Source organism: Rhizobium sp. 01N48, from assembly GCF_056399145.1.
The window spans coordinates 164170-278382 of record NZ_JBFTQT010000003.1 but is presented as its reverse complement, the minus strand read 5'-3'; the positions used below and the strand labels follow the sequence as shown (position 1 = coordinate 278382).

The window sequence follows — 114213 nt, the reverse complement described above, 5'->3', positions numbered from 1 at the left end:
GTGGCATGAAGCCGAACCGTCATTGCCGGTACATAAGTCCGGTAATGTCCTCCATTGGTATCGAATTTCGGGGACGGATCCATGACAAGCATTAACACCAACAACTCCGCAATGGCAGCTCTTCAGACGCTGCGTAACGTCAACAACAACCTTTCGTCCACGCAGAGCGCTGTGTCGTCCGGTCTTCGCGTTGGCAAGGCTTCTGACAACGCTGCTTACTGGTCGATCGCAACGACCATGAAGTCTGACAACGGCGCTCTTTCGGCTGTTTCCGACGCACTCGGCATGGGTGCAGCAAAGATCGACACGGCTTACACCGCCGTTCAGAGCTCGATCGACGTCGTAACCGAAATCAAGGCCAAGCTTGTTGCCGCAACGGAAGACGGCGTCGACAAGGGCAAGATCAACGACGAAATCAAGCAGCTCCAGCAGCAGCTGACGAGCATTTCCGCTTCGGCTTCGTTCAACGGCGAAAACTGGGTTTCCAGCTCTGCCGCTGGCAAGACCATGTCGGTCGTTTCGTCCTTCATCCGCACCGCAGGCGGCGTCAGCGTATCGACGGCCGGCTACACCTCGACGGCAGACGACCTGCTGTTCGCAGGCGGCGCTGGTATCCTCGATCGTGACGGCAGCGGCACGGTTAGCGCCTCGATCTCTGAATTCTCGATCAGCACGTCCAACACCAAGGGCGACATCGACAGCCTGATCACCGACGCGGAAACTGCTCTGAAGGGCATGACCTCGCTCGGCTCCAAGCTCGGTTCGCTCCAGAAGGGTATCGACCTGCAGAGCGACTTCGTTTCGAAGCTCAGCGACTCGATCGACTCCGGCGTTGGCCGTCTGGTCGATGCAGACATGGAAGAAGAGTCCAGCAAGCTTTCCGCACTGCAGACCCAGCAGCAGCTGGCGATCCAGTCGCTGTCGATCGCGAACTCCTCTTCGCAGAACATCCTGTCGCTCTTCCGCTAATAGCGGAAAACGCATGACATCTGACATCAGTGCGGCCGGGCTTTCCCGGCCGCATTTTTTTATTGCCCCGTGGTTTCTGCTAAGTGTCGGGTATTTCTTAAATTTCTTCCCGGCGAGTTTAGTGTTTCTTAACCATGTTGCGGTCATATGGGCTCATCGAAACGGTGAGTTGATCAGCAAATGCACGGTCAACAGGCATGACGCTGACCGCCGTTTCCGGTAATAGTCCGGAATGTCCCTTCGTACGAAAAATTGCCGATAAGGGGCTTTTTAAATGACCAGCATTCTCACGAACAATTCCGCAATGGCAGCTCTTCAGACGCTGCGCAGCGTGAACAACAACCTCTCGGACACCCAGAGCGCTGTGTCGTCTGGTCTCCGCGTCGGCAAGGCAGCTGACAATGCTGCTTACTGGTCGATCGCAACGACCATGAAGTCCGACAACGGCGCCCTCTCGGCCGTTTCCGACGCATTGGGCATGGGCGCCGCCAAGGTCGATACGGCCTACACCGCCGTTCAGAGCTCGATCGACGTCGTATCCGAAATCAAGGCCAAGCTCGTCGCCGCGACTGAAGACGGTGTCGACAAGGCCAAGATCAACGACGAAGTCAAGCAGCTGCAGCAGCAGCTGAAGAGCATCTCCGCCTCGGCTTCGTTCAACGGCGAAAACTGGGTTTCGAACGCTGAAACCAAGACCATGTCGGTCGTTTCGTCCTTCATCCGCACCGCCGGTGGCGTCAGCGTCAGCACCTCGGGCTATTCCGCCCAGGCCGACGATCTTCTCTTCAGCGATACCCAGAGCGGCATTCTGGATCGCACGGGCTCGTCCGCTGCCGGTTCGATCTCCGAATTCTCGATCACCGCTGGCGACACCAAGGGAACCATCGACGAGCTGATCACCGACACGGAAGATGCTCTGAAGAGCATGACCTCGCTCGGCTCCAAGCTTGGTTCGCTGCAGAAGGGTATCGACCTGCAGAGCGACTTCGTCTCCAAGCTCTCCGACTCGATCGACTCTGGCGTTGGCCGCCTCGTCGATGCCGACATGGAAGAAGAGTCCAGCAAGCTTTCGGCACTCCAGACCCAGCAGCAGCTCGCTGTTCAGTCGCTGTCGATCGCCAACTCCTCTTCGCAGAACATCCTGTCGCTGTTCCGCTAAAATCGCCGGCGCCTCCGGGCGCCCGCGTAAGGACACACCTCCGCTTCGGCGGATGGTTTCGAAGGCCGCGCTCTCCGGAGCGCGGCTTTTTTGTTGTCGTTAACTTTTTGTTAACCAAACTCATGTCTTGTGGCCATCATTAAACGGTATGTTAACCAAGCTTAAGAAGCGGTTAGCAGGCATGAGGCTGATGAACCGTTCCCGGCGGTAGACCGGGATGTCCCTTTTAAAAGTTTGCCAACAAGGGGCGCTCTTTTCATGACAAGCATTTTGACCAACGTTGCGGCGATGTCCGCGCTTCAGACACTCCGCGGCATCAACACCAATCTCGAGACGACACAGGGCAACGTGTCTTCGGGATATCGTGTTGCCGAAGCCAAGGACAATGCGGCCTACTGGTCGATCGCGACGACGATGCGCTCGGACAACAAGGCTCTCTCGGCGGTCTCCGACGCACTCGGCCTCGGTGCCGCCAAAGTCGACACGGCCTATGCCGCGATGGACAACGCCATCAACATCGTCAGCGAAATCAAGGCCAAGGTCGTCGCCGCCACCGAAAACGGTGTCGACAAGACCAAGATCCAGGATGAGATCGGGCAGCTCCAGCAGCAGCTCCTCAGCGTTGCGCAGTCGGCATCGTTCTCGGGCGAGAACTGGGTCGCCGGCAATGGCACGAAGAGCGTCGTCTCCTCGTTCGTCCGCGGCGCCAACGGCGAGGTCTCTGTCCAGACGACCGACTACACCCTTGACGACAATCCTGATGGCAACGTGCTCTTCGGTATGCAGCCAACCGGCGAGATCGACACCTCGACCGGCGTCATCGGGTCGGAATACGGCACCTACGGCTCCATCTACAACATGGACATCTCGCAGCTCAGCGTGGCCGACCTCAACACCACGCTCGGCAATGTGGAAACCGGCCTCAGCGCGCTCACCAAGGCCGCGTCGCAGCTGGGCTCGATTTCGACCCGCATCGACCTCCAGGACAGCTTCGTTTCCAATCTCAGCGACTCGATCGATTCAGGCGTCGGCCGTCTCGTCGATGCCGACATGGAAGAGGAATCGAGCAAGCTGACCGCGCTCCAGACCCAGCAGCAGCTGGCAATCCAGTCGCTCTCCATCGCCAACTCGAGCGCTCAGAACGTCCTCACCCTGTTCCAGAACTAAGCTGGTTCATCGGCGTCGCCAACGCCACAAATACAATTGTCAAAGCATTGAAAGCCGTCTCGCAAGACGCGGCTTTCTCTTTGTTTTTGAAAAGAGAATCAAGGTTGCGCGAGGCTTGCGAGACCGTTTGTCGGCTACTTGCGCTGGCTGTAGGCCTTGGTTAACTTCTCTTCAGAATTGATTTGTTTAGCGACGAGCCGATCGGGAAATCCGGTTGGCGGCATGACGCCACACCTGTCGCTGCCGGCGGTCCGGTCTATCCTCTCCTCTACCATAGAGCTCCAAAAATGACCTATCGAATCACCAGCTCCGCACAGGTAAACGCTCTCGCCGCATTGCGGATCATCAACAAGGAAGCAGCGACGACCCAGCAGCAGGTATCATCGGGCATGCGCGTGGAAACGGCGGCGGATGACGCGACCTATTGGTCCTTTGCGAGCGTTCTGCGCTCCGATGGCAGCTCGATGAGCAACATCCATGATGCCCTCGGCGTCGGCGCCTCCAAGGTCGATACCGCCTACACCGCGATGGACAGCCTCATCGATCAGCTGAGCAGCATTCGCTCGACGCTTGTCAGCGCGAAGGAAGATGGTGTCGACAAGGACAAGCTCAACACCACGCTGGAGCAGCTCAAGCAGCAGATGCAGACGACGGTTCAGTCGACGAGCATTGCCGGCGAAAACTGGCTCTTCAACCAGGATCCTACGCTGACCACCTCGCGTTCGGTCATCGGTGGCTTCACCCGGGCACCCTCCGGCGAATATCAGCCGCAGAACATCACATTTCCTGCTGACCAGACCGTCATGATCGACACCAGCAACGCCAATCGCGGCCTGCTCACCAAGTCCGTTGACGCCAGCACCTTGAACAACACCGGCTCGACGGCGCCGCGCAACTACTATCTGCTCAATGCAGGATCGGTGACCGGCGCTGACGGCGATGAGATCAAGCTCGACCAAAACACCACAACCGAGCAGGTCGATGACATGATGTCCGTTGTCGACAGCCTTCTCTCGACGCTGACCACGACCGCAGCTGGCCTCGGCACCATGAGCGCCCGCATCAACGACCGCATCGACTACACCGCCAACATGGCCGATATCATCGACAAGAATGTCGGTGCGCTTGTCGATACTGATATGGATGAGGCGTCGGTGCGTCAGACGGCGCTGCAGACGCAGCAGAAGATGGGCGTGCAGGCGGTTTCCATCCTCAACACTGTTGCCAGCAAGGTTCTCGTTCTGCTGCAGTAATTGCGGATCACGGTTGCGCGCCGCGCGACGGCGCCCTTCATCTTCGCACAAGTTTGGCCTCCTAGGGTCAGGGACAACAGGCGTGGTGAAAACCGCGCGAAAGATTTGTTTGGTGCAATGTGAGGCGCGGCATGTCGCAGGTTTCTGCTGATACGAGGTGGGTTGAGTGAGCGCGCTACTGTCCCGTCTGAAAGACTTCGGTGAACCCGCCGTCGCCGCCCCATCAGTGGTCGATACGCCGTTTTCAGAAGATTTCGGCGGTTTCGACGACATTGTCTCCGAGCCAGTCATCGATATCGAGGCGGAACGCCGCGACGCCAACGCGATTGGCGAGGCCAAGGCGACCGCGGAGCTCACCGAGAAATTCGAGGCCGAGGCACAAACGGTTGCGCTTGTTCACCAGCGCGAGATCGAAGAGCTTCGCAACAAGTACGAGACAGAGATCGCCGAGCTCGTCGCTTCGAAGATCAAGGCGATCACTGCCGAGCTTGCTGATCTTGTGAGTGCCACGGTCGCCCGCACGCTGGCTCCCGTCTTGACCGAGGCTCTGGCTGAAAAGGCCGCTGTCGAACTGGCGGCGCAGCTTCGCGATGCCGTTCTGGAAGGCGAGACCGGCACGATCACGGTCAAAGGCCCGGAAAGGCTTTTCAATATCCTGAAGAACGAACTCGGCGAGAAGGCGGACCTGCTGCGCCACCACGAGAACGACGATATCGACCTGATCGCCGAGTTTGATGACTCGGTACTCGTAACCCGCATGTCTGCCTGGGCGGCGAGCGTCAAGAAAGTCCTGGAATGAGCGACAGCGAAAATCATCATCACGGCAAGAACGAGGTCATCATCATCAAGCGACATGGTGGTGGCGATCACGATGGCGCCCATGGTGGCGCCTGGAAAATCGCCTATGCCGACTTCATGACAGCGTTGATGGCTTTCTTCCTCGTCATGTGGCTGGTCAATGCCGCCAACGAGGAAACCAAGGCCTCCGTCGCCACCTATTTCAACCCGATCAAGCTCTCTGACGAAAAGCCGACCGAGAAGGGCTTGAAGAAGCCGGTCGATCAGGCCGACGGGCAGGAGAAGGCCGATAAGTCGAAGGAAAAAGAGGATCAGCCGAACCAGGGCGCGGCAGCGGCCAGCGGTGAAGACCAGACCTCGACCTCGGGCGACCAGAAGAACTATTCCGAAGCGGACTTCTTCGAGAACCCCTATTCGGTTCTCGCCGAAATCGCCCAGGAGGTCGGACAGCAGGCCAACGTCAGCGCCAAGGGCGAGGGCGGTGCGGCCGATTCCGGCCCCGCAACCGGCGCCGACGGCGGTGAAGCCTATCGCGACCCGTTCGATCCGGACTTCTGGACCAAGCAGATCGAGGTGACGCGCGCCGACAAGACGCAGCCCGACGATCCGGCCAAGCAGGCGATCGAGCTCGCCAAGGCCGAAGACGCGAAGGCTGAGCAGGCTGAGGCCAAGCCGGCTGACGCTGAGAAGCCGGAAACGGCGGACAAGACCAGCGACAAGACGAAGGACAAGACCGCCGACAAGGATGGCATAGCGCCTGAAACGCAGACCGCTGAGCAAAAGGCCGTCGAGCAGCAGCAGGAAGCCAAGGATCTTCAGCAGCAGATCGCCCAGCAGATCGGCGGTATCGCCGGCAAGCTGGCCGAGGGTCTGACTGTGACGCCGGCCGAAGGCGGCCTCCTGGTCAGCATTTCCGACCAGAGCGACGATTCCATGTTCAACGTCGGCTCCGCCGTTCCGCGCAAGGAGATGGTCCTTGCCATGCAGAAGATCGGCGAAGTGCTGAAGGAGAAGAATGGTGTCGTGGCCATTCGCGGCCATACCGACGGTCGCCAGTACAAGGGCGAGAACGAGAACTGGCGCCTTTCGATGGATCGCGCCCAGGCGGCCTATTACATGATGGTCCGTGGCGGGCTCGACGAGAAGCGCGTCTCGCAGGTCTCCGGCTTTGCCGACCGCAAGCTCAAGGACACTTCAGATCCGTATGACGCCTCCAACCGCCGTATCGAAATTCTTCTCCAGGCCGATCAGGGATAATCGATGAAGCGCCGGCAGCACAGGCATCTCCTGCCCCTCGCTTTCAGCCTTGCGCTGACGGCGACCGGCGTCGTGCGCGCGGAAGACGCCGCGCCGCCCGCCGCCCACGCGGAAGCGCCGGCCGCTGAACATGCAGAGACGCCAGCCGAGCCATCGGCAGGGCATGCGGAGACGCCGGCACCCACGGAAGCGCAGGCATCGTCTGCCGGACACGGCGACGCTGCGGCACCTGCCGAGGCATTACCCATCGTCCCGACGACGGACGATAGCGGCGACACCGTGCCATACAAGATGCTGCGCTCGCTGCAGTTCGTGCAGGACTCTGTCGTGCTTGGCGACCATTCCGCCAGTGAGATGCAGCGCTTCATGCTCGGTACCATCGACAAGCGCCTGCGCGCCGTCGACCCGACCGTTTTCGATGACGACCGCAACGTCGATGCCGCATTGATCTACGCCATGAGCGGCGGCAATCCGCAGACACTCGAATATTTGGTGGCGCGCGACGTCAACGGTTACTTCGATAACCGCGTGACCGACATCCTGCGCAAGTATCTGAGCGGCAAGGGCCTCCTTGTCGGCAAGACGCTGGTGGATATGGCGCAGGAGTACAAGGACAAGAAGATCGGCCCCTATCTGGCGCTCGTCGGCGGCAACGTCACCATCGCCAAGAGCCCGGAAGAGGCGCTCAAGCTCTACGATCTCGCGCGTCTCAATGCGCCGGGCACGATCATCGAGGAAGCGGCCTTGCGCCGCTCGGTTGCGATCTGCGTCGACAAGGGGATGGTCGATCAGGGGCTGCAATATTCGCAGCGCTATGTCCGTCGCTTCCTGCACTCGCCCTATGCCAGCCAGTTTGCCGATCTCTTCGTGAAACTGCTTGTCGATCACGATCATGACGTGAAGCCGGATGACGTCATCGGCATCCTCTCCTTCATGGACGATGCGCGCCAGCGGGAAATCTACCTGCGCATTGCGCGCGCAGCCGCAATCGCGGGCAAGGGCGAACTCGCCCGCATGGCGGCCGGCCACGCCCAGGCCCTGTCGGGCGATAACAACAACGCCTTTGGCGCATTGGCCGATTTCTACGGCGGCATGGCCGCGATCCCGACCGACAAGATCGATACCGCTGCGCGCGATATTTCGACGATCGCCGACAAGGCGCTTTCGCCGCGCGACCAAATCCTGCGGGCTGCTGCACGGTCGGTCGCCGAGCAGGTGCTTCGGCAACCAGACGCTGCAAGCCTGACGCAAGGCTCTGCTAATACACCGGATGGTCAAGAAGCCAGTTCTGAACAGGCGGCCGGAGGAGGATCGGCCGGAGAGGGGGCGGTTCCCGACGCCGCACCGGCGGCCGGATCGCAGTCAGCTGATCCACAGAACACCGACCCCGCATTCAGCTCATTTGTGACCTCAAGCCGCTCTCAGTTGGATGAGATCGACGGCCTTTTGAACAAAGAAAGCAATTGATATGATGGATATCAGCGTTCCGGCTGGAGCCGCAGATGCTGCCGCCGGCGCCAAGGCCAATCGGCCGGCCGGCAAGGGTTCGGATGCGGACGGCAGCGGCGGCTTCTCGGACGTCCTGAACAAGGCCAATGCCGGTTCCGATCGCAACCAGGGTGCCAAGGCCGATGGCCAGCAGCCGTCGGGCACTGCCGATGGCGGCAATGGCGCCGTGGGCTCTGCGCCGCATCGGCAGAACCCAAAGGCTGTGATCGATCTCGGCAATTCAGCCGCACTGGCGCAGGCGGAAGCCGATGCGACGGCGGTCAATGCCGGTAAGGACACTCAGAAGACGGGTCGTGTCGATATCAAATCGCTGCGCAAGCAGATCGATGACGCAGCGGTCGACGGTGCTGCCGAAGACGTGGCCGACAAGATCGCCACGCCGACATCCAAGGATGACAAGACAGGCAAGCCGGTCAAGACCGAGGCAAAGCCAGGATCGGCCGACGACAGTGCTGTCTCGGATGTCCTGAGCATGCTTGGAAACGCGCCGGTCGATAGCGCATCGGTCGCCGCTGCGGCATTGTTCGGACAAAAGGCGCAGGATACCGCGCCCACCGACGCCAAGGATAAATCCTCCGGCAAGCAGAAAACCAAGGGTGACGCCGTCGCCGATGTCGCCAGCGCCTTGACGTCGGCCACCGACGCCGCGTCCGACGTGGACATGCCTGGCGCGACCGCAGCCGGCGATGCGGTTGGCCAGACCTTCCGGCTGACGCGTGCAGACAGCCGTGGCACGTCCATGGACATGCATCTCGGCATCGAGAAGGACGCGGCCGACGTTGGCGGCAAGGCGAATGTCGAGACCGTCACGATCCTCGATTCCCGCCGCTATATCGGCCTCGCGCAGAACACCAATTCCGCGGCTGTCACGGCGGCGATCGCCGGCGACAAGGAATGGGCGCACGCCATGCAAGCGTCGTCGTCCCTGTCGAACGCCGCTGAACTCAGCAGCACCGGCAAGGTCGTCAACACGCTCAAGATCCAGATGAACCCGATCGACCTCGGTCTCGTCACCGCGACGCTGAGGCTGCAGGGCGATACGCTGAACGTCGATCTCAAGGTCGAGACCGCAGCCGCCTACAGGCAGCTCAGGGAAGACCACACCAAGATGCTGGAATCGCTGCGCAGCCAGGGCTACGCCATCGACGGCGTGAGCGTCAGCATGGCGCCGGTCGCCAACACCGATACCAGCAGCCAGGCGAACGCACAGAGCGGCTCGCAGCAGGGCTCTGCCCAGGGGCAGGGCGGCGAGGCGCGCGAGCGTCAGAATCAAACAGGGCAGCGCAGTACCGGAGGCTTCAATGTTACAGGTGAGAGCGACGCTACGAGCGCTTCTTCTGGCTCCTCTGGCAGCAGCGGCACTGGCGACGTATACCTCTGACGCGCGGGCATCCGATGGCGCCTGCGAGCAGGAGATCCAGTCGGCCGCGCTGAAGTACGGTATCCCCGAGGGCATCCTCTATTCCGTCGGATTGACCGAAACGGGCCGCAAGGGCTCGCTTTACCCCTATGCCTTGAACATAGAGGGCAAGCCCTTCTTTCCGCCCTCGGAGCGCGATGCGCTGAGGCAGGTGGATACGGCTCACAGGTCGGGCGCGAAGCTGATCGATGTCGGCTGCATGCAGATCAACCAGTTCTACCACGGGGAGAATTTTCGGTCATTGGAGGAGATGTTCGATCCCCGAACCAACGTGGAATACGCGGCACGGTTCCTCAAGAACCTGCACGATCGCCACGAGACATGGACCATGGCGGTCGCCCGCTACCACGCCGGCCCCAACAATGACCCCGCGCAGAAGCAATATGTCTGCCGCGTCATCGCCAATCTGGTCGCCACGGGCTATGGGAAATGGACTCCCAATGCGAGCAATTTCTGCCGCGGCTGACTCGCCTAAAGATAGCGAAAAAAGAACAAACCGGAAATGTGTCATAATATGGCAAGAATTCGGGCCAATGTGGCAAGGCAAGTCACAATTTAGGACATGTTAACTTTTCCACGAAACTTTTGTGTGCATAATTTTGCCTACCCACTAAATGTAGAGCAAATCGGGGGGCAATTCTTAATCAACTATTAATTTCCGCCCATGAGTTCCTACAGCTTGTCCCAGAATCGTGCGATTCGTACCCATAGGTCATCGATGTGCCACAAGTGATTCGGAGGCGGACGAATGATCGTAGTGGTTGATGAGCGTGAGCTCGTGAAGGATGGCTACACTTCCCTTTTTGGTCGAGAAGGTATTCCTTCGACCGGTTTTGATCCAAACGAGTTTGGTGAGTGGGTGCAGACGGCTGCTGATTCAGATATCGCGGCGGTCGAGGCGTTTCTGATTGGCCAGGGCCAGCAGACGTTCGAGCTGCCGCGCGCAATTCGCGATCGTTCGATGGCACCCGTCATCGCGGTCAGCGACCAGCCGTCGCTCGAAAACACGCTTGCACTTTTTGATTGCGGCGTTGACGACGTCGTTCGCAAGCCGGTTCACCCCCGCGAAATCCTCGCACGCGCAGCGGCCATCCGCCGCCGCCTCAAGGCGATTTCCACGCACACGGACATCGGCGCCATTCGCGTCTTCTCCGATGGCCGCGATCCCGAGATCCACGGCGAAGTCTTCGCACTGCCGCGCCGCGAGCGCCGCATTCTCGAATACTTGATTGCCAACCGCGGTCGCCGCGTCACCAAGACCCAGATCTTCAATGCCATCTACGGGATTTTCGACGAGGAAGTCGAAGAAAACGTCGTTGAAAGCCACATTTCCAAGCTTCGCAAAAAGCTGCGCAAGAAGCTCGGCGTCGACCCGGTCGATTCCAAGCGCTTCCTCGGCTACTGCATTGATTGGGAATAGTTTTTTGGCGTCCTTGGTGGGCGCGGCGGTCTAGGCTTCGATCTTTCTTTGATCACGCAAATGCCAGACAGCTTCACGCAAGGCCCACCGGATACTCTCAAGCCTACTAAGGGAATCGAGGTTTTCAGATGAGCATTTTCGGCAGCATGAAGACGGCTGTGTCCGGCATGAACGCACAGGCGAACCGCCTCAGCACCGTGGCCGACAACATCGCCAACGTAAACACGTCTGGCTACAAGGCGGTATCGACCGCCTTCTCGTCGCTTGTCCTGCCTTCGAGCTCGGGCAACTACAACTCCGGCGGCGTGCAGACGTCGGTTCGCCAGTCTGTCTCCGCACAGGGCGATATCTCCTACACGACCTCGGGCTACGACCTTGCCATCTCCGGCGACGGCTTCTTCATCGTCCAGAGCCCTGACGGCGTTCCGGTCCTGACCCGAGCCGGCGACTTCACCAAGGACGACGAAGGCAACCTCGTCAACTCCGCCGGCTTCAAGCTGATGGGTTACTCCTACGATTCAGGTGCTCCGGCTGTCGTCGTCAACGGCTTCTCGGGTCTGGTCCCGGTTAACGTCGCCCAGTCAGGGCTGACGGCGATCGCCTCGACCGCCGGTACCTTCGCCGGCAACCTGGATTCTGGCGCCGAAGTCGCAACGGGCAACCTGCCGTCCGACAACGCGGTGCCGATGACGGCCGATACCAAGCAGATTTCGATGGTCGGCTACGACAAGCTCGGCAACACCGTGCAGTACGACTTCTACTTCACGAAGACGGACGTGACGACGCCGCCGCCTGCTACAGGCGCCGCGAGCACCTGGGATGTTACGGTCTACCGCCATGCGGACGCCGCAACGGGCAGCACGACATCCTTCCCCTATTCGACGGCAGCCGTCGGTGGCGGCACGATGGAGTTCGACGCCGAAGGCAAGCTTGTTTCCGGCAACTCGCTTCTGATCGACGACCCGGTGACGACAGGCCAGATCCAGATGGATCTCTCCGGCTTCACGCAGCTCGCTTCCGACTTCTCCGGCAAGGGTACGCCGAACGGCCAGGCTGCCAGCCCGGTCGACAGCGTCTCGATCGGCAAGGATGGCACGGTCTCGGCGAAGTATGCCGACGGCACCTCCAAGCCGCTCTACCGCATTCCGCTCGCAACCGTTGCAAGCCCGGACAACATGACGCTCATGAGCGGCAATGTCTACAGCGCCAACGGCACCTCGGGCGTCACGGTTACCGGCTTCCCGCAGACCAATGGCTTCGGCTCTATCCAGTCGGGTGCGATCGAAAGCTCGAACGTCGACCTCGCCGGTGAACTGACCGAGATGATCGAATCGCAGCGCAGCTACACTGCCAACTCCAAGGTGTTCCAGACGGGGTCCGACATCATGGACGTCCTCGTCAACCTCAAGAGATAAGTAGGGTAACGGGTTAGCCATGTCGCTTACATCAGCACTGAATACCGCGCAGAGCATATTCAACAATACCGGCACGCAGAGCAGTGTCGTATCGAACAATATCTCGAACTCCAGCAACAGCGATTACGTCCGCCGTCAGGCGATGGTCACGACGTCGCTGAATGGTGCGCAGGTTGTGAAGATCAGCAGGGCGCAGGAAGACGCCTTGATGCGGCAGTGGCTGAAGGCAAGCGCCGGTGACAGCGCTCAGCAGACCTTGCTGGGCGGCCTCACCGACCTGAAGTCGGTGCTCGGCGGTAACGACTACGAAACGTCGCCGGCCACCTATCTCTCGACCTTCCAGCAGAAACTCCAGGCGTTCCGTACGTCGCCGAGCAGCGCGATCGCCGCGCAGAGTGCGGTCACGGCCGCGCAGGATGTCACCAACTCGTTGAACGACGCCACCAAGTCGGTCCAGCTTATCCGCCAGAACGCGGACAAGGAGATCGCGACACAGGTCGGTACGCTGAATACGCTCTTGGCGCAGTTCAAGACGGCGAACGACGCCGTCAAGGGCGCGACCGCCAGCGGCGGCAACCCGGCCGATGCGCTCGATGAGCGCGACAAGCTGCTGAAGCAGATTTCCTCGATCGTCGGCGTCAAGACCGCCGATCGCGCCAATGGCGACATGGCGCTCTATACGAATGATGGAACGGTCGTCTTCGACACCATTCCCCGCGCAGTCACCTTCGTTTCGCAGGACACCTATACGACGGGCACGAAAGGCAACGGCGTCTATATCGACGGCGTGGCGCTCACCAGCGGGCAGGGGTCCACGACGACAGCTCAGGGTAGCCTTCAGTCGCTGCTGCAGATCCGCGACGACGTTGCTCCGACCTTCCAGTCGCAGCTCGACGAGATCGCAAAGTCGCTGGTGACGATGTTCTCGGAAACCGACGGCGCGACGACCGAGCCGGGTCTCTTCGTCTGGAAGACCTCGACCGGCCTCGACGGCGACACGCCGACGACCCCTGATGTCATCAACGGCATCGCAGGTACAATTACGGTAAACACAGCGGTAATCACCAGCCAGGGTGGCGATCCGATGAAGCTGCGCGACGGCACCATCACCGGATTGACCAACCTGAACCCGGACAATGCCAGCGGCTTCTCGGACAATCTCGACACGCTGTACACCGCGCTGGGCTCGGCACAGAACTTCTCGTCGGATGCCGGCATCTCCTCGAATGTCAGCGTCATCAGCTACGCTCAGAACTCGGTCGGCTGGCTCGAACAGCTGCGAAGTGACGCCACGACGGCATCGGAAAATACAACCGCTGCCCTCTCTCGCTCAACCGAAGCGTACTCAAATGAGACAGGCGTCAACCTTGACGAGGAACTGACACTGCTGCTTGATATTGAGCAGTCTTACAAGGCGGCCACCAAGATATTGAACGCCGTCAACGAGATGTACCAGTCGCTGCTGGACATTGCGAGGTAAGCCCATGAAAAGTTCATTTATTTCGAGTTCGGCCATTCAAAACGCGATGCGACTGACCATTCGCCAGTCGCAGACCCAGCTCGTCAAGTCCTCGCTTGAGGCGACCACCGGCGTCTACGCCGATATCGGCGCCTCGCTTGGTTCCGGAGCTGCGAAGAGTGTCAATTTCAGCGCCGAGGTCACACGGATCAAGGCGCTGCAGGGCAGCAACTCGGTTGTATCAGGTCGCCTCGAAGCATCCCAGCTTGGTCTGACCAGCATGAAGACGGCGGGCGATGCGCTCGTCTCGAAGCTGACGGCGCTGCAGGGCAGCCAGGACAACACCAGCATCACCGTTGCCATGCAGTCGGCGGGAGACGCGCTGTCGTCGCTGATGGATACCGGCAACTCGATGCTCAACGGCGAATATCTCTTCTCCGGCATCAATACCGACATCCAGCCGCTGACCGATCAGACGGATGCCGCAACCGACGCGATCCAGAAGAATCTCGACGCCTGGGCAAGCAGCCTCGGCAAGACCAAGTCCGAGCTGACCGGCGACGAGATGGACACGTTCATCTCCAACTTCGTCGAGCCGATGTTCTCGCAGGATACGCTGAACGCGACCTCGACGCCGCTGCCGTTCCCGCCGGTTGGCGTCGGCACGCCCACGCCGCCGCTGGCTTACGTGACGCCGCCGGCATGGGCCGACTGGTCGAGCGCGTCCAACCAGAACATGACGAGCCGGATCAGCAACTCCGAGACCGTCACGTCCTCGACCAATTCGAACTCCGAAGGCATGCGCTACTTCGCGCTCGCGTCCATCACCGTCTCCGCGCTCGCCGGCACCGGCCTCAGTGGCGATGCGCTGGCGATGACCACGTCGAAGGCAATCGGCTACGCCGCGCAGGGCACGACCGGCATCGTCACCCAGGCGAGCCAGCTCGGTCTGTCGCAGGAGCGCGTCACGAAGGCCAACGATGCCCTCGATGCGCAGTCCAGCATCATTCAGAACAAGCTCGTCGACCTTCAGGGCGTCGATCAGTCGGAAGCGTCCACACTGGTCAACACCCTGCAGACGCAGCTCGAAACCGCATACACGATCGTTTCAAAAATTCAGCAGTTGAGCCTCGTGAACTACCTCTGATGATCAGCGGTAGAAGTACAAGTACAAAGAAGGATGCATGAATGTATCAGTTCTCTTACGCCGAGGTCATGCAAGACTCGGTAGCCGATGCAAAGGAGCGGGAACGTCAAGTTCTCGACCGGTCCATCGAGCTGCTCGCGATTGCACGCGACAAAGAGAAGTATGGCCGTGAGGCTATCGATGCATTGTTTTACACCCGACGCGTTTGGGTGAGCTTTATCGAAGACCTCAAGCATCCGGACAATCAGCTCGAAGTTCAGTTGCGCGCCAATCTGATCTCGATCGCTATTTGGATCTTGAAAGAAAGCGACCGGATCCGGAAACGGCAGTCGACCAACTTTCAAGGCATTATTGACGTTACCACCATCATCAGGGATGGACTTAAATGAAAAGCACGCTTCGTATCTCGCTAAAAGCCGGGGAAAAGATCTTCATCAACGGTGCGGTTTTGCGCGTCGATCGCAAGGTCGCGCTGGAATTCCTGAATGATGTAACGTTCCTTCTGGAAAACCACGTTCTCCAGCCGGAAGACGCGACAACGCCTCTGCGCCAGCTCTACTTCATCGCGCAGATGATCCTGATCAACCCTGAGGGCAAGGATCAGTCGACGGCAATGTTCCGCAAGTCGGTGACGATGCTTCTGACCTGCTTCAAGAACGAGGAAGTTCTGGCCGAGCTGAAGCGCATCGACGGTCTGGTTTCGACCGGTCGCGCCTTCGACGCCCTGAAGGCCATCCGCGGTCTCTACGTTATCGAAGACAACATTCTGAACAACCAGGAAATGCACCCTGCAATGGTTGAGCAGATTCGCAAGGAGATCGCACCATGGCGGTAGGCGCAACCGGTTCCGCGACATCGACGCAGAACACCTCATCGACGACGTCTACTGCCCAGCAGAAGGCGACGCTCAATTACGATAACTTCCTGCAGCTCCTCATCGCTCAGATGAAGAACCAGGATCCGACGGAACCGGTCGATGCCAGCCAGCAGATGGCGCAGCTCGCCAGCTTCTCGCAGGTCGAGCAGACGATCCAGACCAACACTAAGCTGGACACGCTTCTGGCGAGCTCGAGCCTCACGCAGGCCAGCAGCTACGTCGGCAAGTACATGACCAGCGCCGATGGCACCGTCGCCGGCACCGTCGATTCGGTAAAAGTGTATTCCGACGGAATTATCGCGACGACCACCGATGGGAAGAGTATTCTCGTCCAGGCGGGAATCACTGTCGCGGATCAGGCGCCCAAGTCGCCCACGACCGGCAGCTGATCGACAAGAAACTGAACGACGGTCCGGCCGGGTTTCGGACGGACCGAAAGGCGATATGAGGTTGCCTGGATGAATGAAGCTGACGCACTCGATCTGTTCCAGGCGGCGATCTGGACGGTTCTCGTTTCCGCCGGGCCGGCCGTGGCCGCGGCGATGATCGTCGGTCTCGTCATCGCGCTGTTCCAGGCGCTGACCCAGGTCCAGGAAGCAACGCTCACTTTCGTTCCGAAGATCGTCGCGGTTCTGGTGACCATCGGCATCTCTGCTCCCTTCGTCGGCTCGCAGATTTCGATCTTCACCAATCTCGTCTTCTCGCGCATCCAGTCCGGCTTCTGAGCCACCCTCGCGCAAGCTTCGCCATTTAATTATCGATGCGAATTCTGGGCATCATGCCCGTACATCTCATGACGAGACGGAATCGATATGGCGCAACCACCCGCACTCCCCCTTCCGAAAGCCGGCCCCAGCCTGCGTGACGTTGGCTTTGCCCTTGGCATCGTCGTCATCATCTGCGTACTCTTCCTGCCGATCCCGCCGTTCCTCATCGATATGGGCTTGGCGTTCTCGATCGCGCTGTCCGTGCTGATCCTGATGGTGGCGCTGTGGATCCAGAAGCCGCTCGAATTCTCGTCCTTCCCGACCATTCTGCTGATCGCCACGATGACGCGTCTATCGCTGAACATCGCGACGACCCGCGTCATTCTCTCGCACGGCAACGAAGGCCACGATGCGGCGGGCGGCGTCATCGCCGGCTTCGCCAGCCTCGTGATGTCGGGCGACTTCGTGATCGGTCTGATCGTCTTCCTGATCCTGATCACCATCAACTTCATCGTCATCACCAAGGGCGCCACCCGTATCGCGGAAGTCGGCGCCCGCTTCACCCTCGACGCCATCCCCGGCAAGCAGATGTCGATCGACGCCGACCTGTCGGCGGGTATCATCGACGAGCGCGAGGCGCAGCGCCGGCGTAAGGAACTGGAAGAGGAAAGCTCCTTCTTCGGTGCCATGGACGGTGCGTCCAAGTTCGTGCGCGGCGACGCCATCGCCGGCCTCCTGATCACCGCCATCAACGTCTTCGGCGGCATCATCATCGGCTACTTCCGCCACGGCATGCCGATCGGCGAAGCGGCCGACGTCTTCGTCAAGCTTTCCGTGGGCGACGGCCTGGTCTCGCAGATGCCGGCCCTCATCATCTCGCTGGCCGCCGGCCTTCTCGTTTCGCGCGGCGGCACGGTCGGCTCGACCGACAAGGCCGTCGTCGATCAGCTGAGCGGCTATCCGCGCGCGCTGTCGGTCTCCGCCGTGCTGATGATCGTTCTCGGCCTCATGCCTGGCCTGCCGCTCATTCCGTTCATGTTCCTCGGTGGCGTTCTTGCCTTCGGCGCCTGGTTCATCCCGCGCCAGATCGATGCGGAAAACAAGATCCTGCGCGAGCAGGAAGAAAAGAAGGTCGTCGAGAACAAGGAACTGGAGAAGGATTCGGTCAAGTCCGTGCTGCGCACCTCGGAAATCGAGCTCGCACTCGGCAAGATGGTCTCCTCTCGCCTTCTCGGTGCCCACCAGGAACTCGCCTTCCGCGTCGGCAAGATGCGCAAGAAGTTCGCGACCCAGTACGGCTTCGTCGTTCCGGAAATCAAGGTCACGGACGATATCGCCATCACCGAGAAGTCCTACCAGATCCGTATCCACGGCACGACGGTCGCCTCCAACGAGCTGCGCGTCGGCGAAGTGCTGGTCGTGACCGGCTCCGGCCGCAAACCGCGCGTGCCGGGCGACGAGATCCGCGAACCCGCTTTCGGCATGCCTGCCGTCTCGGTGCTTGAGGCCTTCACGGAGGATCTGAAGCGCGAAGGCTTCCAGCCGATCGACAACGTCTCGGTCGTCCTGACGCACATGAGCGAAGTCATCCGCAACAACCTGCCGGCACTTCTCTCGTATAAGGACCTCAAGGTTCTGATCGATCGTCTCGATCCCGAGTACAAGAAGCTCGCCGACGAGATCTGCTCCTCGCACATGTCCTATTCGGGTCTGCAGGCCGTGCTGAAGTTGCTGCTTGCCGAGCGCGTCTCGATCCGTAACCTGCATCTCATTCTCGAAGCCGTGGCCGAACTGGCCCCGCATGTCCGCAAGACCGAGCAGATCGTCGAACATGTCCGCGTGCGCATGGCGCAGCAGCTCTGCGGCGACCTTGCCGACAACGGCGTGCTTCGCGTGCTCCGCCTCGGCAGCAAGTGGGACCTCGCTTTCCACCAGGCGCTGAAGCGTGACAATAAGGGCGAAGTCGTCGAATTCGACATCGATCCGCGCATGCTAGAAGAGTTCAGCGAGCAGGCGAGCAAAGTTATCCGTGAATTCATGGATCGCGGCCTGCCTTTCGCCCTTGTCACCTCGCCGGAAACACGGTCCTATGTGCGCATGATCATCGAACGCCTGTTCGCCACGCTCCCGGTTCTCTCGCATGTGGAACTGGCAAAGGGCATCGAGATAAAGATTCTAGGCTCTATTTCATGATAACTGACCCGCAAGGGACCGTGTTGGCGCTCTTTCTGATCTTCTGCAGGATCGGTGGCTGTGTGCTGACAATGCCGGGTTTTTCCTCGGCGCGTATCCCTTCGATCTTGCGGGTCTTCATCGCCGGCGCGCTGTCGCTGGCGATCATGCCGGTGCTCTGGGACACGGTCTATCCGGCCGTGCGCACCTCGAACGCCACCTATATCGGCTTCATCTTCAGCGAATCGCTGATCGGCGTGATGTTCGGCATGCTGGCCCGTCTCTATACGCTGGGCCTCCAGTTCGCCGCCAACATCGCCGCCATGATGATCGGTTACACCCAGCCGAGCGCCGCCGATATCTTCGAAGAAGGCCAGGAAAGCGCCATTTCGGGCTTCATCATCTTCGCCGGCATGATGATTCTCTTCATGATGGACTTCCATCACATCGTCTTCAGGGCGCTTATCGATTCCTACACGTCGATGCCGTTCGGCGGCGCCATGCAGATGCGCGCCACGCTGATCTCGTTCACCGACACGCTGTCGACGACCACATTCATCATGTTGCGGCTCGCGAGCCCGTTCCTGATCTACGGCCTGCTGTTCAACGTCGCGATCGGCTTCATCAACAAGCTGGCGCCGCAGATCCCTGTTTACTTCATCTCCACGCCTTACCTGCTGTTCGGCGGCCTCTTCCTGTTCTATTTCGCCGTCGCGGCGATGATCAGCCAGTTCGGCCAGTCCTTCACCGCCGTCTTCATGGGGCAGTAGGCGGATGGCGGAAAGGACGCGCTCGGACAAGCTCAAACGCCTCGTCGCCGTCCAGCGGCATCTCGAACAGATGGCGGAATTCGATCTCGCCGAAACGACGCGCCAGCGCGCCGAGGTCAGCGAAGAGATGGACAGCGTGATCCATGCGCTTGGCTCTATGGATCCTGTGCATCACGCCTTCTCGCAAGGCTATGCCGATCGTTTCAACCGGCTTGGCATCAAGGATAAGCAGTTGAACGGCATGCAGGAGGTTCACCAGATGCGCGTTCAGCAAGAGCGCGCCAAGGGAGACCGGCTGGAAGACGGCATGCGTGAAGCGCTCGAAGACGAGCGCCGCGAGGCCGATGACAACGCGGTCTATGATATCATCGATCAAAAATACGGTACACCAGCCTCCAGCAAGCTTCAAAAATCATAATCGCCTCGATCTGAAATCAAGAGGATTATGACGTGGCTATTTCACCTCCGAGTGATCTGGTGCTGGATGTTGTCAAGGCGGCCGACCCCATGGAGGTTCAGGCTGCTCAGGAGAAACTGAAGGCAAACCAGGCAGCATTCGCGGCCAATAGCCTTGCCGAAGCGGGCAAGGGCTTCACCTCGGCGGTGGATATTCTCGACCGCGCCTCCAACAAGGCAGGCCTCAGCGACGTCCAGAATCGCACCGGCAAGACGGAAGAAGTTCCCGAGACCTATCGCAAGTTCGAAGCGATGGTGCTGCAGAACTTCATCAAGAACATGCTGCCCAACGAGAGCGAAGACGTCTACGGCAAGGGCGCCACGGGCGACATCTGGAAGGGCATGATGGCCGAACAGCTCGGCAACACCATCGCCAAGGGCGATGGCATCGGCGTTGCCAAGCAGCTCTATCACGATGCCTTGAAGAAACAGGAAGGTAGGGTCGTCAACGCCACTACCGACAAGGATGACCGCAATGCCGCGGTCAGCATGATCAATGAAATACAGCGCCAGACGTTTGGCGTGACATCGACGGACAACAAGTCCGCAAACGACGCCTAAGGGAATCGAGGAGAACAATGGAAATAATCTCGAACGAATACCGTATCAAATCGGTTCTTGGACGCCTGGAAATGATCATCGACAACGAGAACACGCGTATCGGCAGCGACCCGCAGTTCGATCTCAAGGTGTCGAATGCCCACAAGAGCCGCTGCCTCTATGAGCTGTCTATGCTTTTCAGCGATACGGATCCCAAGGAACTCGCCGCCTCCCACCTTGAGCAGCTGCATGGCCTGAAGGAAAAGCTGGCGCTCAACGCCCGCCGCGTCGAGGCTCACCTCGAAGCCGTGCGCACGGTTGCCGATCTCCTGAAGAACGCGGTTCAGGATGCGGATGCCGACGGCACCTATTCCCAGGAACAGTTCCTGGCGCGTGAACACTGATGATTAAACTCGTTCTTACAGGCGTCTGGGTCTGCGTGATCACGCTGGCGGCGGTCTATATGTCGGTGCATCTGGCAACCGCGCCGGCGCCGGCCCCCGATCAGTCGAAGCAGAGCCTTGTCGAGCTTGTTAAGGGCGAGTCCATCACCATCCCTGTGGTCCACGATGGCGCCGTCAGCGGTTATTTCCTCGGGAAGATATCCTTCATGGTCAAGAAGGAAATGCTCAAGGGCGCGACCCTGCCGCTGACCGAGATGACCACCGACGAACTCTTCTCGCTGCTTGTCGGCAACAAGATGGTCGATATTTCGAATATGAAGGCATTCGATCCGAATGCCTTCCGCGACATGATCAAGAAAGACCTCAACACGCATCTGGGCGGCGAGTACATCGACCAGGTGCTGCTGGAGCAGCTCGACTATCTCTCCAAGGAAGAGGTCGCCGCCAACGCCTCCGGGCAGCCGAAGAAAACCGGCAAGCCTGTCAACGTCGTGCCGCCAGAGCCCGTCAAGGACCCGGCCGCCGGCGGTTGACGCCTGCTTATCGTCGCGGTGGCCTTATCACCGCGACCAGCCATCCGCGATGGTTAACAAATCCCTGATATCGCTACGCAAAGTCGACGGGTTTTCCTAAAGGTTGTTTGAGGGAGCCCTGTTATACCGTCCCGTGATGGGCCGACATGCGCGCCGCATTCCAGATTTGGAAGCCGGCGCCTGATCCCAGGCAGACCTCAGTGTTACCGGGATCTCCGAGCCATGAAGCATTATCGTCAGGAAGCGGGTATGAATCTGATCGCGAATTTCGCGGTCCTCGCCTCTCGTCGCGCCATTTTCGATCTGCCCGTCTGCGATCTCGGCTGGGATGACGCGCTCGTCTTCATCAACGAGCTCCTGTCCATGCCCGTCGGCCAGACGTCGATCTCCTTCGTCAACGCGCACAACATGCTCTTGGCGCTGCGCGATGAAGAGTATCGCGACATTCTCTCGCAGAACCTCGTCCTGCCCGATGGCATCGGCCTCAACATCGCCTCGCAGATCGCCCACGGATCGCCTTTCCCGGCCAATCTGAACGGCACCGATTTCGTGCCCGCGCTGCTGACCTTCATGGAACAGCCCCGCCGCATCGGCTTGATCGGTGGCACACGTGCCGTGGTCGAGCGCGCCGCGTCCAATTTCCGCCGGCATGCGCCCTGGCATGAATTCGTCGTCATCTCCGACGGCTTCTTCGACAAGAATGACCCCTCGGCCGTGATCGCCGAGATCGCGGCACAGGATCTCGACATCATCATCGTCGGCATGGGCACGCCCCTGCAGGAAAAGTGGGCGCACAAGCACATTCGCGCCGATCACGCGCGCCTGGTGCTGACCGTTGGCGCCCTGTTCGATTTCGTCTCCGGCTCGGTGCCGCGCGCGCCCAAGCTGGTGCGCTCGATGCGCCTGGAATGGGCCTATCGGCTCGTTCAGGAACCCGGCCGTCTCTGGCGCCGCTACGCGTTGGGCATCCCGGTCTTTCTCTATCACGTCGCCAAGGACCGCTTCAGCCGCCGCAAGGTGATCATGAAGCGCTCGGAAATCGGCGATACACGTCGAGATTGAGCGAAAATTAACCTTTTGTTTGCCAAGCCTGTTTAGGCTCGATTAACCACACGCGACTGCGATTGGTTCGATCGTTCCATGCACGAGACTTGGTGATGCGCGAAAATCATTCGAGACGTCCCACCCACTCATGGTCATCCCAGCCGAAGGATGAAGCCGGCTCGAACGGCTTTTCCAGCGGCCACTATCAGGACGAAATGGCCGTGCCGGAAGCCGAGCTCCTGCGGGTCATCGAACGCGCTCTCCAGGCGCAGCGAATGCCGGAACTTGAGCAACCCGCGCCGCAAGACACCACCGCACCTCTCGTCAGCCGCATCGAAACCATTCTCGGCAAAAGGCTCGAGGCCGCCAACGACGCCGCCACGGCGCCAAAGCCATCTATCGATGATGCTGCTCCGAGTACCGCCTTCGTCGGCGCTGCCGTCGACGCAACGGCGATGGATGACGCAGCGATGGACGACCTGATCGACGATCTGGCCGCACAGGAATTCCACGTCGAATCCACATCGCATCCGCCCGTCGAGCATCCACCGCTGGCATCCCCGCGCAGCGGCCGCTCGCTGATCGCAGCCGGCGCACTGTGCGCATTGGGCGCGCTTGGCGGAACGCTGATCCCGAGCGAGCCATCCGGCTTTCGGGCGCAGAGCCTGCTCGGCGTCGAAGGCCCGGCCAAGGATCATCGGGCGCTGGTCAGCGCCGCGCATGATGCACTGATCTCGCAGAAAACCATCGCCATGGCCGTCGCCAAGTTGCAGCTCGACCGCGACGTTGAGTTCGCCGGCGCCAGCGGCAGCGCGTTCAATGTCGTGGTCGATCTCCTCTCCGCGAGCGGTGCCGCCGCCGATCCCGTCTCGCGCGCCGAAGCGTCTCTCGCCGCCGCCATTCGCGCATCCGCCGATCCGAAATCGGGAACGGTCGGCTTCAGCGTCACGACGGCAAGTGCGGCAAAATCCGCGCGCATCGCATCCTATCTCGTCTCGACCGTCGCCCATCCGGTGTCGGCCGCAAGCGTCAACGACGGCGCGGTGAAAAAGGCAAGCGCGGTCGCCGACGCCGAGCTTGAGGCATTCACCAAGCAGAACGGCGAAGGCAATGTCGAGGTCGCAACCAGACTGCAGCAGCAGCTGGTGCAAGCCAACGAGACCTTGAAGGACGCACAGCAGAAGGTCATGACCGCAAAGACGCGCGCCGACCTGTTGAAGACTGCGACCGCAGACGATGCGCTGACCGGCGCGCTCGCCGCAGACATCACCTCGCCAGCGCTGGACGATCGCCGCGGCCGCTATGCCGTCGCCAAATCGACGCTCGCGCAGCTTGCCGCCAGCCTAGGCCCCCGGCATCCGCGTCTGATCGCCCAGCAGGCCGAAGTCGATGGCCTGCGCGCCAGTATCGGCCAGGAACTCGGCAGGCTGTCGCGCGATGCCGCCGACGAAGTCAAATCAACGGTCGCCGCCGGCAGGCAGCTTGGCGACCAGCGCAACACGCTGATCGCGCAAAGCCGCGACACCGGCGTCGATCTTGCCAAGCTGACGGAACTGCGTGAAAAATCCGCGGTCGCGCGCCAGCGTCTCGAAGATCAGCTCAGCACCGGCGCGATCGACACGGATGGCGCGCATGTGCAGGTCATCAAGGCGCCCGTGGTCACGGCCATCGAGCCGGGCCGCAGCCCGTGGCTCGCCCCAGCGCTCGGCGCGCTCGCCGGTCTTGCCTTCGGCCTTGCCGGTTTCCGCAGACGCGTGGATTCGGGCAATGCCATCGCGCATGTCGAGCCCGTTGCCGTGATCGAACCATTGGTCGATATCCCGCGAGTACCCGCGCCGGAGCCCTTGGCAGAAGGCACTCCCGACGAGGTCGAAACGCTGCGCGCCGAGATCGCCGCCATGCGCGATCGCCTGCGCTCCTACGCGGCGACGGCCTGATCGTCGCCCACCTGCGGCATGATTGTTCTTGCATTTCTCGTTTCAGGCAGGATAGGGCGTGGACAGGCAAATTGTGTCTGATGCCGCCGACTAGAATGGCGGGTAATGGCAGGGAGACGGTCTTGGCGACAGTAATCGACGGCAAACAGGTTGCAGCTTCGGTCATCGACACGGTGAAGGCGGCGACTGCGGCGTTGGACAAGCAGAGCGGCGTTCAGGCCGGTCTCGCGGTCATCATCGTCGGCGACGATCCGGCAAGCCACGCTTACGTAGGCTCCAAGAGCAAGATGGCCAAGGAATGCGGCTTCAAATCCGTGCAGCACACGCTGCCGGTCGAGACGACGCAGGAAGAACTGACCGCGCTGGTAGCCTCGCTGAACGCTGACGACACGATCCACGGCATCCTCGTGCAGCTGCCGCTGCCCAGGCACCTGAATTCCGAGCCGATCATCCAGTCGATCTTGCCCGAAAAGGATGTCGACGGTCTTCACGTCGTCAACGCCGGCAAGCTGGCGGTCGGCGATCTCGAGACCGGCCTCGTTTCCTGCACGCCGGCGGGCGCCATGGTCTTCGTGCGCCGCACCCACGGCGAGGATCTCTCCGGCCTCAACGCCGTCGTCGTCGGCCGTTCCAATCTGTTCGGCAAGCCGATGGCGCAGCTTCTGCTCAACGCCAACGCCACGGTCACCATCGCCCATTCGAGAACCAAGGATCTCCCTGCCGTTTGCCGCAACGCCGACATCCTCGTTGCCGCCGTCGGCCGTCCAGAGATGGTCAAGGCCGATTGGGTCAAGCGCGGCGCGACCGTCATCGACGTCGGCATCAACCGCATCGCAGCGCCAGAAAAGGGTGAGGGCAAGACGCGCCTCGTCGGCGATGTCGCCTTCGCAGAGGCCGCCGCAGTCGCGGATGTCATCACCCCGGTCCCGGGTGGCGTCGGCCCGATGACCATCGCCATGCTGATGGCCAATACTGTGATTGCGGCGCATCGCGCCGCCGGCCAGACACCGCCGAAGTTCTGATCCGGATAGACCTAGCGCGGCGCGGCGCCCGTCGATGCCCGCACGATCAGCTCCGTCTTCCACAATTCCTGTTCGGGGAAGGGGCCGTCCTGCTTGACGGTCCCGATCAGCCGCTCGGCGATCCGGACACCCGCCGCGCGCAGCGACGAGCGCGTCGTCGTCAGCGGCACGGAGAAATTCTCCGGCTTCAGATGCGGCAGCACGTCGTCATGGGCGATCAGCGAAATATCCTCGCCAAGCTTCAGCCCCGCTTGCGTCACCGCGCGGATGGCGCCGAGCGCCAGCACCGTGCTGGAACAGAGAATGGGCGTCGGTGGCTCCGATAGCTGCAGAAAGCGCTCCATCGCGAATTGTCCGTGCTCGTCGGTCATCGACATGTGGCTGGTGCAGTTTTCGGGCAGCTCCAGTCCGCGCTCGGCGAGCGCAGAGACCACGCCCTTCTTGCGCCGGATCGCGAAATCCAGATGCTCCGGCCCGTTCAGCAGGCAGAAGCGGGTATGCCCGAGCTGCAGCAACAGCCGCGTCGCATCGTAGAAGGCGCCCTCATTGTCGATGTCGAGATAGGGGTAATCCGGCTCGATCCCAAACGAGCGGCCATGCACGAGAAACGGCATGGAAAGCGATTTCAGGAGCGGCAGCCGGGGGTCGTGCCCGCGCATATAGGCGACGAACAGCGCATCGACATTGCCGCTGATCGCGAGCCGCCTCAGCGCGCCCACCTCGTCGTCGGGATCGGCCGGCATGATCACGAAATGAAAGTCGTGCCTTACCGCTTCCTCGCCAAGCCCGGTCAGGAATTCGCCGAAATGCACGTCGGAATAATGCCCGGGCGCGGTGGGCATGACGAGGCCGATCGAGCCCGCCTTGCCGGTCGCCAGCCGTTGGGCCGCCTTGTTGGGACGATAGCCGGTTTCCTGCACGGCGCGCAGCACGCGCTCTCGTGTCGCCTCGTTGACCTCGGGATAGCCGTTCAGCGCACGGCTCACCGTCGTCTGGGACAGGCCCAGCATTTCCGATAGCTGTTTCAGATTCACGTGTTAAACTTCCTCCAACGCCTTGGAGGTCATGTCTCCCAAATGGCATCCAAAGCGCTTTTAGCAATGTAGCAGCTGCGCAGCTTGACTCAAGAAAAATCGCTCCATATTGCCCCATAGGCGTTGCTGCATTGCGATATCGCAGGGCCCAAAGCTGGGTTTTGCGAATTGCCTTGACTCTTTTATGCCGAAAGTGAAATGAGTTCGTTGTCAAAGCGCTTTGGAATTTCGGTTGCAGGGCGTGATTGGGATTGTGATGGGAGGTTGATCACATGAAAAAGTCATTTTTGATGGGCGTTGCCGTGGCAGCGCTTCTGGCCGGCGGCGCGTCGGCGGCCGATCTGAAATTCGCGCCGGGCGAGGACGCCAAGTTCAACTGGAAGAGCTACGATGACTTCAAGGCGGCCAGTGCCGACCTGAAGGGCCAGGAGCTGACGATCTTCGGGCCGTGGCGCGGCGAGGACGAGACGCTATTCCGCAGCATTCTCGCCTACTTCACCGAGGCGACCGGCATCGACGCCAAGTATTCGTCCTCGGAAAACTACGAGCAGCAGATCGTCATCGATACCCAGGCCGGTTCGCCGCCGAATATCGCGATCCTGCCGCAGCCGGGCCTTCTCGCCGATCTCGCCAGCAAGGGCTTCCTGGCGCCGCTCGGCGATGAGAATTCCAAGTGGATCAAGGACAATTACGGCGCCGGCGACAGCTGGGTCGGCTACGGCACCTACAAGGGCAAGGACGGCAAGGACGCCTTCTTCGCTTTCCCCTACAAGGCCGACGTGAAGTCGCTGGTCTGGTACGTGCCTGAAAACTTCAAGGAAGCGGGTTACAAGGTCCCGACCACGATGGAAGAGCTGCAGGCTCTGTCCGAGCAGATCGTCAAGGACGGCGGCGTTCCGTGGTGCATCGGTCTCGGTTCCGGCGGTGCCACCGGCTGGCCGGCAACCGACTGGATCGAAGACCTGATGCTGCGCATGCAGCCGCCGGAAGCCTACGACAAGTGGACCACCAACGAACTGAAGTTCGATGATCCCGCAGTCGTTTCGGTCATCGACGAGTTCGGCAAGTTCGCCAAGAACGAGGCTTATGTCGATGGTGGCGTGAAGGCCGTGGCCTCGACCGACTTCCGCGACAGCCCGAAGGGCCTCTTCGCCGTGCCGCCGAAGTGCTACATGCACCACCAGGCGTCCTTCATCCCGTCCTTCTTCCCTGAAGGCACGAAGATGGGCCAGGATGCGGACTTCTTCTACATGCCGACCTTTGCCTCGCATCCCGAACTCGGCAAGCCGGTTCTGGGCGCCGGCACGCTGGTCACCATCGCCAAGGACTCCAAGCCCGCTCGCGCCTTCGTGGAATTCCTGAAGACGCCGATCGCGCATGAAGTCTGGATGGCGCAGTCGAGCTTCCTGACTCCGTACAAGGGCGTCAACACGGCCGCCTATGCCAACGAGCAGATGAAGCGCGAAGGCGAAATCCTGACCACGGCAACGACGTTCCGCTTCGACGGTTCCGACCTGATGCCCGGCAAGATCGGCGCCGGCGCTTTCTGGACCGGCATGGTTGATTTCGTCGGCGGCAAGTCCGCTCAGGATACCGCCAAGGAAATCCAGAGCGCCTGGGACGGCATCAAGTAACATCGCCTGAGCTCCATGCCGCCTGATTAGGCGGCATGGATGAAAATGCCTGGCCGGACGCCGTCACAAGCGCCGGCCATCGCCGCCTCTTGCGTCCGATGCAAGCGGCCATTGGGCGGCGTGATTTCAAAAAGACGTAGGCATCAGGGGAGGGATGAATGCTATCGCAGCTGGTTTCCGCTTTGGGGGTCGTGGTCGTCGCCGTATTCGCATGCGCGGCCTATTTCTATTTCTCGAACAAGCTCCTGGACATGGCGCTTCCGGTGAGGGACGGCGACATTCGCGCCGCCTCGCAGAACCTCAACCGCCGCTCTGTCATAAGGCCGTGGCTGTTCCTGTTCCCGGCGCTCTTCCTGCTGGTCGTCTATCTCGTCTATCCCGTGGTCGCGACCGTGATCCTGTCCTTCTACGATCGCTCCGGGGCTGAGTTCGTCGGCTTCAGCAATTACCAGTGGGCCCTCGGTGACCGCGAGTTCCGCCAGTCGATCTTCAACAACATCCTCTGGCTCGCCGTCGTACCCGCCGCCTGCACCTTCTTCGGCCTCGTCATCGCCGTCATGACCGACCGCATCTGGTGGGGAAATATCGCGAAAAGCATCGTCTTCATGCCGATGGCGATCTCCTTCGTCGGCGCCTCCGTCATCTGGAAGTTCATCTACGAATATCGCGGCGGCAACGCCACGCAGATCGGCTTGCTCAACGCCATCGTCCAGCTCTTCGGCGGCACGCCGCAGGTGCGGATCTCGGTGCCTTTCTGGAACAGCTTTTTCCTGATGATCATCCTCATCTGGATCCAGACCGGCTTTGCCATGGTCATCCTATCGGCGGCGCTGCGCGGCATTCCGGAAGAGACCATCGAGGCGGCCGTCATCGATGGCGCCAATGGCTGGCAGATCTTCTGGCGCATCATGGTTCCGCAGGTCTGGGGCACGATCGCCGTCGTCTGGACCACCATCACCATCCTCGTGCTGAAGGTCTTCGATATCGTGCTCACCATGACCAACGGTCAGTGGGACACGATGGTCCTTGCCAATCTCATGTTCAACTGGATGTTCCGGGGCGGCGGCGACAGCGGCCGAAGTGCGGTCATCGCGCTGATCATCATGCTGGCCGTCACGCCGATCATGGTGTGGAACGTCCGCCGCGCCAATCGCGAAATGGGAGGCAAGTGAGATGACCCTGACCCGCGATTTCTTGAAGATCGGCCCGGCCCGCCTGTTCGTCCACGCAGCCGTTCTCCTGATCGTCATCATCTGGCTGATCCCGACGCTCGGCATCTTCGTCAGCGCGCTGCGCGACAAGGATCAGATCGTCGTCTCCGGCTGGTGGACGGCCTTCTCCGGCTCGTCGCGCACCGTCGCCGCCCGTCTCGGCCAAGTCGACCAGCAGAAGCAGGATGGCCCCGCTTACGTCATCTCAGGCAATGTGCTGGAGGGCCAGGAGGGGCGCTCGATCAATGCCTTCGGCACCCGCGTCGCCCAACCATCGGCCTACAAGGCCGGCGAGACCGCCGATCTCGGCGATGGCCTCTCGCTCACCGTCAACGAAGACGGCACCTACCGCTACGCCAAGAACGCCGCCTTCGGCCCGGATGACGGCGGCCGCCGTGTCTATGTCTCGGTCGCCACGCCGCCGGAGTTCACGCTGCAGAACTACCGCACGGTGCTGACGGGCGAGGGGATCGGCCAGTCCTTCATCAACTCGCTGACGGTCACGATCCCGGCCACGATCATCCCGATCCTGATCGCCGCCTTCGCAGCATACGCGCTGAGCTGGATGGAATTCCCTGGCCGCGCGCTCCTGATCGCGCTGGTCGTCGGCCTCATCGTCGTGCCGCTGCAGATGTCGCTGATCCCGCTTCTGAGGCTCTACAATCAGGTCGGCATGCTGCTCGATACGCCGTCCAAGACCTATCCCGGCATCTGGTTGGCGCACACCGCCTTCGGCATGCCGCTCGCCATCTATCTCCTGCGATCCTACATCGCGGGTCTGCCCAAGGAGATCATCGAATCCGCCCGCGTCGATGGCGCCAGCGATTTCGAGATCTTCACCCGCATCGTTTTGCCCTTGTCCTTCCCGGCACTCGCCTCCTTCTCGATCTTCCAGTTCCTCTGGGTCTGGAACGATCTGCTCGTCGCCATGGTCTTCCTCGGCACCGACAGGGATCACCTCGTGCTGACGGGTGCGCTCAACGCGCTGCTCGGCTCGCGCGGCGGCAACTGGGAAATCCTGACGGCCTCGGCCTTCATCACGATTATAGTACCGCTGCTCGTCTTCTTCGCATTGCAGCGCTATCTCGTGCGTGGTCTGCTCTCGGGTTCGGTCAAGGGCGGCTAGTCATTTCCTAACAAGGCAATATCCAACAGGACCACATATGAGCATGGCATCTCAATCCAACCTGACGGCGGACAAGGACTGGTGGCGCGGCGCGGTGATCTACCAGATCTATCCGCGCTCCTACCAGGACAGCAACGGCGACGGCATCGGCGATCTCAAGGGCATCACCGCGAGATTGCCGCATGTGGCCGCCCTTGGCGCCGACGCCATCTGGATTTCACCCTTCTTCACCTCGCCGATGCGCGATTTCGGCTATGACGTCTCCGACTACGAGAACGTCGACTCGATCTTCGGCACGCTGGTTGATTTCGATTCCCTGATCGCCGAAGCCCACCGCCTCGGCATCCGCGTGATGATCGATCTCGTCATCTCGCACTCGTCGGATCAGCATCCCTGGTTCGTCGAAAGCCGTTCCAGCCGCACCAACGCCAAGGCCGACTGGTACGTCTGGAGCGACTCGAAGCCCGATGGCACCCCGCCCAACAACTGGCTGTCGATCTTCGGCGGCTCCGCCTGGGCGTGGGATCCGACCCGCATGCAATATTACATGCACAACTTCCTGACCTCACAGCCGGATCTCAACCTGCATAACCCTGAGGTTCAGAACCGTCTGCTCGATGTCGTCCGCTTCTGGCTGAAGCGCGGCGTCGACGGCTTCCGCCTCGACACCATCAACTTCTATTTCCACGACAAGGAATTGCGCGACAACCCGGCCTTGGCGCCCGAGCGGCGTAACGCCTCGACGGCGCCGGCTGTGAACCCCTACAATTTCCAGGAACACATCTACGACAAGAACCGCCCGGAGAATATCGCCTTCCTGAAGCGCTTCCGCGCTGTGCTAGAGGAGTTTCAGGATATCGCCGCTGTCGGCGAAGTCGGCGATAGCCAGCGCGGTCTCGAGATCGTCGGCGAATACACGTCGGGCGATGACAAGATGCACATGTGCTACGCCTTCGAGTTCCTGTCGCCGGATCCGCTGTCGCCCGAGCGCATCGAAGACGTGATGAACGATTTCGCCGCCGCCGCCCCCGATGGCTGGGCCTGCTGGGCGCTCTCCAACCACGATGTCGTGCGCCATGTGACCCGCTGGGGCTCGCTCGTTGCCGATCGCGACGCCTTCGCCAAGCAATATGCGGCGATGCTGATGACCATGCGCGGTTCCGTCTGCCTCTATCAGGGCGAGGAGCTCGGCCTGACGGAAGCTGACCTTGCCTACGAGGACCTGCAGGACCCCTACGGCATCCAGTTCTGGCCGGAGTTCAAGGGCCGCGATGGCTGCCGCACGCCAATGGTCTGGGACAGCCAGGTCGCCCAGGGTGGCTTCTCGACCGTCAAGCCGTGGCTGCCGGTTCCCGTCGAACATATCCTGCGCGCCGTCAGCGTTCAGCAGGGCGACGAGACCTCGGTGCTGGAGCACTATCGCCGCTTCATCGCCTTCCGCAAGCAGTATCCGGCCTTCGCCAAGGGCGAGATCAAGTTCATGGAGCCGCAGGGCGACATGCTGGTCTTCCAGCGCGAATACGGCAACGAAAAGCTGCTCTGCGTTTTCAACATGAGCGCGACCGAAGCCTTGGTTGCTCTACCTGAAGGCAACTGGCAGGCGTTGACGGGCCATGGTTTCGTCAGCAATAACTATGGCGACAAGATCGATATACCCGCCTGGGGCGCGTATTTCGCTCGGCTCGCCTAGAGACTTCTGGAGGAGGAGAACTCGATGACTGGACTGACACTCAAGGACATTCGCAAATCCTACGGTGCCGTGGACGTGCTCCATGGCATCGATCTTGATATCAAGGAGGGCGAATTCGTTGTGTTCGTCGGTCCGTCGGGCTGCGGCAAGTCCACCCTGCTGCGCATGATCGCCGGCCTGGAGAACATCACCGGCGGCGACATGTATATCGACGGCCAGCTGGTCAACGACGTTCCGCCTTCCAAGCGCGGCATCGCCATGGTGTTCCAGTCCTATGCGCTCTACCCGCATATGACCGTCTACGACAACATGGCCTTCGGGATGAAGATCGCCGGCGAGAACAAGCAGGAAATCGATCGTCGCGTGCGCGCGGCGGCCGAAAGCCTTCAGTTGACCGCCTATCTCGATCGCCTGCCCAAGGCGCTCTCGGGCGGCCAGCGCCAGCGCGTCGCCATCGGTCGCGCCATCTGCCGCAACCCGAAGGTCTTCCTCTTCGACGAGCCGTTGTCGAACCTCGACGCGGCACTGCGCGTCGCCACCCGCATCGAGATCGCCCGCCTCAACGAGCAGATGGCCGACACGACCATGATCTATGTCACCCACGACCAGGTCGAGGCGATGACGCTGGCCGATCGCATCGTGGTGCTGTCCGCCGGCAATATCGAACAGGTCGGCGCGCCGCTGGAGCTCTATGAGCGTCCTGCCAATCTCTTCGTCGCCAAGTTCATCGGCTCGCCCGCAATGAACGTTATCCCCGCCACCGTCACGGAAGCCGGCAACACGACCACGGTGACGCTGACGGGCGGCAAGTCTGTCGCGCTCGATATCCCGACCGCTGCGTCCGAAAAGGGCAAGACCGCCAGCTTCGGCGTTCGCCCCGAAGACCTGCGCGTCGCCGGCCCAACCGACGACTACCTCTTCGAAGGTGAAGTCTCGATCGTCGAAGCGCTCGGCGAGGTGACGCTGCTCTATATCGAGGGCCTCGTTCAGAACGAGCCGATCATCGTCAAGCTGCCCGGCATCTATGATGTGAAGCGCGGCCAGAAGATGCATTTCTCGGCCGAACGCTCGAAACTGCACCTCTTCGATGCGGAAGGCCGCACCTATCGCAAGTAAGTTGTAAATCGCTCCCGGGCCGTGTGAATAATGCGGCCCGGCGCTATGCTGTTCGAACCTTCTGTTAAAGATCGCTTGGTAGTCTTTCCTCATTACATACTTAGAGGATTACGACAGTGGCGACACCGAGCCCCCAGTCATCAGGCCATTTTCTAAACAAGGAAGAATCCTTCATGTACGACCGCGAAGTGCGGTTCAAGATGGAGGACACGATGAACGCCGCGCGTCTCGAATATACCGAGAAGGGCGTCATGAACATGGCCTCGCGTCGTTGCGACATCATCCGCATTTCCAAGAGCAGCGCGGTCCTTGCGATCCTGACGCAGTTCAATCTCCCGCGTCAGTTCTATCTCGATCTTCCCGATGCCCGCATCACCAAGATCGGCTGCATGCTGACCCGTGTTAATCCCAACAACACCGTGGAAGTCCGCTTCCTGCGCATGCTGACCGACAAGGAACTGAACAAGATCTTCGTCTACAGCAGCCATCCGGCTCACCGCGACCGCGTTCTGGATATCCGCGGCTGATCGCTGATTTCTAAGTCTGAAACGACAAGGCCCGCGAGATCGTCTCGCGGGCCTTGTCGTTTATAGCGGTAAATCGCTGCGGCTTAGTGGAACAGCACGCTGGCGCCCTTGTCGGATGCGCCGACGGCGCGGCGGAAGGGGGCGAACAGCTCGCGGCCCATGCCGAACTCGTTATCGGAGAGATCGGCCACGACAGGCTTGCGATCGGCCATGGTGGCAGCGTCCACAAGCACCTCGAGCGTTCCCGCGATCGCATCGAGACGGATGATATCGCCGTCCATGATGCGCGCGATCGGTCCGCCGTCGACGGCCTCCGGCGTCACATGGATCGCTGCCGGAACCTTGCCCGACGCGCCGGACATGCGCCCGTCGGTGAGAAGCGCCACGCGGAAGCCGCGGTCCTGCAGCACGCCGAGCGGCGGCGTCAGCTTGTGCAGCTCTGGCATGCCGTTGGCCTTCGGTCCCTGGAAGCGGACGACGGCGATGAAGTCGCGGTTGAGCTTGCCGTCCTTGAAGGCGTCCTGAAGCTCCTGCTGGCTGTGGAAGACGATCGCCGGCGCCTCGATGACGTGGCGGTCGGCCTTCACCGCCGAAATCTTGATCACGCCCTTGCCGAGATTGCCGCGCAGCATCTTCAGGCCACCATTGGCCTGGAACGGCGTCTCGATGTTGGCGAGCACCTTCGGATCGACGCTCTTTTCCGGGGAAGGTTCGCGCACGATGTTTCCATCCTCACCAAGGCGCGGATCGATTGTGTAGGCCTGCAGGCCGTGGCCGAACACGGTGCGCACGTCGTCGTGCACCAGGCCGTGCTTCAACAGTTCCTTGATCAGGAAGCCCATGCCGCCGGCCGCGTGGAAATGGTTCACGTCGGCAAGTCCGTTCGGGTAGACGCGGGCAAGCAGCGGCACCACTTCGGAGAGCTCGGCAATATCCTGCCAGGTCAGCTCGATGCCAGCGGCGCGCGCCATGGCCACGAGGTGCAGCGTGTGGTTGGTCGAGCCGCCGGTGGCGTGCAGGCCGACGACGCCGTTGACGATCGAGCGCTCGTCGATCATCTCGCCCGCCGGCGTGAACTCGTTGCCCTGCGCCGTGATCGCCAGCGCCCGCTTGGTCGCCTCGCGGGTGAATGCTTCGCGAAGCGGCGTGCCCGGATTGATGAAGGAGGAGCCGGGCATATGGAAGCCCATGATTTCCATCAGCATCTGGTTCGAGTTGGCCGTGCCGTAGAAGGTGCAGGTGCCCGGTCCGTGATAGGACTTCGACTCGGCTTCGAGCAGCTCGGCGCGGCCGACCTTGCCCTCGGCGTAAAGCTGGCGCACGCGCGACTTCTCGTCGTTCGGCAGGCCCGAGGTCATCGGTCCCGCCGGTACGAAGATCGACGGCAGATGGCCGAAGGTCAGCGCGGCGATCGTCAGGCCCGGCACGATCTTGTCGCAGACGCCGAGATAGAGGGCCGCGTCGAACATGTTGTGCGACAGGCCGATACCGGCAGCCATGGCGATCAGGTCGCGCGAGAAGAGCGAGAGCTCCATGCCCGGCTGGCCCTGGGTCACGCCATCGCACATGGCCGGAACAGCGCCCGCCACCTGCGCGATGCCGCCGGCTTCCGCGGCCGCCTCGCGAATGATCGCGGGATAGGTCTCGAAGGGCTGATGCGCCGAGAGCATGTCGTTGTAGGAAGTGATGATGCCGAGATTGGAAACACGGTCGCCGGCCAGTGCATCCTTCTCGGCGGGGGAACAGACTGCGAAGCCGTGTGCCAGGTTCGCGCAGCCGAGCGTGGAGCGAACCACGCTCTTGCCCACCGCGTTTCGCAAGCGCTCAAGATAGAGTTCTCGCGACGGTTTCGACCGTTCGACGATACGGTTGGTGATGGCGGCAACGCGCGAATGAGCGGACATGGGAGATCCTTGTCGTTTGCTGGTATTCGATTGTCTGTTCGCGGCTTTACGCCGTGTTGGCCATTAAGGCCGTCGGCTTACGGAGCCCAGTAGATGTCGACGGGCGTCGCGGCGCGGCGAAGGATAGCCCGGATCGGCATCTCCGCCTCGTCGCCGGCACCCTCGGCCTTTGCCAGAACGTCCTTCTTGCCGTCGCCTTCGATGTGAAGAACGAGCAGCCCTGCATCCTGCAGGCTGGAGAAGGTGAAGGTCAGGCGTGGTTCGCCTGCGCCGTCAGCGTCCATGGTGATGATGCCGCGCGGCGTCTTCGGATCAAGAGCGACCGCAAGATTGCTGCCGCCAGGGAAGAACGATGCCGTGTGGCCGTCGCCGCCCATGCCGAGAATGACGACATCGAACGGATTGCCGATCGAAGCCGTGGCCGCAGTCGAAAGCTTTGCTGCTTCCTCGACCGTTGCCGCCGGCTGGTAGAGCGGCTGGAACTTTGCCGCCTTCGCCTTGTTCTGCAGGAGATTGCTGATCACGAGCAGATGGTTCGAGCGCGGATTGTCGGCGGGCACGAAACGCTCGTCGACGAGGGTGATGACCACCTTCGTCCAGTCGAGATCGCGCGTCGACAGTTCCTGGAAGAATGCCTTCGGCGTGGAGCCGCCGGAAACGGCGATTTCCGCCGTTCCCTTCTTGGCGATGGCCGTCGAAAGCGATGCAGCGACCTTGTCGGCAAGGTTGCGCGCCAGTTCGGCGGCGTTGGCAAAATTGTGCATGGTCGCTGCCATTCTCTCGATCCTTAGAGGTTGTCGTGCCAGGTGCGGCCGTCACGCTCGATGAGCGCGATCGACTGGCTCGGGCCCCAGGTGCCGGCCGTGTAGCCCTGAACCTTCTGGCCGGTAGATTCCCAACCCTTGAGGATCGGGTCGACCCACTGCCACGCCGCCTCGACTTCGTCGCGGCGCATGAACAGAGTCTGGTTCGAACGGATGACGTCCATCAGCAGGCGCTCGTAGGCGTCGGGGTTACGAACCTGGAAGGAATCGGCGAAGCTCATGTCGAGCGAAACGTTGCGCAGGCGCATGCCGCCTGGGCCCGGATCCTTGATCATCAGCGACTGCTTGACGCCTTCGTCGGGCTGCAGGCGGATGATCAGCTGGTTCTGGTTGATGCGGCCAGCCGACTGGTCGAAGACCGAGTGCGGGATCGACTTGAAGGTGATGACAATCTCCGACATGCGGCCGGCAAGACGCTTGCCGGTGCGGATGTAGAAGGGAACGCCAGCCCAGCGCCAATTGTTGATCTCGGCCTTGATGGCGACGAAGGTTTCGGTGTTGGACACGCCGCCTTCGAGCTCTTCTAGGTAACCCTTGACCGGGCCGCCGGCCGAAGCGCCGGCGCGATACTGGCCGCGCACGGTGGTCTGCTCGACATTGGACGCGTCGATCGGCTTCAGCGCGCGCAGCACTTTCAGCTTCTCGTCGCGAACCGCTTCGGAATCCATCGAGGACGGGACTTCCATGGCAACCAGGCAGACGAGCTGCATGATGTGGTTCTGCACCATGTCGCGCAGCGCGCCGGCGGTGTCGTAGTAGCCGGCACGACCTTCGAGGCCGACGGATTCGGCAACGGTGATCTGCACGTGGTCGATATGCTGTGCATTCCAGAGCGGCTCATAGAGCGCGTTGGCAAAGCGCAGCGCCATCAGGTTCTGCACGGTTTCCTTGCCGAGGTAGTGGTCGATACGGAAGATCTGCTCTTCCTTGAAGACCTTGCCGATCGTGTCGTTGAGCTGCAGGGCCGAGTCCAGGTCGCGACCGATCGGCTTTTCGACGACGATGCGGGTGGTCTTGGTGATCAGCTTGTGATCGTGGATCTTCTGCGAGATGTCGCCGAAGATGCCGGGTGCGACGGCGAGATAGAAGGCGCGCACGCGGTCCTTGCCCTCGTCGAGCAGCTTCTTCAGTTGGTCCCAACCGGCGTCGGAGCGGGCATCGACCGGCACATAGTAAAGGCGTTCGCAGAACTTGGCGACCTCCGCCTCGTCGTACTCGCCCTTCTTCAGGTGCTCCTTGAGAGCGTCCTGCGCGAATTTGCGGTATTCTTCGTGGGTCAGCGCGCTTCTGGAAGCGCCGATGATGCGGGTCGGCTCGGAGAACTGGCCTTCGATCTGACGATGGTAGAGGGCCGGCAGCAACTTGCGCTCGGCAAGGTCGCCACTGCCGCCAAAGACGACGTAATCGAAAGGTTCAACGGGAATGATTTGGCTGCTCATGAGGCTATCTCTCAATCAGACTGGTTCATGGCCTCTTTAATCTAATCGATTTAAAAAAGCCAGTGTGCGCTGCAACGAATTTGTCCGGCACTGGTTTTAGATCGAAAAGCCTCGTGAGGAAATCCGCAATCTGACTAAAACTTGTCGCGCAGCGCAAACCACGAAAGCGCCAGGAAGAGCAGGGGCGCGCGCATCGCCGGACCACCCGGGAAGGCCGGGATTTTGAGCGCCTTGAACAGCTCGAGGTCCCTGGATTTCCCGATCACAGTTTCGGCATAGAGCCGCCCGCAATAGTTCGCAAGCATCACGCCATGGCCGGAATAGCCGCCGATCGAGGTCACCCCTGGCATGACTTCGCGCACGAAGGGCTGCCGCGGCATGGTGATCGCGACCGATCCGCCCCAGGCATGGGTGATCTCGACGTTATCGAGTTCGGGATAAATCTCGGCGATCTGGCGGCGGATGTGCTGCGATATGTCGCGTGGATTGTCCGCAGTATAGGCCTCGCGACCACCAAACAGCAGCCGCCCGTCCTTGGATTTTCGGAAGTAGCGGACGACGAAACGCGAATCGGCAACCGCCTCGCTACCAGGAATGACCGTGGATTTCTCGCCGAGCGGCACGGTCGCGCCGATGAAGGAGCGGATCGGCATGACATGGCTGGCAGTGATCGGTTCGAGATTGTCGATATAGCCGTTGCAGGCAATCAGCGCCTTGTCGGCTGTGATCTGCCCGCGCGGCGTATCGATCGTAACCTTGCCGCCGCCCTGCCGGATCGCCGTCGCCTTCGTCATTTCGAAGACCTGAGCGCCGGAAGCCGCAGCCGCCCGCGCCAGCCCGATCAGGAGCTTCAACGGGTGAATGTGGCCGGTGCCGGTGTCGCGCACGCCGCAGAAAAAGCGTGTCGACCCCAGCCGCTCCTGCGTTTCCGCGCGGTCCATGAAGGTGGCGTGCGGGTAGCCGTAGCGGGTCGCTGCGATCTCCGCATTGGCGCGAAAGTCCTTCTCGTAACTCGCCTTGTGCGCCACGTTCATCTGACCGGGTATGAAGTCGATGTCGATCTGGTGCTCGGTCGCGAAGGCGAGCAAGTGCTTCTTGGCGTCCTCGGCCAGATCGAACAGCGCCTTCGAGCGCTCGAAGCCGATCTCTTCTTCCAGCTCTTCCGGCCACGAACGCTGCCCGGTGCCGAGCTGGCCGCCGTTGCGGCCCGATGCACCATCGCCGAACCGGCATGCCTCGATGAGCACCACCGAAACGCCCGCCTTGGCGAGATGATAGGCGGCCTGCAGCCCGGTATAGCCGCCGCCGATAATGGCGACGTCGCATGTCTTCGATCCGTCGAGCTCAGGATAGGTGGGCCGCTCGCCCGCCGTTGCCTGATACCACGAAATGCCGGGCGCGATCGGGCTCTGCCATTTCTGTTCGGATGTCATGGCGCCATCCTCACACGTTGAGCAGAAGGAATTCGCGTTCCCACGGGCTGATCACCTGCATGAAGGTCTCGAACTCGCCGCGCTTGACGCCGGCATAGAGCCCGATGAACTCGCGGCCGAACACCTCCTCAAACGCGGGCTCATCCTCCATCAGCGCGACGGCTTCAAGCAAGCCGCGCGGCAGGTCGATCGAGCCTTCGTTGGCCGAATCTTCGGTCGGCGCCGTCGGCTCGATTTCCTTCATGATGCCCAAGAGGCCGCAGGCAAGCGAAGCCGCCAGCGCCAGATAGGGGTTGGCGTCGGAGCTCGGCAGCCGGTTCTCGACACGCCGCGCCTGCGGATCAGACACCGGCACGCGGAACGCCGTCGTGCGGTTGTCATAGCCCCAGGCGTTGTTGACGGGGCACGACATGTCGGGCGTCAGGCGACGGTAGGAGTTGACATATGGCGCCAGCATGCAGAGCGCGCTCGGCACGTATTTCTGCATGCCGCCGATGAAGTGGAAGAACTCCTTCGAGGGCGAGCCGTCGGGGTTGGAAAACACGTTCTTGCCCGTGTCCTCGTGGATGACCGACTGGTGGATGTGCATCGCCGATCCGGCTTGGCCCTGCATCGGCTTGGCCATGAAGGTGGCGTAGATGCCATGCTTCATCGCCGCCTCGCGGATCGTCCGCTTGAACATGAAGACCTGGTCGGCAAGCTCGATCGGATTGCCGTGGCGAAGGTTGATCTCGAGCTGCGCCGGTCCTTCTTCGTGGATCAGCGTGTCGATCTCCAGCCCCTGCTTTTCAGAGAAATGGTAGATGTCGTCGATCAGCTCGTCGAACTCGTTGATCCCCGCGATCGAATAGCCCTGGCCGCCGAGAATGGCGCGGCCCGAGCGGCCCTTCGGCGGATGCAGCGGATAATCCGGGTCGTCGTTCTTGGCGACGAGATAGAACTCGATTTCAGGCGCCACGATCGGCTTCCAGCCGCGGTCATGATAGAGCTTCATGATCCGCTTCAAGACGTTGCGCGGCGTGTAGGGGACCTCTTCTCCGTCGGCGCTGACGATATCGCAGATCACCTGCGCGGTCGGGTCCGTCTCCCACGGCACGACGGAAAGCGTCGAAAGGTCGGGCACCAGTTTCAAATCGCTGTCGCGCGGCTCGTAGCGGAAGCTTTCGGTCTCTTCGGGATATTCGCCCGAAATCGTGTGGCGATAGATCGCCGAAGGCAGCGCCAGCGATGTGTTGGAGGTGAATTTCGAGCTAGGCATCATCTTGCCGCGCGGCACGCCGGCGAGGTCGGGCGTGATGCATTCGATGTCTTCGATCCCGCGTGCCCGCAAGAACTGCGCTGCTTCCTTCCAGGAGGCCACGCCGCGAAGATATCCTGGGTCCGGGGGAGATTTCTTCGAGGCGGGAACGTTCTTGGCAGGCTTCAGCGTCGTCTTTTTTGGGGACATGACACACCGGTTTGCGTTGATCTTGCAGCCATAATAACCGGAGTTTGGCAATTGGCGAGGGGGGATGCGGGTTGACTTTCGCCTATTGATGGAAAAAGAAGACGCCTTTCGACGAAGGAAACAGCCGTGCAGCGAAGAAGCGATGTGATCGTCATAGGCGCGGGCGCCGCAGGCATGATGTGCGCCATCCGCGCCGGCCAGCGCGGCCGTTCGGTGGTCGTGCTGGATCACGCCAAGGCGCCCGGCGACAAGATCCGCATCTCCGGCGGTGGTCGCTGCAACTTCACCAATATCCACGCCTCGCCGAAGAATTTCCTCTCGGCCAATCCGCATTTCGGTAAGTCGGCGCTCGCCCGCTTCACGCCATCGGACTTCGTCGCCATGGTCGATCGCCACAAGATCGCCTGGCATGAGAAGACGCTCGGCCAGCTGTTTTGCGACGACAGCGCCAAGGACATCATCCGCATGCTGCTGGACGAGATGCAGGCGGCGGGCGCCAGGCTCGAACTGCGCACCGAGATTGTCGCGGTCGATAAGACCGAAGACGGCTTTCGCGTCTCCACCTCCGAGGGCGAGTATCACGCCACCTCGCTGGTGATCGCCACCGGCGGGAAGTCGATCCCGAAAATGGGCGCGACCGGTTTCGCCTATCGCATCGCCGAACAGTTCTGCCTGCCGCTGATCGAAACCCGCCCCGGCCTCGTGCCGTTGACGCTCGACCCGGCGCTGCTCGAAAGCGTCGCGCCGCTGTCGGGGATCGCGGCCCCCGCCGAACTACGCCATGGCAGGACCGCCTTTCGCGAAGCGCTGCTCTTCACCCATCGCGGCCTGAGCGGCCCGGCCATCCTGCAGATCTCCTCCTACTGGCGCGAGGGTGACGAGATCACCGTCGATATCGAGCCCGACGTCGATCTCCTCGCGCATTTGAAGGCGGCAAAGCAGGCGAACGGCCGCCAGTCGGCGCAGACAGCACTCGGTGAGGTGCTCCCCAAGCGCCTGGCGCAATATCTGACCGAGCGCGCCGGCGTGACCGGCAACATGGCCGATATGTCCGACAAGGTGCTGGCGCGCCTCGTCGATTCCGCGCAGAACTGGACGATCAAGCCTTCGGGCTCAGAGGGCTACCGCACCGCTGAAGTCACGCTTGGTGGCATCGACACAGCAGCACTCGATTCCCGCAGCATGCAGGCCAAGGCGGTCCCCGGTCTCCACTTCATCGGCGAGTGCGTCGACGTGACCGGCTGGCTCGGCGGCTACAATTTCCAGTGGGCCTGGGCCTCGGGTGTCGCGGCTGGTGACAGTCTATAAAGCTTATTCTTCGTAGAGATGAAACCAGTTGAAGGATTCAAGAGTTCTTAAGCAGGGTGCGCCATCCTGTCTCGATGACGTGCTTGAATTGGCTTCCTAAATAAGGCTTTACGAGCACAGTCTTTTGTTGGATTGTTGTGACATAGAGAAGTGAGGTTCTGCAGATGAACAAGAACACACGACGCGCCCGCGCCATCGCAATTGCCAAGACCCAGCCGGATACACGGCTTGTCGCAATCCGCTACTTCGTCCTGGCCGCCAGTGCCGCCGCCGCCGTCATGGCGCTCTTCCTCCCGCGAATGCTCTAAGGCATTCCCCTTCAAGACAACGAGACCTTGCGGCGCACCGATGCGCCTGCACTATAAGCGCGCGAACGCCCGGTTTGCTGCGATATCCGGCTACCTAAGCTTATATAAAAATTAACGCATCTTCGGCAAAGCTTTAGTATGACTTATGGGCGCCTCGCATCTTGCGGAGCGTGACAGGCAATGATTGCCGTCCGAGCATGCGCTCGCGATCCCCCATTGTTCCAAAATGTTCGATGCACTCAGCCGACGCGCAATCGCGCCGCCGGTGGGAGGAGTGGTGTATGGAAGGCCGGAACCCCCATGTTTATTGACAGGATTCTTTCCCGTTTCAGGATCAAGACCAAGGTCCTTATCTTCGTCTTGCCGTTTGTTTTAAGCATTTCAGCAGTCGGCTTCACCGGCCTTTACGCGTCCGGCCTGCTTCAGGGTCGAATGGAGATCTCCAACAGCGTTCTTCAGTCGCTGAGCGGTTTCAAGGATCTCTTCGGCTCCATGGACGATTTCCTGCGCGTGACCAATGAGGAAGCGCGCGACAAGCTCTACGCCGATGTCTCCACCCAGCATGCGACGCTGAGCGCCACGCTGAAGCAGATCGGCGACAATGCCGGCCGCGCCAATCTGCAGGCCGCGACCGATGGAACCAATGGCATCTCCGACACCGTCGGCAAGCTCTGGACCCTGCACGAACAGGAAGTCGCCCTGCGCAAGTCGATCGACGAAGCCCAGAAGGTGATGATCTCCAGCCGCTTCAACGTCAATTACGACGCCCAGCAGCTGCAGGAAAACATTCGCAACGACGAAGGCAACGCCACCGCGACGCTCCGCGCCGCCRACCGCCTCCTGAAGGGCGGCGATGCGCTGGCAACCGTGATGGCCGATTTCGGCAAGGCGCAACTGCCGGCCGACAAGCTCAAGGTGGTTACCGACGCGCTCCCGGGCATCCTGAAAGCCCAGCGCCTGATCGAGATCTCCGTCCCGCAGAACCAGAAGAGCATGACGCAGTCGCTCGCTCAGACGATCAGCGACGTGAAAGCGCAGGCGACCGCCGCCGACGCCGGCACCGATGAGGCGATCGCCAATCTCGGCCGTCTCGTTTCGCGCTTCCGCCAGATGTCGACTTACACCCAGCTGACGGCAACGCAGATGATGCGGGCCGCCACGACCACCTTCGTCGAGCTCGACAGCCGCATCGCCCAGACCAATTCGGTGCTGGAAGACACGCGCCGCCTCGAAAGCGCGATCTATTCGCTGCAGCTCGTGCTCGGCGAATTCGCCGCCAAGCCGGACAAGGACAACCGCGTTCGCCTGCATCAGGAAATCGCCACCCTCGGCACCAACCTCAATACGCTGCTCGCCAGCGCCAAGGGCATGAACTTCGCCGAGGATATCGTCGCCGCCATGTCGCCGGCGCTTGCCTCGATGGACAAGGATGCCGAAAGCCTCGTCTCCACCATCGAGCAGCGCGTCGCCGACTACGCCTCCGCCCGCACGCAGCTGAACGCCGTCTGGGGCGAACTCACCGCCTTCGCCGAATTGCAGAAGCAGACGGCCGGCGTCGAGCGCACCCAGGCCAACGGCATTTCCGTTCTCACGACCGGTCTCGGCATCCTGCTCTCGGTTGTCGGCGGCATCGCGCTGGTTCTGACCCTGCAGCGGCCGATCGGCCAGATCACATCAGCCATGCGCCGCATCGCCGATGGCGCGCTCGACACCAGCATATCAGGTGAACAGCGCCACGACGAAATCGGCGACATGGCCCGCGCGCTCGGCATCTTCAAGGAAAACGCGATCTCCAAGATCCGCATCGAGGAGCAGAGCGACGAGGAGCGCGCCGCTTCCGAGCACGAGCGCCAGCGCAACGACGCCGAAAAGCGCGAGATGGACCGCCAGATCGAGTTCGCGGTCAACGCGCTTGCTTCTGGTCTCGAGCGCATGTCGCAGGGCGATATCTCGACCACGATCGACACGCCCTTCATCGGCCGTCTCGAACAACTTCGCCAGGATTTCAACGGCTCGATGATGCGCCTCCAGGCCACCATGAGCCAGATTCGCGACAACGTCGAAATGATCCAGGGCAATGGCAACCAGATGGCCCAGTCGGCCGAGGATCTTGCCAAGCGCACCGAAAACCAGGCCGCTTCTCTGGAAGAGACGGCAGCCGCCGTGGACCAGATCACCGTCACTGTGCGCTCGTCCGCCGAACGCGCCAAGGAGGCCGATCAGGTCGTGCGCCAGGCCAAGCGCAGCGCCGACGATTCCGCCACCGTCGTCAACAACGCGATCGACGCGATGACCCGCATCGAGGAAGCCTCGCAGCAGATCGAGCAGATCATCGGCGTCATCGACGAGATCGCCTTCCAGACCAACCTTCTGGCGCTGAACGCCGGGATCGAGGCTGCGCGCGCCGGGGAAGCCGGCAAGGGCTTCGCCGTAGTCGCCATGGAAGTCCGCGAACTGGCGCAGCGCTCGGCCGCTGCCGCCCAGGAGATCAAGGGGCTGATCAACAAGTCGACCAACGAGGTGAACTCCGGTTCGCAGTTCGTGCAGCAGACCGGCACGGTGCTGGCTAAGATCAGCACCCAGATCGTCGCCATCAGCGAGCATGTTGAAGTCATCGCCCGCGCCAGCCACGATCAGTCGGGCGCGCTGCAGGAGGTCAACACCACGGTCAACCAGATGGACCAGATGACTCAGCAGAACGCTGCGATGGTCGAGGAAACCACGGCCGCCAGCCGCGAACTCGCCAACGAAGCCGATGCTCTGCTTGGTCTCATCAGGCAGTTCAAGATCGACAGTACTAGCCAGGACAGGGTCTACCGCGCCGCCTGATCGAGGCCGATACTTTCGATAGGAACATGCGATGGCTCCGGAAACGGAGCCATTTGCGTTTCTCCGGTGCGGATATGCAGGAAATCATCCATGCATTTTAGTTTGTCCAGACATGACACCCGTCAGTTTTCATGGGATTTATCTTAAAACTTTAGCACTAATTTCGGCCCCGATTATTCCTCAGGGGTCTTTGTATGCTTCGCTTCTTCTCAGCGTCTATTGTTCGGCAAATCGTCGCGATTACGCTTGCTCTTCTGGTCTTCAGTACAGCGGCGATTGTTTCTGTAACTTACTACAATCTTAGCGCGTATGTCATGACCAGCGCGGTCACCGATGCCAAGGACGCAAGTCGCGCCATGGCGGTGCTCTACGCGGCAGGCGATCCGGCCGCGAAGGTCGATGTTCGCGACAATAAGCTGGTGGCCGTCAGCGAAGAGAAGCTGCCGACGTCGCTCAGCGACCACGCGCTTGTCGATCGCACCGCCGCCTCCATCGCGGGCTATGCCACGGTGTTCGAGCGTCAGGGCGATGACTACGTCCGCGTTTCGACGAACATAAAGAAGGAAAACGGCGAGCGCGCCGTTGGCACCAAGCTTGCCGCCGGACACCCGGCGCAGGCGGTTCTGGCCAAGGGTGAAGCCTATTACGGCCCGGCCGATCTCTTCGGTAAGAAGTTCATGACCGGATACTTCCCGGTCAAGAGTGCCGCAGGCACCACCGTTGGCGTCCTCTTCATCGGCATTCCGATGGAAGTCTACTACAGCAGCCTGCAGCAGCTCCTGACCCTGGTTGTCGGCGTCGGCCTCGCGGTCCTGCTGATCGTCGGCGTCATCGCCTACTTCGCCATCCGCGCCACGATCCGCCCGCTCGAGACGCTGACGGGTGCGATCAACACGATCTCCGCGGGCAATCTCGACACGAAGATCCCCTGCACCGAAAAGGAGAACGAGTTCGGCGCGATCGGCAAGGCGCTCGCCCTGTTCCAGGACGGCGCTCGCGCCCGGCTCACGCTGGAAACGCAGGCGGCCGAACAGCGCGCCTTCAGCGACGCGGAACGCAGCCGCAACGACGCCGAAAAGCGCACGCTCGACGACCAGATCCAGTTTGCTGTCAATCAGCTCGCCGCCGGCCTTGGCCGCCTGTCGAGCGGCGATGTCTCGGAAACGATCGAGACGCCCTTCGTCGGCCGGCTTGAACAGCTGCGCGTGGATTTCAACGCCTCGCTGGAGCGCCTGCAGGATACGCTTTCGCGCATCCGCGACAACGCGGCGACCATCCACCGCAATTCCGGCTCCATGCTGCACTCGGCCGATGAGCTCTCCAAGCGCACCGAAGCCCAGGCCGCAAGCCTGGAAGAAACCGCTGCTGCCGTGGAAGAAATCACCGTCACCGTGCGCTCGTCGGCCGAACGCGCCCGCGAGGCAAACAGCGCTGTTATCGTCACCAAGAAGACGGCGGACAGCTCGACTGTCGTGGTCGGCGACACCGTTGCCGCGATGGATCGCATCGAGGCCGCGTCCAAGCAGATCGAGCAGATCATCGAGGTGATCGACGACATCGCCTTCCAGACCAACCTCCTGGCATTGAACGCCGGTATTGAGGCCGCGCGCGCCGGTGAAGCCGGCAAGGGCTTCGCCGTCGTCGCCATGGAAGTGCGCGAACTCGCCCAGCGCTCGGCCGATGCCGCGCGCGAAATCAAGAGCCTGATCGAAACCTCGACCCGCGAAGTCGCGGCAGGCTCGGGACTGGTCCAGAAGACCGGCTCGGTTCTGGCCTCGATCAGCAGCGAGATCATCGCAATCAGCAAGCACGTCGAAACCATCGCCACCGCCAGCGCCGACCAGTCGGCAGCTCTTCAGGAAGTCAACAGCTCCGTCAACGCGATGGATCAGATGACGCAGAAGAACGCAGCCATGGTCGAAGAGACCACCGAGCAGAGCCGCCAGCTGGCGAGCGAAGCTGACGCCCTCATGTCGCTGATACAGCAGTTCCGCATCGATGCGTCTTCGGCGCCCCAGCAGGTCCGCATGCGAAACGCTGCCTGATCGGTTCTCCACCAGCTTTGATCATCGAAGGGCTGCCCGTTGGGCGGCCCTTTTTCATGGGCAGCACGGCGAAAAGACGAGCGGCGAAGCGCTCGATCTTCGATTGTCCGTAGCCCTGGTAGAAGGCCTCCTCGGCCCGCGCACGATACGGGTCGGAATTCCTCGCGGTGAGTTTGGCGAGCTCGATGAAGGCTAACAGCTCGATCATGACCGTGTCCTTTCTGAATTGAAGATGGACATAGGGTATTCGCCAAAATTCGCTTCATAAACGCAAGAAATCCCACTATGTTTTTCACTCATGAAAAGTACGCAATGGGATTCCTTTCAGCTCTTTCTTCATGTCGCGCGTCTCGGCGGGCTGACGGGGGCGGCTGCCGCGAGCGGGCTGAGCCCGGCCACGATCGGCCGGCGGATGCTCGATCTCGAACAGGAGATCGGCCGGACGCTCTTTTCCCGCAGCCACACCGGCTACAGGCTGACGCCGGATGGTCAGGCCCTGCTCGATCATCTGAAGGACATGGAGGCCGCCGCCCGCAAGGTCGATGCGTGGCGCCAGGCAAGCAGCGTCGGAGCAACCGTGCGGATCGCCGCCGGCACCTGGGTTGCCTGGCTGATGGCCGAGAATTTTGGCGCCATCCGCATGCCCGGCGACCATTTCGCGGTGTCGATGACGATAGGCGAGGCGCGCGCCAATCTGAACTACCGCGAGATTAATATCGGCATCCGCGCCTTCGAGCCGGAGGAAAACAATCTCGCCGCGCGGCTGCTGGGCGAGGTGGCCTACGCCGTCTATGCCAGGCGCAATGCCGGCGAACAGGAAGAGCGATGGCTGGCTGTCGGGGAGGAGGATGCGATCTCCAACTATCTGCGCTGGCCGCATCGCAATGCCGCGGGCGCCATCGTTGCCACCGTCAACCGCCCGCGCTCGCTGCTCGATCTCGTCCGCGCCGGCGCCGGCAAGGCGGTGCTCCCCTGCTTCGTCGGCGATCTCGATCCAGACCTGCAGCGCCTCGGCCCGGAACTACCGGACCTGCGCCACCAACAATGGATCGTCATGAACAACGAAGACCGGCATCGCCAGGAAATCCGAACCGTCACCGATCGCATGACCAAGCTCTTGAAAAGCTACAGCGATCTTTTCGCGGGAAAGCGCCCCAGCCGAAGCTGAGGCGCCGCGTTGCAGGGCGGATTGGGGGCTAGTCAGCTCCGGCCCGCAACAATGACCGGGATCAACAGGTCACCCCAGTTTCCATCGCCGCCATGATGGCGGGCCGAGCGGACGATCTCGACCGAAACGCCGGCATCGACCGCCTTCATGACCGACTGGTTCAGCCGATGCAGATCATTGGCGAGCATGCGGATCATGCCCTGCTGATCCGGCGTCATGCTGGTGGATTGTTCCTCTGCGCGTTCCTTGACGCGTGCAAGCGTAGGCATGGCTTTCTCCTCCTTCGGTTGGCTTTACTCGGCTGCTGGCTTGAACTGTGCGTGTTCCGTCGATTCCCCCATCGCGGTGGTCGAGGATCGCCCGCCTGTGATTGCCATCGATACGGCGTCGAAATAGCCGGTGCCGACTTCGCGCTGGTGCTTGGTCGCGGTGTAGCCGTTCGCTTCGGCGGCGAACTCCGCCTGCTGCAGCTCCGAATAGGCGGCCATCTGCCGATCCCTGTAGCCGCGGGCGAGCTCGTACATGCCGAAGTTCAGCTGATGGAAACCGGCCAGCGTGATGAACTGGAATTTGTAGCCCATGGCACCAAGCTCGCGCTGGAACTTGGCGATCGTCGCGTCGTCGAGGTTCTTTTTCCAGTTGAACGACGGCGAGCAGTTGTAGGCCAAGAGCTTGCCCGGATGCACCTTGTGCACGCCCTCGGCGAACCGCCGTGCCTGTTCCAGATCCGGCTTGGAGGTCTCGCACCAGATCAGATCGCAATGCGGCGCGTAGGCGACGGCGCGCGCGATGCACGGCTCCAGCCCGTTGCGCACCTGATAGAAGCCTTCGACTGTGCGGCCGGCATCGTAATCGACGAAAGGCTGGTCGCGCTCGTCGATATCGGAGGTCAACAGCTTGGCGGCTTCCGCGTCGGTGCGGGCGATGACGAGCGTCGGCACGCCCATGACGTCGGCGGCGAGGCGCGCGGCATCGAGGTTGCGGATATGGGCGGCGGTCGGGATCAGAACCTTGCCGCCGAGATGGCCGCACTTCTTTTCCGACGCCAGTTGGTCCTCGAAGTGAACCCCTGCGACACCGGCCTCGATATAGGCCTTCATGATCTCGAAGGCGTTGAGCGGCCCGCCGAAGCCGGCTTCGGCATCGGCAACGATCGGCGCGAACCATGTCTCGACCGAAAGCCCCTTGTCTTCCGAGGTCTCGATCTGGTCGGCGCGCTGCAGCGTCCGGTTGATCCGCTTGGCAAGCTCCGGCCCGGCATTGGCAGGGTAGAGCGACTGATCGGGATACATCGCCGATGCCGTGTTGGAATCAGCCGCGACCTGCCAGCCCGACAGATAGATCGCCTTCAGCCCGGCGCGAACCATCTGCATGGCCTGGTTGCCGGAAAGCGCGCCGAGGGCGTTGACGAAGTCGTCCTGATGCAGCAGCTGCCAGAGCCGGTTGGCGCCGATTTCGGCCAGCGAGTAACGAAGCTCCACCGATCCGCGCAGTCTTTTCACATCATCGGCCGAATAGGGGCGCTCGATGCCGGCGAAACGGTTGGCGGGGATATTGCGGTGAAGCTTGTCAAACTCTGTCATGTCTTCCTCCTTGCATAACATCATGGCCGGTGTGGCTGATTGACAGGATTTACAAATCATCCGGAAATGGCCAGAGTTAAACGGAGAAACGCGATGGAATAGGGGTCGCGATGCAAAGAACGTGACAAGTTTCGAGAGTAAATTTGTCAAGTTTTGTAAATTCTTTGATCCGGATCTTCTGTAAAGGATTGTCACATGGCTGAGCGAAAGATGTTTGCCGGTCCCAAGGTCCGCCGTATCCGAAACGGTCTCGGTGTGACGCAGGCGGCGATGGCCGAGGCGCTGGAAATCTCGCCGTCCTATCTCAACCTGATCGAGCGCAACCAGCGCCCGCTGACCGTCCAGCTGCTCCTGAAGCTCGCGGCGGTCTACAAGGTCGATCTGGAGGAGCTGCGCGCCGAAAGCGGCGGCAGTCTCACTCAGTTGAAGGAAGTCTTCGCCGATCCGCTGCTATCCGGCGAGCTGCCGGGCGATCAGGAACTGGTGGAAGTCGCGGAAGCAGCGCCCAATGCGGCAAGCGGCGTCATCAAGCTCTACCGTGCCTACAGGGAACAGGCGGCGCGCCTCTCCGATCTAACACTTCTGAGTGCAGGCGAGGGGCAGGTACCGCTGTCGGGCGCCCGGCTGCCGGCCGATGAGGTGCGCGACGTGCTGGAGCGCCGCTCGGCTTACTTCCCGCGCATCGAAACGGCGGCCGAGACGTTCCTGCATGCGCTCTCCGATCCGCGCGATATCATCTCGACATTCAAGGAGTGGCTGCGCGCCGAGCGCGGCATCGGCGTCCGCGTTCTACCCATCCATGTCATGCCGGATCTCCGCCGTCGTTTCGATCGTCACTCCATGCGGCTCTTCATTTCCGAGCGCCTGTCGCCGGCCGACCAGGCGCAGGAGATCGCAATCGAAGTCGCGACGCTGGCGCTGCGCGAGGCGATCCTTGCCGAGCTCGAAGGCCTGATGCTCTCCACCGAGGAGGCGAGGCGCATCGCCCGCTTCGAGCTCGCGCGCTATGCGGCGCTGGCGCTGACCATGCCCTACGCGCCCTTCCTCGCCGCGGCCCAGGCGGCGGCCTATGATATCGATCTCCTGCGCGTCCGCTTCAACGTCTCCTTCGCCCAGGCTGCAACCCGGCTGACCACGCTGCAGCGCCCCGGCGCGTCGGCGGTCTCCTTTTTCACCATGGAGATCGACGGCGCCGGTCATCGGCTGCGTCGGTCAGGATCGCAAGGCTTCCCGCATCTGCGCTTCGGCGGCGACTGTCCCAAGCTCAACGTCCATGTCGCGCTGCTCCAGCCCGGGCAGATCCTCGCCGAGATGGTCGAGATGCCGGACAGTAATCGCTACCTCACCATATCCCGCACGCTGGAAGGGCCGAACGCGCCGTTCGGCGAGCGCGTCCGCCGCACGGCGCTTCTCGTCGGTTGTGATATTTTAGCGGGCGAGGGGACGGTCTACGGCAAGGCGGTTTCCGCGCAAAAGGCGATCACGGCAGGCTCGGGCTGTCGGCTCTGCGAAAGGCGCGGTTGCCTCTCGCGCGCCGAGCCGCCTGTCACACGCCCATTGGGGCTCGATGAGATGGTCTCGGGCCTCAGCAGCTTCGACTTCTAATCAGGGCGAAATCATTGAGAGTGCAGGATTTTGCGCTTGTCGGCTCCATAAATCCTTTCTAGTCTGCAACCAAAACCAGAGGGAAGCATCCGCGCAAACGGTGCCCAAACAAAAAGCAGGAGATAGCATGAGGTCAATTCTCGCAAAGCTCGCGGCCACGGCTCTCGTGACTGGGCTTTCGATCACGCCATCCGTTGCCGCGGATCGCGTCGTCAACGTCTACAACTGGTCCGATTATATCGACAGTTCCATCCTCGAAGATTTCACCAAGGAAACCGGCATCAAGGTCGTCTACGACACCTTCGACAGCAACGAGACGGTGGAAACCAAGCTTCTGGCAGGCGGTACCGGCTATGACGTTGTCGTTCCGACGGCCGACTTCCTGCAGCGCCAGATTCAGGCCGGCGTGTTCCAGAAGCTCGACAAGTCGAAGCTGCCGAACATCACCAATATGTGGGACGTGATCCAGCAGCGCACCGCGAGCTACGATCCCGGCAACGAATATGCCGTGGACTACATGTGGGGCACCGATGGCATCGGCTACAACGTCAAGAAGGTCGCCGAAATCCTCGGCCCCGACGTCAAGCCAGGCCTGGAAGTGATCTTCGATCCGAAGGTCGCCGCCAAGTTCAAGGATTGCGGCATCTACGTGCTCGACACGCCGAAGGATGTGCTGTCCACCGCGCTGCACTATCTTGGCCTCGATCCGAACTCCAAGAATCCCGAGGATTTCAAGAAGGTCGAGGAGCTGATGACCTCGGTTCGCCCCTTCATCCGCAAGTTCCACTCGTCGGAATACATCAATGCATTGGCCAACGGCGACATCTGCATCGCCTTCGGCTATTCGGGTGATGTTCTGCAGGCGCGCGACCGTGCCGTTGAAGCCAAGAATGGTGTCGAGGTGAATTACTCGATCCCGTCGCAGGGCGCCCAGATGTGGTTCGACATGATGGCGATCCCGGCCGATGCTCCGCATGTCGCCGAGGCCCACGAATTCATCAACTACATGATGAAGCCCGAAGTCATCGCCAAGGCAAGCGACTATGTCTTCTACGCCAACGGCAACAAGGCCTCGCAGCAGTTCGTGAGCAAGGATGTCCTGGAAGATCCGGCGATCTACCCGACCGAGGATATCATGGGCAAGCTCTTCACCATCTCTCCGTGGGATCCCAAAACGCAGCGCACGGCGACGCGGCTCTGGACGAAGATCGTCACCGGCCAGTAAGACCACCAGGCCCGGGCGGCAACGACCGGGCCTTTTTATATGCCGATCGTGGGGACGGCGGCTTTTGAGAATGATTTTTCGGGGAACACGATGAAGTCACTTGGCAATACCCGCCGTTCATTTGCGCCGTGGACAGATCCGGCAGCTAAGCCTTTCATATCCTTCAAGAACGTCACCAAGCGTTTCGGCGATTTCACCGCCGTCGACGATCTGTCTCTCGATATCTATCACCGCGAGTTCTTCGCGCTGCTTGGCGCATCGGGCTGCGGCAAGTCCACGCTGCTGCGCATGCTTGCTGGTTTCGAGCAGCCGACCTCGGGCGAGATCATCCTGGATGGCACCGACTTGGCCGGCACCCCGCCCTATAAGCGCCCGGTCAACATGATGTTCCAGTCCTACGCGCTCTTCCCGCACATGACGGTCGAAAAGAACATCGCCTTCGGCCTGCGCCAGGACGGCATGGGCAAGGACGAGATCGGCGAACGCGTGCTGCAGATGCTGAAGATGGTGAAGCTTGAGAAATTCGCCTCCCGCAAGCCGAACCAGCTTTCCGGCGGCCAGCGCCAGCGCGTGGCGCTTGCCCGCTCGCTTGCCAAGCGCCCGAAAGTGCTGCTGCTCGACGAACCGCTTGGCGCGCTCGACAAGAAGCTGCGCGAGGAAACCCAGTTCGAGCTGATGGACCTGCAGCAGAACCTCGGTCTCACCTTCGTCGTCGTCACCCACGACCAGGAAGAGGCTATGACCATGGCAGACCGCATCGCGGTCATGAGCCACGGCAAGGTCATCCAGGTGGCGACGCCGGCCGAAATCTACGAAGCCCCGAACTCCCGCTTCGTGGCCGACTTTATCGGCGACGTGAACATCTTCGACGGCAAGATCACTGCCTCCAATGCCAACAGCGTCGAGATGTCAATCGACGAGAGCCTGACCATCAAGCTGTCCGGCGCCGAGCCGCTGCCGGTCGGAAGCGCCGCCGGCTTCGCCATCCGTCCCGAAAAGCTGAAGGTCACGCGCACTCCACCGGCCAACCCCGGCGTCAATGCCGCCTCCGGCGAACTCTGGGACATCGCCTATCTCGGCGACATGACCGTTTTCCATGTGAAGCTGAAGAGCGGCAAGGTGGTCAAGGCGTCGTCGCTGAATGCGCAGCGCTCGGTCGATGATCCCTTCGTCTACGATCAGGAAGTCTGGGTCACCTTCGCCGAGGACGCCGGCGTTCTGTTGAAGGATTGACGCCATGGGCAAGCTTGGATCATCGGTCTACAACCGCCTCGTCATCATCGTCCCCTACGTCTGGCTGCTGCTCTTCTTCCTGGCGCCGTTCTTCATCGTCTTCCGCATCTCGCTGTCGACGACGGCAATCGCAATGCCACCATACGAGCCGGTATTTTCGCTGGCCGATGGCTGGGCCGATTTCTGGGAGAAGGTGTCGAGCTTCTCCTTTGATAATTACAGCTATCTGATCGACGATCCGCTTTATTTCAACGCCTATCTATCCAGCGTCATCATCGCCGGCATCTCCACGCTGCTGACGCTGCTGATCGCCTATCCGATCGCCTACGGCATGGCCAACGCCCCGCGCAGCATCCGCCCGACGCTCTTGATGCTGGTCATCCTGCCGTTCTGGACGAGTTTCCTGATCCGCGTCTACGCCTGGATTGCGATCCTGAAGCCCGAAGGGCTGCTCAACCAGCTGCTGCAGTCGCTGCATATTATCGACAGCCCGCTGATCATCCTCAACACCAACGTCGCCGTCTATATCGGCATCGTCTATTCCTATCTGCCTTTCATGGTCCTGCCGCTCTATTCCGCGCTGGAGAAGATGGACGGCACGCTGATCGAGGCGGCACAGGATCTCGGCTGCCCGCCGATAACGGCTTTCTGGCGCGTGACCTTCCCGCTGTCGCTTCCCGGCGTCGTCGCCGGCTGCATGCTGGTCTTCATCCCCGCCGTCGGCGAGTTCGTCATCCCCGATCTGCTCGGTGGATCGCAGACGCTGATGATCGGCAAGACACTGTGGAACGAGTTCAACGCCAATCGCGACTGGCCGGTCTCCTCGGCCGTGGCCACCATCTTGCTTCTCATCCTGGTGATTCCGATCGTGTTCTTCCAGAATGCGCAGGCCAAAGCCGACGAGCAGGGGAGATAAGCCATGATGAAATGGACCCGCTTCAACGTCGCCTCCGTGACACTCGGCTTCGCCTTCCTCTATCTGCCGATCGTACTTCTTGTTGTCTTCTCGTTCAACGAATCGAAGCTCGTCACTGTCTGGGGCGGCTTCTCGACCAAGTGGTACGTGTCGCTCTTCCAGAACCAGGCGCTGCTCGACGCCGCCTGGGTGACGCTGCGCGTTGGCGTGCTCTCGGCCACCGCGGCGACCATTCTCGGTACGCTCGCCGCCATTACGCTGGTGCGCTACACGCGCTTCCGCGGCCGCATGCTCTTCTCCGGCATGGTCTACGCGCCGCTGGTCATGCCCGAGGTAATCACCGGCCTGTCGCTGCTGCTGCTTTTCGTGGCAATCGGCTTCGACCGCGGCTTCTGGACCATCACGCTGGCCCATACGACGCTCACCATGTGCTTCGTCGCCGTCGTCGTGCAGTCGCGCCTGCTGACCTTCGATCGCTCGATCGAGGAGGCAGCGCTCGATCTCGGCTCGCCGCCGGTGCGCACCTTCTTCGAGATCACGCTGCCGATCATCGCGCCCGCCGTGGCCTCTGGCTGGATCCTCGCCTTCACCCTGTCGCTGGACGATCTCGTCATCGCCAGCTTCACCTCAGGGCCCGGCGCCACCACGCTACCGATGAAGATCTACAGCCAGGTGCGCCTCGGCGTCACGCCCGAGATCAACGCGGTCTGCACGCTGCTGATTGCCATCGTCGCGGTCGGCGTCATCTGCGCATCGGTCATCACCAAGCGGCGCGAGCTTCAGCGTGAGAGGGATGAGCGGGCGGCGGCGAACGCGCCGTGATTATTTCGTAGCGCCTTCCTGCGGCTGCTGCTGGTTGCCCGGCAACGCCGAAAGGACCGGATCCGGCCAGGAGCCGCCGACGAAGAACGGCAGCACAGGAAACGCCGCGTCGTTAACGGGATCGGTGGCAATGATCTTGCCTGATAGCGCGAGCCCGCTCGACTTATAGGGAATGACGCCTGACAGCGTGATCGTTTCCTGCGGCCCTTCGATCCGGCCGCGCTTGATCTGCGCGGCACCGTCGTCGAGATCGGCCGCGATATCCAGGCGATCGAACGCGAAGGCGCGATGCGAGACAGCGCTCAACGCAAAGAACTCCGCCTTCGCCGCTTCGCTGCGCACCGCCTCGGAATCAAACCCGGGCAGCGAGCCTGATTGCGTGCGAAAATGAATATTGCCGGTCACATCAGCCGGCCCCGCCTTCCAGATCGGCAGCGCGGTGCGCACGGCAAGGTCGAGCGAGCCGGTTGCAAGCGGCAGCGGCCCCTTCAGGTTCAGGCGTTCGATCAGGCTGGCGAAATCCGCGCCGCGGATCGACATCTGCAGCTTGCCGCCGCCATCGAAGTCGCCGCGCGTCGTCTCGATATGGGCAGTCAGAGAGCCGCCCTCGAATTGGCTGTCGCCGACGTCGAACCGCGCCTCGTTGCTGGAAACGATAATGCTGGCGCCGACATTGGAGAGCTTGAAAGGGGCGAGATCGGCCTGCTTGGCCGACAGGCGCAAGTCGATATCAAGCTGCTGCAAGGCTCCGCCGTCTGGCGGTCCATGGTCTTCACCGGCCACGAGGCGCACCACGAAGGCATCGAACAGGGATTTGAAATTGATCTGATCGAAAGCCAGCGTGCCGCCGAGTTTCGCGCGCTTGCCGGGCACGAAGCTCACATCCATGGCGCCGTTGGCGTTCGAGCCGTTCATCCCGAGCGTTAGGTTGTCGAAGCGAAAGCCGTTCGCCGACGACGTCACATCGCTGTCGATGGAAAATGCCCTGAGGGTCGCCGCGTCGGGTAGCGCACGCCCCGCCCATGTCAGCAAGGCCGGCAGATCCGGAATGCCGACGGACATCGTGCCCTGCAGGCTGAAGAGATGGGCAATGTTGGCCACGCCATCGAACTTGGCCGTCACCATGTTCGATGTCAGTGCGGCCCTCAGCGGCGCGTTCTTGCCGCCGAAGGTCAGCAACGGGCTGCGCGACGAGAAGTCCAGCTTCAGGTCGAGGCCATTTGTGCGAGCGATCAGCACCGCGCTGATCGGGCTCGACAGGCGCGGCCAGCCGATATCGGCGGTCACGCCGTCGAAGCGATAGGTCCTGCCGCTGGCGACATCGGTCACGTTCAAGGTGCCGTCTTCGACCGTGATGGTGCCGATATCGGCATCGAGCGTCGTGTCGAGTGTTTCCTCGCCGTTCTTTTCCTGCGCGCCGGCGATCGCCTGCGCCAACTGGCCGTCATTCGTCCAGTCGATCGTGCCGTCGCGTTCGCGGGTCAGAAGCAGGTTGGGGCGCAGGATATGAAATTCGTGGAAGCTCGCCTTGCCCCTGAAGGCATCGATCAAGCTGAACTCGGCCGAAATGCTTTCGATGGTGCCGAGCAGCTTGTTGTTGGCGTCCTTCTGGCGCACCGCGATCTTGTTGACGGTGATGCGCGGCGTCGGCCAGAACTCGATGACAGGTGATCCGGAAATCTCGGCATTATAGCCCGTCCATCGCGAAAGCCTGTCCTCGATGCCGGAGCGCACAAGCCCGGTCGAGATCACATAGGGGCCAGCCACCCGAAGCGAAACGAAGACGGCAAGAAAGACCAGCAGCGAGATCGTCGCGACGCGGGCGACACCCGGCAGCCAACGAGAGACGGGCCTGATTTTTATCCGCCGCGGCGGTGGTCGGGACGTACCCATGCGTTTCGCCAGTCTTTCGACATCTGCCCGTTAATGTACTGAAATTCCGGATATATCAAATGCCGGGCGGTTGCAAATAGATAGCCGGGCGACCCGATCGGCCGCCACCTTTATCCGTCTTCATGGCGTGTTATATAGGGGCTAACAAGAGGAGTTCTGCATTGCGTGACGATAAGCCACTCTGGATCCCTTCGCGAGCCTCGGTCGAAGCGAGCCCGATCTTCGCCTTCATGCAGAAGTGCAACCGGGACTTCGGTCTCTCCCTATCCACTTATGGCGAGTTGCATGCCTGGTCGGTCGCCGACCGCGCCAAATTCTGGACGGCGGTCTGGGAGTTCTGTGGCGTCAAGGGCGAGCGCGGGGAACGGGTGCTTGTCGATGACGAGATCATGCTTGACGCCCGCTTCTTTCCCGACGCGACGCTGAACTTCGCCGAAAATCTGCTCTCGGGCGAGGGGGGTGGCGAAGCGATCATCTTTCGCGGAGAAGACAAGGTAGAGGATCGCTGGAGCTGGGACCGGCTGCATGAGCAGGTCTCGCGATTGCAGCAGGCCATGCGCGCCGAGGGCATCGGGCCTGGAGACCGTGTGGCGGCAATGATGCCGAACGTGCCCGAAACGGTCGCCTTCATGCTCGCAGCCGCCTCCATCGGCGCGATCTGGTCGTCCTGCTCTCCTGATTTTGGCGAGCAGGGCGTGCTCGATCGCTTCGGCCAGATCGAGCCGAAGCTCTTCGTCACCTGCGATGCCTATTGGTATGGCGGCAAGCTGCAGCCAATCAAGGAGAAGGTGGCCGCGGTCGCTGCCAGGCTCGGCGTTCCCACCATCGTCGTGCACTATGCGGGTGACGCCGACGATGTCGCGCGGGCCGTATCCGGTGCTCGAACGCTGGAGACCTTCATCGCCGCCCATCCCGTCCGCCCGGTCGAATTCCTGCGTCTGCCGTTCTCGCACCCTCTCTACATACTGTTCTCCTCGGGCACGACAGGCGTGCCCAAGTGCATCGTGCATTCGGCCGGCGGCACGCTGCTGCAGCACCTCAAGGAGCATCGGCTGCATTGCGGCCTCGGCGCCGGCGAGAAGCTTTTCTATTTCACCACTTGCGGCTGGATGATGTGGAACTGGCTGGTATCGGGGCTCGCCGTCGGCGCCACGCTCTGCCTCTTCGACGGCTCTCCCTTCGCGCCCGATGGCAATGTTCTCTTCGATTATGCGCAAGCCGAACAGTTCGCGGTCTTCGGCACCTCGGCGAAATATATCGACGCCGTGCGCAAGAGCGGCCTGACGCCGCGCAACTCGCACGACCTGAGCAGCCTGCGCCTCATGACCTCGACCGGATCGCCGCTATCGCCCGAGGGCTTCACCTTTGTCTATGAGGGCATCAAGGAGGACATTCAGCTCGCCTCCATCTCCGGCGGCACCGACATCGTCTCCTGCTTCGTGCTGGGCAATCCCATGCAGCCGGTCTGGCGTGGCGAAATCCAGGGCCCCGGGCTTGGCCTTGCCATGGATGTCTGGGACGACGACGGCCATCCGGTGCGTGGCGAAAAGGGCGAGCTCGTCTGCACCAAGGCCTTCCCGTCCATGCCGGTCATGTTCTGGAACGACAGCGATGGCGCCAAATACCGCGCCGCCTATTTCGAGCGCTTCGACAACATCTGGTGCCACGGCGATTTCGCTGAGTGGACCGAGCATGACGGCATCATCATTCACGGCCGCTCGGACGCAACGCTCAATCCGGGTGGCGTGCGCATCGGCACGGCGGAAATCTACAATCAGGTCGAGCAGATGCCCGAGGTCGCCGAGGCGCTCTGCATCGGCCAGGATTGGGAGGACGATGTCAGGGTCGTTCTCTTCGTGCGCCTGGCATCGGGCGTTGCGCTGACCGATGAGCTGGTCAAGTCAATCAAAGCGCGAGTTCGCAGCGGCGCCTCGCCACGCCATGTCCCCGCCAAAATCATCGCGGTTGCCGATATTCCGCGCACCAAATCCGGCAAGATCGTTGAACTCGCCGTTCGCGAAATCGTGCATGGACGGCCGGTGAAGAACAAGGAAGCGCTCGCCAATCCGCAAGCTCTTGATTTGTTTTCAGATCTCAAAGAGCTACGCGCCTGAATCATTAAAATGATAGCGAAACTACAATATATGACCGGGCAGAGCTTCGTGGCCCCGGCAACCTTTCGTTAAGAAAGCCTTGTCAAAGGTAAATGTAACTTGGGGCTGCATATGAACGAGGCAGCTTGGAGCCTTTGCTCCCGCAACATGATGTTAATCGCCTAGTCCTTGTTGAACAGCACCCAAACTCTCAGGCAGCCTCTTGGCTGCCTTTTTTCTTAGCTGGCCAGAACCCGCTGCGACGGAAACGCGATCTCGACGAGCGTCCCTTCGTTGGGCGTGGAGCTGATCGCGAAGATCGCTCGGTTGGCATCCACCATCGCCTTGGTGAGCGGCAGGCCGAGGCCAGTACCTTCGCCGCGGTGGCGCGATTGCGTCGAGACCTGTCGGAACGGCTTCATCGCCTGGTCGAGCTCGCTGCGGGTCATCCCGACGCCGGTATCGCGAATGCGAAGCACGACGCTGCCATTCGTCTCATAGGAGGTCGACACGACGATCTGCCCGCCAGACGGCGTGAAGCGGATGGCGTTGGAAAGGATGTTGAGCGCGATCTGCTTGATCGAGCGCAGATCGGCGACCACATCGGGAACCGCGTGCGAAAGCGCCGTGCGGATGATCACCCGCTGGCTGTTTGCCTGCGGCTGCAGCAGCGCCACGGCTTCCGAGATCGCTTCGTTGAGATTGATGGAGTCGAAATCTAGATCCATCTCGCCGGCTTCGATCTTCGAGATATCGAGCAGGTCGTTGACAATATCGAGCACATGCCGGCCCGAGCGGCCGATATCGTTGGCATATTCGACGTAGCGCGGATGGCCGATCGGCCCGAAGCGCTCGCCGGCCATCATGTCGGAGAAGCCTATGATGGCATTGAGCGGCGTGCGGATCTCGTGGCTGACGCGGGCCAGGAAATCAGTCTTGTGGGCGTTGGCCGTCTCGGCGGCACTCTTGGCGCCGCGCAACTCGTCCTCGGTGCGCTTCCACTGGGTGATGTCGCGGATCACGGCGCAATAGCCGCTGGAGGAGGTCAGCCGTCCGAGCGTCATGAACAACGGCACGAAACCGCCCGATGCCTCGCGGCCGATCACCTCGCGCCCATCATTGAGGACGCTGGCGACACCATGGCTGGAAATGCCGTTGATATAGTCGAGCACAGCCTTCTGGCTTTCATGCGCGAAGAGCATCACGAAGGGTTTGCCGCGCGTGTCGTCCTCGTCATAGTTAAAGAGCGCGCTGGCCGACCGGTTCATCGAGCGAATGTCGCCCTCGGCGCCGATCACCACGACGCCATCGGTCGCGGTTTCCAGGATCGAGCGCAGTTCCTCGACTTCCACCTGCAGCTTGGCGACCTTCTCGACCATGCGGTCGGCGGCGCGTCCGTCGATGGCTGGAGCAGCCTCCGGAGCAGGCGCCGGCCGCTCGCTGACGACAGGCATCAGCGCCAGCATCAATGCCGTGCTGTCTTCCCAGCGGATCGATTGCAGCCGCGCCGACACCGGCACGAGGTCGTCTTCCATGGTGACCAGCATCATGCCGTCATGGCGCGCGCTCGCGTCGGCAATATCGTCGCGCTGCAGAAGCGCATCGATGCCGCCGACATCGGCCAGATCCTGCAGTGAGCGGTAGCCCGTCAGGCGCATGAATTCGGGGTTGGCATGGATGAGCTGATCGCCCGCATGAATGAGTACGGCAACCGGCAGCTGATCGATCATGCCTGCCGAGAACCCATCGGTCATCTTCACCCGCGGCGGAATGAAGCTCGCCAGGATATCCATCTGACTTACCGTTTCCTCGAGACCTTCGGTCACATCGTCGCTGTCGTCGTTGGCTGCAACAGGCGTATCGTCGAGCGGCTCGTCCGTCGAATGCTCGGAAGAGGAGGGTGCCTCGGCGTCACTGAGCACAGCATCGCTGTCTACGGTGTTGCTGGATACCGGCTGCTGAGCTTGATCCGATCCCGAAACCTCGGCGTTGTCTTCATCGGCGCCATCATTTTCGGCAACGACCTCATCGCCCAGCGATGCCTTGTCGTCGGTAAGGTCCGTTCGAGACGCCTCGTCGGTCGCCTTCCGCGCCTCGTCAGCTTCTGCCTTCGCCGCGACCTTCGCCTCGCCATTCTCATCCGGCGTATTCACACCAAAAGCCTCAAGACGCTTGGCGATCTCGCGGAAGTTCGCCTGCTCGGCGTTCGTTAGGCCGGGGCCAAGGCCATGCAGCTGCACGATCTTGTCGGTCAGCCTGCGGTTCGGCGTTTCGACGATGCGCAAAACCGGCGGTTCGGCGCGCGGTGTTTCCACGCTTGGCGTTGGAGCCGGGGCAGGCGTATCGTCTTCGACGGCGTGCTCTTCCTCAGCCAGGAAATCGTCCGTGCCCGCATCGGCAGCGTCCGTCGGCTCCACGGGAACCGGTGCCTCGTCGATGCTGTCCTCAACAGGCGGCTCTTCCACGAGCTCATGCTCATCCGCCACGGTCTCGTCGTCCTGCTGATCTAGTGCAGCGTCGCCGTAAGCAATGCCATCAGGGCCGAATGTCAGGCCAAGCGCCAGCGGATCTTCCGCCGCGTCGGAGAGGCGCACGACGCCGAAGCCGCGGAAGCCGTCGAATTCGCGGCTGCGCGTATAGGTCGGCAGCGCCGCCAGATCGACCGGCACGGCGAGGCTCGTGCCCTCGATCGGCCAGTGAATGGTCTTGCCCGACCATGTGTCGCGGCGCGCCAGCGCCTCGGAAATCTTGCCCTCGGGATCGAGGTTGAACAGCGCCGACACATCGCTGAAGGCGATGCCGATAATGTCTGCCGCATGCGGACCAACCGCTTCCGCGAACTCGCCGGACACCTCGCTGAAATGACCTTCGGCGTCGATCTTCCAGACGAAACGCGTCGCCCGGCTGTTCGGCTTGAAGACAAAGCGACCGTTCTCGTTCGTTGCTTGCGCAGCTTCGGGCGCGACCTCGGCAGCGGCGGGAGCGACTTCGGCGTCATCATCCAAATCGACGACGTGGGTCTCCTCCGCCTGTGCCGGCGCCTCATGGACCACCGCATCGTCGCTCGCAAGCTCGCCATCGGTCGGTTCGGCTGCAGCCACCGGCTCAACACTCATATCATCCGGCTCAAAAGCCGCGATGTCGTCATCGGCAACCGTCTCGCCCGGATGGAATGCCTCGTCGGCCTCGCCATCGTCGGACGCTACCGTCTGCTCGGCGATCGGAGGCGCTTCGTCATCATCGATATCATCGGCAGAATCATCTGCCGCAAGCAATGCCTCGGGCTCCGGATCAGAATCCGCCAGCGTCTCGACGTCAGCGGGCGCGGCCGTCTCCTCATCGATGTCGCGGCCCATGTCGGGCTCGATCACGCCTGCCTCGAAGGCTTCGTCGCCGGCGGGCACGGTCTCCGCCTCGAAGGCCTCCGCGGCAACCGCCGCGGCCTCTGCGATGTCGCTATCGTCTGCGATGTTCTCGTCCGGCGCGTCCTCGATATCCTCGATCTCGGCGACGGCGTCGATCGCGTCGGCGAATGTCGAGGCAGGCGCGACAACGGTATGGTTAACGGGGCTTGTGGATAAGTCCGGCGCATCCATCGGGTCCAGACGGCCTAGCACGGTCTCGACCGCGAAAAGCAGGTAAAGCGCGGGCTCGCTGCTGATTCGCCCGACAGCGGCCGGCAGGTAACCCTTGCCCGTCGCGACCGGTCGCTTGATCAGCCCGTGCGGATGCGCACCGGCCATCGTCGCCAGCGCCTTGGCGGTCGGCTGCGTTACGCCGAGGGATGAAAAACCAGGGGAGGCGGCAACGATCTCGCCTTCGCCGCCGATGACGGCCATATGCGTATCGGGATCGTCGAGCCCCTTCAGCATCTGCGTTGCCGATTGCTCCGTCGACAGCGCCCGCGTCGCGACCGGCAATGAGACCAGCACCGCCGCTTCGCCGGAAACGTCAATCAGTTCAACCGAGGCCTGCACGGCCACGCGCTGGAAACCCTGCGCGATGCGGATCATGAAGTTCCTGGTATCGCCAGTCCTTGAAAGCTGGCGGGCGGTGACCTCGAGCTGGCGATAGGTGATATCGCCGCGATTGACGCCCTGATCCAGGAGATCATAGACGGCCGCATGCCCGAAAAGCTCGGCCCCCGCGCCGTTCGCCCAGAGCGCACGCGCAAGGTCCGCCGAGAAAAGCACGAGCGCTTCCCCGCGGGCAAAGTGCTCCCGCACACGCGGATGAACGGCGATGTCGATGAACGGATATTGGACTGCGGGCATCAGTGGACCTTTAGTCTTCGGGCCTGGCAAATTAACGGTCTATTAATAACGACAGGGCGCAAACCGGTCCAGCGCGACCAATGGCTTTCGGCCGAAAAGGTTAACGTCGGTTGCGCCGCACAATCATGTTGCAGTGCACAATAAGATGCGCTATATGATGCTTACCTAACAAACGAGGCTTTCACGATGCCGAGACAAAAGGAGCAAACACCAATGGCGAAAATGGAAGACGTATTTTCTATCTCCTCTTTTGACCCCGCGAAGTTCGCTGACTCGTTTCGCGATTTCGCCGAAAAGGGCTCGCAGCAGTCGCGCGACGCCTATGCCAAGATGAAGGCAGCCGGCGAAGAAGCCAGCAAGACACTCGAATCCACCGTTCAGACGGCCCAGGCCGGCGCTGCCGAAATCGGCCATCAGGCAATCGGCGCCCTGCGCACCAATGCCGAGAACTCGCTGAGCCACATGGATGCGCTCCTCTCGGTCAAGTCCGTTGCCGAATTCTTCGAACTGCAGACCTCCTTCCTGCGCAAGCAGGCGGAACTGACGATCGAACAGGCCAAGGCCATGCAGGAAACCTCCAAGCTGGTGGCCGAAAAGGTTGCCAAGCCGTCGAAGGAAGCCGCTGAAAAGGTCATGGCTTCTTTCAAGGCTGCCTGATTTTTATGACAGACGAACGAAAAGGCTGGACCCTTTGTCCGGCCTTTTTGTATATTAAGGACAGATAGGGCTTGAATTAAATTTCAAGTCCCCGTATGTCACCCCCGTCGCGCCAAGCGACGTTTGTGCGGTTGTAGCTCAGTTGGTTAGAGCGCAGGTTTGTGGCACCTGAGGTCGGAGGTTCGAGACCCCCCAACCGTACCATTCCCTCCACTATAATGAGATAAGTATCCGGCTTTGCTCGCGCTCGAGACACCGCCTCAATGCTTCATCATGACAGGCATGGTCGCGTGCGAGAGCACGTATCGGGTGATCCGGCCGAAGAGCAGTTCCAGAAGATAGCCGTGCTTGAACGCGCCGATCAGCAGGCAGGTTGCTTTCTCTGTCTTGGCGAATTCTACGATCGTCTCGCCGATCGAACGGCCATTCGACGATATCGCCAACACCTGGCCTTGAAGCGCGAGGCGGGCAAGCAGGGCCTCGGCGCTGGTCTTGGCCTTGCCGTCGGTGTCGTCGATGCAGACGAGCGTGATCCGTCTCGCAGCGGCAAGCCAGCGTTTGGCGGCGATCAGCGTGTCTTCGGCGTGTCCCTGTTGTCTCCAGCCGATCACCACATGGCCGAACAGATCGCCTTGGTAATAGTCTCGAGCGGGCGGCATCAGGACCAGTTTGTGCTGGCTGAAAACGACGCTGCGAAAGGCGTCTCGTGCGTCAGCGTTGCCGTATCTCGATGTGACCACGAGTTCGCTCGCCGCGCATTCGGTGGCGACGCATCGCGCGACATCGCCACGGCAATCGTCGAGAAAAACCGTGCGTCGCTGCGCGTGGCGCCGGCGCCAGGTGGCAAATGCCCGGCCAACCTGCTCGAAACGCTGCCGCGATGAGCCCTCGGCGTGATCGCGCAACTGTATCAAATCGATCTCCTCGGGCGAGAAAACCAGCGTCATCGGCTCCGATCCGATATGGGCGGCGGCCATGGAGCCATGGATGGCATGCGCCGCGTCCTCGGCAAGGTCGAGGCAGAGCCGGGCGGTCATCGGATCGGGCAGAAGCGCCAGGACCTCCGCGCCGCCACGCGATCGGCACAGCGGACTGTAGCTCTCGATATCCCGGTCAGCGTCTCTGCGATCCCGCGTGAACATGGCCATACGCGCTCCAAAGGGGCGCTTGCCGGATCAAACAATGGTCGCATCGAGGCGACCTCACCGCAGGCGCCGATGGCATGATTTTACGCCTGCAAATGACGCTCTGCAACATGCTCCGCGCATACAAAATCAAGCGTTTTGGCGAGTCGTCCGCCTCTCCAAGCTGTGCGTGATGTGGCTTACCAAAGGCCTGTCGCCGCGCCGGACAGGTATTTTTCGTCAGTCACCCTTGTATAAAAGGCGTTGCTAATCAATATCATCGCCATGCCCCGCGCCCCCTGCGTTATATTGCGTTGCAAAATGTGAACGAGAATGCCATTTTCCCGCCGGGGGTTAATTCAGAGTGATTTTAGAAGGAGACTTATATGTCCATTTCGCTCAGCAATCTGGATAAATCCAACGCCCAGCCAATCCCTCCGGTCAACGCAGCCGCAGTTCTTAGAACGGCACGCGAGACCATTGGCTATAGCGTTGACGATCTCGCCGTGACGTGTGGTTTGCTCGTCGCTGAAATCGAGGAAATCGAACGCGGCGAAGACACGGATTCCGCCAAGATCAAGCGCATCGCCGCTGCCTTGCAGCTGCCGCTTGCTTCGCTGGGCCTCGAATAATCCAGTTGTTATTGCGGGACCGGCGGCTTTTCGCCGGTCCTGCCGCTTGCCTCCTCGCTTAGCGGTTCATTAACCGTATTGCCCGAACCCCAGGGACGGGCCGATGCCGGAGGTAGTTTTACCTCTCCCCATATAGGATATATTGGCAACCTGAGGGCGAATGTTCCGCCGGGCGCTACACCGTGTTGAGCGGCAGCCGGACGGTATCATGGGGACAGCATCATGGAACGACGTGCATTTCGCATCGGCGATCGATTGGTCGATGGCGGTGAACTCGTGGAACGCGGCATGTTGCTCGTTTGCGCAGTTCTGGCTGTCGTGCTTCCAATCCTCGACACCGGTCTCCCGGATACGACCGACGATATCCTGCTGCACGACTTCAGCCTGCTTGGTGGAGCCACCTATCTTATGCTGGCAACCTATGCCGCCGCCTTCTTCGGGGTTTTCGCGCTGGCCGTGCGCGAGCACATGCGCTTTATCGATCTCGCGGGACTGATCATGGCCGCCATTGCAGTCTCCCGCGCCGTCTATTTGATTGGATGGGTTCACCTCCCGGTCACCGTGGACGAGGGCAGTCTCGCTTCGGTTCCGCTTACAGGATTTCACCTGTCTTACGGCAGTGTGCCGCTCTTCTTCCTGCTCTTCGGCAGCCTATGGCAAATGCGCCGCTCCTGGCGCGGATAATCGTCAGTCTCTCCCGATCCTTCGGGCCAATCATGGAACTCCGGGCATCAGCACACGTTTTCCTTCTCTCAAAGGAGCGTGTCTATGGAAACCCAAGCCGACAAGTCGGTTGTCGCAAGCCTTGCGCAGTTCCGCTGGGAGAGCCGCGTCGTCGTCATCTTTCCCGACAAGGATAATGCCCGAACCGCCCGGCAGGAAAACCAGCTGATGGCAGACAGGCCGGGCCTCGAAGAGCGCGATGTCGTCGTGATGAAGGTAGCAGGTGATACCGTGCGCCCGCTTTTCGGCGCCGTCGGGGATCTGGACGCAAAAGCGCTCGCCCATGATCTGGCCGCCCCACCGCCGGGAGAATTCATGGCCTTCCTTGTCGGCAAGGATGGAACAGTGAAGCTCACCATCGGCGAGCCAATATCGGCCGCCGAGCTTTTCACCATCATCGATGCCATGTCGATGCGCTCAGCCGAAGCCGCCCGGCGCTAAGCCGGCACATCTTCAGAAACACATATCCAAGAAAGGAGCGGATCATGTCCGTGCCAAACGAACCTTTGCCCGGCACGCCGCCGATGCCGGGACCCGATTGGGCGCCGCAGCCTCCGATCCACGAGCCGGAGCCCGACGGCTTGCCCGACGAACTGCCCAATCCGAACCCCGATGAGAACGACGAGCCACCCAAGCATGCGTGAGGCGTGCGGACGTAACTACAGGAACATCTGCCTGTCGACGGACACCAGTTCCTGAAGGAAATCGACAACGGTGCGCACGCGCAGCAGGTCGCGCGCGCTCTCATGATACGTCGTCCAGTAGGCGCGCTCGATCGACACGTCGGGCAGGATGCGGATCAGCTCGGGATATTGCCGGGCAATATAGTCGTGCAGGATACCGATGCCGGCGCCGGAGCGAACCGCTTCCGTCTGGCCTGTTGCGGTCGAAATCTCGAAGCCTGCATCCCAGCTGCGCATGACCGCCGATGAGAAATTCAGCGATGCGGTGAAGATCAGGTCCTCGACATAGCCGATCCGGGGATGATCCTTCAGCGCTTCGATATCTTGAGGGGCGCCGTTTGCTTCGAGGTAATCTTTCGAGGCGTAGAGCCCGAGCGTGTAGTCCGTCAGCTTCGAGGAGACGAGCCGCCCCTGTTCCGGCCGCTCAAGCGTGATCGCGATATCGGCCTCGCGCTGCGACAGCGAGAAGGAGCGGGGCACCGGCACGAGCTGTATCCTGAGCTCCGGATGCCGCTTGATCAGCCGGCCGAGCCTAGGTGCGAGAAATGCGACGCCGAATCCGTCAGGCGCGCCGATCCTGACCGTTCCCGCGATGCTGCTGTCGAGATGGCCGAGGCTCGCCTGCGCCCTCAGCATCTCGGTCTCCATGCGCTCGGCGGCGTGCAGAAACATCTCGCCCTCCGCCGTAAGGTCGCAGCCATTGGTGCGGCGCACGAGCAGCCGCGTCTTCAGCCGCTCCTCCAGTGTCGTCACCCGCCGGCTCAGCGTGGCGTGGTTGACACCCAGCCGCTTGGAGGCCGAAAGGATCTGTCCGGTTCGGGCCACGGCCAGGAACATACGCACATCATCCCAGTCCAAATCGGCCTCCGGCTTTAATTTTTGCACAACGGTTGCTTAAACCTGTTCATTGATTTGTGCAAATTGAAGTGCGATGCTGGCTCATTCAATAAAGACTGTGAAACCCAGAGGAGGCACACCCATGCATGAGATTGGTCATTTCATCGGCGGCAGGCACGTCGTTGGCTCCAGCGGCCGCGCGAGCAACGTCTATAATCCAGCAACGGGCGAAGTTCAGGCGACTGTGGCACTTGCCAGCGTCGAAGAGATGCGCGCCGCCGTCGAAAACGCCAAAGCCGCGCAGCCGAAGTGGGCCGCCACCAACCCGCAGCGTCGCGCCCGCGTCTTCTTCAAGTTCGTTGAGCTCTTGAACAAGCACATGGACGAGCTCGCCGTCATGCTCTCCAAGGAGCACGGCAAGACGGTCGAAGACTCCAAGGGTGATATCGTCCGTGGTCTCGAAGTCTGCGAATTCGTCTGCGGCATTCCGCACCTGCAGAAGGGCGAGTTCACCGAGGGCGCCGGTCCTGCGATCGACATGTACTCGATGCGCCAGGCCGTCGGCATTGGTGCCGGCATYACCCCGTTCAACTTCCCGGCCATGATTCCGGTGTGGATGTTTGCGCCCGCCATCGCCTGCGGCAACGCCTTCATCCTGAAGCCTTCCGAGCGCGATCCGTCCGTGCCGATGCGCCTCGCCGAATTGATGATCGAAGCCGGCCTTCCGGCAGGCATCCTGAACGTCGTCAACGGTGACAAGGAAGCCGTCGACGCCATCCTGACGGACCCGGATATCGGCGCCGTCTCCTTCGTCGGCTCGACCCCGATCGCCCGTTACGTCTATGGCACCGCTGCCATGAACGGCAAGCGCGCGCAGTGCTTCGGCGGCGCCAAGAACCACATGATCATCATGCCCGACGCCGACATGGATCAGGCCGTCAACGCGCTGATGGGCGCTGGCTACGGTTCCGCCGGCGAACGCTGCATGGCGATCTCGGTTGCCGTTCCTGTCGGCGAGGAAACCGCCAACCGCCTGGTCGAGAAGCTGACGCCGAAGATCGAGGCGCTGCGCATCGGTCCTTATACGGATGACAAGGCCGACCTCGGCCCGCTCGTCACCAAGGAAGCCCAGGCCCGCGTCTCCGGTCTTATCGACAAGGGTGTCGAAGAAGGCGCCAAGCTGGTCGTCGATGGCCGCGGCTTCAAGCTGCAGGGCTATGAGGATGGCTACTTCGTCGGCGGCACGCTGTTCGATCACGTCACGCCGGATATGGACATCTACAAGACCGAAATCTTCGGACCGGTTCTCTCCGTCGTTCGCGCCAAGAACTATGAGGAAGCCCTCGAACTGCCGATGAAGCATGAATACGGCAACGGTGTCGCGATCTACACCCGTGACGGCGATGCGGCCCGCGACTTCGCCTCCCGCATCAATATCGGCATGATCGGCGTCAACGTTCCGATCCCCGTTCCGCTCGCTTACCACTCTTTCGGCGGCTGGAAGGCATCGAGCTTCGGCGACCTCAACCAGCACGGCACGGACTCGATCAAATTCTGGACGAAGACCAAGACGATCACCGCCCGTTGGCCATCCGGCATCAAGGACGGCGCCGAGTTCGTCATGCCGACGATGAAGTAAGTATCTGTAAAAGCTGCGCTTTGGAACCGGGCCCCGCGAGGGGCCCGTTCTCGTTCAGGTCCACGCGCCGCTCGCATTTATAACGTGATTGATTTTTTCATCTTTTTCTATTTTGGAATTGTTCAAAACTATCTAAGGCATTATATACGGTGCCTAACGAGAACGAATCTGGAGATCGGCATGCGTTTGACCAAGCAGACCAACTATGCTGTTCGCATGTTGATGTACTGCGCTGCCAATGAAGGCAGTCTCAGCCGGATTCCCGAAATTGCCAAGGCATACGGCGTTTCCGAGCTCTTCCTGTTCAAGATCCTGCAGCCGCTGAACAAGGCTGGTCTCGTCGAGACCGTGCGCGGCCGCAACGGTGGCGTCCGCCTCGGCAAGCCTGCGGACAAGATCAGCCTCTTCGACGTCGTGCGCGTCACCGAAGACAGCTTCGCCATGGCCGAGTGCTTCGAGGATGATGGCGAAGTCGATTGCCCGCTGGTCGATAGCTGCGGCCTGAACTCGGCGCTGCGCAAGGCGCTGAACGCCTTCTTCGATGTGCTTACGCAGTACTCGATCGACGATCTGGTCAAGGCCCGTCCGCAGATCAACTTCCTGCTCGGCCTCGAAGGCAATCATCATCACCCGAAGTCGCGGGCTGTCGCACCCGCTGCTTGAGGTAGCGTTTCTTTATTTTTCGCAACCGCAGTCACTGATCGTGGCTGCGGTTGTTTCGTTTCCGGATTCAGACCTCAAGCGTCTGCCCAATGGGCCCGTATTTGCACTGTCGTTGATATGCGCAACATTAAATGTGACCAAAACAAGGGTTATCCAGCGTGAATATTGCTAAATGCGGCCCATTTTCGGCGTAAAATTACTAAAGTTGCCCGGTCGGAAAAATTTTCCGGCCCGGTCGTTGATTTAAACAATCAAATATCGTTCCATCGGCGCTCGATCGGGAGGAGCGCTCTGCGATCAGACAAACGTATAAAAGAACAAACCTGGGAAACGAAATCATGAAAAAGATCTCTGTCCTTCTGGCAGCGACCGTTTTGGCCTCGGCCATGGCGTCGACCGCTTGGTCCAAGACGCTTGTATATTGCTCGGAAGGATCGCCGGAAGGCTTCGATCCCGCAATCTACACGGCTGGCACCACCTTCGACGCTTCCTCGCGTACCGTCTACAGCCGCCTGGTTGAGTTCAAGCATGGCAAGACCGAAGTCGAGCCGGGCCTTGCTGACAGCTGGACCGTTTCCGATGACGGCCTGACCTATACGTTCAAGCTGCATCCGGGCGTCAAGTTCCAGACCACCGAGTTCTTCACGCCGACCCGCGACCTCAACGCTGACGACGTCGTCTTCTCGTTCGACCGCCAGCTGAAGGCCGACAGCCCCTGGGCCAAGTACGTCGCCGGCGTTTCCTACGAATACGCTGCCGGCATGGGCTTCCCGGATCTGATCAAGTCGGTCGAAAAGGTCGATGACCTGACCGTCAAGTTCACGCTGAACCATCCGGAAGCACCGTTCCTCGCCGACCTCGCGATGGACTTTGCATCGGTCGTTTCCAAGGAATATGCCGACAAGCTGCAGGCCGATGGCAAGATGGAGCAGATGAACCAGATGCCGCTCGGCACCGGTCCGTTCACCTTCGTCGCATACCAGCCGGATGCCGTCATCCGCTACAAGGCCAACGAAACCTACTTCAAGGGCAAGGAAAAGATCGACGATCTCGTTTTCGCGATCACCCCCGACGCTTCGGTTCGCGCTCAGAAGCTCAAGGCCGGCGAATGCCACATCATGCCTTACCCGAACGCTGCCGACGTCAAGGATCTGAAGGCTGATTCCAGCCTCAAGGTTCTGGAACAGCCGGGCCTGAACGTTTCCTACCTCGCCTACAACACGCAGCAGGCGCCGTTCGACAAGCCTGAGGTGCGCAAGGCGCTCAACATGGCGATCAACAAGCAGGCGATCGTCGATGCCGTCTTCCAGGGCGCTGGCCAGGTTGCCAAGAACCCGATCCCGCCGACGATGTGGTCCTACAACGACGCCGTCAAGGACGATGCCTACAGCCCCGACGAAGCCAAGAAGATGCTTGAAGCCGCTGGCGTCAAGGATCTCTCGATGAAGATCTGGGCAATGCCGGTCTCGCGTCCGTACATGCTGAACGCACGTCGCGCCGCCGAGCTGATGCAGGCTGACCTCGCAAAGGTTGGCGTCAAGGTCGAGATCGTCACCCACGAATGGGCCGAATACCTGAAGCTCTCCAAGGACGTGAAGCGCGATGGCGCCGCCATCCTCGGCTGGACGGGTGACAACGGTGATCCGGACAACTTCCTCGACACGCTGCTCGGCTGCGAAGCTGTCGGCGGCAACAACCGCGCGCAGTGGTGCAACAAGGAATTCGACGCCCTCGTGAAGAAGGCCAAGAAGACCTCTGACGTTGCTGAGCGCACGAAGCTCTACGAAGAAGCACAGGTCGTCTTCAAGAAGGAAGCACCCTGGGCAACCCTCGACCATTCGACGGAATTCGTTCCGATGAACGCCAAGGTTTCCGGCTACGTGCAGGATCCGGTCGGTGTTCACCGCTTCGACGGCGTTGATATCGCCGAATAACCAAAACTATGCAAAGATGCCCGACAAGATCGGGCTTGGCCGGCGGTCAGGTTTGATACCTGACCGCCGGACTAATATGGACATATGATATGTTTCGTTTTTTCATCGGGCGCCTAGCGGTCCTGATCCCCACCTTCCTCGGTGTTTCCATCATCGCCTTCGCGTTCATCCGCCTGCTGCCCGGAGATCCGGTCATGCTGATGTCGGGCGAGCGTGTCATGGCGCCGGAACGCCATGCTGAAATCATGCACGACCTCGGCCTCGATCGGCCCGTTTACGTCCAGTACATCGATTACCTCGGTAATCTCGTGCAGGGCGATCTCGGTTCGTCGATCGTCACCAAGCGACCGGTCCTGCAGGAGTTCATGTCGCTGTTTCCGGCAACGCTGGAGCTGTCGCTCTGTGCCATCCTGTTCGCCATCATCCTCGGCATTCCCGCCGGCATCTTCGCCGCGGTGAAGAGGGGGACGTGGTTCGACCAGGGGGTCATGGGCGTCGCCCTTGTCGGCTACTCGATGCCGATCTTCTGGTGGGGCCTGCTCCTCATCGTTCTCTTCTCGAATACGCTGCACTGGACACCCGTCTCCGGCCGTATCTCGCTGATGTACTTCTTCAAGCCGGTCACCGGCTTCATGCTGATCGACAGTCTGCTGTCCGGTCAGGCCGGCGCCTTCAAGTCGGCCTTCCAGTCGCTGATCTTGCCGACCATCGTTCTCGGCACCATCCCGCTGGCCGTTATCGCCCGCCAGACCCGCTCGGCCATGCTCGAGGTTCTCGGCGAGGATTACGTCCGCACCGCCCGCTCCAAGGGTCTGGCCCCGCTGCGCGTCGTCGGCGTACATGCGCTGCGCAACGCCATGATCCCTGTCGTCACCTCGATCGGCCTGCAGGTCGGCGTTCTCCTCGGTGGCGCGATCCTCACTGAAACCATCTTCTCCTGGCCGGGTATCGGCAAGTGGATGGTCGATGCGGTGTTCAAGCGTGATTACACCGTGGTTCAGGGCGGCCTGCTCCTGATCGCGGCCATCATCATGCTCGTCAATCTGATCGTCGATCTCATGTACGGTCTCATCAACCCACGCATCAGACACTAGGAGCGGCCCATGAGCACGACAAACACCACGTCTGCCCAGCCCTCCGGTCTCTCGGAGTTCTGGTACTACTTCTCCCGAAACAAGGGCGCGGTCATCGGCCTCGTCGTCTTCGTCTTCGTTCTCCTGCTGGCGATCTTCGCATCCGTCGTCGCCCCGCATGATCCGAACGTGCCGTCGGGCTTCCAGCGCCTGCCGCCGGCATGGTCGGAAGGCGGCAACAGCGCCTATCTGCTCGGCACCGATGCAGTCGGTCGCGACATGCTTTCGCGCCTGATCTTCGGTACCCGCTTCTCGCTGTTCATCGGCCTCGTCGTCGCCTCGCTGTCGGCCGTCGCCGGCGTCCTGCTCGGCCTCATCGCCGGTTACTTCCGTGGCCGCACCGATACGATCATCATGCGCGTCATGGATATCATCCTGGCCTTCCCGTCGCTGCTTCTGGCCCTCGTGCTGGTCGCCGTTCTCGGTCCCGGCCTGTTGAACGCCATGATCGCGATCTCGATCGTCAACCAGCCGCACTTCGTCCGCCTGACCCGCGCCGCCGTCATCAGCGAGCGCGAGAAGGAATATGTCGTGGCCTCCCGCGTCGCCGGCGCCGGCACGCTTCGCCTGATGTTCAAGACGATCCTGCCAAACTGCCTGGCACCGCTGATCGTCCAGGCAACGCTCGCCTTCTCGGCGGCGATCCTCGACGCGGCGGCCCTCGGCTTCCTCGGCATGGGCGCCCAGCCGCCGACATCCGAGTGGGGCACGATGCTCGCCGACGCCCGCGAGTTCTTCCAGAGCTCGCCGTCGCTCGTCACTTTCCCGGGCCTGTGCATCCTCATCACCGTTCTCGCCATCAACCTGATGGGCGACGGTCTGCGCGATGCGCTCGATCCCAAACTGAAGAGGTCCTGATATGGCACTTCTCGAAATCGAAAATCTCGTCGTCGAGTTCCAGACCTCGACCGGCACCTTCCGCGCCGTCGATGGCGTGTCGATGAAGGTCTCTGCCGGTGAGGTTCTCGCCATCGTCGGCGAATCCGGCTCCGGCAAGTCCGTCTCCATGCTGGCCGCCATGGGCCTCTTGCCCTGGACCGCGAAGGTCACCGCCGACAAGCTGGTCTTCGACGGTCGCAACCTGCTCGGCATGTCCGGAAGCGAGCGCCGCAAGATCATCGGCAAGGACATGTCGATGATCTTCCAGGAGCCGATCGCCAGCCTCAACCCGTGCTTCACGGTCGGCTTCCAGATCGAGGAAGTGCTGCGCATTCACCTCGGCCTCGGCAAGGCGGAGCGCCGCAAGCGCGCCATCGAGCTCTTCGAAGCCGTCGGCATTCCGAACCCGGCCGAGCGCCTCGGCCACTTCCCGCACCAGATGTCGGGTGGCCAGTGCCAGCGCGTGATGATCGCGATTGCGATTGCCTGCAATCCGAAGCTCCTGATCGCCGACGAGCCGACCACAGCACTCGACGTCACGATCCAGAAGCAGATCCTCGATCTCCTGATGCGCCTGCAGACGGAACACGGCATGGGTCTCATCATGATCACCCACAACATGGGCGTGGTCGCCGAGACCGCCGATCGCGTGATCGTGCAGTACAAGGGCCGCAAGATGGAGGAGGCCGACGTGCTGTCGCTGTTCGAAGCACCGAAGAGCGATTACACCCGCGCGCTGCTCGCGGCTCTGCCCGACAACGCCACCGGCGACCGCCTGCCGACCATCGGCGAAATCTTCAAACAGACGAGTGAGGGAGCGGCCCAATGACGCCAGTCCTCGAAGGCAAGAACATCGTCCGCAACTACTTTCTGCCGGGTGGCCTGTTCAAGAAAGAAAAGACCGTCCACGCCGTCAAGGGCGTGAACTTCAAGGTGGAACAGGGCAAGACGCTCGCCATCGTCGGTGAAAGCGGCTGCGGCAAGTCCACGCTCGCCCGCATCATCACTATGATCGATCCGGCAAGCGACGGCGAACTCTTCATCGACGGCAAGAAGGTGGATATCGCAGCCGGCGACCTGACGCCCGAGATGCGCCGCAAGGTGCAGATCGTGTTCCAGAACCCCTATGGTTCGCTGAACCCGCGCAAGAAGATCGGCGATATCCTGATGGAACCGCTGATCATCAACACCAACACGCCCGCTGCCGAACGCCGCGAACTGGCGATGTCGATGTTGAAGAAGGTCGGCCTGCAGGACGTCCACTTCAACCGCTATCCGCACATGTTCTCCGGCGGCCAGCGCCAGCGTATCGCCATTGCCCGCGCGCTGATGCTGAAGCCACGGCTTCTGGTGCTGGACGAGCCGGTCTCGGCGCTCGATCTGTCGGTCCAGGCACAGGTGCTGAACCTGCTTGCCGACCTGCAGGACGAGCTGAACCTGACCTACGTTTTCATCAGCCACGACCTCTCGGTCGTCCGCTACATGGCCGATGACGTCATGGTCATGTATTACGGCGAAGCTGTCGAATACGGATCGCGGGATCAGGTTTTCAACGACCCGCAGCACAGCTATACCAAGACATTGTTCGCGGCGACGCCGCGCGCCGATGTCGACACCATCAGGGCACGTCTCGCCCGCAAGAATGCGGCCATCGCGTCGTAAGCTTGGGTCTCCTGACACGGCGGATCATGCCGAGGTGAGGAGAGTTTCTGGAATGTCAGCACAAAACACGCGCCCCCATGCCATCATCGTCATGGGGGTCAGCGGCTGCGGCAAGTCGTCCGTGGGCGAGGCCATAGCGCAAGCGCTCGCCGTCGAATTCGCCGAAGGCGACGCTCTGCATCCGGCCTCGAATGTCGAGAAGATGTCGAAGGGCATTCCGCTCGCCGACGAGGATCGCATGCCCTGGCTCGATATCATCGGCCAGACCATTAAAGCCGCTCTCGACCGCAATGAGGGCATCGTCGTTTCCTGCTCGGCGCTGAAGAAAAGCTACCGCGACCGCCTGCGCGCCGCCGTCGATGGCAACCTGTTCTTCGTCTACCTGCACGGCTCCAAGGAGCTCTTGACCGCACGCATGGGCGCCCGCAAGGGCCACTTCATGCCGCTCTCTTTGCTTGAAAACCAGCTGGCAACGCTCGAAATCCCGACCGGCGAGCCGGGCGTCGTCACTGTCGATATCGATGGAACGATCGACGAGATCGCGAAGACGGCGCTCCGCGATCTCAAGGCTTTGGGTATATCCTAGCCGGATCGTTTACGGATTGAACCGTTGCGGCGAATAGGCAGAGATATCAACGAAGGGCTTTTCGCCCGTCATCTGCTCCGCCAACGCCCTTCCGGTCACCGGCCCAAGCGTCAGCCCGTGATGCGCGTGGCCGAAGGCGAACCACAGGCCTTCGTGGCGCGGCGCCTTGCCGATGATGGGCATCATGTCGGGCGTGCAGGGGCGGGCGCCCATCCAGGGTTCCGGATCCAGCCGCTCGCCAAGCGGAAACACACCGCGCGCCACCGTTTCAGCGCGGTCGAGCTGCACCGGCGTCTTCGGCGCGTCGATCGCCGCGAACTCCGCGCCCGTCGTCAGCCGGATGCCGTTTTCCATCGGCGCCATCAGATAGCCGAGCTCCGTGTCGGCCACGGTGTTGTTGAGCACCGCATTGCCCTTCGCGGAATAATGCATGTGATAGCCGCGTTTGACCCCGAGCGGGAAGGCGTAGCCGAGCCGCCGTGTCGCCACCGCCGCCCACGGCCCGAGCGCCATCACCGCCTCGTCGGCTTCGACGGGACCCACGTCGGTCGCGATCTTCCAGCCGGCGCCGAACTTGCCGAAGGAGTTCGCATCCCCGGTGATAAAGCGACCGCCGATGCTTTCGAAATAGCGCAGATAGCTTGCCGTCAGCGCCTGCGGATTGATGACCGACCACGGATCGCGCCACTTCAGCGCGCCAACGAAGCCGAGATTGAGATCCGGCTCCAGCCGCGCCAGATCGCCAGTATCCAGCTTGTCGAAGCCGACGCCGAATTCCCGCTGCAACCGCTCGGCCTCGGCGAATTCCGCGTCGCGCTTTTCACCGGTGCGAAAAACCTCGATCCAGCCGTTCTTGCGGATCAGATGCTCGGCGCCGGCCGCCTCGATCAGATCGTTGTGCTCGGAGATCGAATGCGCGATCAGCGGCGCATAGGCCTTCGAGATCATCTGGTGGCGCTTGGTGTTGGAGTGCCACCAGTACCGCGCCAGAAACGTCAGCTGGCCCGGCAGCGCGTTCAGGTGATAATGCGCGTCGATACGGTTGTTGAAGGCGTAGCGGACGAGAAGGCCGAGCTGCTGCGGAAAGCCATAGGGGACCACGCCCTCACGCTGGATCAATCCGGCATTGCCGAAGGATGTGCCGTTGCCCGGCGGCTTGCGATCGATCAATGTCACCTGGCGTCCGCGCCGCTGCAGATGAATGGCCGTCGATACGCCGACGATGCCGGCTCCAAGCACGATTACGTTCTTCGTCATTTTCCCACGAAACCCACGATAGTCTAGGCATGGAAAATGCCCCTCCGCCAAGCCGCGTGCAAATGAAAAATCGCATTCATTTCAAAAACATTGCCGTCTTCAGCGCGCGGTTCTCGACCGAGATGCGAAGCCACAGCATCAGCCCGTTCAAGATGGAGAAAATGGCGGCATAAAGCGGCATGCCGAGCGCCAGCGGCAGCACCGCGATCTCACCGGTGACGACCGCGTAATTCGGATGCGAGAGCAGCCGATACGGTCCCTCACGCACCAGCGACGCCCCCGGCAGCACGATGATCCGCGTCGTCCATCGCCCCTTGAGCGTCGCCAGAACCCAAAGCCGCCCAAGCTGCAGCACGACGAAGAGCACGAGCCATATCGGCTGCACCGGATGGCCCGGCGCAAGCAGCCAGAGCCCGGCAAGCCAGCTCGCATGTAGCGCTATCATGACGGGATAATGCTCGGCGCCGATCTCGCGGGCGCCGCGCGCCATCAGCGCGCGGGTGTTGCGGCGGGCGATGATAAGCTCCGCCAGCCGCTGCAGCGTCACGAAACCGAGGATGATGATCGATGGCCACATGGTCAGGCCCTCGTCAACGTCACGCAGCTGGCCGAAAATCCCGGCCCCATCGCGATCATCGCCGCCCGCTTCGGCAATCCCTGGCGCAGCACCCGCTCAAGCACGAACAGCACGGTCGGCGAGGACATGTTGCCGTATTCCTCAAGCACCGCCCGCTCATGATCGAGCGCCGAGGACGGGATCGACAAGGCCGTCTCCAGCGCCGCCAGAACGCGTGCCCCGCCGGGATGGCAGATGAAGCGGTCGATATCCGCGCGGCTCAGTCCGTTGCGACCAAGAATGCCGTCGATCGCCGGCCCCAACTCCTTTTCCGCGAAGGGCGGCAGGGATTGCGCCAGCACGATCCCGAAGCCGGTATCGTCGATCTTCCAGCCCATGATCCCGAGCGTATCGGGAAACAGATGCTCCCCGGTGGATTCGACCGCGGCAAGCCCCTCCGGCCCAGCCCTCAAGATACAGGCCGCCGCACCATCGCCGAACAGCGCGGTTGCGATGATATTCGCCCGCGTCAGCTCATCGAGCCGGAACGCGAGCGTGCAGAGCTCGATCGAAACGAAGAGCACGGTCGCGCCGGGCCGCGCCTTGGCGAGCCGCGCTGCGATCGCGAAACCGGAAACGCCGGCCGCACAGCCGAGGCCGAAGACAGGCAGGCGCTCGACATCCGTCCGAAACCCGATCTCCGATGCCAGCTGCGCATCGAGGCTCGGCGTCGCGATGCCGGTCGAGGAGACCGTGACGATGCAATCGACATCGGCTCCCCTAAGCCCAGCCTGATCGAGCGCCGCCGTGACGGTCCGCCGAAACAGGTTTCGCGCCTCCTCCTGATAGGCCTGCATCCTGTCTTCCCAGCCGTGCGGCTCGGTGAACCATGAGAGTGGCCGCGCGGCATGCCGGGTGCGGATGCCGGCATTGATGAAGACCGGCACCAGATGCGCGAAGTCCTTCAGGCGGCTGGAAAACAGCCGCGCCGACGTCTCCGCGGCTTCCTCCTGCGTGATGACATGCAGTGGCGCCGCGGTGGCGAGGCTGAGTAGTTTGACGGTCTCGTTCACGAAAATGCTCCTGTTCGTCCCCCGGCGCACGCGGAGCAAACACGCCAGCCCGCGCTTTATTCGCCGCTGGCTCTCACGAAACGGTGATCGGAAAAATCGCGGCACGCGCCGAATAAACCCGCCGGCTGCGGTGTTCATTCGCCGCAACCCTGTCCTCAAGACCAACCGCGTCTCAGACATTGTCCCGAAGGAGATACATCATGACCTCAGCAACCTCCCGAATTGCATCCGTCCTCATCAGCGGCGCGATCGCCGCCTTCGCGTTCACCGCCCCTGCTTTCGCCGCCGGCGGCGATGATAGCGGCGGCGCCACCACGCCGACCTGCAAGAAGGGTGAGGTCTATGACAAGAAGACGCAGAAATGCGTCAAGCAGTCGGGCGCCAACATCACCGACGACAACCGCACCGAATACGCCTATTCGCTCGCCAAGGCAGGCCGTTACGACGAGGCGCTGGCCATGCTCGACACGCTGAAGGACCAGAACACCGCCGAGGCGCTGAACTACCGCGGCTACGCAACGCGTAAGCTCGGACGCACGGATGAAGGCATTGGCTACTATCTGAAGTCGGTCCAGCTCGATCCGCAATATGCAAAGGTCCGCGAATATCTCGGCGAAGCTTATGTCATCAAGGGCCGCATCGATCTCGCCAAGGAGCAGCTCGGCACCATCAAGACGCTGTGCGGCACGTCTTGCGAGGAATATCGCGATCTCAACGAAGCGATCACCAATCCGTCGAAGATCTAAAGCATGTCGCGCAAAAGTGTGCAGCGGTTTTGCGGCACCGACATGCGACAAAACAAAGACTTAAAGCGTGGCGAGCGAATCCGAAGGATCGCGACACGCTTTAACGCGCGAGAACACCCGATAATGTGACGAGGAACATGCCGATGGTCGTCGCTTACACGACATTTCCTGCCTATAGTCACGCCAACAAGACCGCGCCGGCTCGCCCGGTGCGGTCTTCGGCAAACCCCGTGGCGGAGGCGGCCATCGCAAGCGAATCCGATATCAGGAGCGGTCTGACGGAAAACCTGTCGCGGCTCTGGCGCTATGGTCTCGTGCTCTCGCATCGCCGCGACGTGGCCGACGATCTGGTGCAGCAGACCTGCGTGCGCGCTCTGGAGAGGGCCACGCAGTTTCAAGTGGGCACAAGGCTCGACCGCTGGCTGTTTGCCATTCTGCATTCGATCTGGCTCAATGAAATCCGCTCGCGGCGGGTCCGCGAAGGGCAGGGCTTCGTCGACGCCGAGCAGGTGCTCGTCGTCGATGGTGCGCGCGAAACGGAGACGCATGTCATGGCCGCTCAGGTGCTTCGTCTCGTTGGCGCGCTGCCCGATGCGCAACGTGCCGCGGTCTTCCTGGCCTATGTCGAGGGCCTGTCCTACAAGGAGGTGGCCGCCGTGCTCGATATTCCGATCGGCACCGTCATGAGCCGGCTCGCCGCCGCCCGCGCGACCCTGGCCGGCAATCTGAAAGAGGAGGGCGGACGATGACCGACAAGACCACGATCCCCTCCGATGAGGAGCTGACCGCCTATCTCGACGGCGAACTGCCATCCGCGGAAGCCGCGCGTCTCGAAGCACTCCTGGAAATGGACGCCGAGCTGGCCGCCCGCCTCGAGTTCCTGTCCCGCGCCAGCCTGCCCTTCGCGCAGGCCTTCGATCCGCTGCTCGCTCAGGCGCCGAAGGCCGAGCTCGAAGCCATCCTCTCGCGCCTCTCCGCCGCACCATCGGCAACGCCGGCCCCCATCCGCCGTCGCTTCCTCGGCGCACTCGCCGCCTGCCTGGTGGCCGGCGTCATCGCCGACCGCGCCTTCATCGGGCTCAGCCGGCAGCTTGCCGCCACCGATGAAAGCAGCGAATGGCGCGCGACCGTCGCCGACTACATCGCGCTCTACACGCCCGAAACACTGGCCGGCCCGGTGCCCTCGCTTACGTCGCAGGTCGGTCAGCTGTCGGCCGTCGAAGCAAGGCTCGGCCTGCGCCTCTCTCCGGAAGCGATCGCGCTGCAGGGCGTCGATTTCAAGCGCGCGCTGCTCCTGCAATATGACGACCAGCCACTCGCCCAGCTCGCCTATCTCGACCCCGAGACGGGACCCCTAGCACTCTGCATCGTCCGCTCCGACAACGGTGTCCAGCCGCCCGACGTCGAAGCCCGCAAGGGCATGAACGTCGTCTACTGGTCGGATAAGGCCCACGCCTTCATGCTGATCGGCCATGCGCCGCTGGAGCGGATGAAGACGTTGGCGGGAGATGTAAGGATGCGGTTGGCTGCTTGAGTGGGACGGTGTTGGGTGTTGTGCCGCGTGACACCCCCCTCTGTCCTGCCGGACATCTCCCCCACAAGGGGGGAGATCGACTCGCAGAGAGGTTTACGCCAAACGTTGAGGTGGATGCGAGCGGTTAAGCCCAGCCAATCTCCCCACCTGTGGGGGAGATGCCCGGCAGGGCAGAGGGGGGTAACCCACGGCAATACGCCAAATCTAAGCGACATCAAATAATTAGCTGGCAGACTCAGTGCCCGGAGCCCCCTCATCCGACCCTTCGGGCCACCTTCTCCCCGTTGGGGCGAAGGGGAGGTCGGCGCAAGCGGCCCAACCCGAGTCTCTTCTCCCCAACGGGGAGAAGGTGCCGGCATGCGGATGAGGGGGCTTCAGGCATAACGCCGACTGACCACCCCAAACCTACCCTACCGCCACATCGTCCGCATCCGCGCCGCCACATCCACCCTTATCTGCTGCGTACTCCGCTCCGAAGGCGTCGCGACCACGACAGGCCATGCCGCCGTCTCGAAATATTGCAGCAGCGTCACCGGAATGAACCGCGTGCGCGATGCATAGACGTGCCGGTCGCCCTGGCCGTGCTGGCCGCTGGTGAAGAAGCGTTGCGGGGTGATCAGCGTCAGATTGTCCTTGGCGCGCGTCATGCCGACATAGAGCAGACGGCGTTCCTCCTCGATCTCCTGCGTCGTGCCGACGGCGAGGTCGGAGGGGATGCAGCCGTCGACGACGTTCAGCATGAACACCGCCCGCCATTCCTGCCCCTTGGCCGAATGGATGGTGGAGAGGATCAGATAATCCTCGTCGAGCAGCGGCACGCCGGCCTGGTCGCTGGTGGCGTCGGGTGGGTCGAGCGTCAGTTCGGTGAGGAAGCGTTCGCGGTTGGCATAGCCTGATGCGATCTGCTCGAGCTGCAACAGATCGGCCTTGCGGGTGTCGGCGTCTTCGTGGATGCGGTCGAGATGCGGCTCGTACCATTCGCGCGCCTGCGCGATCTCGGCGGGCCACGGCCCGTTCGCCTTGCGCAATCCTTCCAGCAGTTGCACCAGTGCCGGCCAGCTTTCGCCGGTCTTGGCCGGCGGCGGGATTTCGGCGAGCGCCATCAGCGGCTCGGGGTCGGCGGCGATCGTGTCGAGGATCTTGCCCGCCGTCTGCGGCCCGATCCCCGGCAGCATCTTCAACAGGCGGAAGCCGGAGACCCGGTCGCGCGGGTTCTGCGCAAAGCGCAGGATCGCCAGCATGTCTTTCACATGCGCCGAATCCAGGAATTTCAGCCCGCCGAACTTGACGAAGGGAATGTTGCGCCGCGTCAGCTCCACTTCGAGCGGACCGCTGTGCGAGGAGGTGCGAAACAGCACCGCCTGCTGCTTCAGCGTCATACCCACTTCGCGGTTGGCGAGCACCTGCTCGACGATGTAGTTTGCCTGCTCGTTCTCGTCCTTGACGGTCAAGAGCTTCGGCCGCTCTTCGGATTGCCGGTCGGTCCAGAGGTTCTTGGTGAAGCGCTCGCGCGCCAGCTCGATAACGCCGTTGGCGGCAGCAAGGATCGTCGTCGTCGAACGATAGTTGCGGTCGAGCGTGATGATGTCGGCCGGCGGCTCAAAGGTTTTCGGGAAGTCGAGAATGTTGCGGATCGTCGCCGCCCGGAAGGAGTAAATGGATTGCGCGTCGTCGCCGACGACGGTTAAGCCCCGCCCGCCAGGCTTCAGCGCCATAAGCACGGAGGATTGCAGCCGGTTGGTATCCTGGTACTCGTCCACCATCACATGGTCGAAACGCCCGCCGATATCGGCTGCCAGTTCCGGGTCGCTCACCATCTGCGCCCAGTAGAGCAGCAGGTCGTCGTAATCGAGCACGTTCTGTGCCTGCTTGGCCTCGACATAGCAGGCAAACAGTTCGCGCAACTGCTCTTCCCAGGTCGCCACCCACGGATACCAGGTCTTCAACACCTCGGAGAGCGGCGTCTCGGAATTGACCGTGCGCGAATAGATCGCGAGGCACGTGCCCTTGGTCGGAAACCGGCTTTCGGTCTTGGAGAAGCCGAGCTCGTGCCGGATGAGGTTCATCAGGTCGGCGCTGTCTTCCCGGTCGTGGATGGTGAAATCGACATTGAGGCCGATCTGCTCTGCATAGATGCGGAGCAGTCGCGCGCCGATCCCGTGGAAGGTGCCGGCCCAGGTCAGCGCGTCGGTCATCACGGCGGAATTGGCGCCGAGCACCTGCCGGCAGATGCGCTCCACCCGCCGCGCCATCTCGGACGCCGCCCTGCGCGAGAAGGTCATCAACAGGATGCGGCGCGGATCGGCGCCATTGACGATCAGATGCGCCACCCGGTGCGCCAGCGTGTTGGTCTTGCCCGATCCGGCGCCGGCGATGATCAGAAGCGGACCGCCCGTCGTATCCGGTCCCTGACCGACCCCATGCTCCACGGCAAGACGCTGCCGTTCGTTCAGTTTCTCGAGATAGGCCGCCGCCTGCATCTATTCTTCAGCCTCTAGCATACGCGTCGCGGCAAAAGCGCGACTCGGGAACAAATATGGAACGTATCAGTGCCGTCTGATGTTTGGAAGTCCCACGGCGATGTCACCACAGGGAAACGGTCCTAAGCGAACATTTGGTGCACTGCGGAAAACGGGCGACATCTCAGGTGTTGCGTGGCATAAGGGCGCCGAAAACCTGTTTTGGACCACGCTTCCCATGATCCGCATCGAAAATATCAGCAAGCAGAACAGCCACCGCATCCTCTTCATCGAGGCCTCGGCGGCGCTCAACAAGGGCGAGAAGATCGGCCTCGTCGGCCCGAACGGCGCCGGCAAGACGACGCTCTTCCGCATGATCACAGGCGAGGAGCAGCCCGATGAGGGCAATGTCGCCGGTGAAAAGGGTGTCACGATCGGCTACTTCAACCAGGATGTCGGCGAAATGTCCGGCCGCAGCGCCGTGGCCGAGGTCATGGAAGGCGCCGGCCCCGTCAGCGTTGTCGCCGCCGAGTTGCGCGAACTCGAAGCCGAGATGGTCGATCCCGACAAGCTCGACGAGATGGATCGCATCATCGAGCGCTATGGCGAGGTGCAGGCGCGCTACGAGGAGCTGGACGGCTACGCGCTCGAGGGCCGCGCTCGCGAAGTGCTCGATGGCCTGAGCTTCACCCAGGAAATGATGGATGGCGATGTCGGCGGCCTCTCTGGCGGCTGGAAGATGCGCGTCGCGCTCGCCCGCATCCTGTTGATGCGCCCTGATGTCATGCTGCTCGACGAGCCGAGCAACCACTTGGATCTCGAAAGCCTGATCTGGCTGGAAGAATTCCTGAAGAACTATGACGGCGCGCTTTTGATGACATCGCACGACCGCGAGTTCATGAACCGCATCGTCGGCAAGATCATCGAGATCGATGGCGGCCAGCTCACCTCCTATTCCGGCGACTATGCCTTCTACGAGCAGCAGCGCGCCCAGAACGAGAAGCAGCAGCAGGCGCAGTTCGAGCGCCAGCAGGCCATGCTTGCCAAGGAAATCAAGTTCATCGAACGCTTCAAGGCACGCGCCTCACATGCCTCGCAGGTCCAGAGCCGCGTCAAGAAGCTGGAAAAGATCGACCGCGTCGAGCCGCCCAAGCGCCGCCAGTCGGTCGCCTTTGAGTTCCTTCCCGCGCCGCGCTCCGGCGAAGACGTGATCAACCTGAAGAACGTCCACAAGAAGTACGGCAGCCGCGCGATCTATGAAGGCCTCGACTTCATGGTTCGCCGCAAGGAGCGCTGGTGCATCATGGGCATCAACGGCGCCGGCAAGTCGACGCTGCTGAAGCTGGTGACGGGCTCCACCGAGCCGGATCAGGGCACGGTTGCTCTCGGCGCCAGCGTCAAGCTCGGCTATTTCGCCCAGCACGCCATGGACCTGCTCGATGGCGAACGCACGGTTCTCGAATGGCTGGAAGATTCATTCCCGCTGGCCGGCCAGGCACCGCTTCGCGCGCTCGCCGGCTGCTTCGGCTTTTCCGGCGACGATGTCGAAAAGAAGTGCCGGGTTCTCTCCGGTGGCGAAAAGGCGCGTCTGGTCATGGCCAAGATGCTGTTCGACCCGCCCAACCTGCTCGTCCTCGACGAGCCGACCAACCACTTGGATCTCGACACCAAGGAAATGCTGATCAAGGCGCTGTCGCAATACGAAGGCACCATGCTCTTCGTCAGCCACGACCGCCACTTCCTGGCGGCGCTGTCCAACCGCGTGCTGGAGCTGACGCCCGATGGCATCCACCAGTACGGCGGCGGCTATACAGAGTACGTCGAGCGCACCGGCCAGGAAGCGCCGGGTCTGCGGGGATAATAAAATGCCGGGCGGTGACGTCCGGCATTTTTCATTGCGGTGAGATTGATGCGCGGGCGCTTACGCCCGCTCCTCCCAAACCTTGGCGATCTCGACGATCGTCTTGGCCGCCCGCTCCATATCCTGGCGGCTCACCCATTCCAGCGGGGAATGAAACGCGTGACCGCCGGCGAAGATGTTGGGGCAGGGCAGGCCCATGAAGGAGAGACGCGAGCCGTCGGTGCCGCCGCGAATGCTGCCGCGCTTCGGGTCCATCCCGGCGCGTCGGATGCCCTCGACGGCATTTTCGACGATATCAGGGTGGCGATCGACCACTTCCTTCATGTTGCGATACTGCTGCTTGACCTCGAACGTGTAGGTCGAACCCGGATAGCCCGACATCACGTCCTTTACGATCGCTTCCAGCATCTCTTCCTTGGCCGTCAGTCCCGCATTGTCGAAATCGCGGATGATCAGCCCGATCTCGGCCTTTTCCATCGAGCCGGTAAAGCCGGTCGGATGAATGAAGCCCTGCCGGCCCGAGGTCGTCTCGGGGCCGATATCCTTCGGCAACCGGTCGATGATCGCGCCGGCTATCTTGATGGCATTTTCCATCTTCCCCTTGGCGAAACCGGGATGGATGGCGACACCCTGGATGGCGATCTCGACACCATCGGCCGAAAACGTCTCGTCCTCGATATGCCCGGCCGTTGAACCATCCATCGTGTAGGCGAAATCGGCACCGAGCTTCCTCAGGTCCACCTTGTCCACGCCGCGGCCGATCTCCTCGTCCGGCGTGAACAGGATCTTGATCGTGCCATGCTTGATATCGGGATTGGAAACGAGGAACTGAGCTGCCGTCATGATTTCGGCGATCCCCGCCTTGTCGTCGGCGCCGAGCAGCGTCGTTCCATCCGTCGTGATGATGTCGTTGCCGATCTGGTTCTTAAGCTCCGGATGCTCGCTCACCCGGATCACCTGCTGCGTATCAGCAGCCAGACGGATATCGCCGCCCTCGTAGTTGCGCAGGATCTGCGGCTTGACGTTGGTGCCGCTGAAATCGGGCGCCGTGTCCATATGCGAGCAGAAGCAGATGACGGGCACCTGCTTGTCGGTATTCCCAGGAATGGTCGCGTAGATATAGCCGTGCTCGTCCAGATGCGCGTCCGAAAGGCCGATCGCCAACAGTTCCCCGACCAGCACACGCCCGAGGTTCTTCTGCTTCTCGGTGGAGGGCTGGCTCGGCGATTGCGGGTCGGATTGCGTGTCGATGACGACATAGCGCAGGAAGCGGTCGGTAACGGTATCGGTCATGATGCGGTCCATTCTTCTGTATCAACCGATCACTGCTCTATCCCTCATCGGCCGTCTGGTGAAGCACTTTCGGTTGCAGGCAGGTCGGCCTCGCGCAGCCGGTAGCCGACGCCGGTTTCGGTGGTGATGTATTGCGGCTGGTCGGGCGTGGCCTCGATCTTTTGCCTCAGCTGGCGCACATAGACGCGCAGATACTGCACATCCGCTGCCGGTCCCCAGATCTGCTTCAGCATGAATTGATGCGTCAGCACCTTGCCGGAATATTGCGCCAATACCCGCAGGATATCGTACTCCTTCGGCGACAGCTTGATCTCGCGTTCGTCGACCTTGACGATCCGCTTGACGAGGTCGATCGATAGTCCGCCGGTGCGAAACACCGCCTTCTCGCCCTGCTGCTGCAACCGGTGGCGCAGCGCCACGCGGATGCGGGCGCCGAGCTCGTTCATGCCGAAGGGCTTGGTTACGTAATCGTCCGCGCCCGTCTCCAGCGCCTTGACGATCCCGCCTTCATCGGTGCGGCTGGAAAGGATCACGACCGGTGTCGTCAGCCCCTGTTCGCGCCATTCGCCGAGCAGCGCGTGGCCCGGCGTGTCGGGAAGGCCGAGGTCGAGCACGATGAGATCGGGGCCGACCTCGCTTGCAAGCGCGCGCGCGGTCGCCGCATCCGGCGCTTCATGCACCTCGTATCCCTGCGCCGTCAGGCCGACGCGCAAAAGCTTGCGGATAGGGGGCTCGTCGTCGACGACGAGGATCTTCACGGGCGAACCGGTCATTTCATATCTTCCAGCTTCGTGATGTCATTCGTGATCTCTTGCGGGCGAGGCAGCCTGATGGTGAAGACGGCACCCGATCGGTCGGGCCGGTTTGCAGCAGAGATGGTGCCGCCCATCGCCTCGACGAAGCCGCGGCAGATGGACAGGCCAAGCCCAGTGCCGGCCCGCACCTGGTCGCCCTTGCGCACCCGGTAGAAAGTGTCGAACACGCGGTCGAGATCATTATCAGGAATGCCCGGGCCGCTGTCAGCGACCTGAACCATCACATCGCCGGTCACGATGCCATTGTTGGCCCATCCCTTGATCTCAACGGTCGAACCCTCGGGCGCGTATTTCGCGGCGTTGTCGATGAGATTGAACAGCACCTGCTCGAAGAGAACGGGATCGACCCGCACGGTCGGCAGGTCCGCCGGAATGGTCACGTGCACGCCGTGATGCGCCAGGATTTTGGCAGCGCGGCGAAGCGCGCTGCCGACGATGTCGCCGACATCGTGCAGCGCCGAATTCGGCTCCATCGCCCCGGATTCGATCCGGGTCATGTCGAGCAGATTGGCGATGAAGCGGTTCAGCCGCTCGGATTCGTCGACCACGGTAGAAAGCAGATCCTTGCGATCCTCCTCGCTCATCGAGGCGAAATAGTCGCGCAGCGTGGTTGAGGCGCCGAGCACAGCGGCAAGCGGAGTCTTCAGGTCGTGCGAAATCGAGGTCAGCAGCGCCGAGCGCAGCCGGTCGGCCTCGGCGGCGAGCTTCGCCTGGTCGACGTCGGCCACCAGCTGGATACGCTCGATCGCAAGGGCGGCCTGGTCCGCCAGCGCGTCCAGCAATCTCTGCTGCTCCGGCGTCAGAAGCGGCCCGTCGCGGCGGTCGCTGTCGAGCCCGATCACGCCGACGGCGGCGCGTCCGGTGCGCAGCGGCACATAAAGCCGCTTGGCGCCGGGCAGCGTGTCTGCGCCGCGCCCGGCGGCGTGGTTGTGCTCCCAGGCCCAGCGCGCGGCCGCGATGTCTGCATCGTCAAGCGTATCATCAGGCGGATAGCCGGCCCTGACCGCGATCGTCCCGTTCTCGGGCAAAAGCAGCACGACCCGCACCCGCAGCATCGAGGCCAGCTGGAAGGCGGTCGCCCAGAGCACGTCGTCAAGCGTGCCGGTGCCGGCCAGTTTCTTAGAGAAAAGATAGAGATCCTCGGTCGTGCGCGCCCGCTGCCGCGCCGCGGATGCCTGCCGCTGCACCGTCGCCGTCAGGTTGCTGGCGACGATCGCCACGCCGAGGAAGAAAAACAGCGCCAGCACGCTCTCAGGATCGCTGATCGTCAGCGTGTAGCGCGGTGGCAGGAAGAAGAAGTTGAAGGCGAAGGCGCCGAGCAGGCAGGAAAACAGTGCCGGCCTCAGCCCGTGCAGCACCGCCGAGGTCAGCACCGCCATCAAGAACACCAGGGCCAGATTGCGCACGTCGAGCACCTGGTCGAGAACGATGCCGGCGACAAGCGCGATCGCGACATAGACGACCGCCAGCAGATAGGCGCGCAGATCGAAGGCTGGACGCGCCGTCGCCGCCTTGACGCCGCGTTGCGCACCACCCTTCTGCTCGTCGCCCGAAATGACGTGAACGCTGATATCGCCCGCCTTGCGGATCAGGAGGTCGGCGGCAGACGGTGAGAACCACTCCCGCCATGTCGGCTGTTTTGGCGCGCCGATCACGATGTGGGTGACGTTGTTGGAGGCGGCGTAGCGGATCAGCTCTTCCGAGGTCTCGCGCCCCGGAACGGTGATCGCCTCGCCGCCGAGCTGTTCGGCCAGCCGCAGATTGGCGGCCAGTGTGTCGCGCTCGCCCTCGCTGAGGTTGATCGAGCGGTTGGTCTCGACATAGACCGCGGCCCAGGGCGCCCTCAGCCGCGAGGCCATGCGTGCGGCATAGCGCACCAGAGACGCCGAGGCCGGATGGTGATCGACCGAGACCAGCACGCGCTCGCTCGCGGCCCACGGGCCGGAGATCGCATGCGCCTGCATGTGGTTCAGAAGCTGGTCGTCCACCCGCTGCGCCGTGCGCCGAAGCGCCAGCTCTCGCAGCGCCGTCAGGTTGCCCGGCGTGAAATAGTTGGTCAGCGCCCGTTCGGCGGTATTGGCCATGTAGACCTTGCCGTCATGAAGACGCTTGATCAGGTCGTCGGGCGTAAGATCGATGATCTCGACATCGTCGGCCATGTCGATCACCTTGTCCGGCACCGTCTCGCGCACCCTGATGCGGGTGATCTGCGAGACGACGTCGTTCAGGCTCTCGACGTGCTGGATGTTGAGCGTCGAATAGACGTCGATGCCGCGATCCAGCAGTTCTTTGACGTCGAGATAGCGCTTCGGATGCCGGCTGCCCTCCGCATTGGAGTGGGCGAGTTCATCGACCAGCACGAGGTCGGGCTTGCGGGCGATGATGGCGTCGATATCCATCTCCTCCAGCCGCCGGCCCCGGTAGTCGACCGCCACGCGCGGCACGATCTCGAAGCCCGCAAGCATCGCCTGCGTCTCCTTGCGGCCATGCGTCTCGACGACACCAACCACCACATCGACGCCATCGGCGATCTTCGCGCGCCCGGAGGCCAGCATCTCATAAGTCTTCCCGACGCCGGGCGCTGCCCCCAGAAAGATCTTCAACCGCCCACGCGTTTCCGCCCGCGCTTTTTCAAGAAGCGCCTCGGGCGAGGGCCGTCCGGCCTGTTCGCGGTTGTCGTCTGGCATGCGGTGTTGTTCTTTCCTGGCGGTCGGCGCAAGCGGCCCCCTCATCCCTTGTGCAACTTGTTGCACCTGAACCCTTCGGGCCACCTTCTCCTCGTGGGGGAGAAGGGAGGAGCCGCGACGCCTGCGGTTCTCCTCTCCCCTCGGGGAGAGGGTGGCCGAGCGCAGCGGAGGCCGGGTGAGGGGGGCTCTGGCTGTTTCACTCACTCATAGAAGCATCAAGCCTCTGGTTCAACTTGAGAACATTGACCGCCGGCTCTCCGAGAAAACCAAGCTCCCGACCCTCGACAGCGCCATCCACCAGCGTCTTCACCTTGGCCTCGTCCAGACCGCGCGCCTTGGCAACGCGCGGTACCTGGAAGTAGGCGGCATCCGGCGAGATGTGCGGGTCAAGACCGCTGCCCGACGCGGTGACGAGGTCGGCCGGCACGGGCGCGTTCGGGTTGCTGGCCTTGGCGGCCTCGTAGTCGGCCTTCACCCGGTCGATCAGCTTGCTGCTGGTCGGGCCGAGGTTGGAGCCGCTGGAGCTTGCCGCATTGTAGCCGTCGCCGGCCGCCGACGGGCGACCGTGGAAATACTGCTCGCCGGTGAAGGCCTGGCCGATCAGCGACGAGCCGATGACCTTGCCGTCCTTCTCGATCAGGCTGCCGTTCGCCTGGGCGGGAAACAGCGCCTGCGCGGCGCCCGTCATGGCGAGCGGATAGACGAGGCCGGTGATGGCTGTGGTGGCGACGATCATCACGATCGCGGGACGAAGTTGCTTGAGCATGGACATAACTCCTTAGACGAGGCCGATGGCTGATATCGCCATGTCGATCGCCTTGATGGCGACGAACGGAACGACGATGCCGCCCAGGCCGTAGATCAACAGGTTGCGGGACAGCAGCGCGCCGGCGCCAATCGGCCGATAGCGCACGCCGCGCAGCGATAGCGGGATCAGCGCGATGATGATCAACGCGTTGAAGATGATCGCCGAGAGAATGGCGCTCTGCGGCGTCGACAGGCCCATGACGTTGAGCGCCGTCAGCTGCGGATAGAAGGTCAGGAACATCGCCGGGATGATCGCGAAATACTTGGCGACGTCATTGGCGATCGAAAACGTCGTCAGCGCGCCGCGCGTCATCAGGAGCTGCTTGCCGATCTCGACGATCTCGATGAGCTTCGTCGGGTCGCTGTCGAGATCGACCATGTTGCCGGCCTCGCGGGCGGCCACGGTGCCGGTGTTCATGGCAACGCCGACATCCGATTGCGCCAGCGCCGGCGCGTCGTTGGTGCCGTCGCCGCACATGGCGACCAGCTTGCCCTTGGCCTGCTCCTCGCGGATCAGCGCCAGCTTGTTCTCAGGCGTCGCCTGCGCCAGGAAATCGTCGACGCCGGCTTCGGCCGCAATTGCCGCCGCTGTCATCGGGTTGTCGCCGGTCACCATGACGGTGCGAATGCCCATGCGGCGCAGTTCCGCGAAACGCTCGCGGATGCCGCCCTTGACGATATCCTTCAGCTGGATGACGCCGAGCAGGCGACCGTCGCGGGCAACGGCAAGCGGCGTGCCGCCTGCCTTGGCGATCTCGTCGGCAATGGCCTGCAGTTCGCGCACCGTGTCGGAGTTCGAGCGCAGCGCGATCGCCGTGTTGCCCGAGGCGATGGCGGAACCACCGTCGACATAGGAGAGCACCGCATCGACGGCACCCTTGCGGATCGACGATCCCTCGACATCGACGCCGCTCATGCGGGTCTGCGCGGTGAAGGGGATGAAGGTGGCCTTCAGGCTGGTCATGTCGCGGCCGCGGATCGCGTATTTCTCCTTGGCGAGCACGACGATCGAGCGCCCCTCGGGCGTCTCGTCGGCAAGCGAGGCGAGCTGTGCCGCATCGGCCAGTTCCTGCTCACTGACCCCGCGTACAGGACGGAAGGCGGTCGCCTGGCGGTTGCCGAGCGTGATCGTGCCCGTCTTGTCGAGAAGCAGAATGTCGACGTCGCCGGCTGCTTCAACCGCGCGGCCCGACATGGCAAGCACGTTGAAGCGCACAAGGCGGTCCATGCCGGCAATGCCGATCGCCGAGAGAAGCGCGCCGATCGTCGTCGGGATAAGCGTCACGAACAGCGCGACCAGCACGATGATCGGGATCGAGCCGCCGGCATAGGCCGCAAAGCCCGGGATCGTCGCCGTGGCAAGCACGAAGATCAGCGTCATGCCGGCAAGCAGGATGTTGAGCGCGATCTCGTTCGGCGTCTTCTGCCGCTCGGCACCTTCGACGAGCGCGATCATCCGGTCGATGAAGGTCGAGCCGGCAGCCGCCGTGATGCGCACGCGTATCCAGTCGGACAGCACCTGCGTGCCGCCAGTGACAGCCGAGCGGTCGCCGCCCGATTCACGGATGACGGGCGCGGACTCACCGGTGATCGCCGCCTCGTTGACCGAGGCAACGCCTTCGATCACTTCGCCGTCGGAGGGGATGATATCTCCAGCCTCGACCAGCACAAGATCGCCCACCTTCAGGCTGGTTCCCGGCACCATGCGGTAGCCGCTGCCATTGTTGGCGGTCAGCAACTTGGCCTGGGTTTCAGTGCGCGCCTTGCGCAGGGAATCGGCCTGCGCCTTGCCGCGGCCTTCCGCGACCGCTTCGGCGAAATTGGCAAACAGCACCGTGAACCAGAGCCACAGGTTGATCTGGAACGAGAAGCCGAGATTGCTGCCGCCGGTCACGAGATCGCGGATGAAGAGGACGGTGGTCAGAACCGAAACCGTGGCGACGACGAACATCACGGGGTTCTTGGCAAGCGCCTTCGGGTTCAGCTTCTTGAAAGCCGCGCCGAAGGCCGGAATGAGAATGCGGGCATCGAGGATGCTCACGGATTTTGCCTGGCTCATAAGAGAACTCCAGCGTTTGAGACAATTATTGAATGGGGGCGGGCGCCGCGCTCTTAACCCTCCCCCCTTGTGGGGAGGGTGGCCGGCAGGCGGGAGGGGTTTTCCGCGAACGAAATTCCCCTCCCCAACCGCACCCTCTGTGAATCGAAATCGGTTCCGATCAGAAGCTCTGGCCGAAAATCAGTTTGTAGAGAGCGGCCGCAACCAGCAGGGCGGCCAGCATCAGAAGCGCCACGTCGGAGCCCTTTATCGATCTGGCTCCAGTCTTGCCCGCCCGCCCCGGAAGACCGGAACGGGCAGGGAGCTTGTGGCGCCTGAAGTGGCGGATCAGCATGGTCATGTCCTCAGAACGTCTGGCCCGAGATCATCATCAGGTGCTCGATGACGGGTCCGAGCGCCAGCGCCGGGAAGAAGGTCAGGCCGCCGACGATGACGATGGTGCCCGTCAAGAGGCCGACGAACAGTGGACCGCCCGTGGGGAAGGTGCCGTTCGAGGCCGGAACCGTCTTCTTGGCTGCCAGCGAACCGGCAATCGCCAGAGCCGGGATGATGACCAGGAAACGGCCGGCCAGCATCGCGATCCCGAGCGTCACGTTGTACCAGGGCGTATTCCCCGTCAGCCCGCCGAAGGCCGAGCCGTTATTGGCGGCTGCGGACGAGTAGGCGTAGAGGATCTCCGAGAAACCGTGCGGTCCAGCCGTGCCGACCGAGGCGACGGCCGAAGGCAGCACGCTTGCGATCGCGGTGAACACCAGCATCGTCAGCGGCAGGCAGAGGATGGCAAGCACCGCCATCTTCATCTCTTTCGCCTCGATCTTCTTGCCGAGATATTCAGGTGTGCGCCCGACCATCAGACCGGCCACGAAGATGGCGATGATGACGAAGAGCAGGATGCCGTAGAAGCCCGCGCCGACACCGCCGACGATCACTTCGCCGAGCTGCATGTTGATGAGCGGGATCAGGCCACCGAGCGCCGTGAACGAGCCGTGCATGGCGTTGACCGCGCCGCACGACGCTGCCGTGGTGATGACGGCGAAGAGCGAGGAGAGCGTGATGCCGAAGCGCACTTCCTTGCCTTCCATGTTGCCGCCTTCAAGGCCGAAGGCATGCATCAGCGGATTGCCGGCCGCTTCAGCCCAGTAGGTGACGCCGACGCCGATGAGGAAGAGCACGAACATGCTGGCAAGGATCGCCCAACCCTGTTTCTGGTTGCCGACCATGCGACCGAAGACGTTGGTCATCGCGGCACCGATCGCGAAGATCGCCACCATCTGGATCAGGTTGGAAATCGCATCGGGGTTTTCGAACGGATGCGCGGAATTGGCGTTGAAGAAGCCGCCGCCATTGGTGCCCAGCATTTTGATCGCCAGCTGCGAGGCAACGGGGCCGACCGCGATCGTCTGCTTGGCGCCTTCGAGCGTGGTCGCCTCGACATAGGCGCCAAGCGTCTGCGGCACGCCGAGTGCGACGAAGACAAGCGTCATAACGATGCAGAGCGGCAGGAGGATGTAGAAGGTCGCTCGCACCATATCGACCCAGAAATTGCCGACTGCCTTGCCGGATGCGCGCGAAAACGCCCGGATGAAGGCAAGCGCGATGGCAATGCCGGTGGCCGCCGAGACGAAGTTCTGCACGGTCAGTCCCGCCATCTGCGTCAGATAGGACATCGTGCTTTCGCCGCCGTAGTTCTGCCAGTTGGTGTTGCTGACGAAGCTGACGGCGGTGTTGAAGGAGAGCTCGGGCCCGACGGCGGCCATGCCGGCCGGGTTATAAGGCAGCACCGCCTGCAGGCGCAGCAGCGCGTAAAGCACCAGCGCGCCCAGGAGATTGAAGGCGAGCATCGAGATCGCATAGGTCGTCCAGTGCTGCTCTTCGCGCTCGCTGGTGCCCGACAATGCGTAAAGTCCCCGTTCGATCGGAACGAGGACGGGTGAGAGAAGCGTGCGCTCGCCCGAAAAGACACGCGTCATGTAGCCGCCGAGCGGTTTGACGAGCGCGAGAACGATCCCGCAGTAGAGCAGGATCTGAAGCCATCCGTTGAGGGTCATCTTGATTAACTTTCAATACCCGGCGCTATGAGAGATCAGAATCGCTCAGGGCGGATGAGGGCATAGGTGAGGTAGACGGTGAGGAACACGGTCACGGCACCGCTGAGGACATAGTCGAATATCACTGTGTTTCTCCCGCTAGAGGCTGTCGCAGACGTGTGCGTAGGCGGCGCAGAGCACGAAAAATAAGATCGTGATGCCGAGCAGAACGATGTCGATCATCGACCATCACTCCTTGAATTGTTTTCGAAATGGAGACGCGGCGCGGGTCGGTGGGCCATGCGCTTGTCCCTGGTGTCTCGGGCAAGATCTCGCGATCGCCCGGCCATCAATATGCGGCCGAAGCGCATTAAGGTTCGAGACGCGGGGAGGGGCGTCGATATAAAAATCTTATAAATGCGCTGGTGGGTTCGGCGGTCGCGGCAGGCGGCAAAAGCCGGCATTCAGGCCAGTTTGGCGAAAGCTTCCCGGCCTAGGGTTTGCGGATAAAGAAGCAGACCTGCGTTCGGCTGAATGCCGTTTTGCAATGTACGAAGGCGATTTGAATGCCCAAGACCGAGCCAAGCAATTCTTCGGCCGAGACCCTTGCCGAATTGGCATCGTTGAAGGCGCAAGTCGAAGAGTTGACGCAGCGCATCGATACGCAGGGCTCGGTCCAGTTCGAAATCGCCAAGCTGTTGCAGACATTCCATTCCCAGCTCACGGCCCTGCCGCAGCAGATGAACGAGATCGTCAAGACGGCGATCGAGCTGAACAATCACGACAAGGTGCCGCTCACCAAGGAAGTGCTGACCAAGTTCGACGCGCGCCTCGGCAGCCTCGGCGTCGGCATGCACGTCTTGAAGCAGGTCAGCCACCTGACGCTGCGCCGCCTTGGCCCCGCGACACCGAAGATCCGTTGCGTCTTCATCGTCCAGTCGATCCCGATGTGGGATGCGCTGGCCGATGTCTACTGGGCGATGACCGAGGACGATCGCTATCACCCCATGGTCGTCTCGATCGACAACAGCCAGCTCGGCGTGGCGGAATTTGCGGGTGAGGAGGAGGTCCACGCAGGGCTGACCGCGCTCGGCATTCCCCATATCCGCCTCGATATGCATTCCTTCGATGCGCTCGACATCCTGCGCAACCTGATGCCCGACGTGGTGTTCCGCCAGCAGCAGTGGGATTCTCCGGTTCCGCATGGCCTCAGAACGATGGAGATCACCTTCGCGCGCATCTGCGTCGTGCCTTATGGCATGGGCGTGCTTGCCAACCCGGATGCCAAAAGCGAAGACGACGAAGCCTATAGCGACAACTACGACCAGCAATATCATCGTCTCGCCTGGAAGGTTTTCTGCGAGACGGAGCTGACTCAGTCCTACTACCGCTCTTTCACGCATTCCGATCCCGACAAGTTCGTACTGACGGGCTATCCGAAGCTCAACAAGCTGATGGAGGCCAAGGGCAAAGGCGAATGGCCGATCGCCGAGCCGAACGGACGAACCTTCCGCGTCATTTGGGCGCCGCACCACTCGCTGGCCGTCAATGGCTTCGGCTTTGGCGTTTTCCATAAGATCTACAAGCAGATGCTGGATTGGGCGCGCTCCGCCAAGGATATCCAATTCGTGCTGAAGCCGCATCCCGCACTTGCCTTCGGCGCCGAGCAGAGTGGCCTCTTCCGCGACAATTCCTATCAGCGCTATCTCGATGCGTGGTCGGCGCTGCCCAACTGCGCCATTCGCGAAGGCACCTATGGCGAGCTGTTCGAGGCGTCGGATCTGATGATCACCGACGGCGTCTCCTTCCTCACCGAATACCACCTCTTCGAAAAGCCGCTCATCTTCATCGATTCCGGCGCCCACGCCGCCTTCAATGCGCTGGGTCGGCTTGCCGAACGCGCCGCCCACCGCGTCGAAACCTTCAATCAGCTGCGCCAGGTGGCGCTTGATTACAAGGACGGCAAGGCCTGGAAGCTGGTGAAGGAGCGCGAGGAGCTTCTGAAGGTGCTGCTCCCGCGCACCGAGCCGGCCTCCAGCATCATTCTTGATTCCATCGCAGCCGATATACAGACGTCGAGGTCCTGATCATGTACCGCGCGCAACAGCATGCATTGACACTGCCCGTCGCCAACGACACGGGTGCCGTTCCCGCCCACAAGCGTGGCACCGGCTTCGCCTTCGATCTCGATGGCACGATCACCCGCGCCGAACTGCTGCCGATGATCGCCTCCGAGCTTGGCCTCGAAGCCGAAATGCGGCTCCTGACCGAGCTCACCATGTCGGGCATGATCCCCTTCGAGGATTCCTTCCGGCTGCGCTTCGCCATCCTGCGTAGCGCCGGCCTCGATCGCATCCAGTCTATCGTCTCCGAGGTCGAGTTCGATCCCGATATCGAGCAGTTCATCCGCCAAAACCGCGATCGCTGCTTCGTCGTCACGGGCAATCTCGATCTCTGGATCGCGCCGCTGGTAGAGCGCCTCGGCTGCCGCTTCTACACCTCGACAGCCACGACCGACAAGGACGGCTGGATCACCGGCCTCGACACGGTCATGCGCAAGAACGTCGCCGGCCTTGAGCTGAAAGACGAGTTCGACCGTCTCGTTGCGATCGGCGACGGCTTCAACGACGTGCCGCTCTTCGACGTCGCCGACATCGGCATTGCCTTCACCGGCCTGCATGGCGCGCCCGATGCGCTGGTCTCCGTGTCCAACTATGTCGCTCTCGATGGGAAGTCGCTATGCCGTCTGTTAAACACGCTGTAATCGCGGCGGCCGGCCTCGGCTCGCGGCTGGGCCATGGCAAGCCGAAGTGCCTGGTCGAGATCGAAGGCGTCAAGATCATCAAGCATCTGCTGTCGCTGCTGAAGGATGTCGAGGACGTCCGCGTCATCGTCGGCTTCGAGGAAAAGGCTGTCATCGCGGCGATCCGCGCCATCCGCCCGGATGTGCTCATCGTCCGCAACCCCGGCTTCCGCAGCACGACGACGCTGCACAGCTACGAGCTCGGCGGCCGCTATATCAAGGGCGATTGCCTGTTCATGGATGGCGACATGCTGGTCGAGCCGGAAAGCTTCGCAGCCTTCCTCGCATCTTGCGAGCCGGGCGTGGCGCAGCTCGGCATCACCAAGACCAAGACCCGCGACGCCGTTTTCTTGACCCGCGAGGACGGCCTTGCCGTAAGCTTCCGCCGCGACGACCCGACCGAATACGAATGGGCCAACATCGCCTGGCTGCCGGTCGATTACTTCGCCGATATCGGCAACACGGCCGTCTACGAACACCTCAGGCAGTTCCTGCCGATCCGCACCCACGAAGTGATCGCCTACGAGATCGACAGCGAGCAGGACCTGGCGCTGGCGCGGGACAATCTCCACTACTTCAATCTGCAGGCGCTGGCCGGCTGAAGCATGTCGCGCAAGAGCACGCAGTGGTTTTGCTACAGCGACACGCTTCAAGCAAACAGTCACGAAACGGAACCGAGCATGAGCCGCATATACAAGGACCAGGAAAGCATCGACGCCGTCAAGGTTCGCGATTTCTTCAATGGTCGCGCCAAAAAGGAAGGCAATGCCGTCAACGCCGTGATGCTGCAATCCGAGGGCTCGACGATCGCCGTCGACCGCGACATCCACGAGAAGACGCACCTGCTGCCGCGCCTCGAACGCCCCTCGAAGATCCTCGAACTCGGCTGCGGCGCCGGCCGCCTCGCCACCTTCTACAACAACAACGGCAACCAGTATCTCGGCTTCGATTTCTCCGAAGAACTGATCGCCCGCGCCAAGGCCGAGATCGGCGACGATGAAAATGTCCAGTTCCAGGTCGTCGAAGTCCCCCGGATCGCGGTCGAAGACTTCAAGCTGCAACCGCCCTTCGACTTCTTCCTGATCACCGGCCTCTTCATCTATCTCAACGACGAAGCCGTCCACGACACCTTCAAAATGATCGCCAAGCTCGCGGCCCCGAACGCCACGATCTATGTCCGCGAATCCCTCTCCGAACTCGACGTCCGCCTGACGCTGAAGGAGCATTTCTCCGAAGAACTCGACGAAGTCTACAACGCCATCTACCGCACGACGGCGGAACTGACCGAGGTGATGACCGACACGCTTGTGAAGGCGGGCTTCGCGTTCGAGGTCTGCGGCGAGTATGCGTTCCCACCGGCGCTGCGCAACAGGGCGGAGACGGCGCAGCGGTATTTTATGCTGCGGCGGGGGTGAGGGTGCCGACTAGTATTCCAGCCCGATTGCACGCTCATAGCGACGGAATGCGGCTTGATAGGTCTCCACGAAATCTTCCGGCAATTCGAACTTCACGATCCATTGTACTATCCGAGGCTCCTCTTTGGTTCCTCCGTGGTCGGTTCCAATCATCGAGACTGCTTCATCAAGCACTGCAGTACCGCAACTGGAGGCGGCGGCTTAGTGCCGCCTCCTATCGCTTGGCTGATCACTCGTCGTTGATCACCTCGTATTCGCGACCCTCAAGCCCGAGGTCTCGGGATGTCAGCACGATGCTGAAGCGCTTGAAAAGGTCGAAAAACTCGGTGATGGACAGGTCAAGTTCTACTTCTTTGAAACGCAGAGTATATGTCGAGGTGATTTGCGCATTGACGTCATCGAAGCCGGTTCCGTCAGCAACCACCACCCTGATAGACGGTTTGTCGAAGTTCTCACCAGTGTAGAAGTGGATCGCCACGGCATGGGCATTCTCGTCAAGAATGCCTTTGTCCCTAAGGAAACTGTGAATATAGACGTCATGGCCGTCGTCTGCGGCCGCTGTGCCTTTCCAGTCGTCGTATTGGGTGGATGCTTTGAAATCTTCCAAGTGAAATCCTCTCTGTTTTAACAAAATTACGCGGACACATCGTCCGCGCTCTTACTTTGCCAAGGCCATAATCCATTGAGCGATATCCGGAATGTGATCCAGCCCGTTCTTTGCGGCTTCCATTAGCGCTTCTTTGCTTATGTCGGCAGGAAGGCCGCGTATCATGTCTATCAGGCGCGTTTTGACGTCTTTTGGTTCTGCGCTCGCCTTAACTCGATCAATGAGGATGCTCTTGAGCTGTCGCTCGTCAATGCGAACAGTTAGCACGCCCAATATCGCTGTCAGGCCGCCATCGTCGGCGAGGAAATCAAGCCCCCGTGCGGTAATCCTCGCACCGGTGGGATAATCGTCTCGACGGTTTACCCATATGGTTGTCAGCGGGCCGTGCTCTTCAAGGTATGAAAGGTTCACCATGATGGCATTTGAAGGTCGGCCAAAAAGACTACCAACGTCCGCCGGCTTCGGATAGTTCTCGGCGAGCTTATTCAGTATATCGCGCTGCAGCTCTCGATTTAAGAGTTCACCCATCCGCCAAGCCTTGCTCCTCGCTTCATCGTCTCTAGCCCTACACCTTCTTCATGGCCTTCCAACTCTCCTGGCCAGTGGAGAATTCTGTCTTTCCTTCTAAGCAGCTTGAGATGATGACCTCAAGAATGCGGGCGTTGATCGCATCAATCTTCAATGCAAAGTCTCTCATTTTCCCGAAATCAATCACTCGCGACTGTTTGCCTTTTCCGCCGCTAACTTGATTGACTTCGGTCTTCCCGTTCTCGGAACCCCACACGCCATGCACGGCTTGATCGCGCTGCGTTTTGATTGACAGAGCGTCGTCGCAAATCGAGCCTATTCGCTTCGCCCATGTTGGAAGAAGTTGGGCCTGCGCCTGCTCTTTCAAGAAGCGCGCTCTCTCGATGAAAGACGCTCTATTTCCTCGTCCGCTGTCGTATGGTTGGCCGTTATTTGCCGCAGTCACATAGGCCCCGAGAAGAAACTCCAGATGCGACCAGTTGTGCGCGATCAACCCTATCCCGGCGAGTTCGTTATCGGAAATTGTAGGCATCACCTTGAAGCCAGTCTTACTGATCGTAAGCATTGTATGGCCTTTGCGATCTGGGTGCTGATAACTAGCGGGTATGTAATCTCGACTGAGCCGACACGCCGACCGATCGCCGAGGCCGGCAGCTAAAAGGGAATATGACCTACACCGATCATGTTTTTTCCTTCCTGTGCGTGGTGTGAGATACCTCGGAAATTGCTGTCTTGGAATATCCCCGGAAACACCTGGACTTGATAGCCATGTTCACGGAGAAAACTGGAAAGCTCCTCGGCAAAAGCCGAGCCTTTCGCGCTACCCATCATAACGGTGATCTGAATAGGCATGTCTTTGGAACACCTCCGCAGAACTTCATTTTTCAGCCTCCGCACGCCGATGAAGCGACGCAGCCGAATGAGCAAGATGTAAGAGAAACTTGCCAAGGAAATTATTATTGCCGACCAACCGACATAGAAGTCGCCGCCAGGAACAACGCCCGGGTAAGCCTGAATAATTCCTCCGGCGATCGCTCCCGCCAAGCCTATTACCGCGATGAAAACTTCCATCGATCACCTGCTCTGATCACCAAGTCCGCAATACTCAGCGAGCGACAGGTTGTCGCTCGCTGAAATGGTCACCGCCTTAGACCTTTTTTCGGGTCGGCAGATTTGCCGACCCGACTTGTTTTCAGATTGCCAACTTGGCGACTTGATCGTGCGGATTCCTCGGAGTAGTCGAGGCGCGCTTGACGGCGTGCAAGGGCCTGCGCAAATGCGATGAGGGCGGATTTTGCATCCTCCGCGTCGTGATCGCACGTCACCGCAGTACCTCCGATCCTGCCTGCCGATAAGCTCCGTTGTCGGCACTCAGGACTTTCTCGATTCGCGCGGCTCGGAGAAACGAGCCGCTATCGCTTCGGCGTCTTTTTGCATCTCCTGGGCGAAAGCAACAAGCTCGGCTGGTATTTCATCAGCGCGCAGCTTCATCATTTCAGCGAGTGCTTTGTAGAGGGAGGCAAACTGTGAAACGCCTGCCCTATACAACGTTGTTACCTGCCGGTAGTCGCTGAGAACAGTTTCCTTGTCTTCGATGAGCTTGCTTAAGAACTTCATGTCCTTCTCGGCCTCGACGAGGTCCCGCTCCTTTACCTCGATCTCCTTTTCCTTCTCACTGATCTTGAGGAGCAGCTCTGCACGATCGCCGATGTCGTCGTGTTGAGCGAAGGTGAGGTTCTCGATTACCTCAGCGTTCACAGAACCGCTGTAACGCGCCTGGCCATTGCGGGGTGCACCGAGGCAGAGATCGCCACGATCACCGGTCACACGCTGCGAGATGTGCGCTCGATCCTCGATTCGAATTACCTAAACCGCGATGTGGCAATGGCGGTCAGTGCGATCAGGAAGCTCGAAAGGAGAACAGAAACTCCCAACTGAGTTTCCAACTGTCACGAAACATTCTGCTTAAACGAGAGAAAAACGTGAGCAAAATCAATTGGCTGGGGAACCTGGACTCGAACCAAGATTAACGGAGTCAGAGTCCGTTATATGGTATTGAAATGGTTATAGAAATTTGCATCTTGTCGCGTTCTTGTCGCAGTCACCCGAGAAGTGCCGCTGCGGCAGCATCCATCGTGTCGCCAGTACCAGCCTTTTCAAATAGGTGCGAATAGGTGTCTAGCGTGACCTGAATAGAGCTGTGTCCCATGCGCTCCTGGACGACTTTCGCTGAAAGACCGAGCCCTCCGTCGGCAGGGGAGTTGATGCACCAAGAAGCATAGAAGTGGCGGAGCGCGTGCAGGCCCGTGTACTTGGCCTCCTCGATTGGCTTGCCATCCCTATCGAGCTTCCCGCTCGGCTTGGTAAGTCCGGCGCTGATCTGGAACGGCTGGTACCAGCGGGTGACGACGTTATTGTGTTCTTCGACGGTGCCTATACCGGTCGGGAAGACGAGATCGAGATCAGGATTACCCTTAGGGTATTCCTTTTTCCACTCCTTCAAAGTCGCCACCAGATGGCCGACGAGCGGTATCTTCCGGCGGCCAGCTTTCGTCTTGGGCGGGCCCATGGCCTTCCATATGTTTGCACGCTGATTGACGGTCAAGAATCCCTTAGGCAGATCGATGTCCGACCACCGAAGGCCGCGGAGCTCGCTAGCCCGCATGCCCGTAAAGATCGCCGTCATCCAGAATGCCCGCACCTTGCCGGTGAGGGTGGGCATGATCCGCTTGATCTCTTCTGGGGTGAAAAGATCGACCCCGACAACAACTGGCTCCTCGTGGCGAGCCGCCGACCGTGCGCGAGCCTTGCCGCGACCCATATCCTTGACCGGATTGCGCACCACTAGTCCGCGCTCCTGGGCATCGGATAGAAGGGCACCCAAGCTCACTCGGACAGCGCGCTGCATGGCCGGCGAGCGGCCATTGTCTCGCAGGTCGTCGAGGAACTGTCGAACCTTGGGGACGGTCATCTCGTTGAGACGTGTGGATCCGATCAGCGGCTTAATGTGAAGCCTCAGGTGCTGCTCATACTGGTTGGTGGTCGATCGCTCGAGTCCAGCCCCCACGCACGCCTGATGCCAAAGGTCTCCAGCCTCCGCAACGGTGACCGTATCGCGGTCGGCGACGTGGACCTTGCCCTTCACCTCGATCCGAGTGCCAGCGTCGAAGTCCTTTGCGTCCTTCTTCTTGGCGAAGGTCTTGATGTGGCGCTTCCCGTTTTGGTCGAAGTAATCGACCACCCAGGCGGTTTTATCGACGCCGCCCGACGTCCATTTTCGTTCTCGTATAGACATCTGTTTTCTCCTACAAAAATGCATATATGTGAACAACGGAGTTTATGCAACAAGAAGCGTAATGAGTGGCAATATCTTGACAAATTTGTTACTCGCGTCTATAGGTATGAACGTCGAGATTGTGGTGGTTTCGACATCAGCGGGGTGGTGCCCGCATTGAGGTACGGCTGGTTCACACCTTAAGCCCGCACCCATAGCAGCGGTTTTTCCGCGGACTTCAATCAGCCCGGCACTCGCCGGTACCGAACCTTCTCAAAATTCCATTCGATCAATCTAGCGCCCGGATTCCGTCCGCGCGAGCAAGAGGAGACACCATGAATTCCGCTAATGACAATATTGCCGACGACCTCTTGAAGGGTGCAGAAGCTATCGCCGCATTCCTCGGTGAGGATCAGCGCGCCGTGTTCTACCAGATCTCAAAGGGCAAAATTCCGCACTACCGCGTCGGATCAAATATCCGCGCTCGGAAGTCTGTGCTTCTCGAATGGATTGCTGGGCAGGAAGGCGCTGGGAGGGCTGCGGCATGAGCAGTATTATCCAATACTCTAGTGACATCGTCAGGACGTTTCGCGGAGCAGCGCACACGATTTTAGACCATGACTTGGATGCTCTCGACATGACAAAAGAGCAGCTGAAGGATGTGGCTGTCGCCTTCGAAAAGGTCGCCGCCATGGCGAACGCTAACAAGCGACACTTCGAAGCAATGTCACGATCGAGCTTTTATTAAATAAACTCAGAGCCACGCGATAGCAGCCTGCCGAGACCATCGGCGGGCTGCGCTTTTGTGCGCAGAAAGGAAGACAGCATGGAAGTGAAAAACCTGCGCCCGCCTTACAGGCCGCAGGATCTCGCGGAGTTCGATCTGCAGATCGGCCCGCACCTTCGGATTTTTAGTCTGGCCATTAGACGACTGCCCGACGGGCGTTATCGAATTCTGGCACCGAATGCTGCTGGGAAGCACTCGGCTTCGTTCCACCCGACGCTATGCGTCGAAATTGTTGAGGCCGTACTCGCGGCAATGGGAGGCTTTACAGCCAATGACAACACCCGCAGCGCAGCCTAGTTTTGAAGACGTCGCTGTCGACTTTCAGGACGCTCTAATTGAGGTGACCTTGGCTACGCCAGCCACGTCGGCTGAGCGGATTGCAAAGTTCGAGGAGGCCGCAAAGAAATTCAACGCTGCGATGCTTCGCAAGGCACCGAAGGCGGCGAACCTTACCGCAGCAAACGACAACCTACCGATCGCTGCGACAGCGTGGCGTCTTCCGGATCCAAAATCAATCCCGCCGCGCGAATGGCTCTACGGCCATCACTATATTCGAAAGTTCGTGTCCGTCACCGTGAGCCCTGGCGGCGTCGGTAAGACCTCTCTCGGAATGGGGGAGGCCCTCTGCATGGCGACTAGCCGTGAATTGTTCGGCATCAAGGTGCATGAGCGCGCGCGCGTCTGGCTATGGAACGGAGAAGACCCGCAGGAAGAACTGGATCGACGACTTGCCGCCGCTTGTCGTCACTACGGCATCGGCGCGGAAGAAGTGGACGGAATGCTGTTTGTCGATAGCGGTCGCCGCATGCCCCTAATCACAGCCACACAGACAAAAGACGGCGCTCGGATCGCCGTGCCTGTCGTCGACCGTTTGTGTGAGGAAATCATCAGAAACGGCATCGACGTGATGATTGTCGACCCGTTTGTCTCCTCTCATGCCATCAGCGAAAACGACAACATGGCTATGGACGCCGTCGTCAAGCAGGCGTGGGCCACGATTGCCGATCGGACAAACTGCTCGATTGATCTCGTGCACCACGCCAAAAAGATGGGCGGGCAGGAAGTCACGGCAGAGAGCGCACGCGGCGGCGTTGCCCTCATTGGCGCTGCCCGCGCCGCGCGCGTTCTTAACCCGATGACCTCAGAAGAGGCCAACACCACCAACGTCGAAAACAAACGCCTGCATTTCAGGGAGACAGACGCAAAGTCAAACCTGGCACCTCCGTCCGACAAATCGACCTGGTACAAGATGGCGAGCCACGACCTGGGTAACGCAACGAATGATCGTCCGGCTGACAATGTTGGCGTTGCAACACTCTGGAAATGGCCGAGCGCTACCGAGGGGCTGAAGGTGTCCGACTTGCTGGCCGTGCAGAAAATCGTCAACGCCGGAAGCTACAAGGACTCGGTTCAGGCTGGCAACTGGGTCGGAAATGCAGTGGCTGAAGCGCTCGAGATCGATGTCGTGGCGGATCAAGCGCGGATCAAAGAGCTACTTAAGGTCTGGAAGAGATCAGGCGCACTCAAAGTAGAGCAGAAGGACGACGAAAACCGCAAGAAGCGGCCGTTTGTTGTCGTCGGAGAGTGGGCAATCAACGACTGATTTCGCGCCACTTGCTCCACCTTTGCGCCACCTTGCTCCACCTTGAAATCACAAGGTGGCAAGTCATTGAAAACGTTGCGTTTGCTCCACTGCGCCACTTGCTCCACCCCCTTATATAAGGGTGGAGCAGGTGGAGGTGGTGCAACGGGCGCGAAGTGGAGCAGACTTTCGTTACCCCAATCAACCCGAGGAGACTACCAATGGAACCATCAGTGATCCCACTTTCAGAACAGATCAAGGCTCGTCACCCCGATACCGGCCGGCCAGTCACGGTCGTCGGCGTCGACATGTCTTCTGTCTTCGGACCGAAGCTCGTCATCATCCACCGCGGCCCGAACGGCATCTTTGCCGAACTGGTCGACCATGCCGACGAGCAAGTACCAGGGAATCGTGAAGCATGACCAACGTCGAATTATTCCCCGATCGCGCTCTGCGCGGTCGCCGGCTCACCTGGTGGGAATTCTACCGGCTGCGGCCAGATCGGCGGCCGATGGCTGCGAATGATAACGCGCCTAAGGCCGCAACTCCCGAAACTGTATTCGATGGCGCCTGAGGAAGTCGGCAAGATTTTCAAACGTGCTTTCTGCATGAACCGCTGTTTGGACACGCAGTCTCAGATCCGGATTATCGTTCACGGTTTTCAGGACATCTACCAACAATAGCTCGACGATTTTTCCGGTCCTTGCGGTCGCTGCGCCGTCTAGGACGATTGCTGAAGCGAGTTCCAGCTCATTCAACAGATCGAGAAATCTGTGCTCATACGCCTCCACATCGCCGGAGCGGGCCGCGAGCCCAATTTGCTCCAATGTGCTTCTAATACTCGCGCATATCACCATCACAGTTGAGGCCGACGTATAAGATCCGTCGCGCCTCATCTGTATGACCACAAAGCCAATCCCGCATATTGAAGCGAGATTGGCGAATAAACTGATTGTTTCGCTTAAAGTCACTTCTTGGCTGGTGCAGTCGGGGTGCTACTTGGCTGAGGGGCTAACGTCGAAATCGGTTGCGACACGGGCACTGAGAGCTGAGCAGTCAAGTGCTGTGTAGTGAGCCCCTTCTCAACCAAGGTGCCGAGGTTTTTAGTCAAATGCGCCGTGGAAAGGGAGTCGCCCACGAACACAAAGTTCTTTTCGTCGCTCATACGTTTTTCCTTGATGACAGAGAAAAAACGGCGGGAGGTTTCCCGCCCGCCGCTGTTTACTTACTTCTTGGTGTCACCGTAGCCAGGCTTTGGCACGCGTTCAACCGTAGTGGTCTTAGGGTGCTTAATGGCTTCCTTAACCGGGATGAACTGGCCGGTGCCGGAATCACGTCCGCGAGGCGTAGTCTTGCTAGTCATAGTGCGTAGTCCCTCTGGCCTTGCCAAATCAGCTAGTGGGCGCTATCTACGGAGTTGTCCAGACTACCGCTTCGGCGCACGGCTTGCTTCGCGGCAAGCCAGGCAACCGCGGCAAACACACAAAAGCACGTCGATCCAATCGACGTGCTTTTTTAATGCCCGAATGACCGAGTCATTGCAAGTAATTAATGAAACTTTAACGGGGGAATTTTGATTTATTCCCGCTTATACCCCAATAGTTAACAGTGTCAACGCAAAACGTTAACGAATGGTTAATTTCTGGGGATGATTGCATTACACCCCTTGAACTTTCAACCTTGAATTACCACCGGCTCAATGCCCCGCAAACAGCGCCACCGCTGCAACGGCATAGGATACGGCAATCATCATGTAGGCGATCTGCAGAAGGGTCATCGGTCGTCCTCTGTTGTTCGAAAGGCGACCTCCCACATACTCGGATCACATAGCCGTTTCACGGAAACATTTTGCAAAAAAGTTTCCTTGACCCGCTTCCTGAAAGTGTCGCGGTCATTCAATTAGCTGACCTTTTCCTGTCCCTCCACGGGAAAACTATCTGCATTTTCCCGTTGCGGGACACGCTATTTTGTGAACGCGCCCTTGACGCTTTCTTCTCTTTTTCACTTAAGGCCATGGCGCCGACTTGGGATTTCCGGCGCGAAACCTTAAATATCAAAGCCAGCCTCATCGGCGCGGCAAATAGCCCGCCGCTGACATTCGAGCGGCAAGACTTCCTCTTTCGAAAAGGCTGCTCCCTTTGTCGAAGACAATCACGCTTGCAAAAACTCCGCTCAAACACATCCCAGCCAACGATAATGCGATCGACATCAAAGATGTGCCGATTGCCGACCGCGCACACTGGCTCGGCGAGATAGAGCGTGGATCCGGATATCGAACCGTTGAATCGCATCCTTATCGCAGCCGTGTGAAATACGGCCGCGACGCATCGGGAAAATGGGACTTCGAGACCCCACTACCTGTCCAAGCAAGGCAGATGCCGCGGTCGTCGGGCATTGCCTGGCTCGACGCTGAGCTGTTCGCTACCGGCGAAATAGACGGACCCGAAAGCGCGCGCATCACACTTGCCCGGAAAGCCGCACATGCTCACCGCGAGGAGATGCCGCAACGCTACCGCCTTGCTGTCCGTGCAAACATTGGGGCGAAGGATGCCAGCCGAGAACTGCTCGAGCAGGCCAAACCGCTGCTTGCATCAAAAGAGGAGCGAAAATGGGCCGGAGAAGGGATGCCGATAGAAGCTGAGTTTCGCACTGGGCGTATCGGCGAAAAACTCCGCGGTACGGCTTCCGACTTCGCTGATGTGTATGAGACCGCCAATACGGAAAGCTCTGCCATAAGCGATCGTCGGATCGACGCACGGTCGGCCGCATCATTCTTGCGCTACCGGCTCATGCACCTGTGGCGGCCAATTGTTGACGCATTGGTCTTCGGAAAGACGATGGCGGCGATCGGTCGGGAGTATGGTGGCAACAAAGAGGACTCGGCGAAGCTTGGTAGGCAGAAGGTCGTCGACGGACTGTTGATCGCGCATGAATGCTTTGCCGATCTGCGCGACATGAAAGCGCGAGAGCGGAAAGCTGAGAGCGAAGATGCGCATATGGACAGTCCGCATGTCACGACGCTTGGTAGGAAATCAGGAGGTCTTCCTATCTCTTTCCACAAGGCGGCAAATGACAACCGCAAGGCAATCCGCAGCGTAGCGTAGCAGGGGTGGGGGTCGCTCAGCCCGAATGTGATATAATGGTTTCATGAATTCGATTGGCGGCCTCCGGGCCGCCTTTTGTTTTTGACGGCAGGGCCATCGGTCGATGCCATCGGATCCGACGACAACGGGCAGGTTGTCGTCGGCTTCAATTTGCCGGAGTCGCGGATGTACCGACACGGCAAACACCATCCCGCGTCCCCATGGCGCGGTTGATCGGCAGAGCGCGCAGCACGGGCACCCAAGCTGCGCGCCGCTGATTTTTTCACCCGACCATCGCAACTTTAGAAATCAGGAGGCGTCGTGCGTCGTTACGAAATCGTCCACATATTCGCCCGCCGCCTCAACGCAAAAGTTGGGCGCGTGCAGGCGGTCCTCAGCAAACTACAGGAGGCCGGCACGGTCTCAAGCCCAGGCGATGCCAAGGGGCACCCAATCGACATGGCCGAGCCGGAGATCACCAGCTTCCTGATCGCCCTACTAGGCGAGCGAGGCATTTCTTCGGCAGCGGAGACTAATCGTACATTCGGCCCGCTCGAAGACGCAGATGGCCACCGCTTTGATGAGTTCATGTCGGCGGTTCTTTTTGGACCGCCCGTAGCAATCCGCCACCTCATGGTTCGCCAAGCGCCTGCAGGTGTCTCTGTCACCGTCGACGGCAGGCACCTTCTGTTCGGCGAGCCCCCATCACTAGCAAACGCATCGCCCGCCCGGATCATTTCCGGAGAAGCCCTTGCTGCCATTGCAGCCGAGCTACGCGGGATGACACCCGAGCAAGCAGATGCTGCCGCTGCACTAAACCAACTCATGAGATCAGCATGACTGACATCGATACGCTCATCGAGCGCGCCGCCAAGGCGGCATCCGCAATCGACGACGACCCCGCGGCGCTCTCTACCCACGGCGCAGGCGCTAGGCAGCACGTTTGGGACTGCCATTACGCCGCTCCGGCGGAGCGCGCTCACTTAGCCGAGAAGCTAGCCGAGAGCTCATCGGAGTTCCGCGCAGCCGTGGCTGCGACAGAACATGTCCTCGCCGACGAACTGGCAGAAGACAACGCACGGCGCGCACGTGTCCGGGCGGAAAACCCCTCTTATTTCAAGGATTGAACATGACCAATCTTGCAGAATCCATCCGTGAAGTCGGTGACAAATTCACCGAAACCGCAGCCGACCTCAGCACACGCATCGGCGATCTCGAAAAGCGCATCGCTCGCATGCCAGAGGGTGACAACGACAACGTGGCTGCCGGCGAAAGCCTCGCAGCTTCGCTTGTCAACTCGCCTGCGTTCAAGAACCTGAACGGCGGCGCAAATCGTGGTCGAGCGTTCGTCGAAGCGGCTGCAATCACCACCGCAAACACGACGGTCGGCACGGGTCGCTCTCCGAGCACCTCGCTTGTACCGTCCATGCGTCTGCCAGGCATCGTCACCAAGCCCGACCGCGCGCTCACCGTGCGCGACCTGATTGCCCCCGGCCAGACCACGGCGGGCAGCATCGAGTACGTGCAGGAAACCGGTTACACCAACAATGCGGCGCCCGTGGCGGAAACGACCGCCAAGCCGTATTCGGATCTTACGTTCGACTTGAAGTCGGCACCAGTCCGGACGATCGCGCATCTCTTCAAGATCTCCAAGCAGATGCTCGATGACGCGCCTGGCCTCATCAGCTACCTTGATCTTCGTGGCACCATCGGCCTGCAGATCAAGGAGGAGAACCAGCTCCTCTTCGGCTCCGGTACGGGCCAGAATATCGCGGGACTTGTTCCTCAGGCTACTGCTTTCGACAACGCGCTGCGCAAGGCAGGTGACACACGGATCGATACCATCCGGCACGCCATCCTGCAGGTTCGTCGAGCCGAATACCGGGCGACCGGCATCGTGCTTCATCCCGACGACCTGGAGGCGCTCGACCTGACGAAGGACGAAGAGGGCCGCTACATCATCAGCGATCCAGTCAACGGTGGCCCTGAACGTGTATGGCGCCTCGACATCGTTGACACTACAGCGATGCCTGCCGGCCAGTTCCTTGTCGGTGCACTCGCTACCGCTGCCCAGGTCTTCGACCGACAGCAGGTCACCTTCGAGATCTCGACCGAGAACACCGACGACTTCGAGAAGAACATGGCAACGGCTCGTATCGAAAGCCGCTTGGCGCTTGCGGTCTACCGTCCGGAGAGCCTCGTCACCGGTACGTTCGTAGCAGCCTAATCCAATCCGGCGGGTAGTTGAGACGGCCAGCTTCGGCCGCAGGCGCATGACAGCCCGCCACGCTCCTTACTGTCATGCGCCATGAGCATAGCCGCCCGTTGAGCCCCATCGGGCGGCTTCCCTATCTTTGGAGGATCCACGATGCCAGTAGGCAGAATTATTAAATGGAATGACGATCGCGGGTTTGGTTTTATTCGGGGCGATGATGCTTCGTCGCGCGGCGACGACTTCATTCATATCCGGTCCATGCCAGATCATGAGCCGCCCTATGTCGGCGATCGGTTTGAGTTCGAGCGGATCCAAGGCAACGACGGTCGCAGCAAGGCGGTCAACGTCCGTCGGGCTACCTCGTGGGAAGACGCTGCCCACCTCTGACGGGGACCGGGGGCCATCAAAAGTCCAAAGGCCACTCGAGCCCGGACCGGCGGGGTCCCACTCTGCACACGGCGCATGCCCCGAATGAAATAAAAATCTGGAGGACGCCTTGGCTGCCAAGGGATCTGCGGCGCTCAAGGCGCCAAAACACCTAGAAATCAGCACCCAGAAATGGGTGAAATCGGTTCTTTCCGACTTCGAACTCGACGAACACCACCATAAATTGCTGGTCTTGGCGGCCGAGTCTTGGGATCGCGCAGTAGCAGCCCGAACCGTCATCGACGCCGAGGGGATGACCTACAACGACAGATTCGGCCAGCCAAAAGCCCGACCAGAGATCGCAATTGAGCGCGACAGCCGCATTAGCTTTGCCAGGCTTCTGCGTGAGCTTGCGCTTGATGGCGTGGACAGTCCAGAAGCGCCACGCGCGCCTCGCACGGCCGACTATGGGAACCGGCGCTGATGCCAGTCCGGAGACGCGCCAGCAAACGGCGGTCAACTGAAGGGCTCGACAACTGGTACTTCGTCTTTTGCAGCGGATTCGATTTCTTCGACGAACTAGCCGCCATCGGTGTCCAGGTTGACAGCTACGGACGGACGTCAATAGACGACGCTCGCGCCGCCTGGTTACGGCTGGGTGAAGCCTTCCTAGAGCAACCAGGCGCTGGCGAGGCCGATCCTTGGGCCCTAGCGGAATTCGGCGAACCATGGAGGCGTCGCTATGCCCGTTAGACGCCGTGAAAATCGCCGCATCGAGCGAGCCGAGTTTAAGGTTACGCCCGCCATTGCTTCCGCGTTCCGAGCCTACATTGCCGGTGCGCCGGTAAGCGGCGGCGGGTGGGCAGAACACTGGCGGCTACATGACCTGCTTGACCAAGCGGGCGCGCTATCTCTGCCTCTTATACCCCCTTGCTGCTGGCATCCAAGGCTAACCGTCAACTGGGCGGTGCTGCCTGATGCTGTGGCTATCTACAATCAGCTGGCCCGAAAACACTAGCTTAGCCATTGTGTCCGCCGCTCCTGGCTTAGGCGCTCAAACCCGCCCAGTCCCATGAGGTGAAATGCAAGATCGATTTTCCCCTGG

General features: G+C 61.2%; 106 protein-coding genes, 1 tRNA gene and 1 pseudogene (1 of these 108 only partly in view). 76 read left to right on the top strand and 32 right to left on the bottom strand.

What is annotated here, in order from left to right:
• Nucleotides 1-81: 81 nt before the first annotated feature.
• The 26 genes from AC1DOG_RS07725 (at nucleotide 82) to folD (ending at nucleotide 25435) form a co-directional block, all read left to right on the top strand.
• The gene (locus AC1DOG_RS07725) at nucleotides 82-969 is read left to right on the top strand and encodes a flagellin N-terminal helical domain-containing protein (protein WP_477927285.1); all 888 of its coding nucleotides are present in this window, start codon (nucleotides 82-84) and stop codon (nucleotides 967-969) included.
• 274 nt (nucleotides 970-1243) lie between these two features.
• Nucleotides 1244-2128, top strand: a complete 885-nt coding sequence (locus AC1DOG_RS07720) for a flagellin N-terminal helical domain-containing protein (protein WP_477927284.1) — start codon at nucleotides 1244-1246, stop codon at nucleotides 2126-2128.
• A 258-nt stretch (nucleotides 2129-2386) separates the two neighbouring features.
• The gene (locus tag AC1DOG_RS07715; protein WP_112942767.1) at nucleotides 2387-3295 is read left to right on the top strand and encodes a flagellin N-terminal helical domain-containing protein; all 909 of its coding nucleotides are present in this window, start codon (nucleotides 2387-2389) and stop codon (nucleotides 3293-3295) included.
• A gap of 287 nt (nucleotides 3296-3582) precedes the next feature.
• Nucleotides 3583-4548, top strand: coding sequence for a flagellin N-terminal helical domain-containing protein (locus tag AC1DOG_RS07710; protein ID WP_477927283.1), 966 nt, complete (start codon nucleotides 3583-3585; stop codon nucleotides 4546-4548).
• Between the two features lie 166 nt (nucleotides 4549-4714).
• Nucleotides 4715-5347 (top strand): hypothetical protein, encoded by a 633-nt coding sequence (locus AC1DOG_RS07705; protein ID WP_477927282.1) that lies wholly within the window; start codon nucleotides 4715-4717, stop codon nucleotides 5345-5347.
• Nucleotides 5344-6603, top strand: coding sequence for a MotB family protein (locus tag AC1DOG_RS07700; protein WP_477927281.1), 1260 nt, complete (start codon nucleotides 5344-5346; stop codon nucleotides 6601-6603). Before AC1DOG_RS07705 ends, AC1DOG_RS07700 begins: the two co-directional genes overlap by 4 nt.
• Before the next feature lie 3 nt (nucleotides 6604-6606).
• Nucleotides 6607-8070 (top strand): chemotaxis protein MotC, encoded by a 1464-nt coding sequence (gene motC / locus AC1DOG_RS07695; protein ID WP_477927280.1) that lies wholly within the window; start codon nucleotides 6607-6609, stop codon nucleotides 8068-8070.
• Between the two features lies 1 nt (nucleotide 8071).
• Nucleotides 8072-9493: a flagellar hook-length control protein FliK gene (fliK, locus tag AC1DOG_RS07690; RefSeq protein WP_477927279.1), complete on the top strand. Its 1422-nt coding sequence runs from the start codon at nucleotides 8072-8074 to the stop codon at nucleotides 9491-9493.
• Nucleotides 9414-9998: a lytic transglycosylase domain-containing protein gene (locus tag AC1DOG_RS07685; RefSeq protein ID WP_047507442.1), complete on the top strand. Its 585-nt coding sequence runs from the start codon at nucleotides 9414-9416 to the stop codon at nucleotides 9996-9998. Before fliK ends, AC1DOG_RS07685 begins: the two co-directional genes overlap by 80 nt.
• A 282-nt stretch (nucleotides 9999-10280) precedes the next feature.
• Nucleotides 10281-10952 carry a transcriptional activator Rem gene (gene rem, locus AC1DOG_RS07680; protein ID WP_018898445.1) on the top strand — a complete coding sequence of 224 codons (672 nt, stop codon included), beginning with the start codon at nucleotides 10281-10283 and terminating at the stop codon, nucleotides 10950-10952.
• A 128-nt stretch (nucleotides 10953-11080) separates the two neighbouring features.
• Entirely contained in the window at nucleotides 11081-12367 is a 1287-nt protein-coding gene (locus AC1DOG_RS07675; protein WP_477927278.1) for a flagellar hook protein FlgE, read from the top strand.
• A 19-nt stretch (nucleotides 12368-12386) separates the two neighbouring features.
• Nucleotides 12387-13847 carry a flagellar hook-associated protein FlgK gene (gene flgK / locus AC1DOG_RS07670; protein WP_477927277.1) on the top strand — a complete coding sequence of 487 codons (1461 nt, stop codon included), beginning with the start codon at nucleotides 12387-12389 and terminating at the stop codon, nucleotides 13845-13847.
• Between the two features lie 4 nt (nucleotides 13848-13851).
• Nucleotides 13852-14973, top strand: coding sequence for a flagellar hook-associated family protein (locus AC1DOG_RS07665; protein WP_113009934.1), 1122 nt, complete (start codon nucleotides 13852-13854; stop codon nucleotides 14971-14973).
• A gap of 41 nt (nucleotides 14974-15014) precedes the next feature.
• Entirely contained in the window at nucleotides 15015-15362 is a 348-nt protein-coding gene (gene flaF, locus AC1DOG_RS07660; RefSeq protein WP_112429030.1) for a flagellar biosynthesis regulator FlaF, read from the top strand.
• On the top strand, nucleotides 15359-15808 hold the full coding sequence (gene flbT, locus AC1DOG_RS07655; RefSeq protein ID WP_018898450.1) for a flagellar biosynthesis repressor FlbT: 450 nt from the start codon (nucleotides 15359-15361) through the stop codon (nucleotides 15806-15808). The genes flaF and flbT overlap by 4 nt, the downstream gene beginning before the upstream one ends.
• Nucleotides 15799-16239 (top strand): flagellar hook assembly protein FlgD, encoded by a 441-nt coding sequence (flgD, locus tag AC1DOG_RS07650; RefSeq protein WP_113196460.1) that lies wholly within the window; start codon nucleotides 15799-15801, stop codon nucleotides 16237-16239. Before flbT ends, flgD begins: the two co-directional genes overlap by 10 nt.
• A 69-nt stretch (nucleotides 16240-16308) precedes the next feature.
• Nucleotides 16309-16575: a flagellar biosynthesis protein FliQ gene (gene fliQ / locus AC1DOG_RS07645; protein ID WP_018898452.1), complete on the top strand. Its 267-nt coding sequence runs from the start codon at nucleotides 16309-16311 to the stop codon at nucleotides 16573-16575.
• Between the two features lie 87 nt (nucleotides 16576-16662).
• Nucleotides 16663-18750, top strand: a complete 2088-nt coding sequence (gene flhA, locus AC1DOG_RS07640) for a flagellar biosynthesis protein FlhA (protein WP_477927276.1) — start codon at nucleotides 16663-16665, stop codon at nucleotides 18748-18750.
• The gene (gene fliR / locus AC1DOG_RS07635; protein WP_113009936.1) at nucleotides 18747-19499 is read left to right on the top strand and encodes a flagellar biosynthetic protein FliR; all 753 of its coding nucleotides are present in this window, start codon (nucleotides 18747-18749) and stop codon (nucleotides 19497-19499) included. The genes flhA and fliR overlap by 4 nt, the downstream gene beginning before the upstream one ends.
• Nucleotides 19500-19503: 4 nt before the next feature.
• Complete coding sequence (locus tag AC1DOG_RS07630) at nucleotides 19504-19917, top strand: hypothetical protein (RefSeq protein ID WP_289728680.1); 414 nt, start codon at nucleotides 19504-19506, stop codon at nucleotides 19915-19917.
• Nucleotides 19918-19949: 32 nt separating this feature from the next.
• Entirely contained in the window at nucleotides 19950-20516 is a 567-nt protein-coding gene (locus AC1DOG_RS07625; protein WP_113196458.1) for a rod-binding protein, read from the top strand.
• 17 nt (nucleotides 20517-20533) lie between these two features.
• Nucleotides 20534-20899, top strand: a complete 366-nt coding sequence (locus tag AC1DOG_RS07620; RefSeq protein WP_018898457.1) for a hypothetical protein — start codon at nucleotides 20534-20536, stop codon at nucleotides 20897-20899.
• The gene (locus AC1DOG_RS07615; RefSeq protein WP_477927275.1) at nucleotides 20899-21432 is read left to right on the top strand and encodes a hypothetical protein; all 534 of its coding nucleotides are present in this window, start codon (nucleotides 20899-20901) and stop codon (nucleotides 21430-21432) included. Before AC1DOG_RS07620 ends, AC1DOG_RS07615 begins: the two co-directional genes overlap by 1 nt.
• A gap of 249 nt (nucleotides 21433-21681) precedes the next feature.
• A complete protein-coding gene (locus AC1DOG_RS07610) occupies nucleotides 21682-22494 on the top strand; it encodes a WecB/TagA/CpsF family glycosyltransferase (protein ID WP_477927274.1) in 813 nt (270 codons plus the stop codon).
• Between the two features lie 95 nt (nucleotides 22495-22589).
• Complete coding sequence (locus AC1DOG_RS07605; RefSeq protein WP_477927273.1) at nucleotides 22590-24413, top strand: GumC domain-containing protein; 1824 nt, start codon at nucleotides 22590-22592, stop codon at nucleotides 24411-24413.
• Nucleotides 24414-24535: 122 nt separating this feature from the next.
• Nucleotides 24536-25435, top strand: a complete 900-nt coding sequence (folD, locus tag AC1DOG_RS07600; protein WP_477927272.1) for a bifunctional methylenetetrahydrofolate dehydrogenase/methenyltetrahydrofolate cyclohydrolase FolD — start codon at nucleotides 24536-24538, stop codon at nucleotides 25433-25435.
• Between the two features lie 11 nt (nucleotides 25436-25446).
• Here folD and AC1DOG_RS07595 read toward each other — a convergent pair whose 3' ends face one another.
• Nucleotides 25447-26469: a LacI family DNA-binding transcriptional regulator gene (locus tag AC1DOG_RS07595; protein ID WP_477927271.1), complete on the bottom strand. Its 1023-nt coding sequence runs from the start codon at nucleotides 26467-26469 to the stop codon at nucleotides 25447-25449.
• Between the two features lie 272 nt (nucleotides 26470-26741).
• Here AC1DOG_RS07595 and AC1DOG_RS07590 point away from each other — a divergent pair, with 272 nt between their 5' ends.
• From AC1DOG_RS07590 to AC1DOG_RS07565, 6 genes are all read left to right on the top strand, one after another.
• The gene (locus AC1DOG_RS07590; RefSeq protein ID WP_477927270.1) at nucleotides 26742-28103 is read left to right on the top strand and encodes an ABC transporter substrate-binding protein; all 1362 of its coding nucleotides are present in this window, start codon (nucleotides 26742-26744) and stop codon (nucleotides 28101-28103) included.
• Between the two features lie 158 nt (nucleotides 28104-28261).
• Nucleotides 28262-29275 (top strand): carbohydrate ABC transporter permease, encoded by a 1014-nt coding sequence (locus tag AC1DOG_RS07585; protein WP_477927269.1) that lies wholly within the window; start codon nucleotides 28262-28264, stop codon nucleotides 29273-29275.
• 1 nt (nucleotide 29276) lies between these two features.
• On the top strand, nucleotides 29277-30440 hold the full coding sequence (locus AC1DOG_RS07580) for an ABC transporter permease subunit (RefSeq protein ID WP_477927268.1): 1164 nt from the start codon (nucleotides 29277-29279) through the stop codon (nucleotides 30438-30440).
• A 37-nt stretch (nucleotides 30441-30477) separates the two neighbouring features.
• Entirely contained in the window at nucleotides 30478-32130 is a 1653-nt protein-coding gene (bglA, locus tag AC1DOG_RS07575) for a beta-galactosidase BglA (protein WP_477927267.1), read from the top strand.
• A 24-nt stretch (nucleotides 32131-32154) separates the two neighbouring features.
• On the top strand, nucleotides 32155-33246 hold the full coding sequence (locus AC1DOG_RS07570; protein WP_477927266.1) for an ABC transporter ATP-binding protein: 1092 nt from the start codon (nucleotides 32155-32157) through the stop codon (nucleotides 33244-33246).
• Between the two features lie 173 nt (nucleotides 33247-33419).
• The gene (locus tag AC1DOG_RS07565; protein WP_112429000.1) at nucleotides 33420-33773 is read left to right on the top strand and encodes a hypothetical protein; all 354 of its coding nucleotides are present in this window, start codon (nucleotides 33420-33422) and stop codon (nucleotides 33771-33773) included.
• A gap of 83 nt (nucleotides 33774-33856) precedes the next feature.
• Here the strand turns inward: AC1DOG_RS07565 and edd are convergent, their stop codons facing one another.
• The 5 genes from edd to AC1DOG_RS07540 form a co-directional block, all read right to left on the bottom strand.
• Nucleotides 33857-35677: a phosphogluconate dehydratase gene (gene edd, locus AC1DOG_RS07560; protein ID WP_477927265.1), complete on the bottom strand. Its 1821-nt coding sequence runs from the start codon at nucleotides 35675-35677 to the stop codon at nucleotides 33857-33859.
• A gap of 77 nt (nucleotides 35678-35754) precedes the next feature.
• Nucleotides 35755-36453, bottom strand: coding sequence for a 6-phosphogluconolactonase (gene pgl, locus AC1DOG_RS07555; RefSeq protein WP_477927264.1), 699 nt, complete (start codon nucleotides 36451-36453; stop codon nucleotides 35755-35757).
• Nucleotides 36454-36464: 11 nt separating this feature from the next.
• Nucleotides 36465-37940 (bottom strand): glucose-6-phosphate dehydrogenase, encoded by a 1476-nt coding sequence (gene zwf, locus AC1DOG_RS07550; RefSeq protein ID WP_047508339.1) that lies wholly within the window; start codon nucleotides 37938-37940, stop codon nucleotides 36465-36467.
• 134 nt (nucleotides 37941-38074) lie between these two features.
• On the bottom strand, nucleotides 38075-39373 hold the full coding sequence (locus AC1DOG_RS07545; RefSeq protein ID WP_477927263.1) for an NAD(P)/FAD-dependent oxidoreductase: 1299 nt from the start codon (nucleotides 39371-39373) through the stop codon (nucleotides 38075-38077).
• A 10-nt stretch (nucleotides 39374-39383) separates the two neighbouring features.
• Entirely contained in the window at nucleotides 39384-40820 is a 1437-nt protein-coding gene (locus tag AC1DOG_RS07540) for a glutamine synthetase family protein (protein ID WP_018898473.1), read from the bottom strand.
• A gap of 88 nt (nucleotides 40821-40908) precedes the next feature.
• Here AC1DOG_RS07540 and AC1DOG_RS07535 point away from each other — a divergent pair.
• The 5 genes and pseudogenes from AC1DOG_RS07535 (at nucleotide 40909) to AC1DOG_RS07515 (ending at nucleotide 48478) form a co-directional block, all read left to right on the top strand.
• Nucleotides 40909-42128 (top strand): annotated as a pseudogene (locus tag AC1DOG_RS07535) (BaiN/RdsA family NAD(P)/FAD-dependent oxidoreductase).
• Nucleotides 42129-42292: 164 nt separating this feature from the next.
• Nucleotides 42293-42436: a hypothetical protein gene (locus AC1DOG_RS07530; RefSeq protein ID WP_477927262.1), complete on the top strand. Its 144-nt coding sequence runs from the start codon at nucleotides 42293-42295 to the stop codon at nucleotides 42434-42436.
• 300 nt (nucleotides 42437-42736) lie between these two features.
• Nucleotides 42737-45265: a methyl-accepting chemotaxis protein gene (locus AC1DOG_RS07525; protein WP_477927261.1), complete on the top strand. Its 2529-nt coding sequence runs from the start codon at nucleotides 42737-42739 to the stop codon at nucleotides 45263-45265.
• Nucleotides 45266-45459: 194 nt separating this feature from the next.
• Nucleotides 45460-47310 (top strand): methyl-accepting chemotaxis protein, encoded by a 1851-nt coding sequence (locus tag AC1DOG_RS07520; protein ID WP_477927260.1) that lies wholly within the window; start codon nucleotides 45460-45462, stop codon nucleotides 47308-47310.
• 298 nt (nucleotides 47311-47608) lie between these two features.
• Nucleotides 47609-48478 carry a LysR family transcriptional regulator gene (locus AC1DOG_RS07515; protein ID WP_477927259.1) on the top strand — a complete coding sequence of 290 codons (870 nt, stop codon included), beginning with the start codon at nucleotides 47609-47611 and terminating at the stop codon, nucleotides 48476-48478.
• 32 nt (nucleotides 48479-48510) lie between these two features.
• Here the strand turns inward: AC1DOG_RS07515 and AC1DOG_RS07510 are convergent, their stop codons facing one another.
• Nucleotides 48511-48747 (bottom strand): SMc00767 family acetate metabolism repressor, encoded by a 237-nt coding sequence (locus tag AC1DOG_RS07510; RefSeq protein WP_018898479.1) that lies wholly within the window; start codon nucleotides 48745-48747, stop codon nucleotides 48511-48513.
• 24 nt (nucleotides 48748-48771) lie between these two features.
• Nucleotides 48772-50061 carry an isocitrate lyase gene (gene aceA / locus AC1DOG_RS07505; RefSeq protein ID WP_477927258.1) on the bottom strand — a complete coding sequence of 430 codons (1290 nt, stop codon included), beginning with the start codon at nucleotides 50059-50061 and terminating at the stop codon, nucleotides 48772-48774.
• A gap of 195 nt (nucleotides 50062-50256) precedes the next feature.
• Here aceA and AC1DOG_RS07500 point away from each other — a divergent pair, with 195 nt between their 5' ends.
• From AC1DOG_RS07500 to AC1DOG_RS07480, 5 genes are all read left to right on the top strand, one after another.
• Nucleotides 50257-51666, top strand: a complete 1410-nt coding sequence (locus AC1DOG_RS07500; protein ID WP_477927257.1) for a helix-turn-helix domain-containing protein — start codon at nucleotides 50257-50259, stop codon at nucleotides 51664-51666.
• 127 nt (nucleotides 51667-51793) lie between these two features.
• A complete protein-coding gene (locus tag AC1DOG_RS07495) occupies nucleotides 51794-52891 on the top strand; it encodes a polyamine ABC transporter substrate-binding protein (RefSeq protein ID WP_113009949.1) in 1098 nt (365 codons plus the stop codon).
• A gap of 90 nt (nucleotides 52892-52981) precedes the next feature.
• Nucleotides 52982-54124 (top strand): ABC transporter ATP-binding protein, encoded by a 1143-nt coding sequence (locus tag AC1DOG_RS07490; protein WP_477927256.1) that lies wholly within the window; start codon nucleotides 52982-52984, stop codon nucleotides 54122-54124.
• A 4-nt stretch (nucleotides 54125-54128) separates the two neighbouring features.
• Complete coding sequence (locus tag AC1DOG_RS07485; RefSeq protein WP_113009951.1) at nucleotides 54129-55040, top strand: ABC transporter permease subunit; 912 nt, start codon at nucleotides 54129-54131, stop codon at nucleotides 55038-55040.
• Nucleotides 55041-55043: 3 nt separating this feature from the next.
• On the top strand, nucleotides 55044-55862 hold the full coding sequence (locus AC1DOG_RS07480; protein WP_113009952.1) for an ABC transporter permease: 819 nt from the start codon (nucleotides 55044-55046) through the stop codon (nucleotides 55860-55862).
• Here the strand turns inward: AC1DOG_RS07480 and AC1DOG_RS07475 are convergent, their stop codons facing one another.
• Entirely contained in the window at nucleotides 55863-57755 is a 1893-nt protein-coding gene (locus AC1DOG_RS07475) for an AsmA family protein (protein WP_477927255.1), read from the bottom strand. It lies immediately after the preceding gene.
• Nucleotides 57756-57916: 161 nt separating this feature from the next.
• Here AC1DOG_RS07475 and AC1DOG_RS07470 point away from each other — a divergent pair, with 161 nt between their 5' ends.
• Nucleotides 57917-59869, top strand: a complete 1953-nt coding sequence (locus AC1DOG_RS07470) for an acetoacetate--CoA ligase (RefSeq protein WP_477927254.1) — start codon at nucleotides 57917-57919, stop codon at nucleotides 59867-59869.
• Nucleotides 59870-60087: 218 nt separating this feature from the next.
• Here the strand turns inward: AC1DOG_RS07470 and AC1DOG_RS07465 are convergent, their stop codons facing one another.
• The gene (locus AC1DOG_RS07465) at nucleotides 60088-64122 is read right to left on the bottom strand and encodes an ATP-binding protein (protein ID WP_477927253.1); all 4035 of its coding nucleotides are present in this window, start codon (nucleotides 64120-64122) and stop codon (nucleotides 60088-60090) included.
• A gap of 213 nt (nucleotides 64123-64335) precedes the next feature.
• On the opposite strand from AC1DOG_RS07465, the gene AC1DOG_RS07460 reads away from it, so the two are divergent.
• A complete protein-coding gene (locus AC1DOG_RS07460; protein WP_289728701.1) occupies nucleotides 64336-64779 on the top strand; it encodes a phasin in 444 nt (147 codons plus the stop codon).
• Nucleotides 64780-64906: 127 nt separating this feature from the next.
• A tRNA-His gene (locus tag AC1DOG_RS07455) sits at nucleotides 64907-64983 on the top strand.
• A gap of 56 nt (nucleotides 64984-65039) precedes the next feature.
• Here the strand turns inward: AC1DOG_RS07455 and AC1DOG_RS07450 are convergent.
• Complete coding sequence (locus tag AC1DOG_RS07450; protein WP_477927252.1) at nucleotides 65040-65927, bottom strand: universal stress protein; 888 nt, start codon at nucleotides 65925-65927, stop codon at nucleotides 65040-65042.
• Nucleotides 65928-66289: 362 nt separating this feature from the next.
• On the opposite strand from AC1DOG_RS07450, the gene AC1DOG_RS07445 reads away from it, so the two are divergent.
• The 4 genes from AC1DOG_RS07445 (at nucleotide 66290) to AC1DOG_RS07430 (ending at nucleotide 67902) form a co-directional block, all read left to right on the top strand.
• Complete coding sequence (locus tag AC1DOG_RS07445) at nucleotides 66290-66535, top strand: helix-turn-helix domain-containing protein (RefSeq protein WP_112942733.1); 246 nt, start codon at nucleotides 66290-66292, stop codon at nucleotides 66533-66535.
• A gap of 222 nt (nucleotides 66536-66757) precedes the next feature.
• The gene (locus AC1DOG_RS07440) at nucleotides 66758-67219 is read left to right on the top strand and encodes a hypothetical protein (RefSeq protein ID WP_113196437.1); all 462 of its coding nucleotides are present in this window, start codon (nucleotides 66758-66760) and stop codon (nucleotides 67217-67219) included.
• A gap of 84 nt (nucleotides 67220-67303) precedes the next feature.
• Nucleotides 67304-67699, top strand: coding sequence for a DUF4174 domain-containing protein (locus AC1DOG_RS07435; RefSeq protein WP_477927251.1), 396 nt, complete (start codon nucleotides 67304-67306; stop codon nucleotides 67697-67699).
• A gap of 44 nt (nucleotides 67700-67743) precedes the next feature.
• Nucleotides 67744-67902, top strand: coding sequence for a hypothetical protein (locus AC1DOG_RS07430; RefSeq protein WP_289728705.1), 159 nt, complete (start codon nucleotides 67744-67746; stop codon nucleotides 67900-67902).
• A gap of 15 nt (nucleotides 67903-67917) precedes the next feature.
• Here AC1DOG_RS07430 and AC1DOG_RS07425 read toward each other — a convergent pair whose 3' ends face one another.
• Nucleotides 67918-68799, bottom strand: coding sequence for a LysR family transcriptional regulator (locus tag AC1DOG_RS07425; protein WP_477927250.1), 882 nt, complete (start codon nucleotides 68797-68799; stop codon nucleotides 67918-67920).
• Nucleotides 68800-68920: 121 nt separating this feature from the next.
• On the opposite strand from AC1DOG_RS07425, the gene AC1DOG_RS07420 reads away from it, so the two are divergent.
• From AC1DOG_RS07420 to AC1DOG_RS07385, 8 genes are all read left to right on the top strand, one after another.
• Nucleotides 68921-70417, top strand: a complete 1497-nt coding sequence (locus tag AC1DOG_RS07420; RefSeq protein ID WP_477927249.1) for a CoA-acylating methylmalonate-semialdehyde dehydrogenase — start codon at nucleotides 68921-68923, stop codon at nucleotides 70415-70417.
• Nucleotides 70418-70597: 180 nt separating this feature from the next.
• A complete protein-coding gene (rirA, locus tag AC1DOG_RS07415; protein WP_113196433.1) occupies nucleotides 70598-71080 on the top strand; it encodes an iron-responsive transcriptional regulator RirA in 483 nt (160 codons plus the stop codon).
• A 338-nt stretch (nucleotides 71081-71418) separates the two neighbouring features.
• Nucleotides 71419-73014, top strand: coding sequence for an ABC transporter substrate-binding protein (locus AC1DOG_RS07410; RefSeq protein ID WP_113009961.1), 1596 nt, complete (start codon nucleotides 71419-71421; stop codon nucleotides 73012-73014).
• An 89-nt stretch (nucleotides 73015-73103) separates the two neighbouring features.
• Nucleotides 73104-74108 carry an ABC transporter permease subunit gene (locus AC1DOG_RS07405; RefSeq protein ID WP_018898501.1) on the top strand — a complete coding sequence of 335 codons (1005 nt, stop codon included), beginning with the start codon at nucleotides 73104-73106 and terminating at the stop codon, nucleotides 74106-74108.
• A gap of 9 nt (nucleotides 74109-74117) precedes the next feature.
• On the top strand, nucleotides 74118-75005 hold the full coding sequence (locus tag AC1DOG_RS07400) for an ABC transporter permease subunit (protein ID WP_018898502.1): 888 nt from the start codon (nucleotides 74118-74120) through the stop codon (nucleotides 75003-75005).
• A 1-nt stretch (nucleotide 75006) separates the two neighbouring features.
• The gene (locus AC1DOG_RS07395; protein ID WP_081931800.1) at nucleotides 75007-75855 is read left to right on the top strand and encodes an ABC transporter ATP-binding protein; all 849 of its coding nucleotides are present in this window, start codon (nucleotides 75007-75009) and stop codon (nucleotides 75853-75855) included.
• On the top strand, nucleotides 75852-76688 hold the full coding sequence (locus AC1DOG_RS07390) for a dipeptide ABC transporter ATP-binding protein (RefSeq protein ID WP_018898504.1): 837 nt from the start codon (nucleotides 75852-75854) through the stop codon (nucleotides 76686-76688). The genes AC1DOG_RS07395 and AC1DOG_RS07390 overlap by 4 nt, the downstream gene beginning before the upstream one ends.
• A 52-nt stretch (nucleotides 76689-76740) precedes the next feature.
• Nucleotides 76741-77274: a gluconokinase gene (locus AC1DOG_RS07385; RefSeq protein WP_477927248.1), complete on the top strand. Its 534-nt coding sequence runs from the start codon at nucleotides 76741-76743 to the stop codon at nucleotides 77272-77274.
• Between the two features lie 9 nt (nucleotides 77275-77283).
• Here AC1DOG_RS07385 and AC1DOG_RS07380 read toward each other — a convergent pair whose 3' ends face one another.
• The 3 genes from AC1DOG_RS07380 to AC1DOG_RS07370 form a co-directional block, all read right to left on the bottom strand.
• The gene (locus AC1DOG_RS07380) at nucleotides 77284-78531 is read right to left on the bottom strand and encodes an NAD(P)/FAD-dependent oxidoreductase (RefSeq protein ID WP_477927247.1); all 1248 of its coding nucleotides are present in this window, start codon (nucleotides 78529-78531) and stop codon (nucleotides 77284-77286) included.
• Between the two features lie 76 nt (nucleotides 78532-78607).
• Entirely contained in the window at nucleotides 78608-79108 is a 501-nt protein-coding gene (locus AC1DOG_RS07375; protein WP_477927246.1) for an isoprenylcysteine carboxyl methyltransferase family protein, read from the bottom strand.
• Nucleotides 79109-79110: 2 nt separating this feature from the next.
• Nucleotides 79111-80160 carry a type III polyketide synthase gene (locus AC1DOG_RS07370; RefSeq protein WP_477927245.1) on the bottom strand — a complete coding sequence of 350 codons (1050 nt, stop codon included), beginning with the start codon at nucleotides 80158-80160 and terminating at the stop codon, nucleotides 79111-79113.
• Nucleotides 80161-80360: 200 nt separating this feature from the next.
• On the opposite strand from AC1DOG_RS07370, the gene AC1DOG_RS07365 reads away from it, so the two are divergent.
• The 3 genes from AC1DOG_RS07365 (at nucleotide 80361) to AC1DOG_RS07355 (ending at nucleotide 82440) form a co-directional block, all read left to right on the top strand.
• On the top strand, nucleotides 80361-80906 hold the full coding sequence (locus AC1DOG_RS07365) for a tetratricopeptide repeat protein (protein WP_477927244.1): 546 nt from the start codon (nucleotides 80361-80363) through the stop codon (nucleotides 80904-80906).
• Between the two features lie 143 nt (nucleotides 80907-81049).
• Nucleotides 81050-81655, top strand: a complete 606-nt coding sequence (locus AC1DOG_RS07360) for an RNA polymerase sigma factor (RefSeq protein ID WP_477927243.1) — start codon at nucleotides 81050-81052, stop codon at nucleotides 81653-81655.
• Nucleotides 81652-82440, top strand: a complete 789-nt coding sequence (locus tag AC1DOG_RS07355) for an anti-sigma factor family protein (protein ID WP_477927242.1) — start codon at nucleotides 81652-81654, stop codon at nucleotides 82438-82440. The genes AC1DOG_RS07360 and AC1DOG_RS07355 overlap by 4 nt, the downstream gene beginning before the upstream one ends.
• Before the next feature lie 410 nt (nucleotides 82441-82850).
• Here AC1DOG_RS07355 and AC1DOG_RS07350 read toward each other — a convergent pair whose 3' ends face one another.
• The gene (locus AC1DOG_RS07350; RefSeq protein ID WP_477927241.1) at nucleotides 82851-84920 is read right to left on the bottom strand and encodes an ATP-dependent helicase; all 2070 of its coding nucleotides are present in this window, start codon (nucleotides 84918-84920) and stop codon (nucleotides 82851-82853) included.
• A 217-nt stretch (nucleotides 84921-85137) separates the two neighbouring features.
• On the opposite strand from AC1DOG_RS07350, the gene AC1DOG_RS07345 reads away from it, so the two are divergent.
• The gene (locus tag AC1DOG_RS07345) at nucleotides 85138-86760 is read left to right on the top strand and encodes an ABC-F family ATP-binding cassette domain-containing protein (RefSeq protein ID WP_477927240.1); all 1623 of its coding nucleotides are present in this window, start codon (nucleotides 85138-85140) and stop codon (nucleotides 86758-86760) included.
• Nucleotides 86761-86820: 60 nt separating this feature from the next.
• Here AC1DOG_RS07345 and pepT read toward each other — a convergent pair whose 3' ends face one another.
• From pepT to AC1DOG_RS07305, 8 genes are all read right to left on the bottom strand, one after another.
• Complete coding sequence (gene pepT / locus AC1DOG_RS07340) at nucleotides 86821-88053, bottom strand: peptidase T (protein ID WP_477927239.1); 1233 nt, start codon at nucleotides 88051-88053, stop codon at nucleotides 86821-86823.
• Between the two features lie 44 nt (nucleotides 88054-88097).
• Nucleotides 88098-88826, bottom strand: coding sequence for a response regulator transcription factor (locus tag AC1DOG_RS07335; RefSeq protein WP_477927238.1), 729 nt, complete (start codon nucleotides 88824-88826; stop codon nucleotides 88098-88100).
• Nucleotides 88823-91555 (bottom strand): DUF4118 domain-containing protein, encoded by a 2733-nt coding sequence (locus AC1DOG_RS07330; protein WP_477927237.1) that lies wholly within the window; start codon nucleotides 91553-91555, stop codon nucleotides 88823-88825. The genes AC1DOG_RS07335 and AC1DOG_RS07330 overlap by 4 nt, the downstream gene beginning before the upstream one ends.
• 196 nt (nucleotides 91556-91751) lie before the next feature.
• Nucleotides 91752-92321 (bottom strand): potassium-transporting ATPase subunit KdpC, encoded by a 570-nt coding sequence (kdpC, locus tag AC1DOG_RS07325; RefSeq protein ID WP_477927236.1) that lies wholly within the window; start codon nucleotides 92319-92321, stop codon nucleotides 91752-91754.
• A gap of 12 nt (nucleotides 92322-92333) precedes the next feature.
• The gene (gene kdpB / locus AC1DOG_RS07320; protein WP_477927235.1) at nucleotides 92334-94421 is read right to left on the bottom strand and encodes a potassium-transporting ATPase subunit KdpB; all 2088 of its coding nucleotides are present in this window, start codon (nucleotides 94419-94421) and stop codon (nucleotides 92334-92336) included.
• 160 nt (nucleotides 94422-94581) lie between these two features.
• Entirely contained in the window at nucleotides 94582-94755 is a 174-nt protein-coding gene (locus AC1DOG_RS07315; protein WP_162726921.1) for a hypothetical protein, read from the bottom strand.
• A 10-nt stretch (nucleotides 94756-94765) separates the two neighbouring features.
• A complete protein-coding gene (gene kdpA / locus AC1DOG_RS07310; protein ID WP_477927234.1) occupies nucleotides 94766-96469 on the bottom strand; it encodes a potassium-transporting ATPase subunit KdpA in 1704 nt (567 codons plus the stop codon).
• A gap of 35 nt (nucleotides 96470-96504) precedes the next feature.
• Entirely contained in the window at nucleotides 96505-96594 is a 90-nt protein-coding gene (locus AC1DOG_RS07305; protein WP_111561755.1) for a K(+)-transporting ATPase subunit F, read from the bottom strand.
• A gap of 420 nt (nucleotides 96595-97014) precedes the next feature.
• Here AC1DOG_RS07305 and AC1DOG_RS07300 point away from each other — a divergent pair, with 420 nt between their 5' ends.
• The 4 genes from AC1DOG_RS07300 (at nucleotide 97015) to AC1DOG_RS07285 (ending at nucleotide 100666) form a co-directional block, all read left to right on the top strand.
• A complete protein-coding gene (locus AC1DOG_RS07300) occupies nucleotides 97015-98535 on the top strand; it encodes a CDP-glycerol glycerophosphotransferase family protein (RefSeq protein WP_477927233.1) in 1521 nt (506 codons plus the stop codon).
• A 2-nt stretch (nucleotides 98536-98537) separates the two neighbouring features.
• The gene (locus tag AC1DOG_RS07295; RefSeq protein WP_477927232.1) at nucleotides 98538-99212 is read left to right on the top strand and encodes an HAD-IB family phosphatase; all 675 of its coding nucleotides are present in this window, start codon (nucleotides 98538-98540) and stop codon (nucleotides 99210-99212) included.
• Entirely contained in the window at nucleotides 99188-99853 is a 666-nt protein-coding gene (locus tag AC1DOG_RS07290; RefSeq protein ID WP_477927231.1) for an NTP transferase domain-containing protein, read from the top strand. Before AC1DOG_RS07295 ends, AC1DOG_RS07290 begins: the two co-directional genes overlap by 25 nt.
• A gap of 78 nt (nucleotides 99854-99931) precedes the next feature.
• A complete protein-coding gene (locus AC1DOG_RS07285) occupies nucleotides 99932-100666 on the top strand; it encodes a methyltransferase (protein WP_477927230.1) in 735 nt (244 codons plus the stop codon).
• A gap of 229 nt (nucleotides 100667-100895) precedes the next feature.
• On the opposite strand, the gene AC1DOG_RS07280 is transcribed toward AC1DOG_RS07285, so the two are convergent.
• From AC1DOG_RS07280 to AC1DOG_RS07255, 6 genes are all read right to left on the bottom strand, one after another.
• Nucleotides 100896-101273 carry a hypothetical protein gene (locus AC1DOG_RS07280; RefSeq protein WP_477927229.1) on the bottom strand — a complete coding sequence of 126 codons (378 nt, stop codon included), beginning with the start codon at nucleotides 101271-101273 and terminating at the stop codon, nucleotides 100896-100898.
• 51 nt (nucleotides 101274-101324) lie between these two features.
• A complete protein-coding gene (locus AC1DOG_RS07275) occupies nucleotides 101325-101801 on the bottom strand; it encodes a hypothetical protein (RefSeq protein ID WP_477927228.1) in 477 nt (158 codons plus the stop codon).
• Nucleotides 101802-101838: 37 nt separating this feature from the next.
• Nucleotides 101839-102366: a hypothetical protein gene (locus tag AC1DOG_RS07270; RefSeq protein WP_477927227.1), complete on the bottom strand. Its 528-nt coding sequence runs from the start codon at nucleotides 102364-102366 to the stop codon at nucleotides 101839-101841.
• Between the two features lie 89 nt (nucleotides 102367-102455).
• Nucleotides 102456-102872 carry a hypothetical protein gene (locus AC1DOG_RS07265; protein ID WP_477927226.1) on the bottom strand — a complete coding sequence of 139 codons (417 nt, stop codon included), beginning with the start codon at nucleotides 102870-102872 and terminating at the stop codon, nucleotides 102456-102458.
• A gap of 300 nt (nucleotides 102873-103172) precedes the next feature.
• Nucleotides 103173-103628: a hypothetical protein gene (locus AC1DOG_RS07260; protein ID WP_477927225.1), complete on the bottom strand. Its 456-nt coding sequence runs from the start codon at nucleotides 103626-103628 to the stop codon at nucleotides 103173-103175.
• 274 nt (nucleotides 103629-103902) lie between these two features.
• Nucleotides 103903-105096 carry a site-specific integrase gene (locus AC1DOG_RS07255; protein ID WP_477927224.1) on the bottom strand — a complete coding sequence of 398 codons (1194 nt, stop codon included), beginning with the start codon at nucleotides 105094-105096 and terminating at the stop codon, nucleotides 103903-103905.
• A gap of 314 nt (nucleotides 105097-105410) precedes the next feature.
• Here AC1DOG_RS07255 and AC1DOG_RS07250 point away from each other — a divergent pair, with 314 nt between their 5' ends.
• The 5 genes from AC1DOG_RS07250 to AC1DOG_RS07230 all read left to right on the top strand — a co-directional run bounded on the left by AC1DOG_RS07250 (nucleotide 105411) and on the right by AC1DOG_RS07230 (nucleotide 107866).
• On the top strand, nucleotides 105411-105623 hold the full coding sequence (locus AC1DOG_RS07250; protein WP_477927223.1) for a helix-turn-helix domain-containing protein: 213 nt from the start codon (nucleotides 105411-105413) through the stop codon (nucleotides 105621-105623).
• Nucleotides 105620-105823 carry a hypothetical protein gene (locus tag AC1DOG_RS07245; protein WP_477927222.1) on the top strand — a complete coding sequence of 68 codons (204 nt, stop codon included), beginning with the start codon at nucleotides 105620-105622 and terminating at the stop codon, nucleotides 105821-105823. Before AC1DOG_RS07250 ends, AC1DOG_RS07245 begins: the two co-directional genes overlap by 4 nt.
• A gap of 78 nt (nucleotides 105824-105901) precedes the next feature.
• A complete protein-coding gene (locus tag AC1DOG_RS07240) occupies nucleotides 105902-106159 on the top strand; it encodes a hypothetical protein (protein WP_477927221.1) in 258 nt (85 codons plus the stop codon).
• Nucleotides 106134-107465, top strand: coding sequence for an AAA family ATPase (locus AC1DOG_RS07235; RefSeq protein WP_477927220.1), 1332 nt, complete (start codon nucleotides 106134-106136; stop codon nucleotides 107463-107465). Before AC1DOG_RS07240 ends, AC1DOG_RS07235 begins: the two co-directional genes overlap by 26 nt.
• A gap of 200 nt (nucleotides 107466-107665) precedes the next feature.
• Nucleotides 107666-107866 (top strand): hypothetical protein, encoded by a 201-nt coding sequence (locus tag AC1DOG_RS07230; RefSeq protein ID WP_477927219.1) that lies wholly within the window; start codon nucleotides 107666-107668, stop codon nucleotides 107864-107866.
• 545 nt (nucleotides 107867-108411) lie between these two features.
• Here AC1DOG_RS07230 and AC1DOG_RS07225 read toward each other — a convergent pair.
• Entirely contained in the window at nucleotides 108412-108609 is a 198-nt protein-coding gene (locus AC1DOG_RS07225) for a hypothetical protein (protein WP_477927218.1), read from the bottom strand.
• 973 nt (nucleotides 108610-109582) lie between these two features.
• On the opposite strand from AC1DOG_RS07225, the gene AC1DOG_RS07220 reads away from it, so the two are divergent.
• The 6 genes from AC1DOG_RS07220 (at nucleotide 109583) to AC1DOG_RS07195 (ending at nucleotide 113592) form a co-directional block, all read left to right on the top strand.
• Nucleotides 109583-110548, top strand: a complete 966-nt coding sequence (locus AC1DOG_RS07220; RefSeq protein WP_477927217.1) for a hypothetical protein — start codon at nucleotides 109583-109585, stop codon at nucleotides 110546-110548.
• Between the two features lie 300 nt (nucleotides 110549-110848).
• Entirely contained in the window at nucleotides 110849-111367 is a 519-nt protein-coding gene (locus tag AC1DOG_RS07215; RefSeq protein WP_477927216.1) for a hypothetical protein, read from the top strand.
• Nucleotides 111364-111654, top strand: coding sequence for a hypothetical protein (locus AC1DOG_RS07210; RefSeq protein WP_477927215.1), 291 nt, complete (start codon nucleotides 111364-111366; stop codon nucleotides 111652-111654). The genes AC1DOG_RS07215 and AC1DOG_RS07210 overlap by 4 nt, the downstream gene beginning before the upstream one ends.
• A 2-nt stretch (nucleotides 111655-111656) precedes the next feature.
• Nucleotides 111657-112754, top strand: coding sequence for a phage major capsid protein (locus AC1DOG_RS07205; protein WP_477927214.1), 1098 nt, complete (start codon nucleotides 111657-111659; stop codon nucleotides 112752-112754).
• A gap of 141 nt (nucleotides 112755-112895) precedes the next feature.
• Complete coding sequence (locus AC1DOG_RS07200; protein ID WP_477927213.1) at nucleotides 112896-113129, top strand: cold-shock protein; 234 nt, start codon at nucleotides 112896-112898, stop codon at nucleotides 113127-113129.
• Between the two features lie 109 nt (nucleotides 113130-113238).
• The gene (locus AC1DOG_RS07195; protein WP_477927212.1) at nucleotides 113239-113592 is read left to right on the top strand and encodes a P27 family phage terminase small subunit; all 354 of its coding nucleotides are present in this window, start codon (nucleotides 113239-113241) and stop codon (nucleotides 113590-113592) included.
• A 530-nt stretch (nucleotides 113593-114122) separates the two neighbouring features.
• Here the strand turns inward: AC1DOG_RS07195 and AC1DOG_RS07190 are convergent.
• Nucleotides 114123-114213: the 3' portion of a hypothetical protein gene (locus tag AC1DOG_RS07190; protein ID WP_477927211.1), read on the bottom strand. Its footprint extends 683 nt past the window's final position; 91 of the gene's 774 nt are visible here — the last part of the coding sequence; the start codon falls outside the window, past its right edge; its stop codon occupies nucleotides 114123-114125.

What these genes read in the sequence shown, in the direction of transcription:
- AC1DOG_RS07725 (WP_477927285.1), top strand. Translation starts at nt 82, where the DNA reads ATGACAAGCATTAACACCAACAACTCCGCAATGGCAGCTCTTCAGACG.
- AC1DOG_RS07720 (WP_477927284.1), top strand. Translation starts at nt 1,244, where the DNA reads ATGACCAGCATTCTCACGAACAATTCCGCAATGGCAGCTCTTCAGACG.
- AC1DOG_RS07715 (WP_112942767.1), top strand. Translation starts at nt 2,387, where the DNA reads ATGACAAGCATTTTGACCAACGTTGCGGCGATGTCCGCGCTTCAGACA.
- AC1DOG_RS07710 (WP_477927283.1), top strand. Translation starts at nt 3,583, where the DNA reads ATGACCTATCGAATCACCAGCTCCGCACAGGTAAACGCTCTCGCCGCA.
- AC1DOG_RS07700 (WP_477927281.1), top strand. Translation starts at nt 5,344, where the DNA reads ATGAGCGACAGCGAAAATCATCATCACGGCAAGAACGAGGTCATCATC.
- motC (WP_477927280.1), top strand. Translation starts at nt 6,607, where the DNA reads ATGAAGCGCCGGCAGCACAGGCATCTCCTGCCCCTCGCTTTCAGCCTT.
- fliK (WP_477927279.1), top strand. Translation starts at nt 8,072, where the DNA reads ATGATGGATATCAGCGTTCCGGCTGGAGCCGCAGATGCTGCCGCCGGC.
- AC1DOG_RS07685 (WP_047507442.1), top strand. Translation starts at nt 9,414, where the DNA reads ATGTTACAGGTGAGAGCGACGCTACGAGCGCTTCTTCTGGCTCCTCTG.
- rem (WP_018898445.1), top strand. Translation starts at nt 10,281, where the DNA reads ATGATCGTAGTGGTTGATGAGCGTGAGCTCGTGAAGGATGGCTACACT.
- AC1DOG_RS07675 (WP_477927278.1), top strand. Translation starts at nt 11,081, where the DNA reads ATGAGCATTTTCGGCAGCATGAAGACGGCTGTGTCCGGCATGAACGCA.
- flgK (WP_477927277.1), top strand. Translation starts at nt 12,387, where the DNA reads ATGTCGCTTACATCAGCACTGAATACCGCGCAGAGCATATTCAACAAT.
- AC1DOG_RS07665 (WP_113009934.1), top strand. Translation starts at nt 13,852, where the DNA reads ATGAAAAGTTCATTTATTTCGAGTTCGGCCATTCAAAACGCGATGCGA.
- flaF (WP_112429030.1), top strand. Translation starts at nt 15,015, where the DNA reads ATGTATCAGTTCTCTTACGCCGAGGTCATGCAAGACTCGGTAGCCGAT.
- flbT (WP_018898450.1), top strand. Translation starts at nt 15,359, where the DNA reads ATGAAAAGCACGCTTCGTATCTCGCTAAAAGCCGGGGAAAAGATCTTC.
- flgD (WP_113196460.1), top strand. Translation starts at nt 15,799, where the DNA reads ATGGCGGTAGGCGCAACCGGTTCCGCGACATCGACGCAGAACACCTCA.
- fliQ (WP_018898452.1), top strand. Translation starts at nt 16,309, where the DNA reads ATGAATGAAGCTGACGCACTCGATCTGTTCCAGGCGGCGATCTGGACG.
- flhA (WP_477927276.1), top strand. Translation starts at nt 16,663, where the DNA reads ATGGCGCAACCACCCGCACTCCCCCTTCCGAAAGCCGGCCCCAGCCTG.
- fliR (WP_113009936.1), top strand. Translation starts at nt 18,747, where the DNA reads ATGATAACTGACCCGCAAGGGACCGTGTTGGCGCTCTTTCTGATCTTC.
- AC1DOG_RS07630 (WP_289728680.1), top strand. Translation starts at nt 19,504, where the DNA reads ATGGCGGAAAGGACGCGCTCGGACAAGCTCAAACGCCTCGTCGCCGTC.
- AC1DOG_RS07620 (WP_018898457.1), top strand. Translation starts at nt 20,534, where the DNA reads ATGGAAATAATCTCGAACGAATACCGTATCAAATCGGTTCTTGGACGC.
- AC1DOG_RS07615 (WP_477927275.1), top strand. Translation starts at nt 20,899, where the DNA reads ATGATTAAACTCGTTCTTACAGGCGTCTGGGTCTGCGTGATCACGCTG.
- AC1DOG_RS07610 (WP_477927274.1), top strand. Translation starts at nt 21,682, where the DNA reads ATGAATCTGATCGCGAATTTCGCGGTCCTCGCCTCTCGTCGCGCCATT.
- AC1DOG_RS07605 (WP_477927273.1), top strand. Translation starts at nt 22,590, where the DNA reads ATGCGCGAAAATCATTCGAGACGTCCCACCCACTCATGGTCATCCCAG.
- AC1DOG_RS07590 (WP_477927270.1), top strand. Translation starts at nt 26,742, where the DNA reads ATGAAAAAGTCATTTTTGATGGGCGTTGCCGTGGCAGCGCTTCTGGCC.
- AC1DOG_RS07585 (WP_477927269.1), top strand. Translation starts at nt 28,262, where the DNA reads ATGCTATCGCAGCTGGTTTCCGCTTTGGGGGTCGTGGTCGTCGCCGTA.
- AC1DOG_RS07580 (WP_477927268.1), top strand. Translation starts at nt 29,277, where the DNA reads ATGACCCTGACCCGCGATTTCTTGAAGATCGGCCCGGCCCGCCTGTTC.
- bglA (WP_477927267.1), top strand. Translation starts at nt 30,478, where the DNA reads ATGAGCATGGCATCTCAATCCAACCTGACGGCGGACAAGGACTGGTGG.
- AC1DOG_RS07570 (WP_477927266.1), top strand. Translation starts at nt 32,155, where the DNA reads ATGACTGGACTGACACTCAAGGACATTCGCAAATCCTACGGTGCCGTG.
- AC1DOG_RS07565 (WP_112429000.1), top strand. Translation starts at nt 33,420, where the DNA reads ATGTACGACCGCGAAGTGCGGTTCAAGATGGAGGACACGATGAACGCC.
- edd (WP_477927265.1), bottom strand. Translation starts at nt 35,677, where the DNA reads ATGTCCGCTCATTCGCGCGTTGCCGCCATCACCAACCGTATCGTCGAA.
- pgl (WP_477927264.1), bottom strand. Translation starts at nt 36,453, where the DNA reads ATGGCAGCGACCATGCACAATTTTGCCAACGCCGCCGAACTGGCGCGC.
- zwf (WP_047508339.1), bottom strand. Translation starts at nt 37,940, where the DNA reads ATGAGCAGCCAAATCATTCCCGTTGAACCTTTCGATTACGTCGTCTTT.
- AC1DOG_RS07545 (WP_477927263.1), bottom strand. Translation starts at nt 39,373, where the DNA reads ATGACATCCGAACAGAAATGGCAGAGCCCGATCGCGCCCGGCATTTCG.
- AC1DOG_RS07540 (WP_018898473.1), bottom strand. Translation starts at nt 40,820, where the DNA reads ATGTCCCCAAAAAAGACGACGCTGAAGCCTGCCAAGAACGTTCCCGCC.
- AC1DOG_RS07530 (WP_477927262.1), top strand. Translation starts at nt 42,293, where the DNA reads ATGAACAAGAACACACGACGCGCCCGCGCCATCGCAATTGCCAAGACC.
- AC1DOG_RS07520 (WP_477927260.1), top strand. Translation starts at nt 45,460, where the DNA reads ATGCTTCGCTTCTTCTCAGCGTCTATTGTTCGGCAAATCGTCGCGATT.
- AC1DOG_RS07515 (WP_477927259.1), top strand. Translation starts at nt 47,609, where the DNA reads ATGAAAAGTACGCAATGGGATTCCTTTCAGCTCTTTCTTCATGTCGCG.
- AC1DOG_RS07510 (WP_018898479.1), bottom strand. Translation starts at nt 48,747, where the DNA reads ATGCCTACGCTTGCACGCGTCAAGGAACGCGCAGAGGAACAATCCACC.
- aceA (WP_477927258.1), bottom strand. Translation starts at nt 50,061, where the DNA reads ATGACAGAGTTTGACAAGCTTCACCGCAATATCCCCGCCAACCGTTTC.
- AC1DOG_RS07500 (WP_477927257.1), top strand. Translation starts at nt 50,257, where the DNA reads ATGGCTGAGCGAAAGATGTTTGCCGGTCCCAAGGTCCGCCGTATCCGA.
- AC1DOG_RS07495 (WP_113009949.1), top strand. Translation starts at nt 51,794, where the DNA reads ATGAGGTCAATTCTCGCAAAGCTCGCGGCCACGGCTCTCGTGACTGGG.
- AC1DOG_RS07490 (WP_477927256.1), top strand. Translation starts at nt 52,982, where the DNA reads ATGAAGTCACTTGGCAATACCCGCCGTTCATTTGCGCCGTGGACAGAT.
- AC1DOG_RS07485 (WP_113009951.1), top strand. Translation starts at nt 54,129, where the DNA reads ATGGGCAAGCTTGGATCATCGGTCTACAACCGCCTCGTCATCATCGTC.
- AC1DOG_RS07480 (WP_113009952.1), top strand. Translation starts at nt 55,044, where the DNA reads ATGATGAAATGGACCCGCTTCAACGTCGCCTCCGTGACACTCGGCTTC.
- AC1DOG_RS07475 (WP_477927255.1), bottom strand. Translation starts at nt 57,755, where the DNA reads ATGGGTACGTCCCGACCACCGCCGCGGCGGATAAAAATCAGGCCCGTC.
- AC1DOG_RS07465 (WP_477927253.1), bottom strand. Translation starts at nt 64,122, where the DNA reads ATGCCCGCAGTCCAATATCCGTTCATCGACATCGCCGTTCATCCGCGT.
- AC1DOG_RS07460 (WP_289728701.1), top strand. Translation starts at nt 64,336, where the DNA reads ATGGCGAAAATGGAAGACGTATTTTCTATCTCCTCTTTTGACCCCGCG.
- AC1DOG_RS07450 (WP_477927252.1), bottom strand. Translation starts at nt 65,927, where the DNA reads ATGGCCATGTTCACGCGGGATCGCAGAGACGCTGACCGGGATATCGAG.
- AC1DOG_RS07445 (WP_112942733.1), top strand. Translation starts at nt 66,290, where the DNA reads ATGTCCATTTCGCTCAGCAATCTGGATAAATCCAACGCCCAGCCAATC.
- AC1DOG_RS07440 (WP_113196437.1), top strand. Translation starts at nt 66,758, where the DNA reads ATGGAACGACGTGCATTTCGCATCGGCGATCGATTGGTCGATGGCGGT.
- AC1DOG_RS07435 (WP_477927251.1), top strand. Translation starts at nt 67,304, where the DNA reads ATGGAAACCCAAGCCGACAAGTCGGTTGTCGCAAGCCTTGCGCAGTTC.
- AC1DOG_RS07430 (WP_289728705.1), top strand. Translation starts at nt 67,744, where the DNA reads ATGTCCGTGCCAAACGAACCTTTGCCCGGCACGCCGCCGATGCCGGGA.
- rirA (WP_113196433.1), top strand. Translation starts at nt 70,598, where the DNA reads ATGCGTTTGACCAAGCAGACCAACTATGCTGTTCGCATGTTGATGTAC.
- AC1DOG_RS07410 (WP_113009961.1), top strand. Translation starts at nt 71,419, where the DNA reads ATGAAAAAGATCTCTGTCCTTCTGGCAGCGACCGTTTTGGCCTCGGCC.
- AC1DOG_RS07405 (WP_018898501.1), top strand. Translation starts at nt 73,104, where the DNA reads ATGTTTCGTTTTTTCATCGGGCGCCTAGCGGTCCTGATCCCCACCTTC.
- AC1DOG_RS07400 (WP_018898502.1), top strand. Translation starts at nt 74,118, where the DNA reads ATGAGCACGACAAACACCACGTCTGCCCAGCCCTCCGGTCTCTCGGAG.
- AC1DOG_RS07395 (WP_081931800.1), top strand. Translation starts at nt 75,007, where the DNA reads ATGGCACTTCTCGAAATCGAAAATCTCGTCGTCGAGTTCCAGACCTCG.
- AC1DOG_RS07390 (WP_018898504.1), top strand. Translation starts at nt 75,852, where the DNA reads ATGACGCCAGTCCTCGAAGGCAAGAACATCGTCCGCAACTACTTTCTG.
- AC1DOG_RS07385 (WP_477927248.1), top strand. Translation starts at nt 76,741, where the DNA reads ATGTCAGCACAAAACACGCGCCCCCATGCCATCATCGTCATGGGGGTC.
- AC1DOG_RS07380 (WP_477927247.1), bottom strand. Translation starts at nt 78,531, where the DNA reads ATGACGAAGAACGTAATCGTGCTTGGAGCCGGCATCGTCGGCGTATCG.
- AC1DOG_RS07375 (WP_477927246.1), bottom strand. Translation starts at nt 79,108, where the DNA reads ATGTGGCCATCGATCATCATCCTCGGTTTCGTGACGCTGCAGCGGCTG.
- AC1DOG_RS07365 (WP_477927244.1), top strand. Translation starts at nt 80,361, where the DNA reads ATGACCTCAGCAACCTCCCGAATTGCATCCGTCCTCATCAGCGGCGCG.
- AC1DOG_RS07360 (WP_477927243.1), top strand. Translation starts at nt 81,050, where the DNA reads ATGGTCGTCGCTTACACGACATTTCCTGCCTATAGTCACGCCAACAAG.
- AC1DOG_RS07355 (WP_477927242.1), top strand. Translation starts at nt 81,652, where the DNA reads ATGACCGACAAGACCACGATCCCCTCCGATGAGGAGCTGACCGCCTAT.
- AC1DOG_RS07350 (WP_477927241.1), bottom strand. Translation starts at nt 84,920, where the DNA reads ATGCAGGCGGCGGCCTATCTCGAGAAACTGAACGAACGGCAGCGTCTT.
- AC1DOG_RS07345 (WP_477927240.1), top strand. Translation starts at nt 85,138, where the DNA reads ATGATCCGCATCGAAAATATCAGCAAGCAGAACAGCCACCGCATCCTC.
- pepT (WP_477927239.1), bottom strand. Translation starts at nt 88,053, where the DNA reads ATGACCGATACCGTTACCGACCGCTTCCTGCGCTATGTCGTCATCGAC.
- AC1DOG_RS07335 (WP_477927238.1), bottom strand. Translation starts at nt 88,826, where the DNA reads ATGACCGGTTCGCCCGTGAAGATCCTCGTCGTCGACGACGAGCCCCCT.
- AC1DOG_RS07330 (WP_477927237.1), bottom strand. Translation starts at nt 91,555, where the DNA reads ATGCCAGACGACAACCGCGAACAGGCCGGACGGCCCTCGCCCGAGGCG.
- kdpC (WP_477927236.1), bottom strand. Translation starts at nt 92,321, where the DNA reads ATGCTCAAGCAACTTCGTCCCGCGATCGTGATGATCGTCGCCACCACA.
- kdpB (WP_477927235.1), bottom strand. Translation starts at nt 94,421, where the DNA reads ATGAGCCAGGCAAAATCCGTGAGCATCCTCGATGCCCGCATTCTCATT.
- AC1DOG_RS07315 (WP_162726921.1), bottom strand. Translation starts at nt 94,755, where the DNA reads ATGCTGATCCGCCACTTCAGGCGCCACAAGCTCCCTGCCCGTTCCGGT.
- kdpA (WP_477927234.1), bottom strand. Translation starts at nt 96,469, where the DNA reads ATGACCCTCAACGGATGGCTTCAGATCCTGCTCTACTGCGGGATCGTT.
- AC1DOG_RS07300 (WP_477927233.1), top strand. Translation starts at nt 97,015, where the DNA reads ATGCCCAAGACCGAGCCAAGCAATTCTTCGGCCGAGACCCTTGCCGAA.
- AC1DOG_RS07295 (WP_477927232.1), top strand. Translation starts at nt 98,538, where the DNA reads ATGTACCGCGCGCAACAGCATGCATTGACACTGCCCGTCGCCAACGAC.
- AC1DOG_RS07290 (WP_477927231.1), top strand. Translation starts at nt 99,188, where the DNA reads ATGCCGTCTGTTAAACACGCTGTAATCGCGGCGGCCGGCCTCGGCTCG.
- AC1DOG_RS07285 (WP_477927230.1), top strand. Translation starts at nt 99,932, where the DNA reads ATGAGCCGCATATACAAGGACCAGGAAAGCATCGACGCCGTCAAGGTT.
- AC1DOG_RS07275 (WP_477927228.1), bottom strand. Translation starts at nt 101,801, where the DNA reads ATGGGTGAACTCTTAAATCGAGAGCTGCAGCGCGATATACTGAATAAG.
- AC1DOG_RS07270 (WP_477927227.1), bottom strand. Translation starts at nt 102,366, where the DNA reads ATGCTTACGATCAGTAAGACTGGCTTCAAGGTGATGCCTACAATTTCC.
- AC1DOG_RS07265 (WP_477927226.1), bottom strand. Translation starts at nt 102,872, where the DNA reads ATGGAAGTTTTCATCGCGGTAATAGGCTTGGCGGGAGCGATCGCCGGA.
- AC1DOG_RS07255 (WP_477927224.1), bottom strand. Translation starts at nt 105,096, where the DNA reads ATGTCTATACGAGAACGAAAATGGACGTCGGGCGGCGTCGATAAAACC.
- AC1DOG_RS07250 (WP_477927223.1), top strand. Translation starts at nt 105,411, where the DNA reads ATGAATTCCGCTAATGACAATATTGCCGACGACCTCTTGAAGGGTGCA.
- AC1DOG_RS07245 (WP_477927222.1), top strand. Translation starts at nt 105,620, where the DNA reads ATGAGCAGTATTATCCAATACTCTAGTGACATCGTCAGGACGTTTCGC.
- AC1DOG_RS07240 (WP_477927221.1), top strand. Translation starts at nt 105,902, where the DNA reads ATGGAAGTGAAAAACCTGCGCCCGCCTTACAGGCCGCAGGATCTCGCG.
- AC1DOG_RS07235 (WP_477927220.1), top strand. Translation starts at nt 106,134, where the DNA reads ATGACAACACCCGCAGCGCAGCCTAGTTTTGAAGACGTCGCTGTCGAC.
- AC1DOG_RS07230 (WP_477927219.1), top strand. Translation starts at nt 107,666, where the DNA reads ATGGAACCATCAGTGATCCCACTTTCAGAACAGATCAAGGCTCGTCAC.
- AC1DOG_RS07225 (WP_477927218.1), bottom strand. Translation starts at nt 108,609, where the DNA reads ATGAGCGACGAAAAGAACTTTGTGTTCGTGGGCGACTCCCTTTCCACG.
- AC1DOG_RS07210 (WP_477927215.1), top strand. Translation starts at nt 111,364, where the DNA reads ATGACTGACATCGATACGCTCATCGAGCGCGCCGCCAAGGCGGCATCC.
- AC1DOG_RS07205 (WP_477927214.1), top strand. Translation starts at nt 111,657, where the DNA reads ATGACCAATCTTGCAGAATCCATCCGTGAAGTCGGTGACAAATTCACC.
- AC1DOG_RS07200 (WP_477927213.1), top strand. Translation starts at nt 112,896, where the DNA reads ATGCCAGTAGGCAGAATTATTAAATGGAATGACGATCGCGGGTTTGGT.